Source organism: Olsenella phocaeensis, from assembly GCF_048189965.1.
Lineage (GTDB): Bacteria > Actinomycetota > Coriobacteriia > Coriobacteriales > Atopobiaceae > Olsenella_I > Olsenella_I phocaeensis.
In genome coordinates this window covers 1-81082 of sequence record NZ_DBEZHV010000021.1, presented here as the reverse complement: position 1 = coordinate 81082, position 81082 = coordinate 1, and the positions used below count along the sequence as shown (strand labels likewise).

At 66.9% G+C, this 81082-nt stretch carries 64 protein-coding genes and 9 tRNA genes; 12 read left to right on the top strand and 61 right to left on the bottom strand.

Going from position 1 to position 81082, the window contains the following annotated elements; translation table 11 throughout:
- The first annotated feature begins 524 nt into the window (after positions 1–524).
- Entirely contained in the window at positions 525–1499 is a 975-nt protein-coding gene (locus tag ACMPH2_RS09720; RefSeq protein WP_314639247.1) for a GGDEF domain-containing protein, read from the top strand.
- A gap of 205 nt (positions 1500–1704) precedes the next feature.
- Here the strand turns inward: ACMPH2_RS09720 and rpsJ are convergent, their stop codons facing one another.
- The 23 genes from rpsJ to cysS all read right to left on the bottom strand — a co-directional run bounded on the left by rpsJ (position 1705) and on the right by cysS (position 23640).
- Positions 1705–2013 (bottom strand): 30S ribosomal protein S10, encoded by a 309-nt coding sequence (gene rpsJ, locus ACMPH2_RS09715; RefSeq protein WP_009278409.1) that lies wholly within the window; start codon positions 2011–2013, stop codon positions 1705–1707.
- 60 nt (positions 2014–2073) lie between these two features.
- Entirely contained in the window at positions 2074–4170 is a 2097-nt protein-coding gene (gene fusA, locus ACMPH2_RS09710) for an elongation factor G (RefSeq protein WP_009278408.1), read from the bottom strand.
- Between the two features lie 24 nt (positions 4171–4194).
- Positions 4195–4665, bottom strand: a complete 471-nt coding sequence (gene rpsG / locus ACMPH2_RS09705) for a 30S ribosomal protein S7 (protein WP_009278407.1) — start codon at positions 4663–4665, stop codon at positions 4195–4197.
- A gap of 45 nt (positions 4666–4710) precedes the next feature.
- Positions 4711–5085: a 30S ribosomal protein S12 gene (gene rpsL / locus ACMPH2_RS09700; RefSeq protein ID WP_009278406.1), complete on the bottom strand. Its 375-nt coding sequence runs from the start codon at positions 5083–5085 to the stop codon at positions 4711–4713.
- A 416-nt stretch (positions 5086–5501) separates the two neighbouring features.
- Positions 5502–5828, bottom strand: coding sequence for an ArsR/SmtB family transcription factor (locus ACMPH2_RS09695; RefSeq protein WP_417119322.1), 327 nt, complete (start codon positions 5826–5828; stop codon positions 5502–5504).
- A 119-nt stretch (positions 5829–5947) separates the two neighbouring features.
- Positions 5948–10378 (bottom strand): DNA-directed RNA polymerase subunit beta', encoded by a 4431-nt coding sequence (locus ACMPH2_RS09690; protein WP_417119321.1) that lies wholly within the window; start codon positions 10376–10378, stop codon positions 5948–5950.
- A gap of 5 nt (positions 10379–10383) precedes the next feature.
- Positions 10384–13848, bottom strand: coding sequence for a DNA-directed RNA polymerase subunit beta (rpoB, locus tag ACMPH2_RS09685; RefSeq protein WP_417119320.1), 3465 nt, complete (start codon positions 13846–13848; stop codon positions 10384–10386).
- A gap of 723 nt (positions 13849–14571) precedes the next feature.
- Entirely contained in the window at positions 14572–14946 is a 375-nt protein-coding gene (rplL, locus tag ACMPH2_RS09680; RefSeq protein WP_009278402.1) for a 50S ribosomal protein L7/L12, read from the bottom strand.
- Positions 14947–15009: 63 nt separating this feature from the next.
- Positions 15010–15531: a 50S ribosomal protein L10 gene (gene rplJ, locus ACMPH2_RS09675; protein ID WP_009278401.1), complete on the bottom strand. Its 522-nt coding sequence runs from the start codon at positions 15529–15531 to the stop codon at positions 15010–15012.
- 328 nt (positions 15532–15859) lie between these two features.
- Positions 15860–16564, bottom strand: coding sequence for a 50S ribosomal protein L1 (gene rplA / locus ACMPH2_RS09670; RefSeq protein ID WP_314639258.1), 705 nt, complete (start codon positions 16562–16564; stop codon positions 15860–15862).
- Positions 16565–16629: 65 nt separating this feature from the next.
- On the bottom strand, positions 16630–17058 hold the full coding sequence (gene rplK / locus ACMPH2_RS09665; protein WP_062531614.1) for a 50S ribosomal protein L11: 429 nt from the start codon (positions 17056–17058) through the stop codon (positions 16630–16632).
- A gap of 90 nt (positions 17059–17148) precedes the next feature.
- A complete protein-coding gene (gene nusG / locus ACMPH2_RS09660; protein ID WP_314639261.1) occupies positions 17149–17694 on the bottom strand; it encodes a transcription termination/antitermination protein NusG in 546 nt (181 codons plus the stop codon).
- Positions 17695–17697: 3 nt separating this feature from the next.
- Entirely contained in the window at positions 17698–18069 is a 372-nt protein-coding gene (gene secE, locus ACMPH2_RS09655) for a preprotein translocase subunit SecE (protein WP_009278397.1), read from the bottom strand.
- Between the two features lie 78 nt (positions 18070–18147).
- Positions 18148–18223, bottom strand: a tRNA-Trp gene (locus ACMPH2_RS09650).
- A gap of 14 nt (positions 18224–18237) precedes the next feature.
- Positions 18238–18378: a 50S ribosomal protein L33 gene (rpmG, locus tag ACMPH2_RS09645; protein ID WP_471752472.1), complete on the bottom strand. Its 141-nt coding sequence runs from the start codon at positions 18376–18378 to the stop codon at positions 18238–18240.
- 244 nt (positions 18379–18622) lie between these two features.
- Positions 18623–19828, bottom strand: a complete 1206-nt coding sequence (gene tuf / locus ACMPH2_RS09640; RefSeq protein ID WP_009278395.1) for an elongation factor Tu — start codon at positions 19826–19828, stop codon at positions 18623–18625.
- Between the two features lie 80 nt (positions 19829–19908).
- Positions 19909–19985, bottom strand: a tRNA-Met gene (locus ACMPH2_RS09635).
- Positions 19986–20001: 16 nt separating this feature from the next.
- Positions 20002–20077, bottom strand: a tRNA-Thr gene (locus tag ACMPH2_RS09630).
- A gap of 6 nt (positions 20078–20083) precedes the next feature.
- A tRNA-Tyr gene (locus ACMPH2_RS09625) sits at positions 20084–20167 on the bottom strand.
- Between the two features lie 279 nt (positions 20168–20446).
- Positions 20447–20522: transfer RNA gene (locus tag ACMPH2_RS09620), tRNA-Thr, on the bottom strand.
- Between the two features lie 109 nt (positions 20523–20631).
- The gene (locus tag ACMPH2_RS09615) at positions 20632–21168 is read right to left on the bottom strand and encodes an NYN domain-containing protein (protein ID WP_009278394.1); all 537 of its coding nucleotides are present in this window, start codon (positions 21166–21168) and stop codon (positions 20632–20634) included.
- Positions 21161–22150, bottom strand: coding sequence for a 23S rRNA (guanosine(2251)-2'-O)-methyltransferase RlmB (gene rlmB / locus ACMPH2_RS09610; protein ID WP_417119319.1), 990 nt, complete (start codon positions 22148–22150; stop codon positions 21161–21163). Before rlmB ends, ACMPH2_RS09615 begins: the two co-directional genes overlap by 8 nt.
- Positions 22151–22158: 8 nt before the next feature.
- Positions 22159–23640 carry a cysteine--tRNA ligase gene (cysS, locus tag ACMPH2_RS09605; RefSeq protein ID WP_417119318.1) on the bottom strand — a complete coding sequence of 494 codons (1482 nt, stop codon included), beginning with the start codon at positions 23638–23640 and terminating at the stop codon, positions 22159–22161.
- A 393-nt stretch (positions 23641–24033) separates the two neighbouring features.
- Between cysS and ACMPH2_RS09600 the strand changes: the two genes are divergently transcribed.
- On the top strand, positions 24034–25665 hold the full coding sequence (locus ACMPH2_RS09600; RefSeq protein WP_009278391.1) for an ABC transporter ATP-binding protein: 1632 nt from the start codon (positions 24034–24036) through the stop codon (positions 25663–25665).
- Between the two features lie 249 nt (positions 25666–25914).
- On the opposite strand, the gene ispF is transcribed toward ACMPH2_RS09600, so the two are convergent.
- From ispF to disA, 3 genes are all read right to left on the bottom strand, one after another.
- Positions 25915–26391 (bottom strand): 2-C-methyl-D-erythritol 2,4-cyclodiphosphate synthase, encoded by a 477-nt coding sequence (gene ispF, locus ACMPH2_RS09595; RefSeq protein WP_417119317.1) that lies wholly within the window; start codon positions 26389–26391, stop codon positions 25915–25917.
- Between the two features lie 92 nt (positions 26392–26483).
- Positions 26484–27278, bottom strand: coding sequence for a 2-C-methyl-D-erythritol 4-phosphate cytidylyltransferase (gene ispD, locus ACMPH2_RS09590; protein WP_417119316.1), 795 nt, complete (start codon positions 27276–27278; stop codon positions 26484–26486).
- Positions 27275–28351 carry a DNA integrity scanning diadenylate cyclase DisA gene (gene disA / locus ACMPH2_RS09585; RefSeq protein ID WP_072500139.1) on the bottom strand — a complete coding sequence of 359 codons (1077 nt, stop codon included), beginning with the start codon at positions 28349–28351 and terminating at the stop codon, positions 27275–27277. Before disA ends, ispD begins: the two co-directional genes overlap by 4 nt.
- A 691-nt stretch (positions 28352–29042) precedes the next feature.
- On the opposite strand from disA, the gene ACMPH2_RS09580 reads away from it, so the two are divergent.
- Both ACMPH2_RS09580 and ACMPH2_RS09575 read left to right on the top strand, forming a co-directional pair.
- Positions 29043–29318 carry an AbrB/MazE/SpoVT family DNA-binding domain-containing protein gene (locus ACMPH2_RS09580; protein ID WP_009278387.1) on the top strand — a complete coding sequence of 92 codons (276 nt, stop codon included), beginning with the start codon at positions 29043–29045 and terminating at the stop codon, positions 29316–29318.
- The gene (locus tag ACMPH2_RS09575) at positions 29308–29643 is read left to right on the top strand and encodes a type II toxin-antitoxin system RelE/ParE family toxin (RefSeq protein WP_009278386.1); all 336 of its coding nucleotides are present in this window, start codon (positions 29308–29310) and stop codon (positions 29641–29643) included. The genes ACMPH2_RS09580 and ACMPH2_RS09575 overlap by 11 nt, the downstream gene beginning before the upstream one ends.
- A gap of 511 nt (positions 29644–30154) precedes the next feature.
- Here the strand turns inward: ACMPH2_RS09575 and ACMPH2_RS09570 are convergent.
- The 4 genes from ACMPH2_RS09570 to tatA all read right to left on the bottom strand — a co-directional run bounded on the left by ACMPH2_RS09570 (position 30155) and on the right by tatA (position 36287).
- Positions 30155–32743, bottom strand: coding sequence for an ATP-dependent Clp protease ATP-binding subunit (locus ACMPH2_RS09570; protein ID WP_417119315.1), 2589 nt, complete (start codon positions 32741–32743; stop codon positions 30155–30157).
- A 270-nt stretch (positions 32744–33013) separates the two neighbouring features.
- The gene (gene lysS, locus ACMPH2_RS09565) at positions 33014–35272 is read right to left on the bottom strand and encodes a lysine--tRNA ligase (RefSeq protein WP_417119314.1); all 2259 of its coding nucleotides are present in this window, start codon (positions 35270–35272) and stop codon (positions 33014–33016) included.
- A gap of 158 nt (positions 35273–35430) precedes the next feature.
- Entirely contained in the window at positions 35431–35907 is a 477-nt protein-coding gene (greA, locus tag ACMPH2_RS09560; RefSeq protein ID WP_062531604.1) for a transcription elongation factor GreA, read from the bottom strand.
- Between the two features lie 32 nt (positions 35908–35939).
- The gene (gene tatA / locus ACMPH2_RS09555; protein WP_399543656.1) at positions 35940–36287 is read right to left on the bottom strand and encodes a twin-arginine translocase TatA/TatE family subunit; all 348 of its coding nucleotides are present in this window, start codon (positions 36285–36287) and stop codon (positions 35940–35942) included.
- A gap of 141 nt (positions 36288–36428) precedes the next feature.
- Between tatA and ACMPH2_RS09550 the strand changes: the two genes are divergently transcribed.
- Positions 36429–37247 (top strand): spermidine synthase, encoded by an 819-nt coding sequence (locus ACMPH2_RS09550; protein ID WP_417119313.1) that lies wholly within the window; start codon positions 36429–36431, stop codon positions 37245–37247.
- On the opposite strand, the gene yihA is transcribed toward ACMPH2_RS09550, so the two are convergent.
- The 8 genes from yihA to ACMPH2_RS09510 all read right to left on the bottom strand — a co-directional run bounded on the left by yihA (position 37244) and on the right by ACMPH2_RS09510 (position 42774).
- Complete coding sequence (gene yihA / locus ACMPH2_RS09545; protein ID WP_314639328.1) at positions 37244–37879, bottom strand: ribosome biogenesis GTP-binding protein YihA/YsxC; 636 nt, start codon at positions 37877–37879, stop codon at positions 37244–37246. The genes ACMPH2_RS09550 and yihA overlap by 4 nt on opposite strands.
- 3 nt (positions 37880–37882) lie before the next feature.
- The gene (locus ACMPH2_RS09540; protein WP_417119312.1) at positions 37883–38935 is read right to left on the bottom strand and encodes a lipid II:glycine glycyltransferase FemX; all 1053 of its coding nucleotides are present in this window, start codon (positions 38933–38935) and stop codon (positions 37883–37885) included.
- A 266-nt stretch (positions 38936–39201) separates the two neighbouring features.
- Positions 39202–39750, bottom strand: coding sequence for an NADPH-dependent FMN reductase (locus ACMPH2_RS09535; protein ID WP_417119311.1), 549 nt, complete (start codon positions 39748–39750; stop codon positions 39202–39204).
- Between the two features lie 141 nt (positions 39751–39891).
- On the bottom strand, positions 39892–40083 hold the full coding sequence (locus tag ACMPH2_RS09530) for a hypothetical protein (protein WP_062531599.1): 192 nt from the start codon (positions 40081–40083) through the stop codon (positions 39892–39894).
- A gap of 174 nt (positions 40084–40257) precedes the next feature.
- On the bottom strand, positions 40258–41256 hold the full coding sequence (locus ACMPH2_RS09525) for a DMT family transporter (RefSeq protein WP_417119310.1): 999 nt from the start codon (positions 41254–41256) through the stop codon (positions 40258–40260).
- An 84-nt stretch (positions 41257–41340) separates the two neighbouring features.
- Positions 41341–41417: transfer RNA gene (locus tag ACMPH2_RS09520), tRNA-Pro, on the bottom strand.
- A 100-nt stretch (positions 41418–41517) separates the two neighbouring features.
- Positions 41518–42411 (bottom strand): 4-(cytidine 5'-diphospho)-2-C-methyl-D-erythritol kinase, encoded by an 894-nt coding sequence (locus ACMPH2_RS09515; RefSeq protein ID WP_314639320.1) that lies wholly within the window; start codon positions 42409–42411, stop codon positions 41518–41520.
- A gap of 69 nt (positions 42412–42480) precedes the next feature.
- On the bottom strand, positions 42481–42774 hold the full coding sequence (locus ACMPH2_RS09510) for a Veg family protein (RefSeq protein WP_009278373.1): 294 nt from the start codon (positions 42772–42774) through the stop codon (positions 42481–42483).
- 187 nt (positions 42775–42961) lie between these two features.
- Here ACMPH2_RS09510 and ACMPH2_RS09505 point away from each other — a divergent pair, with 187 nt between their 5' ends.
- The gene (locus tag ACMPH2_RS09505; protein WP_417119309.1) at positions 42962–44038 is read left to right on the top strand and encodes a M24 family metallopeptidase; all 1077 of its coding nucleotides are present in this window, start codon (positions 42962–42964) and stop codon (positions 44036–44038) included.
- Positions 44039–44182: 144 nt separating this feature from the next.
- Here the strand turns inward: ACMPH2_RS09505 and nagB are convergent, their stop codons facing one another.
- From nagB to ACMPH2_RS09480, 5 genes are all read right to left on the bottom strand, one after another.
- Positions 44183–44917: a glucosamine-6-phosphate deaminase gene (gene nagB / locus ACMPH2_RS09500; protein WP_417119308.1), complete on the bottom strand. Its 735-nt coding sequence runs from the start codon at positions 44915–44917 to the stop codon at positions 44183–44185.
- A 171-nt stretch (positions 44918–45088) separates the two neighbouring features.
- Positions 45089–45727 (bottom strand): RdgB/HAM1 family non-canonical purine NTP pyrophosphatase, encoded by a 639-nt coding sequence (gene rdgB, locus ACMPH2_RS09495; RefSeq protein ID WP_062531596.1) that lies wholly within the window; start codon positions 45725–45727, stop codon positions 45089–45091.
- A gap of 72 nt (positions 45728–45799) precedes the next feature.
- Positions 45800–47032 (bottom strand): ATP-binding protein, encoded by a 1233-nt coding sequence (locus ACMPH2_RS09490; RefSeq protein ID WP_417119307.1) that lies wholly within the window; start codon positions 47030–47032, stop codon positions 45800–45802.
- Positions 47033–47177: 145 nt separating this feature from the next.
- Positions 47178–47921, bottom strand: a complete 744-nt coding sequence (gene rph, locus ACMPH2_RS09485) for a ribonuclease PH (protein WP_417119306.1) — start codon at positions 47919–47921, stop codon at positions 47178–47180.
- Positions 47922–47971: 50 nt separating this feature from the next.
- A tRNA-Val gene (locus ACMPH2_RS09480) sits at positions 47972–48047 on the bottom strand.
- A gap of 140 nt (positions 48048–48187) precedes the next feature.
- On the opposite strand from ACMPH2_RS09480, the gene ACMPH2_RS09475 reads away from it, so the two are divergent.
- Together ACMPH2_RS09475 and ACMPH2_RS09470 are read left to right on the top strand one after the other, a co-directional pair.
- Complete coding sequence (locus tag ACMPH2_RS09475) at positions 48188–49723, top strand: Mur ligase family protein (RefSeq protein WP_417119305.1); 1536 nt, start codon at positions 48188–48190, stop codon at positions 49721–49723.
- 44 nt (positions 49724–49767) lie between these two features.
- Entirely contained in the window at positions 49768–50709 is a 942-nt protein-coding gene (locus tag ACMPH2_RS09470; protein WP_417119304.1) for an HAD family hydrolase, read from the top strand.
- Between the two features lie 164 nt (positions 50710–50873).
- Here the strand turns inward: ACMPH2_RS09470 and ACMPH2_RS09465 are convergent, their stop codons facing one another.
- The 3 genes from ACMPH2_RS09465 to deoC form a co-directional block, all read right to left on the bottom strand.
- Positions 50874–51704 (bottom strand): YdcF family protein, encoded by an 831-nt coding sequence (locus ACMPH2_RS09465; RefSeq protein WP_200781446.1) that lies wholly within the window; start codon positions 51702–51704, stop codon positions 50874–50876.
- Positions 51705–51732: 28 nt separating this feature from the next.
- Positions 51733–52173 (bottom strand): kinase/pyrophosphorylase, encoded by a 441-nt coding sequence (locus ACMPH2_RS09460; RefSeq protein ID WP_314639307.1) that lies wholly within the window; start codon positions 52171–52173, stop codon positions 51733–51735.
- A gap of 96 nt (positions 52174–52269) precedes the next feature.
- Positions 52270–53001 carry a deoxyribose-phosphate aldolase gene (gene deoC / locus ACMPH2_RS09455; RefSeq protein WP_314639305.1) on the bottom strand — a complete coding sequence of 244 codons (732 nt, stop codon included), beginning with the start codon at positions 52999–53001 and terminating at the stop codon, positions 52270–52272.
- A gap of 146 nt (positions 53002–53147) precedes the next feature.
- Here deoC and ACMPH2_RS09450 point away from each other — a divergent pair, with 146 nt between their 5' ends.
- Positions 53148–53930, top strand: coding sequence for a GntR family transcriptional regulator (locus tag ACMPH2_RS09450; RefSeq protein WP_314639303.1), 783 nt, complete (start codon positions 53148–53150; stop codon positions 53928–53930).
- Positions 53931–54071: 141 nt separating this feature from the next.
- On the opposite strand, the gene ACMPH2_RS09445 is transcribed toward ACMPH2_RS09450, so the two are convergent.
- Positions 54072–55286, bottom strand: coding sequence for an iron-containing alcohol dehydrogenase (locus ACMPH2_RS09445; RefSeq protein ID WP_314639301.1), 1215 nt, complete (start codon positions 55284–55286; stop codon positions 54072–54074).
- Positions 55287–55688: 402 nt separating this feature from the next.
- Here ACMPH2_RS09445 and ACMPH2_RS09440 point away from each other — a divergent pair, with 402 nt between their 5' ends.
- The 3 genes from ACMPH2_RS09440 to ACMPH2_RS09430 all read left to right on the top strand — a co-directional run bounded on the left by ACMPH2_RS09440 (position 55689) and on the right by ACMPH2_RS09430 (position 57844).
- Complete coding sequence (locus ACMPH2_RS09440; protein ID WP_417119303.1) at positions 55689–56753, top strand: response regulator receiver protein; 1065 nt, start codon at positions 55689–55691, stop codon at positions 56751–56753.
- Entirely contained in the window at positions 56754–57719 is a 966-nt protein-coding gene (locus tag ACMPH2_RS09435; RefSeq protein WP_417119302.1) for a hypothetical protein, read from the top strand. It abuts the gene before it with no gap.
- A gap of 50 nt (positions 57720–57769) precedes the next feature.
- Positions 57770–57844 (top strand) — tRNA-Glu (locus tag ACMPH2_RS09430).
- A gap of 313 nt (positions 57845–58157) precedes the next feature.
- On the opposite strand, the gene ACMPH2_RS09425 is transcribed toward ACMPH2_RS09430, so the two are convergent.
- From ACMPH2_RS09425 to glgB, 14 genes are all read right to left on the bottom strand, one after another.
- A complete protein-coding gene (locus tag ACMPH2_RS09425; RefSeq protein WP_417119301.1) occupies positions 58158–59177 on the bottom strand; it encodes a transketolase family protein in 1020 nt (339 codons plus the stop codon).
- Positions 59170–60858: a UTRA domain-containing protein gene (locus ACMPH2_RS09420; RefSeq protein ID WP_417119300.1), complete on the bottom strand. Its 1689-nt coding sequence runs from the start codon at positions 60856–60858 to the stop codon at positions 59170–59172. Before ACMPH2_RS09420 ends, ACMPH2_RS09425 begins: the two co-directional genes overlap by 8 nt.
- A 174-nt stretch (positions 60859–61032) precedes the next feature.
- Positions 61033–61117: transfer RNA gene (locus ACMPH2_RS09415), tRNA-Leu, on the bottom strand.
- 51 nt (positions 61118–61168) lie between these two features.
- Positions 61169–62152: a Ppx/GppA phosphatase family protein gene (locus ACMPH2_RS09410; RefSeq protein ID WP_417119299.1), complete on the bottom strand. Its 984-nt coding sequence runs from the start codon at positions 62150–62152 to the stop codon at positions 61169–61171.
- Complete coding sequence (locus ACMPH2_RS09405; protein ID WP_197414981.1) at positions 62140–62712, bottom strand: septum formation initiator family protein; 573 nt, start codon at positions 62710–62712, stop codon at positions 62140–62142. Before ACMPH2_RS09405 ends, ACMPH2_RS09410 begins: the two co-directional genes overlap by 13 nt.
- A gap of 419 nt (positions 62713–63131) precedes the next feature.
- Complete coding sequence (gene mazG, locus ACMPH2_RS09400) at positions 63132–64022, bottom strand: nucleoside triphosphate pyrophosphohydrolase (protein ID WP_417119298.1); 891 nt, start codon at positions 64020–64022, stop codon at positions 63132–63134.
- Positions 64023–64066: 44 nt separating this feature from the next.
- The gene (locus tag ACMPH2_RS09395; RefSeq protein WP_417119297.1) at positions 64067–64837 is read right to left on the bottom strand and encodes a ChbG/HpnK family deacetylase; all 771 of its coding nucleotides are present in this window, start codon (positions 64835–64837) and stop codon (positions 64067–64069) included.
- Positions 64838–65126: 289 nt separating this feature from the next.
- The gene (mfd, locus tag ACMPH2_RS09390; RefSeq protein WP_417119296.1) at positions 65127–68591 is read right to left on the bottom strand and encodes a transcription-repair coupling factor; all 3465 of its coding nucleotides are present in this window, start codon (positions 68589–68591) and stop codon (positions 65127–65129) included.
- A 367-nt stretch (positions 68592–68958) separates the two neighbouring features.
- The gene (locus ACMPH2_RS09385; protein ID WP_314639290.1) at positions 68959–72243 is read right to left on the bottom strand and encodes a 4-alpha-glucanotransferase; all 3285 of its coding nucleotides are present in this window, start codon (positions 72241–72243) and stop codon (positions 68959–68961) included.
- A gap of 22 nt (positions 72244–72265) precedes the next feature.
- Positions 72266–73741: a glycogen synthase GlgA gene (gene glgA / locus ACMPH2_RS09380; protein WP_200781448.1), complete on the bottom strand. Its 1476-nt coding sequence runs from the start codon at positions 73739–73741 to the stop codon at positions 72266–72268.
- A gap of 9 nt (positions 73742–73750) precedes the next feature.
- On the bottom strand, positions 73751–74845 hold the full coding sequence (glgD, locus tag ACMPH2_RS09375) for a glucose-1-phosphate adenylyltransferase subunit GlgD (RefSeq protein ID WP_062531577.1): 1095 nt from the start codon (positions 74843–74845) through the stop codon (positions 73751–73753).
- A 2-nt stretch (positions 74846–74847) separates the two neighbouring features.
- Positions 74848–75996: a glucose-1-phosphate adenylyltransferase gene (locus tag ACMPH2_RS09370; protein ID WP_062531576.1), complete on the bottom strand. Its 1149-nt coding sequence runs from the start codon at positions 75994–75996 to the stop codon at positions 74848–74850.
- 30 nt (positions 75997–76026) lie between these two features.
- Positions 76027–78456, bottom strand: coding sequence for a glycogen/starch/alpha-glucan phosphorylase (locus ACMPH2_RS09365; RefSeq protein WP_417119295.1), 2430 nt, complete (start codon positions 78454–78456; stop codon positions 76027–76029).
- A 65-nt stretch (positions 78457–78521) separates the two neighbouring features.
- Complete coding sequence (gene glgB / locus ACMPH2_RS09360) at positions 78522–80807, bottom strand: 1,4-alpha-glucan branching protein GlgB (RefSeq protein WP_417119294.1); 2286 nt, start codon at positions 80805–80807, stop codon at positions 78522–78524.
- Positions 80808–81082 lie beyond the last annotated feature (275 nt).

Genomic DNA, 81082 nt, shown 5'->3' with positions numbered 1-81082 from the left:
TTTTGTCAATCGCCCCCCGCACGTAAGTTCCTCAGGCGGCCTCGTCGTCCACACAAAGCCGACAATGGGCCCTCGCCTTCCGCTCCCCCGTCGCCTTGTGGCCGACTTGGCGGGTGCCTTGGCATCCCTTGCACGCGGCTGTGGCTACGGATATGATTCGTCCTTAACACGGGTCGTTTTGCCTGGCATTTCCAACGGGACCCATGCCCCTTCGGCCTGGCGGGCCCGGGTGTCGGGAGGCCGTCGGGACCCCGGCCGTCCCGTCCGTTTGCCCCGCCAGCCAACGACCCGCATCGCCATGGGGAGAGCACCTTGGACATATCCACGCTGGGCGTACCGTTCTACCCCGGGGCCACCCCCAAGGACCACCTGATGGTCGCCCTCGGCCTCACCCGGCTCACGGACGGGGAGCGGCGCTACGTGCTCGACTTCAACCTGCTGGGCGGGGCCATCCTCTCCCTGAGCACCGTCGTCCTCGAGGTCATCATGCTCGCGCAGAACTTCTCGCGCGGGATGCAGCCGAGGTGGTCCAAGCCGTCGGGTGGGCCTGGATCATCCAGCACCGCGTGGCCTACGCAGTGCAGCTCGCGAGCGCGCTCGTCCTCCTCGCGGGAACGGTGCGCCACTACTTCGGGAGGCCCCTCGGGACGGGCGCAAGCTGGGTCCTGCTTGCGCAGTACATAGTCATCGCCCTGGCCTTCGGGATGTTCATAGCCCGCTGGGATGCGAACCGGGGGCATGGGGTGTACGCCCTTCTCACGCAGATGGTGGCCCTCGCCTGCATCTTCTCCATCAGGCCCTCCATCTTTGTGCCCGGCTGCCTGCTTGCCATGCTCGTAACCACGCATCACGCCAACGAGCTGGGCCTGTTGAGCCATGGCGACAGGGTCAACCTGACCATGCTCTTCGTGATCATCGTGGTGTCCTGCTGCATGAAGTACTACTCGACGGTGCGCATAGCCCGCGACCGCCTGCTCCTCCAGGAGCAGGCGCACAGCGACGGCCTGACCGGCCTGGGCAACGTCCATGCCCTCAGGCAGGACATGCCGCGCCTCGTGGGAGGCCGAATCAGCGCCTCGGTGCTGGATGTGGACGGCTTCAAGCTCTGCAACGACAGGCTCGGGCATGCCGTGGGCAACACGATCCTCGCGCTGCTGGCCGACGCCCTGCTCGAGTCCTTTGGCCCCCGGGGCACCTGCTATCGCACAGGCGGGGACGAGTTCGTGGTGATATCCGTCGACCTGCCGGAGAGGGAGCAGAGGGCGCTCGTCGACGACGCCCTGGCACGCTTCCGCTCCAATGCCTCCGCGAGGGGGATCCAGATTGACGGGAGGCCCATCACGGTGTCCGCCGGAACCGCCCATGGGTCCGTGGGCAAGGCCTCTGACGTGGACGACCTGCTGCAGCTTGCCGACCAGTCAATGTATCGCATGAAGGAGAGGCGCCGGGAGCTGCTTGCGGGCGCGGGCCACCAGGAAGTTGGTGGCGGCACGAGCTAGGGGACGGGCCCGCCCAGGGCCAGGGCGGCGTCAAGGGACACCAGGACTCCCCTGCCGCCGTCACGGGCGCGGCCACGCCCTGGCCGGCCGTCCGCAACCGCACGGCCACCGCCAGAGGATGCATGCATCATGACCGCAAATAGCAGGAGGGACCCCGGCTTGTCCGGGGTCCCTCCTGCGTCACCGCTGCCGACGAGGCGTGGGACTAGAGCTTGATCTCGATGTCCACGCCCGCGGGAAGGTCGAGGCGCATGAGCGAGTCGACGGTCGAGGAGCTGGGGTCGAGGATGTCGATGAGGCGCTTGTGGGTGCGCATCTCGAACTCCTCGCGGGAGTCCTTGTCCTTGTGGGGCGAGCGGATGACCGTGTAGAGGTTGCGCTCGGTGGGCAGGGGGATGGGACCGGACACGCGGGCGCCGGTCTTCTGGGCGGTGTCCACGATGAGCTTGGCGGACTGGTCCACTACCTCGTGATCGTAGCCCTTGAGGCGAATCCTGATCTTCTGGCTTGACACTTCAAATACCTCCATCGAATAGCGGCTGCGAGTTGCTCGCGCTGCCATTGGCTACTTTGCTTACGAGGCGCTTCCGCCGTTCTTGCTGACAATCTCCTCGCGGACGTTCTTGGGAACGGGCTCGTAGGAGTCGAACTGCATGGTGTAGGAAGCGCGGCCCTGGGTCTGGGAGCGCAGGTCGGTGGCGTAGCCGAACATCTCGCCCAGGGGCACCTTGGCCCTGATGAGCTTGGTGTTGGCACGGTCCTCCATGCCCTCGATCTTGCCGCGGCGACCGCTCAGGTTGCCCATGACGTCGCCCATGTACTGCTCGGGCGTCTCGACCACGACGGACTCGACGGGCTCGAGGAGCACGGGGTCGGACTTGGCGAGGGCGTTCTTAATCGCCATGGAGCCGGCGATCTTGAAGGCGGCCTCGGAGGAGTCGACCTCGTGGTAGGAGCCGTCGACCAGGGTGACCTTCACGTCCTGGACGGGGTAGCCGGCGATGACGCCGGTCTCCAGAGCCTCCTGGATGCCCTTGTCCACAGAGGGGATGTACTCCTTGGGGATGGAGCCGCCGACGGTGGCGTCGACGAACTCGTAGCCAAAGCCGGCCTCCATGGGCTCCAGGTCGATGATGGCGTCACCGTACTGGCCGCGGCCGCCGGACTGGCGGACGAACTTGCCCTGCACGTGCTGCACGGCCTTGCCAGCGGTCTCGCGGTAGGCGACCTGGGGCTTGCCCACGTTGCACTCGACGTGGAACTCGCGGCGCAGGCGGTCGACGATGATCTCGAGGTGCAGCTCGCCCATGCCGGCGATGATGGTCTGGCCGGTCTCGTGGTCGGTGTGCACCTGGAAGGTCGGGTCCTCCTCGGCGAGCTTGGCCAGGCCCACGGACATCTTGTCCTGCTCGGCCTTGGACTTGGGCTCGACGGCGACGTCGATGACGGGCGCGGCGAACTCGATGGACTCGAGCACGATGGCGTGCTTCTCGTCACAGAGGGTGTCGCCGGTGGAGGTGTTCTTGAGGCCGACGCAGGCGACGATGTCGCCGGCGGAGCACTCCTCGCGGTCGACGCGGTCGTTGGCGTTCATCTCGAGGATGCGACCCAGGCGCTCGCGGTTGTCCTTGACCGAGTTGTAGACGTAGCTACCGGACTCGGCCTGGCCGGAGTACACGCGGATGTAGGTGAGCTTGCCGACGAAGGGGTCGGTCATGATCTTGAAGGCGAGGGCGGAGAAGGGCTCCTTGGGGTCCGCGTGACGGACCTCGTCCTCGCCCTTCAGGTTCTTGCCGTCGATCTCGGTGACGTCGAGGGGGCTGGGCAGGTAGTCCACGACGGCGTCGAGGAGCTCCTGGATGCCCTTGTTCTTGTAGGCGGAGCCCACGAAGACGGGGTTCATCTCGCCGGCGAGGACGCCCTTGCGAATGGCGGCCTTGAGCTGGTCGACGGAGATCTCCTCCTCCATGAGGATGGCCTCCATGAGCGCGTCGTCGAAGTTGGCGGCGGCGTCGAGGAGCTCCTCGCGCTTCTCTGCCGCGAGCTCGGCGAACTCGTCGGGGATGGAGTCCATGACCTCGGGATAGATCATCCCCTTGGCGTCCTCCTTGAAGTCCCAGGCCTCCATGGTGACGAGGTCGATGAGGCCCCAGAAGTTGGACTCGGCGCCCATGGGAATCTGGGCGGCCACGGCAGCGGCGCCCAGGCGGTCCTTCATGGTCTCGATGGCGTGGAAGAAGTCGGCGCCAACGCGGTCGTACTTGTTGATGAAGGCGATGCGGGGCACGCCGTAGTTGGCAGCCTGGCGCCACACGGTCTCGGACTGGGGCTGGACGCCTGCGACGGCGTCGAAGACGGCGACGGCGCCGTCGAGGACGCGCAGGCAGCGCTCGACCTCGGCCGTGAAGTCAACGTGGCCCGGGGTGTCGATGATCTGGATGACGTGGTCCTTCCAGAAGCAGGTGGTGGCGGCGGAGGTGATGGTCACGCCGCGCTCCTGCTCCTGAACCATCCAGTCCATGGTGGCCGCACCGTCGTGGACCTCGCCGATCTTGTGGGTCTTGCCGGTGTAGTAGAGGATGCGCTCGGTAGTGGTGGTCTTGCCCGCGTCGATGTGGGCCATGATGCCGATGTTGCGCAGGTCTTCGAGCTTGTACTTAACTTTCGCCATTTCGCTACTTCCTCGAGCCTTCGATTAGAAACGGTAGTGCGAGAAGGCGCGGTTGGCCTCTGCCATCTTGAAGAGGTCCTCGCGACGCTTGACGGAGGCGCCGACGCCGTTGGCGGCGTCCATGATCTCGTTGGCGAGGCGCTCGGCCATGGTCTTCTCCTTGCGGGCGCGGGAGAAGTTCACGATCCAGCGGATGGCCAGCGTGGTGGCACGACGGGAGTTGACCTCCATGGGCACCTGGTAGGTGGCGCCACCGACGCGCTTGGGCTTGACCTCGAGGGTCGGGCGCACGTTGTCCATGGCCTTCTTGAAGACGGAGAGGGCGTCCTGCTCGGTCTTGGTGGCGACCATGTCGAAGGCACCGTAGACGATGCGCTCGGCGGTGGCCTTCTTGCCATCGAGGAGGACCTTGTTGATGAGCTGGGTCACGAGACGGTTGTTGTAGACGGCGTCGGGGATGACCTCACGACGAACTGCTGCTGCACGACGCGGCATGTGTATCTCCTAAGAACTGGAAAGGCTGATTCAGGATTTGGGGTCTTACTCCTTGGGGCGCTTCGCGCCATAGCGGGAGCGGGCCTTCTTGCGGTCCTGAACGGCAGCGCAGTCATAGGCGCCGCGGACGATCTTGTAGCGCACGCCGGGGAGGTCGCGGACGCGGCCGCCACGGATGAGGACGATGGAGTGCTCCTGCAGGTTGTGGCCCTCGCCGGGGATGTAGGCCGTGACCTCGATGCCGTTGACGAGGCGCACGCGGGCGACCTTGCGCAGCGCCGAGTTGGGCTTCTTGGGCGTGGTGGTGAAGACGCGGGTGCAGACGCCGCGCTTCTGGGGGTTGTGCTGCAGGGCTGCGTTCTTGGACTTGGCCTTGTGGGACACGCGGCCCTGGCGGACGAGCTGGTTGATGGTAGGCAAAGCTTTCTCCTTCGTAGAGCGTGCGAGTAGGCGGTGCGCGAGCACCTATGTATCAAGGACGGCGCAGCACCGTCGTCCCGGATTGTCATGCGCATGACAGTCGCGACGGGAAACATTACGCCCAATAAGGGCAGATGTCAAAATACCACGGGTCCGGGCGTATCCTTGATTCACCCATATTACACAGGCGAGAGACGAGCCGGAACGCCGGCGGAGAAGCCGTGTGCAACGAGGCGGGCGGCGCCCGTCGCAGGCAGGCACGCCGCTGATGCCACCCGCCCCCCCACGCGCGATCGTCGTTCTCTATGCCAATCTATGAAACCGAGGATACAAAACCCCAGTTGACGAACCTCTCGATTCAGGAGAAGGCATAGAGAACGCATGTGGGCGGGGGCGGGGGCGGGTTACGCGGAGGCCTACACAGACTCCTCCGCGGCGTGCCTGAGTCCCGTGGCGATGAGGTCGCTCACGTGGTCGTCTGCCAGCGAGTAGATGACGCGCTGGCCGTCTCGCCTAGAACTCACCAGGCCTCGGTCCCTAAGCAGCCTGAGCTGGTGCGATATGGCGGATTGCGTCACGTTGCACGCCTCGGTCAGCTCGCCCACGCTCCTCTCGCCCATGACCAGGACGCCAAGGATCTGGAAGCGCGTCGAGTCGCTGAGCGCGTCGAAGATCTGCGTGGCACGGTACACGATGTCGTCGCTGGCAAGGCATTCCTCGAGCGTGCACGCCGTCTCTTCCATGGGACTCCCCTCTTCAGGCGCCCGTCCTCCCCCATCGATTCTAGGCAAGAGGGACCTCTCGTACGAGAGGGGCCCGCCACTCTCGTGACGGACCCCCGTGACAAGCATCCGGGCGAGAGCTACTCCTCGTCGCCGTCCTCGCTCTGCTCCACCTGCGAGAGCAGGTCGTGCAGGGAGCCAAGGTCCTCGTTGATGACCTGGTCGCCCTCGTCGTCAGAGGTCTCGCTGCTGCCACCGATGAGCTCGTCGTCGAAGCTGTGCTTCGCGGGAGCCGCGGTGCCCAGCATGATGTCGTTGTCGGCATCAGGCGAGAACACCATGTTGAGCAGTTGCGAGAGGTCCTCGCTGTCCGCCTCGTCCTCGTCGGGCTCGAGGATGTAGAGGAGGTTGCGGGCTTCGAGGCCGTCACGGAGCTCCTCAATCGCCTTGGCGCCGATGCCGTCGATGCGCAGGAGGTCGTCCTCGGTCTTTCCGATGAGGTCGCCCACGGTCTCGATGCCGACCTCGCTGAACTTGTTGGTCCAGCGCTGCGACACCCCGAGGTCGTCGAAGAGGTAGAGCTTGGCGTCCTCGCTGGAGAGGGTGCGGCCGTTCTTGGAGTAGATGCCGCCGAAGCCGTAGTCGTCGCCGATCCAGTCGAGCTGCTTGGGCAGCTGGTCCTCGATGCCCTTGAGCTTCTCGGGAGCCCAGTCGGGCAGGCTCTTCGCCATGGGCGAGGTGGGGCCGTCGATGACCTGGCCGTGGTAGGTGAGCTTGACGTCGCCGTACGCCTTGAGGCCGGTGCCTGCGGGAATCTTCTTGCCCACGATGACATTAGACTTGAGGTCCAGCAGGTGGTCGACCTCGCCCTTGATGGCGCTCTCGGTGAGGACGCCGGCGGTGCGGATGAACGACGCGCTCGACAGCCAGGAGTCGATGGAGCTGGCCACCTTGAGGGTGCCCAGGATGACCGGCTCGGCCTCGGGGGGTGTGCCGCCCGCGAGGGCGATGTTGCGCACCGTGTTGGCGAAGACGTAGCGGTCGACGTACTGGCCCAGCAGGTAGGTCGAGTCGCCGGGGTTGGTGACCTGGACGCGGCGCAGCATCTGGCGCGCGATGACCTCGATGTGCTTGTCGTTCAGGTCGACGCCCTGGGAGGTGTAGACGTCCTTGACCGACTTGACGAAGGTGTGCATCGTCGATTCGATGTCGGTGAGCTTGCGCAGCTTGCGGAAGTTGACGAAGCCGCGGGTCACCTGGTCGCCGGCGCGGACCTCGGCACCGTCCTCGATGCCCGGCATGAAGCGGACGGACGCGGGGACCCTCCACTCGGCCAGGATGCGGCTGGGGTCCTCGGTGTCGAGGATGCGCAGCTGGTACTCGGTCTGCTCGGGGGTGATCTGGAGCGTGCCGGTGTAGGGCGCCAGGTCGGCCTCGCGGCCCAGGATCTTCTCGTTGACGTTGCCGACGACGTCGAACATGCGGGCGACGGTGGGCAGGCCCTGCGTGATGTCGTCCGCGCCGGCGACGCCGCCGGAGTGGATCGTACGCATCGTGAGCTGCGTGCCGGGCTCGCCGATCGACTGGGCGGCGATGATGCCCACGGAGGTGCCGATGTTGACGGGCCTGCGGGTCGAGAGGTCCCAGCCATAGCACTTCTGGCAGACGCCGTACTTGGACTTGCAGGTCAGCAGGGCGCGGAGCTGGACCTTCTTCAGGCCGGCAGCGACCATGGCCTCGAGGTCCGCCTTGGACTCGACGTAGCCGTCCTTCGCGACGATGACCTCGCCGGTCTGGGGGTTGACGATGTCCTCGAGCGCGCAGCGGCCGATCAGGTCGGTGTCGACGTCCGTCTCGCCCGGCTTGACGAGGTCGTAGGTAACGGCCTCGTCGGTGCCGCAGTCTTCCTCGCGCACGATGACGTCCTGCGCGACGTCGACCAGACGACGGGTCAGGTAGCCGGAGTCGGAGGTGTGGGACGCCGTGTCGACCAGGCCCTTGCGGGCGCCGTAGGTCGAGATGAAGTACTCGAGCGGCTCCAGGCCCTCGCGGAAGTTGGCCTTGATGGGCAGGTCGATGGTGTCACCGGACATGTCGGCCATGAGACCTCGCATGCCCGCGAGCTGCCTGAGCTGCGTCTTGGAGCCTCGGGCGCCGGAGTCGGCCATCATGTAGATGGGGTTGTCCTCGGCGAAGCCCTCGAGCATCTTGGTGCCCAGGGTCTCGGTGCACTCGGTCCAGGCGTTGATGACCTCGGCGTGGCGTTCGCGCTCGGACAGGAAGCCGTCCTCATAGTACTCGTTAATCTGGTCGACCTTGGCCTGCGCGTCCTCGAGCAGCTCGGGCTTGTCGTCGGGAATCGCGGCGTCCCAGACCGAGATGGTCAGGCCGGCGCGGGTCGCGTAGTGGAAGCCACTGTGCTTGATGGCGTCCAGGATGGGCTCGACCTCGGCGGTGCTGTAGCGGTCGCAGCAGTCGTTGACGAGCGCCGAGATGTCACCCTTGGACATCTTGAAGTTGATGAAGGGGTAGTCCGCGGGCAGGCACTGCCGGTTGAAGATCACGCGGCCGACGGAGGTCTCGATGCGCACGGGACGCTCGGTGACGTCGTAGTCCCGGAACTGGCCACGGCCCTCCATGACGCGGAAGACCCTCCTGTCGCCCTCGACCACGTTGGCGTCCTCCGAGGAGACGCGCACCGTGACCTTGGCCTGGATGTCCACCCTGTCGCGGCAGTCGTAGGCGTTCATGGCGTCGTCGAAGTCCGCGAAGACGCGGCCCTCTCCCTCCACGCCGTCCTTCTGGGTGGTGAGGAAGTACACGCCGAAGACCATGTCCTGCGAGGGGACGGTGAGGACCTTGCCCGACGCGGGCGAGCGCAGGTTGTTGCTCGAGAGCATGAGCACGCGGGCCTCGGTCTGCGCCTCGGTGGAGAGGGGCACGTGGACCGACATCTGGTCGCCGTCGAAGTCCGCGTTGAAGGGAGCGCAGACGAGCGGGTGCAGGTGGATGGCCTTGCCCTCGACCAGCACGGGCTCGAAGGCCTGGATGGAGAGGCGGTGCAGGGTCGGCGCGCGGTTGAGCAGCACCAGGCGACCCTTGATGACCTCGTCCAGGACGTCCCAGACGGCCGGGGCGCTGCGGTCGATGGCGCGCTTGGCGCCCTTGATGTTCTCGACCTTGCCCAGCTCGACCAAACGACGCATCACGAAGGGCTTGAAGAGCTCGAGAGCCATGGTGGAGGGCAGGCCGCACTGATGCAGCTTGAGGTGCGGGTCGACGACGATGACCGAGCGGCCGGAGTAGTCGACGCGCTTGCCCAGCAGGTTCTGGCGGAAGCGGCCCTGCTTGCCCTTGAGCGCCTCGGCGAGCGACTTCAGCGGACGCCCGCCACGGCCGGTGACGGGACGGCCGCGGCGGCCGTTGTCGAAGAGCGCGTCCACGGACTCCTGGAGCATGCGCTTCTCGTTGTTTACGATGATCGCCGGGGCGTCGAGGTCGAGCAGGCGCTTGAGGCGGTTGTTGCGGTTGATGACGCGACGGTAGAGGTCGTTGAGGTCGGACGCGGCAAAGCGGCCGCCGTCGAGCTGCACCATGGGGCGCAGGTCGGGCGGAATCACGGGCACGACGTCCAGGATCATGTTGGCGGGGTCGTTGTTGCCCTTGAGGAAGGCGTCGACCACCTCCAGGCGCTTGACGGCCTTCTCCTTCTTCTGCTTCTGGGAGTCGGGAGAGGCGACGATGGCGCGCAGCTCCTCGGCCTCCTTGGGCAGGTCGATGGAGCGCAGGAGCTCACGCACGGCCTCGGCGCCCATGCCGCCCTTGAAGTAGATGGAGTAGTAGCGCTTCATCTCGGTGAAGAGACCCTCGTCGGAGATGAGCTCGCGCTCCTGGAGCTGCATGAAGCGCTCGTAGGCGTCGCGACGGAGCTGCTTCTCCTCCTCGTACTCCTCCTCGAGGTCGGCGATGCCCGCGCGGACCTCGTCGGCCGAGAGCGGCTCGATGTCGCTGAACTCGTCCTCAGAGGGCTCGCCCTGGGCCTTCAGGCGCTCGATCTCGTCGTCGCGCTCGGCGTCGAGCTCCTCGAGGTCCGCTGCCAGCTCCTCCTTCAGCTCGTCGGCGTCGGCCTCGCGGGCCTCGGCGTCAATGGAGGTGATGACGTAGCTCGCGAAGTACAGGATCTTCTCCAGGTCCTTGCTCTTGATGTCGAGCAGGCGGGCCAGGGGGAAGCTCGTGGGACTCTTGAAGTACCAGATGTGGCTCACGGGAGCGGCGAGCTCGATGTGGCCCATGCGCTCGCGTCGCACCTTGGCGCTGGTGACCTCGACGCCGCAGCGCTCGCAGACGATGCCCTTGAAGCGGATGCCCTTGTACTTGCCGCAGGCACACTCCCAGTCCTTGGTGGGACCGAAGATCTTCTCGCAGAAGAGGCCGTCCTTCTCGGGCTTGAGGGTGCGGTAGTTGATGGTCTCGGGCTTCTTGACCTCGCCGTGCGACCAGCTGCGAATCTCGTCGGCGGAGGCGAGCGAGATCTTTATAGCGTCGAAATCGGTGGTATCGAAATCTGCCACGTTCGCTACTCCTTATCGTTGGTGATGTCGCCGACAAGCGCGTCCTCGCCCTTGTCGAGGTCGGCGGAGAGGCCGCCGATCAGGTCGTCGGCGCTCTCGGCGCCCGCGAAGACGTCCACGGGGCTGACGGTCGCTTCGTCCTGCGCGCCGGCCTCGTCCTCGCCGACCTTCTTGTAGGTAATCGGCTCGATGTCCAGGGCCAGGGAGCGAATCTCCTTGACGAGGACCTTGAAGGACTCGGGGATGTCCGGGTTGGGGACGTTCTCGCCCTTGACGATGGACTCGTAGGTCTTGACACGGCCGTTGGTGTCGTCGGACTTCACGGTCATGAGCTCGTGCAGCACGTTGGAGGCGCCGTAGGCATAGAGCGCCCACACCTCCATCTCGCCGAAGCGCTGGCCGCCGAACTGGGCCTTGCCGCCCAGCGGCTGCTGGGTGACCAGGGAGTACGGGCCGGTCGAGCGCGCGTGGATCTTGTCGTCGACCATGTGGCCCAGCTTGAGGATGTAGGAGGTGCCCACGGTGATGGGGCTCTTGAAGGCCTCGCCGGTGCGACCGTCGTAGAGCGTCGTCTTGCCCTTCTCGTTGAGCTGGGGGACGAAGTCTATGTCCATGTGCTTGCCGTACTCGCGCATGGCCTTGTTGACCAGGTTGATGTTGGTGCGGCGCAGGGCCTCGGCGACCTCGACGTCGGTCGCGCCGTCGAAGACGGGCGTGGCGACGCGCATGTTGCCCTCGACGACCCTCTTCGAGTCGGGGTCCTCGGTGTCCCAGCCGTGGGCGGCGGCCCAGCCGAGGTGGCACTCGAGCAGCTGGCCGACGTTCATACGAGAGGGAACGCCCAGGGGGTCGAGGAGCACGTCGACGGGGGTGCCGTCAGTCATGTAGGGCATGTCCTCCACGGGCAGGACGTTGCAGACGACGCCCTTGTTGCCGTGGCGGCCGGCGATCTTGTCGCCCTGCTGGATCTTGCGGCGCTGGGCGACAAAGACGCGGACGAGCTCGTTGACTCCCGGCGGGAGGTCGTCGCCCGCCTCGCGGCTGAAGCGCACTACGTCGACGACGCGGCCATAGGCGCCGTGGGGCATCTTGAGGGAGGTGTCGCGGACGTCGTGGGCCTTGGCGCCGAAGATGGCGCGGAGCAGCCTCTCCTCGGCGGTGAGGGCCGTCTCGCCCTTGGGGGTGACCTTGCCTACCAGGATGTCGCCGGGGCCGACCTCGGCGCCGATGCGGATGATGCCGTCGTCGTCCAGGTTGGCGAGCATCTCCTCGGACTGGTTGGGGACCTCGCGGGTGATCTCCTCGGGGCCGAGCTTGGTGTCGCGGGCGTCGATCTCGTGGCGCGAGATGTTGACGGAGGTCAGCAGGTCGTCGCGGACGACGCGCTCGGAGACGATGATGCCGTCCTCGTAGTTGTAGCCCTCCCACGGCATGTAGGCCACGGTGAGGTTGGCGCCGAGGGCAAGCTCGCCGTGGTCGACGGAGGGGCCGTCGGTCAGGGGCTCGCCCTGGGCGACGTGCTGGCCCACCTTGACCACCGGGCGGTGGTTGCTGCAGGTGCTCTGGTTGGAGCGCTGGTACTTGGGGAGGTCGTAGCGCTCGGGGCCCCTCTCGGTGTTGACCACCACGTGGGCGGCGTCGACCTCGGTGACGACGCCCTCGTGGGAGGCGCTGATGAGCTCGCCGGAGTCGAGCGCGGCGCGGGCCTCGAGGCCGGTGCCGACGAGGGGGGCGTTGCAGGTGATCAGGGGCACGGCCTGGCGCTGCATGTTGGCACCCATCAGGGTTCGCTTGGCGTCGTCATGCTCGAGGAAGGGGATGAGGTTGGCAGCGACGGAGAGCATCTGGCGAGGCGACACGTCCATGTAGTCGACGGCCGAGACCTCGATCTGGGCGGGCGCGCCGAAGGAGCCGTCGAAGTTGCGGGTGCGCGCGACGACGGTCTCGGGCGCGTAGATGTTGCCCTTGGAGTCGACGGCCACGAACTTGCCTGTCTTGGGGTCCACGGGCACGTCGGCGGGGGCGATGTTGTGGAGCTCCTCCTCGTCGGCGGTCATCCAGTCGACCTCGTCGGTCACCTTTCCGTCAACGACGCGGCGGTAGGGCGACTCGATGAAGCCGTACTCGTTGACGTGGGCGAAGAGGGCCAGCGAGCCGATGAGGCCGATGTTGGGGCCCTCGGGGGTCTCGATGGGGCACATGCGCGCGTAGTGAGAGTTGTGGACGTCGCGGACGGCCGTGGGCACGTTGGTGCGGCGGCTGGAGCCGGACTTGTGGCCGGCGAGGCCGCCGGGGCCGAGGGCCGAGAGGCGCCTCTTGTGGGTGAGCCCGGCCAGGGGGTTAGACTGGTCCATGAACTGTGACAGCTGGGAGGAGCCGTAGAACTCCTTGATGGCCGCGACGATGGGGCGGATGTTGATCAGCGACTGGGGCGTGATGTCGTCAGCGTCCTGGGAGGCCATGCGCTCGCGGATGACGCGCTCCATGCGGCTCATGCCGATGCGGAACTGGTTCTGTACCAGCTCGCCCACGGTGCGGACGCGACGGTTGCCGAAGTGGTCGATGTCGTCCAGCTTCTTGGTGGGGTCACCCTCGTGCAGCGCGAGGAGGTAGCGCAGGGCGCTGACGATGTCCTCGCTGGTGATGACCTTCTGCTGGGCGTCAATCTCGAGGCCGAGCTTCTTGTTGATCTTGTAGCGGCCCACGCGCGCGAGGTCGTAGCGCTGGTTGTTGAAGTACAGACTGTCGAGCAGCGAGCGGGCGGAGTCCACGGTGGGAGGCTCGCCGGGGCGCTGGCGGCGGTAGATCTCGATCAGCGCGTCGTCGCGGGTGGTCGCGACGTCACGCTCGAGGGTGGAGCGGACGACCTCGGAGTCGCCCAGGAGGTTCATGATCTCGTCGTCGGACTCGGCGATGCCCAGGGCGCGCAGGAGGACCGTGGCGCTCTGCCGGCGCTTGCGATCGATGGAGACCACGAGGTGGCCGTGCTTGTCAATCTCGAACTCGAGCCAGGCGCCGCGCGCGGGAATGAACTGCGCGTGATGCACCTGGACGCCGTTGTCCAGCTCGGACGAGAAGTAGACGCCGGGCGAGCGCACGAGCTGCGAGACGACGACACGCTCGGTGCCGTTGATGATGAAGGTGCCGCGGTCGGTCATGAGCGGGAAGTCGCCCATGAAGACGAGCTGCTCCTTGATCTCGCCGGTCTCCTTGTTGACGAAGCGCACGTCGACGAAGAGGGGCGCCTGGTACGAGATGTCCTTGGCGCGGCACTCGGCCATGCTGTTGGGGGCATCGCCGAACTGGTGGTCACCAAAGGAGACCTCCATGGTCTTCGCGGAGTTCTCGATGGGAGAGAACTCGGCAAAGGACTCGGCGAGACCCTCGCCCATAAAGCGCTCGAACGACTCCTTCTGCACGGAGATGAGGTTTGGCAGCTCCATAGCGCTGGGGATCTTGCTAAAGCTCATGCGCTCGCGCTGATCCGCCTGTGCGGATTGGGAAGACTTTGCGGTAGGCACCAGGCACTTCCTCCTTCAACGGTTAAATAGCGGCAGTTGTCGCAATCTAATAAAGTACCTAAGGGCTGCCATTTGGTCAATGAAAAGCCTTGACATATTCGTCATTATTTTGTATGGGAGAACCACGCTCCGACTACCTGCGGTTTTGCCACGGCAATTGTGGAGCGGCTGTGATGGGACGTGAGAGGCTCCTGGAGTTGGCTTGCCCGATCTTGTGGGTGTGGACGGTCTTCTCGCCTAGAGGGAGCGATTCTGTCCACAGGCACAAGAACGAGTGCAAGAGCGGGGCTCCGTCTGCGCCTCGAGAGAATGGCGACGTTCTTTTCTCGTCCGCTCCAGAGGCTTCGCTCGCGGGAGCCTCGTACGGAACGGCCCTCGGCGGATTTCCCCAGGAAACCGCTCGCCGCGCGTTCCTTGCCGGTGGCTCGTTGGGACTTTCGCGCCATCGGCGTTACGAAAGAATACGTCAGGCGAGAAAACGGGCGATTCCGACACGGAGACGTTCTCCATTCCGTCGCTTTTCGTCAGTTGATGCCCCAGCCAGCCGGCAAAGATTGTCCACGCGCGCTGTTGTGGCGGACGGGCGACGCCCGCTTCGGACGAAAAAGGGTCCGGGCATATGCCCGGACCCCGAGCGACCTGAGTCGCTGAGCTAGCGTGTCAAGACCCCAGTTACTTCAGGGTGACGGTGGCACCGGCCTCCTCGAGCTGCTTCTTGGCGGCCTCGGCGTCCTCCTTCTTGGCACCCTCGAGGAGCACCTTGGGGGCACCCTCGACGGCCTCCTTGGCCTCCTTCAGGCCAAGGGAGGTGAGGGCGCGGACGACCTTGATGACGGCAATCTTGTTGGAGCCGAAGGAGGTCAGCTCGACGTCGAAGTTGGTCTTCTCCTCCTCCTCGGCAGCAGCCGCGGGAGCGGCAGCGGCGACGGCGACGGGAGCGGCGGCAGAGACGCCGAAGACGTCCTCCAGCTCGTGAACCAGCTCGGAAAGCTCGAGGGCGGGCATCTCCTTGAGGGCCTCGATGATCTCATCCTTGGTGACAGCCATGTCAATTCTCCTTTGTGTGAGGGCACGGGCGTGCCCTGCGACCTTTGCTTGGTGCAATGGGACTTACGCGGCGTTCTTCTGATCGACGACGGCCTGGAGCGCAGTGGCGAGGCCACGGGCGGGACCGGCGCAAACCTGGGCGATGCCCGAAAGCGGGCTGGCGACCACGTAGACGAGCTTGGCCATGAGCTCCTCGCGGGAGGCGAGCTCGGAGTAGGCCTTGGCCTCGTCGGCGTCGAGCGCCTTGCCATCTGCGATGGCGCCGATCCACTCAATCTTCTTGAGTGCCTCGGCCTCCTTCTTGATGACCTTTGCGGCATCGACGGGGTCGTTCTCGTAGAAGACGTAGGCACAGGTGCCGACGAGCTTCTCGCTCACGTCGGGCAGGCCGGCCTCCTTGAGGGCGATGTTCACGATGCTGTTCTTGTAGACCTTCATCGTGGCACCGGCCTCGCGCAGGGCGCGACGCAGCTCCTGGGTCTCCTTGACTGAGAGGCCGCGATAGTCGATGAAGAAGACGCCCTTCGACGCCTCGATAGACTTGTTGACCTTCTCGAGCATGTTGATCTTGGACTGTGCTGGCATTGAATACACCTCCTTGGAACGCGCTAGGGCACGAGCCGCCGACACGGGCGGGCCTTCACGCGAAAGACCCCGCTAGGCGCGCGGCCAAAGCGGGGTCCAAGAAGACGTTTCTTTAGACCACCTCGGCAGGCGGGTCTCCCCTTTGAGCCTTGCGGCACCGACTGTCTTTGGCAGCGGACGTGCGATGTATGGTTTGCTCTTTCGAGCATTGTAGATTCTTGCACCCAAGAATCGGGCTGTCAAGCTCACCTGTGCCGCACGGCCCTCTTCACAAGAAAGCCCCATGGCCGCTGCCATGGGGCTTCGTCAAATCAGGCTTTGCCTCGGCCTACGCGGTGAAGTCGCGCGTGACGGAGGAGTCGACCCTCACGCCGGGGCCCATCGTGGAGGACACGACGACGCTCTTGACGTAGCGACCCTTGGCGGTGGAGGGCTTGACGCGGAGAAGCTCGGAGTACAGGGCCCCGTAGTTCTCGGCCAACGCCTCGGCGGTGAAGGACACCTTGCCCATGGGGACGTGGCAGATGCCGTAGCGGTCGGCGCGGTACTCGACGCGGCCCGCCTTGAGCTCCTTGACCATCTTCTCGACGTCCATGGTCACGGTGCCCAGCTTGGGGTTGGGCATCAGGCCACGGGGGCCGAGGATGCGGCCCAGGCGGCCGACCTTGCCCATGAGGTTGGGCGTGGCGATGACTGCGTCGAAATTGATGTTGCCGGCCTGGATGTCGGCGACGAGCTCGTCGGAGCCGACGATGTCTGCGCCGGCGGCCTCGGCCTCGCGCGCCTTCTCGCCCTCCGCGAAGACGGCAACGCGCACGTCCTTGCCCGTGCCGTTGGGCAGCGAGATGGAGCCGCGGACGTTCTGGTCGGCCTTGCGGGTGTCGACACCCAGGCGGACGGCGACCTCGACGGTCTCGTCGAACTTGGCAGTCGAGAGCTCCTTGACGAGGGCCATGGCCTCCTTGGGGCTGTAAGTCTTGCCGGCCTCGACCTTGGCGGCGGCTCCCGTGTAGTTCTTTCCGTGCTTAGGCATGCTTTCCTCCTATGTGGTCAAGCGGGCGCGAGCCCTCCCACGTGGTAGTTGCCAGGTAGCCCGCGCTACTCGGCGATGGTGACGCCCATGGAGCGGGCGGTACCGGCGACGATGGCCTTGGCGGCCTCGATGTCGTTGGCGTTGAGGTCGGGCATCTTGATCTCTGCGATCTTGGTGAGCTGCTCCTGGGTGAGCTGGCCGACCTTGTCGCGCTGAGGGACGCCGGAGCCACTCTTGAGCTTGAGCTCCTTCTTGATGAGCTGGGCCGCGGGAGGGGTCTTGGTCACGAAGTCGAAGGAGCGGTCCTCGTAGACGGTGATCTCGACGGGGATGATGTCGCCGGCCTTGTCCTGCGTGGCCGCGTTGAAGGCCTGGCAGAACTGCATGATGTTGACCTGGGCGGCACTGAGGGCGGGGCCTACCGGAGGCGCGGGGTTGGCCTGGCCGGCGGGAATCTGAAGCTTGATGAAGCGAGTGACCTTCTTCTTGGGCATCTCTGTCTCCTGCGTTCGACGTGTGCGTACGGCATATCTAGTTCCGGCCCCGAGAAGCAATCCTCACCGATACCGGGGTCGAAGGGAAATCTAGGCGATGGTGACGACCTGGTCCAGGGTGAGCTCGACGGAGGTCTCGCGGCCAAAGATCGCGAGCATGACCTTGACCTTGCCAGCCTCGGGCATGACCTCGGCCACCTGTCCGTCGAAGTCCGCGAGCGGGCCGTTGACGACCTTGACGGCCATGCCGGGCTCGAGGTTCGTGGTGGTGTGCTTCGGGACCTCCTGCGCGCCGCGCGGGTTGGTGCGGCGCATGATCTTGTTGAACTCGCTGCGACGCAGGGGCGTGGGCTTGCCGTCGATGCCGACGAAGCCCGTGACACCGGGGGTGTTGCGGACGACGGCCCAGGAGTTGTCGTCCACCTCCATGCGGACGAGGACGTAGCCGGGGAAGACCTTGTTTTCCTTGGTCTCCCTCTTGCCGCCGTCCTTGATCTCGGTCACCTGTTCGGTGGGAATCTGGATGTCAACGATCTGGTCCTCGAGGCCGTAGGTCTCGATGCGGTGCTCGAGGTCGGTCTTGACCTTGTTCTCGTAGCCCGAATAGGTGTGAACGACGTACCAGCGCTTAGACATGCCCTACCCCCTCAGTCCGGTGAAGCCGACGAGAAGGGCGACGAAGCCGGTGTCCACGAGCCAGACCAGGATGCCGAAGACGACCAGCATCACGATGACCGCGACGGAGTAGCTCTTGAGCTCGGGCTTGCTCGGCCACACGACGCGACGCATCTCGGTCTTGACGTCAGAGAGGTAGCTCCGGAGCCTGGACCTCTTCTTGGCCTTGGCCGGCTTCGACGCCTTGGACGAAGACAGGTTGGAGGACTGGCCGGACTTCTTGGAAGTCGACTTGGCATCCTCGGCGGAGGCCGAGGCCCTTGCGGCCTCGCGCTCGGCACGCTCCTGCTGGCGTGCCTGGCGTGCGCTCCTCTTCTGACGCTCTTTCTTTGCCATCCTCAAACCCCTCTGGGGCAAATGCCCCTTCTCATAGAAACCGGCTAACCTCCGAGGAGGAAAGCCGGTGGTGTTAGCTGGCAGGCCAGGAAGGACTCGAACCCTCAACAAACGGTTTTGGAGACCGCCGCTCTACCATTGGAGCTACTGGCCTATGTCGACTCTATTTTAGCGAGTCTCCCTGTGAAGGGTATGCTTGTGGCACCACGGGCAATACTTCTTCAACTCCATGCGATCGGGAGTGTTGGACTTGTTCTTGTCGGTGGTGTAGTTGCGACGCTTGCACTCGGTGCATGCGAGGGTAACCATTGTGCGCATAGATCCTCCTGTAGGACAGCCGCCTTCGAGACTATCTCGATGGCGACGCGATGGAATACGTTACTATCCGTCAGCCGATTCTGTCAACTATTTTGCTCTTCGCGCCTGGCCTCAACAAAACCACCAAAAGTGGGGCTGCTCTCGCCTGGCGCTCGGCCCAGGGACAGAGAAGGGCCCGGCACCCTCCGAGGAGGGCACCGGGCCCAAAGGACGTTCTAGAGACTAGGAGGCCTAGCTACTCGACGATCGTGGAGACACGGCCGTCGCCGACGGTGTGGCCGCCCTCGCGGATTGCGAACTTGAGGCCCTGCTCCATGGCGATGGGGTGAATGAGCTCGCAGGTGACGGTCACGTGGTCGCCAGGCATGGCCATCTCGACCTTGGCGCCGTTGGCGTCGGTGAGCTCCTGGATGTCGCCCGTCACGTCAGTGGTGCGGAAGTAGAACTGGGGACGATAACCGGAGAAGAACGGGGTGTGACGGCCACCCTCCTCCTTGGTGAGGACGTAAATCTCGCCGGTGAACTTCTTGTGGGGAGTCACCGAGCCGGGCTTGCAGAGGACCTGACCGCGCTGGATGTCCTCGCGCTTGACGCCGCGGAGCAGGATGCCCACGTTGTCGCCAGCCTCGCAGAAGTCCATGGTCTTGCGGAACATCTCGATGCCGGTGGCGACGGAGGTCTGGGTCTCCTTGATGCCGACGATCTCGACCTGGTCGTTGAGCTTGAGCTCGCCGCGCTCGACACGACCGGTGGCGACGGTGCCGCGGCCGGAGATGGTCATGACGTCCTCGATGGCCATCAGGAAGGGCTTCTCGTTGTCACGGGCGGGCGTGGGGATGTAGGAGTCGACCTGATGCATGAGCTCCACCACGGAGTCGACCCACTTTTGCTCGCCGTTGAGGGCGCCCAGCGCGGAGCCGCGGATGATGGGGAGGTCGTCTCCGGGGAAGTCGTACTCGGAGAGGAGGTCGCGGGTCTCCATCTCGACGAGGTCGATGAGCTCGTCGTCGTCGACCATGTCGCACTTGTTCAGGAAGACGATGATGTAGGGCACGCCGACCTGACGGGCGAGGAGGATGTGCTCGCGGGTCTGGGCCATGGGGCCGTCGGTGGCGGCGATGACGAGAATCGCGCCGTCCATCTGGGCGGCACCAGAGATCATGTTCTTGACGTAGTCGGCGTGGCCGGGGCAGTCGACGTGGGCGTAGTGGCGCTCCCAGGTCTCGTACTCGACGTGGGCGACGGAGATGGTGATGCCGCGCTGGCGCTCCTCGGGTGCCTTGTCGATGTTCTCGAAGGCGGTGTAGTCGGCCTTGCAGCCCTCGGTCTCGGAGAGGACCTTGGTGATGGCCGCGGTCAGCGTGGTCTTGCCGTGGTCGACGTGACCAATGGTACCGATGTTTACGTGCGGCTTGCTACGATCGAACTTCTGCTTGGCCATTGCCGTCCTCCTTTAGAAACAACCCTTACGGCCTTTGCTGCTTTTATACTTCAAACGGGGCCGAAGCCCCGTAAGAATTCTGGTACCGGTGACTGGATTCGAACCAGTGACATCGCGGGTATGAGCCGCGTGCTCTAACCAGCTGAGCTACACCGGCAGGTGCCTGCTTGAAATGGAGCCCGCGACCGGATTCGAACCGGTGACCTCTTCGTTACCAACGAAGTGCTCTACCGACTGAGCTACACGGGCTTGGAATGGTGGGGATGCCTGGACTCGAACCAGGGAACCCAGAGGGAGCGGATTTACAGTCCGCCGCAGTTGCCGCTGTGCCACATCCCCATTCCAATTTTCAAGCCGCCTGCCTGGGTTACCCCCTGCAAGCGGAAGTGATATTACGACGCCAAAAAAGCGTTGTCAACGGAATATGCTCTAATCCACGCACCCGGGCGTATCTCACGCACGAATCCTGCACAAACGTTTTGGACAGGACCCTTTTTGCGACCCCTCTCGCCTGATTCCTCCGAGTGACGGGAAGAGGTCGTACGACGCGGCGCGACGCGGCGAGCCTTGCCCTCGCATGGAAGGGGCCCACCCATACTGGGCGGGCCCGCGCGTGCGTGGAGCTGGTGGCCGGGCTCGAACCGGCGACAACTAGTTTACAAGACTAGGGCTCTGCCAACTGAGCTACACCAGCGTGCGCATAGATGATAGCGAAAGCCCGCCCGGCGGTGGGCCACGACGCGCTCGACGGCCACCGAGCAGGTGGGGCAACCGGGCACAAGCGCCTCGGCCCGCCCGGGGCGTTAGGACCTTCCCAGCAGCTCGTCTAGACGCGCGCGCGTCCGCGCGTCGAGGCGGTCCTCGAGCGTGAGCTTGGCATGGGTGCGGTCGGCGAGCTCGCGCCCGATGTCCGCGTTCATGTGGGCGACGTTGGCCACCAGGACGTCGCTCGAGACCCTGGTGACGGGAATCCCGCCCACCGTGGCGCGGATTGTGTTGTCGGAGGTGATGACCGTGACCTCGCGGGGCTGCAGGCGCGCACCCGTGACCAGGCGCTCTATGACGGAGTCGGCAGACTCGCCCACCTGCGAGAACATCACGCGGATCCCGGCCTTGCCCAGGTTGGGGCGGTCGGGAGAGACGTTGCCCGCCGCGTCGAAGACCACGACGGCGTCGTAGCTCCCCTGGGCGTAGGCGGCCACGTCAGCTATGAGAAGCTCGCGGGCGCGGTCGAAGGGATCGCCCTCCCCAGAGGCCTCGTCCACGACGGCCATGTAGCGGCTGGACTTGAAGATGACGTTGTAGCCGTCGACCACCAGGAGTTCGGAGGGCCTACTCATCCGCCCCTCCCGCCATGGTCCGTCGCAGCCACTCGTAGCAGAGGGCGGTCGCGGCCTGGGCCACGTTGAGCGACTCGACCCGTCCGCGCTGCGGCAGGCGGCACTCGAAGTCGCACTTCTCGCGCACCAGACGGGAGATGCCCTCCCCCTCCGAGCCCACGACCAGGGCGAGCCTGCCCTCGAGGGGGGCATGCCAGAGGTCCTGCTCCGCGTGCTCCGTGCCGCCGGCAGCCCAGAAGCCCGCCTCCTTGAGGCGGCCGAGCGCGGCGGCGAGGTTCGACACCTGGGCGATGGGCAGGTGCAGGACGGCGCCGGCGGAGGTCTTGTAGGCACCCACGCCGACTCCGGCCGCGCGGACCTTGGGGATGACGACGCCCGCCGCCCCCACGACCTCCGCCGAGCGGACGATGGCTCCGAAGTTGCCCTCGTCAGTCACGTGGTCGAGCACGAGCACAAGGGCGGGGCCCTGCCCCGCGGCCTCGACCACGTCGTCCAGGCTGGCATACGCATAGGGCTTCACCTGCACGGCTATGCCTTGGTGGGCGCCATGCGAGCTGATGGCGTCGAGTTTGGCGCGCGGAACCGTCTGGACCGGGACGCCGGCGTCGGCGAGCCTGCCCACGAGCGAGGCGAGAGTCGGGTCCGCGCCGTCGCTCCCCGCGCTGACCAGCGCCCGCCTGAGGGGAATCCCCGCCTCGAGCGCCTCGGCGCAGGCGCGCCTGCCCTCGATGTAGTCTCCGGAGGGGCGGACGGTCTGGCCGTCGGGGCGAGAGGGACGCTCGACCCCTGGCCGGGGACCGTCCCCGCGCCCGGGACGCTGGCCGGGACGGCCCTGGCGTCCGGCAGCCGACGCTCCCCGTCCGCCGGCATGCGCCGAGCCGCCGCGGGCGCGCGCAGCCTGCGCCTCGCCGCGCTGGCGGCCACCCTTGCCCTTGCCGCCGCGCACGTCGCGGCCGGGGGTACGTGCCTGGTTCTTCGCCACGGCTCCCCCTAGTCCCTCTTGGCACGAAGGCGGGCGCCGGCGGGAGTGTCCTCCACCACGAGCCCCAGGGCGGCGATGCCGTCGCGGATGGCGTCAGCGGTGGCCCAGTTCTTGCTTGCGCGCGCCTCCTGGCGTGCGGCGAGAAGCGCGTCGGCAGCGGCGGCAGGGTCGTCTCCCCCGTAGCTTGCGTGCTCGCGGGCGAGGCCGACGAGCTCGGCGGGGAGCTCGCCCTCTCCCGATTCCCTGGACAGGTCGATGCCCAGCACCCCGCAGAGCTCGCTCAGCGCGTCGGCGGTGCGCAGGGTCACGGCCGTGGATGCGTTGCCCGCCGCCTCGGCCAGGTAGCGGTTGGCGGACCCCACCAGGCCGAAGATGGCGGCCATGGCGCCGGCGGTGTTGAAGTCGTCGTCCATCTGGGCCACGAACTCCGCCTCGGCCTCCTTGGTCGCGGCCGAGAGGCTACGGTCGAGCTCGTTGAGCTCTCCGTCGAGGGGCGCGTTGCCCGCCGCCCAGCGGAGGTTCTTGACGCAGCTGGCCAGGCGGCCCAGGGTGCCCACCGAGCCCTCGAGGCGCTCGAACGAGAAGTCGAGGGGCGCGCGGTAGTGGGTCTGGAGCATGAGCAGGCGCACGGCGTCCGCGGGGTACTTGTCCAGGACCTCCTTGAGCGTGTAGAAGTTGCCCAGGCTCTTGGACATCTTCTCTCCGTCGACGCGAAGCATGCCGGTGTGCATCCAGGTCTTGGCGAGGGGCTCGCCCCAGGCGCACATGGCCTGGGCGGTCTCGTTCTCGTGGTGCGGGAAGACGAGGTCTGCGCCGCCGCCGTGGATGTCGATGGGGGTGCCCAGGTAGCGATGGATCATGGCGCAGCACTCGGTGTGCCAGCCGGGGCGCCCCTCTCCCCAGGGGCTCGGCCAGCTGGGCTCTCCGGGCTTGGCCGCCTTCCAGAGCGCGAAGTCGAAGGGGTCGCGCTTCATGTCGTTGACCTCGACGCGCTCGCCCGCGCGCATCTGGTCGAGCTCGCGGCCGCTCAGCACGCCGTAGTCGTGGTCGGAGCGGACCGAGAAGTAGACGTCGCCGTTGGGGGCGACGTAGGCGTTGCCCTTCTCGATCAGCACGCCGATCATCTCTTGCATGGCCTCGATCTCGCGCGTGGCGCGGGGACGGATGTCGGGGTCCAGGATGCCGAAGCGATGCATCTGCTCGATGAAGGCGGCGCCGAACTCCTCCGCCACCTCGGCGGCGCCGCGTCCCTGCTCGTTGGCGCGGTTGATGATCTTGTCGTCCACGTCGGTCAGGTTCTGGGCGAAGGTGACCTCGTAGCCCTTGTACTGCAGGTAGCGGCGAATCACGTCGAACGAGAGGAACGTGCGCCCGTTGCCGATGTGAATCTGGTCATAGACCGTGGGGCCGCAGACGTACATGCGGACCTTGCCGGGCTCGAGGGGCTCGAACTCCTGCTTGCGGTGGTTCTGGCTGTTATATATGAGCATCGCTGGCTTCTCCTTGCGCGGGGGTCAGTGCGTGATGACGAGACGTCGTTGCGCAAGATGCTATACCCATCGCGGCGCACGGGACGCCGAGAACGCGAGAAGGCCCCCTGGCACATGGCCCGGCGCGCCTGCCGCGAGGGGCCCGAAGTGGGTGGTCGGGTCGCCGCCACAGCCCCGATGTGGGTGGTTTTCTCACCTGGAGCCGACCCGAAACCACCCACATCAAGGCTCCTGCGACCGCGGGTCCCTTCTCGCGGCCGCGGACCCCCGCCCTGCTGCCGCGTGCGACGCCTCGGCATCGTTGCCAGCTCGACCTTTAGCGTGCGGGGGGGCAATATGACCTAAAGTTGGGCCAGGGACGACTTGCTCCGGACAAATGCTAGGAGGCGGCGAATGGGAGAGATGCTCGGGTACTTCTGGAGGTCGGTCGACGACAAGGCGAGGCTCTTCCTGTACATGGCCCTCGCCCTCCTGTTGAGCGCCATAGAAGTTGTCATCCCCCTGCTCACGGGCTTCGTGATAAACCTCCTGGTCGCCGGAGAGGGACTGGGCCGTGTGGCATTTTGGAGCGCAACGATCGCCGTGCTCGGAGTCGCCGCGGGACTTGCCCAGTACGGCATCGCGATGCTCTACACGAAGCTGCACTTCGACGCCTCCTTCGCGCTCACCTCCCGAACCCTGCGGCGCATGCAGCGCTTCCCTGCCGACTTCTTCAAGGACTTCGACGCCGGCTATTACTCCAAGCGGGTCAACGGCGACTCCGAGGAGCTCTCCATCTTCTTCCTTTGGACGGGCAACCAGGCGCTCGCGAACGCGACGACCTCAGTGTTGGTCCTCGTGCTCATGTTTCGCGCCAACGCCTGGCTCGCCATCCTCTGCGCCATGCTCGCCGCGGTCGTCGTGCTCTCGTACACGCTCACCAGCAAGGAGATATACAGGAGGAGCATGGCCTTCAAGGAGGCCGAGGCCCAAGAGATGTCGATGCTCCTGCACCAGCTCAGTGACGTGGCGTTCATTAGGAGGCACGTCCTCTTCGACCGTTACGCCCAGACGCTCGAACGTGCCTACGGGGTCACCAGGACGTGCGTTTACCGCACGAACCGGCTTGGTGGGGCGGTCGACGGGGGCGTCGAGGCCACCAAGACGGCTCTGCTCGCCGTGGTCATCCTCGTCAGCGCGCAGCAGGTGGCGGCGGGCGCCCTTGAGGTGGGCTTCATAGCCACGGCGGTGGGGTACTTCAACGCACTGGCGCAGGCCGCGAGCTTCTTCTCGGACTTCGGGACCCAGTACCAGGGCTGCAGGGCGAGCTTCGAGCGGCTGCGCAAGCTCGCCGACGCGCCCCTGGAGAAGAACGGCCCGGGCAAGGCTGCCCCTGACGTCCGCGCCATCACCTGCCATGACCTGAGCTTCACCTACCCCGGAAACGAGGAGCCGACCCTACGCGGCCTCGACATGAGCTTCTCGGGGCGGGGACTCTATGGGCTCGTCGGTGGCAACGGCAGCGGGAAGTCGACCCTCCTCAAACTCGTCAGCGGCGAATGGAGCGACTTCTACGGAGGGGACATCCGCTATGACGACGCGGAACTGAGGGAGATGGATCACTACGACCTGCGAGAGCATCTCGTCGGGTACGTGGAGCAGGAGCCCGGCGTCATCGAGGGAAGCCTGTGGGACAACCTGACCTTGCTCTGCGACGTCCAGCCGCCACGAGAGCGAGTCATGGAGCTCTGCGGGCGCCTGGGGCTCGGGCGGCTTGTCGACGAGTCACCCAAGGGTTTGGACACGATGGTCGACGGGACGCACGCGAGCCTGTCCGGAGGCGAGAAGCAGAAGGTGGCGATCATCCGGATGCTGCTCGAGGACCCAAAGGTCATGCTCATGGACGAGCCAAGCTCCGCACTGGACGCGAAAAGCATCGACTCCCTCGTGGGAATCCTGGGGCAGCTCAAGAAGGACCACCTGATCCTCTTGGTCTCGCATGACGACCGACTCATCGATGCCTGCGACCACGTGATACGGCTGTAGGGATGGCCCACAGCCCGGCGTGGCTGCCGCGAGAGGCCCGAAGTGGGTGGTCGGGTCGCCGCCACGGCCCCGATATGAGTGGTTTTCTCGCCTGGGTCGGGTCAGGAACCACCCACATCGGAGTTCCCGCGACCGCGAGCCCCGCCGCGTAGCTGCGCATTTTGCCGCGGGGGCGCGCCCTTGCCCTGCAGCCTCCGCATGCTTCGTCATGCAGCGACATGCGGAGGCGACCCCTCGGGCGAGAGGCGCCTACGGCCGCTCCAGGAGGACGACCGCCCAGGCGGCGATGCCCTCCTCGCGACCCACGAAGCCCAGCCCCTCCGTCGTCGTCGCCTTGACGCCCACCCGCTCGACGTCGAGGCCCAGGGCCGCAGCGAGGTTCTCCCTCATCCGCTGCCTGTAAGGCATGAGCTTGGGGGCCTGTGCCGCCACGGTGCAGTCGCAGTCCACGATGGAGAAGCCCCTCTCCCCTGCCAGCGCACCCACCTTGGAAAGGAGCACCAGCGAGTCCGCCCCCTCGTAGGCCGGGTCGGTGTCGGGGAAGAGCTGGCCGATGTCACCTGCGCGCAGAGCGCCGAGCAGGGCGTCTGAGAGGGCGTGCGCCAGTACGTCCGCGTCCGAGTGCCCCAACAGGCCGAGCCTGGAAGGGATGTCCACGCCGCCCAGGATGCAGCGCCTCCCCTCGACCAGGCGATGGACGTCGTAGCCGTGTCCTATGCGAAGCATGTCTTCCCCGTTCTGTGAGCCGTGTCGGGTCGTGCTTGGGAGGGACACGCCCTCCCGGAGCGGGCGCCGCGGCCGCATCCCGATGGGGCACGTCAGTCCCCGAGGCCGCAGCCCTCCCGGATGAGCCTGCGCTCCAGGAGCGCCTCGGCAATCGCCAGGTCCTCCGGAAGCGTCACCTTGATGTTGTCGCGCGAGGCCTGGACGCAAAGCACCCTGCCACCACGCCGCTCCACGAGCGAGGCGTCGTCCGTCCCCTCGTAACCATCCCAGGCGGCGGCCTTGTGCGCCATGAGGATGTCGCGGCGGCGGAAGGCCTGGGGGGTCTGGGCCATCCAGTAGAAGCTGCGGTCGGGCGTCGCCACTATGACGCCGGCCTCCGCAAGCTTCAGGGTGTCGGTGGCGTGGGTGGCGCAGATCGCCCCGTCGAGCCCGGGGTCCCGTCGCAGCGCCGCAAGCACCTCCTCGACGGAGGCAGTGGAGACGAGCGGTCGCGCAGCGTCGTGGATGGCGACCAGCTCGAAGCGGTCCGGCGTGGCGTCGAGCCCCGAGTGCACCGACTGCTGGCGCGTCTGGCCCGCCGGCGCCAGGCTCACCTCGCACCTGAGCGAGACGCGAGAAAGGACCTCGTCGCGCATCTGGTCCGCACGCTCTGGCGCGCAGACGACCACGATGTGCCCCACCGAGGGGGCACGGTCGAAGGCGAGGAGCGACCAGCAGGCCAAGGGAAGGCCCCTCAGCTCCACGAACTGCTTGCCGCGCGGATCGCCGAAGCGCTCGCCACAGCCGCCCGCGACGACGACTGCGCAGGCGTCGGGCTCGGGGCTGGCCTCGTCCACGCGCTGGGGGCAGGCGCACGCGGCGGGACGAGGCGCCTCTCTCCCGCTCATGCGCGCTTGCCCCACATGCGATACAGGCTGTCGGCCAGGATGCCGGGGTTCTCGACCCCCACGCGATCGAGGCGGGCGGGGTTCTGCTCGATGTCGTCGAGGAGCTGCTGCAGCGAGCCGAACTCGTCGACGATCTTGTCTGCCATGCCCTCGCGCACGACCGAGATGCCCGAGAGGGTGCGCAGGCCCAAAGGCGTCATGACCGAGTCCTCGCCCTTGTCCTCGTAGCCCAGGATGCTGGCGATCCGCTTGGAGGAGCGCAGCTGGGCGTTGACCGTCTCGTGCAGGCGACGGCGCACGCCGGCGGCGTTCTCCTCGCTGGAGTCGGCGGCGTAGTCGCGGACGAGCAGGGTGTACTCCTCGTCCATGCCGCCGATGAACTCCTCGCGCTGCATGGCGATGGTCTTGCCCTCGCTGCCCAGCTGGAGGAGGAGGTTGCCCAGCTCCTCCGAGGCCGTCATGAGCACCTCGAAGAGGTAGATGGTCTGCGAGATGTCAGAGAGCGTCACGTAGTTGTCGAGCTCGAGGGTGGTGAGGCGAAGCAGCTTGCGGTCGAGCTGGGTGCGCGTGGACTGGAGCGAGACCAGGAGCTGGTTCACGGTGCCCATGATGTCCGCAACGGAGCGCAGCTGGTGGCCCTTGCCGTCGATGAAAACGGTAACGACCTGGCGCCGCTCCGAGACCGAGATGACCATGGCGTCGGTGAGCAGGCTCATGCGGGCCGCGGTGCGGTGGCGCATGCCGGTCTCACTCGTGGGCAGAGACGGGTCGGGGTTGAGGTGGTAGTTGGCGCGAAGGATGCGCGTGAGGCCCTTGTCCACCACGATGGCGCCATCCATCTTCGAGAGCTCGAAGAGGCGGTTCGCCGTGAACGAGATATCGAGCCTGAAGCCGTCGTCGCCGGCGGCAAGGACGTTGTCGGTGTCTCCTATGCAGATGAGGGCGCCAAGGTGTCCGGCGATGATCATGTCCAGGGCGAGGCGCAGCGCCGTTCCCGGAGCCGTCTGGGCGATGGCGTCCCTGAATCGCCTGCTGGTGTCGTTGGCATCGGCCTCGGCGATCGCTGCTTCCATGGGTCTCCTTTCCTCTGCTGCCGGCCCACGACGGGGCCGCCCGGACAGTACCTCACAGTATAGGGCGCTGCGGCGGCGCAGGCCCAGGCAGTCTGGGGTTGGGCGAGAGGGGTGCAGGGGTGAGAGCGCGACGGCGGGCCACGGGGCGGACGGCGCGGCGGCGACGGATGTTCTTTTCTCTCGCCACGCCCGCCCACATCAGGGCGCGGCGGCCGGCACCGCGACGGCGGACGTTCTTTTCTCTCGCACGGGCGGGCCATTGCGGCGGATGGGGGGAGTAAGGAACGCCGTCCCGGGCCGCAACTGGGAAGACGTCGGCAGGCGCGTTCTTTACTCTGCCTCGCGGGCGAGAATCCCGCGCGGCGGCGCAGTAGAGAACAACCCCAGGCGCCGCGTGTTCCCTACCCGCCCCCAGGGGGAGAGGATCCCGAGCAGCGGCGCAGCAAAGAACAAACCTCAGCGCGCGAGCGTCCCCCGCCGGAGCAAGGGCGTGCCGCGACGGCAATACGCCGCGGTACGCAGTAGAGAACAACTCCAGGCGAGACGCGCCGCACCAGCGTCGCATCCCCGCCTCCGCGAGCACCGGGTACCGAGTCGGCAGCCCGCATTGGTGCTTCTGGCATCGACACCTCTCGATATTAATATTAATATCGAGAGGTGAATAAGGGATGGCCAAAGGAAGGAGCGCTGCATGCCTGTTGCGGCAGGAACCATCACACAAACGGGGCAGGTGACTCTCCCCAAGTCCATTAGAGAGATCCTGGGGGTTCACCCGAGCGACCAGGTGGCATTCCTGAGCGATGGAGAACGCGTCGAACTCGTAGCCGTCCCTCGCAACCCCCTCGGCCTGGGAACTCGCGAGGAGTTTCTCGCTCGCGTTGCGGCCGCCGACGAGGCGTACGGCGCCGGAGCCACCCGCAGCGCTTCCGACTTCACCGACAGCCTGAGAGCAAGCCGTGACCTATAGGGTGCTCACGACCCCCGCCTACGAGGAACGTTTCTCCACCGTCCTGGACTATCGACTCAAATACTATGGCCGAAGGTCTGCGGAAAGGCTTGTCTCGGCACAAGAAAAAGCGCAGTCATTGCTCGGCGGCACGCCGTTCATGGGCACATCACTGGTCAAGGCGGATACCGCTCCCGAGCCAGGGGCTCTCAGGTGGGTGAAGGTCGAGAGGTACATAGCCGTGTATCGCGCTATCGAAAAGGACGAGGCGGTAGTGCTCCTGGACCTTTTTCACGCCTCCGAGAACTGGCGCTCCCGCGTCGCAGGTTACCTGCGGAAGGAGTAGCGGCAGCGATCCACACACCGAGGGCCCCCACGGCGCGGCGGCCGGCGATGTCGTCCCGCACCACCACGGCGGAGTCCACACCACGGCGGCGGACTAGCGCGACGGCGGGCGCGTTCTTTACTCGGCCCCGCGGGAGAGAATCCCGCAGCACTCGGCAGAAAAGAACAAGCCCGGATGGGATGCGTTCCTTACTCGGCCCCAGGGGAGAGAATCGCCCTGGACGCCGCAGTAAAGAACGAACTCCGGGTGACGCGCGTTCCTTACTCGGCCTCGCAGGCGAGAATCCCGACGAGCGCCGCAGTAGAGAACAACCCGACGGCAGGCGATGGGGGAAGTCGCGGCGGCGGGGGCTGGTCGCGGCGGCATCGCGGCAGAACGGCACTGCGACAGAGGCCGCAGCAGAAATCGGCCCCGGGGCGCCGTTCGCGGCACGCCCCGGGGCCGGTCGCAATCAACGGCTATCCACGCGCAAGCTCAGGTGGCGCAAGCTCGAGCGGCGCGCCCCTCTCCCCTAGCCCTCCGAGGAGACTGCGCCCTCGGGCGCATGGGCCGTGGGCGACCAGTGGCTCCTGGCTCGCGGGAGCTCCATGTGCACCCTTTCGGTGACGGGAGGGATCTCTCCCTCGCCGCGCGAGAAGCTCAGCTCCTTGCCGTCGGAGTCGACCAGCACGATGTCGCCGGCCTTCCACTTGCCCTGGAGCAGCTCCTCGGCCAGCCGGTCCTCGATGAGGGTCTGGATGGCCCGACGCAGCGGTCGCGCGCCATAGACAGGGTCGGTGCCCTCCTTGGCCACGAAGTCGCGGGCGGCGTCGGTGAGCTCGATGGACATCCCCTGGCCGATGAGTCGGTTGCGCAGCTCGCCCACCATGAGCTCCACGATGCCACGGAGCTGCTGAGCCTCGAGCGACTTGAAGACCACGATCTCGTCCACGCGGTTGAGGAACTCCGGGCGGAAGAGCCGCTTGAGCTCGCCCTCCACACGGCTGCGGATCTCCTTGTCAGACAGCCCACCGTTGCCCTGGGCGCTGAAGCCCATGGGCGCGGTCTGTGCGATCTCGCGGGCACCTATGTTGGAGGTCATGATGATGACGGTGTTGGAGAAGTCCACCGTGCGTCCCTGGCCATCGGTCAGCCTGCCCTCGTCCAGGATCTGGAGGAGGATGTTGAAGACGTCGGGGTGGGCCTTCTCGATCTCGTCGAAGAGCACCACGGAGTAGGGCCTGCGGCGCACAGCCTTGGTGAGCTCGCCGCCCTCGTCGTAGCCCACATATCCCGGAGGGGCGCCGACGAGCTTCGAGACGCTGTGCTTCTCCATGAACTCGGACATGTCGAAGCTGATCAGGGCGTCCTCGCTGCCAAAGAGGAACTCCGCGAGCGACTTGGCGAGCTCGGTCTTGCCCACGCCCGAGGGGCCCAGGAAGATGAAGGAGCCGCCGGGCCTGCGGGGGTCCTTGAGGGGCGAGCGGCTGCGACGTATGGCCTTTGAGACCTTGGTCACGGCCTCGTCCTGGCCCACGACGCGCTGGTGCAGGGCCTCCTCGGCGCGCAGCAGCTTGCTGGCCTCGGCCTCGGTGAGGTTGGAGACGGGCACGCCCGTGATCTCTGACACCACGTCCGCGATGTCGGCCTCGTCCACCACGACGACGTTGGCGTCCAGGCGCTCGCGCCAGGCCGCCTCGAGCTCGTCGCGCTTCGCGCTGAGCTCCTTCTCGCGGTCGCGCAGGCGCGCGGCCTCCTCGAACTCCTGGGCCCTGGCCGCCTGGGCCTTCTCGTCCTTCACGCGGGCGAGCTCCTCGTCCACCTGGGCGAGCTCGGGAGGGAGGCTCGTCTTGTGCACGCGGGTGCGTGCGCCCGCCTCGTCGATGATGTCGATCGCCTTGTCGGGCAGGAAGCGGTCCTGCACGTAGCGGTTCGAGAGCGTCACGGCGGCTGCCAGCGCACCCTCGGTGTAATGGACGTGGTGGTGCTTCTCGTAGCGGTCCTGCAGCCCACGCAGGATCGAGAGCGTGTCCTCCACGCTGGGCTCGCCCACGTTGACCGGCTGGAAGCGGCGCTCGAGGGCCGAGTCCTTCTCGATGTGCTTGCGGTACTCCTCCGCCGTGGTGGCGCCGATGACCTGGATCTCGCCGCGAGACAGGGGAGGCTTGAGGATGGAGGCCGCGTCGATGGAGCCCTCGGCCGAGCCCGCGCCGATGATGGTGTGCATCTCGTCGATGAAGAGGATGTCCTCCTTGGACTCCATCACCTCGCCGATGACCTTCTTCAGGCGCTCCTCGAACTCGCCGCGGTACTTGGAGCCCGCGACCAGCGAGGCGACGTCCAGGGTCCAGACCTGCTTGCCGCGTAGGATGTCAGGCACGTCTCCCGAAGCGATGAGCTGGGCCAGCCCCTCGACCACGGCCGTCTTGCCCACGCCGGGGTCACCCAGAATGAGCGGGTTGTTCTTCTGGCGGCGGGCCAAGACCTGCATCACGCGCTCGACCTCGCGGTCGCGGCCGATAACAGGGTCGAGCTTGCCGTCGCTCGCGAGCTTGGTGAGGTTGCGCCCGTACTGCTCCAGCATGGAGGCGTCACCCGAGGGCTGGGAAGGCTGGCTGCCGCCGAACTGCTGGCCGAAGGCCGCGCCGACGCCCTGAGGCAGGCGGCGCGAGTTCTCCTCGCTCGTCTTGTCCATGAGCTCGCCCACGGCGTTGCGGATGGCGTCGCCCGAGATGCCCATGCGCGAGAGCGCCGTCATGGCACGCCCGTCCCCCTCGGCGACGATGCCGAGGAGCAGGTGCTCCGTGGCGATGTAGGTCTGGCCACGGGTCATGGTCTCGCGGTAGGCGTCCTCGAGCACGCGCTTGGCGCGCGGCGTGAAGGGGATGTGCCCGCCCGGGACCGGCTCCGACTCCTCGGACGAGATCTCCTTGATGGTGAGGAGGGTCTCGTCGTAGGTGACCTCGAGCTTTGCCAGGGACTGGGCCGCGATGCCCTCCCCCTCCTTGATCAGCGCGAGCAGCAGGTGCTCGGTGCCGACATACATCTTGCCGAGGTTGCGGGCCTCATCCTGCGCGAGGCTCATGACCTTGCGCGCCTTGTCGGTGAACTTCTCGAACATGCGGTCTTGCCCCCCTGTCGAAGGGCCGCCCCGGGGGCGGCGTCGTTTGCTTGTTGGTGTGTACCCCATCGACACGGGAGTGTTTCCCTCGCCCCACGCGGGCGAGAAACGCCACATTCCGGGCCGGAGCCATGACCAGGCATCCAGCCATTGCCAGCCCGGGCGCCCCGCGCTTGCGCGGAGGGCACCACGGACGCCGACGCCCGGCGGCCTCAGGGCCGCCGGGCGTCAACCGCAAGCCGGAAGGAAGCCCCTCTCGCCCGCCCCCAGCTAGGCCTCGGGGTGCTCGGCCAGCCAGGCGTCGCGGTCGGGGTCGGTGAGCTTGGTGGCCTCGATCACGTTGGCGAAGAGCTCGTCGAGCTCCATGCCCATGAGCTCGGCGCCGTGGGCGATCACGTCGCGGTCGCAGCCGGCGGCGAACTTCTTGTTCTTGAACTTCTTCTTGAGGCTCTTGAGCTCGAAGTCCTGGACCGAGCCCGAGGGGCGCATGCGCACGCAGGCGTTGATCAAGCCGCTGAGCTCGTCGATGGCAAAGAGGACCTTCTCCATCTGGTGCTCGGGCGCCGGGAGCTCGGGGTTCATGTCGTAGTTGTGGGTCTGGATGGAGTGTGCCAGCGCCGGATTGGCACCCGCCTCCGCGAGGAGCTCCGCCGCCTTCACGGTATGCAGCTGGTCGTCCTGCCACTTCTCCCAGTCGAGGTCGTGGAGCAGGCCCACCTGGCCCCAGAACTCGACGTTCTGGGGGTCGTACTGCCCGGCGTAGTGGCGCATGAGGCGCTCCAGAGTCTCGCCGTGCTCGATGTGGTAGGGGTCCTCGTTGTACTTCTTGAGCAGCTCGAAGGCCTGCTCGCGGGTGAGGCCACTCTCGATCTTCTCTGCCATCTGGTCGCTTCTCCCTTCCTGCGCGACGTCCGAGGCTCCCGCCTCGGCATCCGCCGCGATGTCCGCCACCGAGGCCGTGGCGTTGTCGGTGGCGGCACCGCTCACCTGGGCCTCGATGTCTGCCCTGGTGATGACCTCGGGCTTCATCTGCGGGAAGAGTAGCACGTCGCGTATCGCGGGCTGGTCGCAGAACAGCATCACCATGCGGTCGATCCCGTAGCCGATGCCGCCTGCGGGGGGCATGCCGTACTCGAGGGCGCGGACGTAGTCGTAGTCGTAGCCCATGGCCTCGTCGTCGCCCATGCCCTTGGCCGCGACCTGCTCGGCGAAGCGCCCGGCCTGGTCGACGGGGTCGTTGAGCTCAGAGAAGGCGTTGGCGTACTCGTGGCCACAGATGACCAGCTCGAAGCGGTCGGTGAGGCGCGAGTCCTCGTCCTTGCGCTTGGAGAGGGGGCTGACTTCCTCGGGGTAGTCGCAGACGAAGGTGGGATCGACCAGCGTGGACTCCCCCAGCTCGTCGTAGAGCTCGAAGAGGAGCTTGCCGGCACCCCAGCCCTCCTGCCACTCGATCTTGTGGGCGTCGCAGAGCTCGCGCAGGCGCTCGACGGGCGTGTCCATGTCCACGTGCTCCCCCACGACCTCCGAGGCGACCTCCGAGAGGGGCACGGAGCGCCAGGTGCCGCTCATGTCCACCCTCTGGCCCTGGAAGCTGATGACCTCGTGGCCCTCCGCGCAGCCGCAGGCCTCGCGGGCGATGGTCTTGAAGAGGCCCTCGGTGAGCCGCTTCATGCCGTCGAGGTCCGAGTAGGCGCAGTAGGCCTCCATCGAGGTGAACTCGGGGTTGTGGGTGAGGTCCATGCCCTCGTTGCGGAACTGGCGACCGATCTCGTACACGCGCTCGAGGCCGCCCACGATGAGGCGCTTGAGCGGGAGCTCGGTGGCGATGCGCAGGTAGAAGTCGCGGTCGAGGGCGTTGAAGTGGGTCACGAAGGGCCTGGCGTTGGCACCGCCCAGGATGGCGTGCATCATGGGGGTCTCGACCTCCATGTAGCCGTCGTCCTCCATGTAGCGGCGGATGAGCGAGACGATCTGCGAGCGCTTGCGGAAGACCTCGCGGACCTCGGGGTTCATGATGAGGTCGACGTAGCGCTGGCGGTAGCGGACCTCGCGGTCGGTGAGGCCGTGGAACTTCTCGGGCAGGGGGCGCACGGACTTCGAGAGCAGCGTGACCGTGCTGGGCGAGACGGAGAGCTCGCCGCGGCGCGTGCGCATGACGGTGCCGGTCGCCTGCAGGATGTCTCCCAGGTCGAGCTGGCCCAGGAGGGACCAGTCGGCCTCGCTGAGGTTGTTGACGCGGCAGAAGAGCTGGATCTGGCCAGACACGTCCTCGAGCACCACGAAGCAGGCCTTGCCCTGCTTGCGGTAGGCGCGGATGCGGCCCGCGACGGTGTAGGAGTCCTCGGTCGAGGCTCCGGCCTCGAGCTCCTCGTAGCGCCCTGCCAGCTCGGCGGCATGGGCGTCGATGGCGCTCCTCACGGGGTACGGGTTCACCCCCGCGTCGATGAGCGCCTGGCGCTTGGCGCGGCGTACCGCGCGCTCGTCGTTGATCGAGGTCTGGGGCGCTGCGCCCTGGCTCTGGTCGGCCATCTGTCTGATCCTTCTCCTTGGTCCCGGGGCGCCCTCGGCGCCTCCGTCACGTGCGAGAGGGGACAAGCTTCCCCGCCTCGCGCCTCCCTCATAGATGGAAGCGCCCCACGCCTGCGAACTTCGCCGGCACGGGGCGCGCTTGCTGCGATCTGCCTTGCCTATCGGGTGATGTTCGTGATGGTGTACTCACGGACCCTGCCGTTGGGCGTGGCGTAGGAGACCTGGTCGCCCACCACGTGGCCGATGAGCACGGCGCCCACCGGCGACTCGTTCGAGATGCGGTGCTCGAGGGAGTTGGTCTCGGTGGTGCCCACGATGGTGAAGCTGGTGCGCTTGCCGCCCTTGTCCTCGAGCTCGACCGTGGTGCCGATCGAGACGGAGAGGTGCATGTCGCTCGAGGACTCGACCACCTTCGCGATGGAGAGGATCTGGCGAATCTCGTTGATGCGGGACTCGTTCTGGGACTGCTCCTCCTTGGCGGCGTCGTACTCGGCGTTCTCGGAGAGGTCGCCGAAGCCACGGGCCTCCTTGATGCGCTCGACGATCTCGTCGTGCTTCTCCCCCTCGCGGAACGCGAGCTCGTCCACCAGACGCTGGCGGCCTTCGGGGGTGAGGATGATTTCCTTGTTGTCCATGCGTGTCCTTCTGTGGGGTGGTGGAGCGGTCGCTACTTGGAGAGCTTGGTGCCGCAGTGGCTGCAGAAGTCCGCGTCGACGGAGTTCTTGGTGCCGCAGTGGCCGCAGAAGACGGAGTCGCCCGCGGGCTCTGCGGGGGCGGCGTCCTCGACCGCGCCGGCGGCCTCGCCCTTGGCGGCGGAGGTGACGTCCTCCACGACCTCGGAGACGACGTCGCTCACCGCGTTGCCATCCTCGTCGACCTCCTCCATGCCCTCGCGGATGTTCTTCACGGTCTTGCCCAGGGACTTCCCCAGCTTGGGAAGGTTTTTGGGCCCGAAGATGAGCAGAACGACGACGAGGATCAACAGGATCTCGGGAATGCCAAGTCCAAGGATCATGGGGGCCTCCATAGGTTTCGAGCGATGGCTCAGGCTGTTTTCGCGATAAAGCATCCGTTAGTATAGCCGAGGCGGGCACGTACTCACAATCTCTACTCCGCATCAAAAGCCCGTCCGCGCGCACCGTCCAGGGAGGTCTCCATGCCCAAGCCGCTGATCGCGCTCTTCGTCTTCGTCTGCACCCTTGACCTGGTGATTCTTGCCCTTCCCTGGCTGCTCGCGCGACGCGGCGTCCTGCTCAGGCGCACCAAGTTCGGGCCCGCCCTGGTCTTCGACTCGGAGGCGAACGGGCACGGCCTGCGCCTGCTCAACGTGCGGGGCACCTTCCAGAGCCTGAGCTACACCTCGGACGACGACTGGCACGAGCTCGTGACCCTCTACCACCAGTACTTCGCCGAGGTCGTGGACATCGCCGGCGGCGTGGGGAGCGCCTGCGTCATAGGCGGCGGGGGCTTCTCGTTTCCCAAGTGGCTCGTGGCCCATTGCCCCCGTACGGAGGTCGACGTGGTCGAGGTGGACCCCGCCATCATCCGAATCGCGCGCGAGAGCTTCTTCCTCGACCGCCTGGAGGATGAGTTCCACGCCGAGAGGGATGGGCGCCTGCGCATAGCCTGCGCCGACGGCTGGGAGTTCCTGCGCCAGTGCGACCGCCGCTGGGACCTCGTCGTGAACGACGCCTTCAGCGGCAAGAGGCCCCTGGGGCCCATGGGAACGGAGGAGGGGGCGCGCATCATCCACGAGCACCTCAGCGACGACGGCATCTACCTGGCCAATCTCATCTGCCCGCTCGAGGGGCGCAGATCTCGCCCCCTGGACGAGACCCTGCGCGTCTTTGGTCGGGAGTTCTCCCGGCTGTACCTGATTCCCGAGCGACCCGAGGAGCCCCGCAAGGACGGGGACAACGTGCTCGTTGCCAGCGACCGGGCACTGGGGATATCCGAGCGCTACCGCGTGCGCTAGGACGTACCGCCCCCGTCGTCGACCGCGAGCTCGCCCTCGCCCTCCGGTTCGTCCACGGCAAGCTCGATCCTGCGCTGCAGCTCGTCGATGCCCTGGCCGGTCTGCGCCGAGGTGACCACGAACCGGTCCACGTCGACGCCGAAGGCGCGGGCGAGGGCCGCCCTCTGCTGCCCCTGCTTGGAGCGGCCGATCTTGTCCGCCTTGGTGAGCGCCACCACGAAGGGGTACCCGCCCTCCTGCAGGAACGAGATCATCTGCCGGTCCAGGTCCTGGGCGTCGTGGCGGATGTCCACGAGCACGACCACCAGGTTGAAGCTGCGCTCCTGCTCGAAGTAGCCCGAGATGAGCGCCGCCCAACGGGCGCGCTCGGCCTTGCTGACCTTGGCGAAGCCGTAGCCCGGCAGGTCCACGAAGTCGATGCCGTCGGCCTCGAAGAAGTTGACGTTGGCGGTGCGACCCGGCTGGCTCGAGACCTTCGCCAGCGCCTTGCGCCCCAGCAGCTTGTTGAGCAGCGACGACTTGCCCACGTTGGAGCGTCCCGCGAACGAGACCTCCGGCATGCTGGGCTCGGGGATCTGCTCCGCCCTGCCATAGGACGCGACGAAGCGGGCGTCGTTGTACCTGACCGCCATGCGCTAGCCCTCGCTCTTCTCGCCTCGGGTGCCCTTGCGAGCCTTGTCCTCGCGCCGCTGCCGGCGGGCCACCACGAGCCTGCGCGCCTGCACGAGCGCGGCGTAGGTGGCGGGCTTCAGGGGCAGGTCGCGGTCGGGCGCGACCTCGGCGACCTCCTTGCAGAACTTTGTCTTGAACTCGTTGAGGCCCATCAGGCTGGGCGAGAACTCGGATCCTATGGCCATGAGGTCATACTCCTCGCAGCCGAGGCGGCCCATCTCGCAGCACTCGAAGTAGACCAGCTTGTCCGAGACGTGCTTGCGCATGGTCTCGTTTCGGGACGCGGCGTAGTAGCGCGTGGCGCGCGTGCCCGAGATGGTGCAGATGGACCAGGTCACCACGCGGCCGTCCTCGTCGCGTCCGGCAAGCAGGCGGCAATGTTCGGGGCCAAGGACCTCGAGCATCGTGACATAGTCGGACGCGGGGGCGGGAACGAAGCCGTCGCGCTCGCCCGTCTCGACCATGACCTCGTAGTACTCGTCGAAGGACTCGATCGCGCGCTGGGTCTCGTCCGCGCAGGTGACGGGCGCCTCGCGCAGGGCCTTGCGCACGTCTCGCCTGCCGCGCGGCTTCATGCGCGAGAGGATCGCCTCGTCGCCCCCCGTGACGTCGACGATCACCGTGCGGTCGTAGGGGATCGTGGAGAGCGTGGGGCGAGTCGCGTCGAGCTCGTGCGCCACGGCCATGCGAACGAAGACGGCATGGGAGCCCATGCCACGCAGGCAGGAGCGAATCGCCTCCACGGCCTGGCGCTCCTGGTCCTCGCTGGGCTCGTCGAGCCAGACCGGGCCATGCTCCGAACGCAGGTAGTGATAGCCGTGGGTCTGGAAGTCCATGACCGACATGACGGCCGCGATGCTCGTGCCGTCGACCAGCTTGAAGTAACCGTAGGGGGTGCGACCCTCGACGGTCTTCTGGTACTCGGCCCAGGACTCGGTCTGCTCAATGGGGAGGGGACGCCCGATGCCCTCGGCAATCTGGCGGTATTCGTCGTAGTCGATCTTCTGCAGCTCCATGATGCCTCCGGAAGCGGCTCGCGTGTTGGTGTGCCCGCGCGACGATGGCGCACGGGACCTGGCTCCATGGTACAGGGGGCGGACGCGGGCTTGCTCGCGGTCGGCGTCGCTGCTCCATAAAGACAGAGGCGCAGACGCCGAGGGAGATTGGCGCCCACCGTCCTGCGAGCCTCCCCCGGCACAAAAAAGCGGGCGGCACGCGATGTGCCACCCGCCCGGGTGCTGCAAGCGATGAGTCGCGCGGAGAGCGTCCCGCCAGCGAGCGCCTACGCCTCGATGAAGGCCTGGAAGTCCGCGACCTGCTTCTTGAGCGCCGCGACCTGCTCGTCGCTGAGCTCGACCACGTTGCTCATCCATGCGCTGCCGTTCACGGCGTAGCCGGTGCCCTCCTCGTCCATGGTGTCCATGCCGATGAAGCGCAGGAGCGAACTCAGGGCCGCGCGCATCTGGGCGGTAGCGGTCTTGCCACCGATGCCGGTGACGGTAACCTTCTTGCCCTTGATGGCGGTGGCGGGCTTACCCTGCTCGACGGGGCGGGACAGCCAGTCGAAGAGGTTCTTGACATGGCCGGGGAAGCTCGCGTTGTACTGCGGGGTGACGACCCAGATAGCGTCGGCGGCCATGACCCGCTCGCGCACCTTGGCGACGGCGGCGGGGGTGGGCCACTCGACGTCCTGGTTGATGAGGGGCAGCTCGGAGTAGTCGAGCTCGCTAACCTCGACGGAGTCGCCGAACTCCTCGACGATTGCGGCCTGGACCTGGCGGTTGAAGGACTGCTTGCGGAGCGAGCCCTGCACGAAGAGAACCTTCTTCATGGTAGTTTCCTCTCGATTGGCCCGGACGCGTCCGGGTTCGACCCTCCCCTGCGACGCGCGACCCTGCGTCGCCCGTCCTCGTTGGTAGGCTTCTACCCTCTGCGCGCAGAGATATACAGTGCGCTATTTAATTTTTCGCGATTAATCTTTGGGGAGAAGGGCGTCGTCCGAACCCCGGCGCTCGAGGCTCCTGGCGATGGAGTCCAGGTCCTCCCGCACCGCCCTTCCCCAGCGGTACACGCCACGACCCACGAGGACGATCACGACCACCGGAAGCGCGACGTAGACCAGGAGGACGACAAGCTCCGGCAATCCGAGCCCAAGAACGTGCATCACAACCACCTCCGGACGTAGGAGAGCAGGCAGAGGGGTCGAAGGGCCCCTTCGACTCTTATGCCCAATGCCACGGAGTCCAAGGCATGCGTCCCTGCCGAGCGGAGCGCGCGGTTCGGCCGGCGGCTCTCGGCCCTGCGGCAAGGGCGACGAACGGCCTCGGAAGAGGCGGCCCTACGCCGCCCTGCCCCTCGCCCCCGGCGCCACGTTGACCACCACGATTCCGGCCGAGACCAGCGCGAGCGCCAGGACCGAGCGCAGCGGGTCGATGGAACCGGCCTCGCCCAGCAAAAGCGCCGAGAGCAGGAAGCCGAAGACAGGCGTCATGAAGCGGAAGACGGCGATGCGCGACACCGCGTTGACCGAGAGCAGCTGGCTCATGACGGAGTACGCGGCGGCAGAGATGAACCCCATGTACAGGACCAGCAGCACGCCAGCGATGCCGGGGCTCGAGAGGTGGCCGCCCAGGGCGAGTCCGAGGCCCGCGAGCACCAGGCCGCCCAGCATGAACTGCCAGCCGCTCAGCATCACGGGGTCGTGCTCCTGGGTGTGGCGGCGCAGGAGGCAGGTCACGAGCCCACCGGAAAGCGCAGAGAGGAGGATGAGACCCTCGCCCCCCAAGGCGAAGCCGCCCCTCCCCAGGCTCCCCAGGTTGACCACCACGACGCCGGCGAAGCCCAGGGCGCAGCCCAGGAGCTTGCGGCCGGTGAGTCTCTCCTGCCTGAAGGCCAACGCCGAGAGCAGGATGGCAAAGAAGTTGGAGCTCGCCGTGATGATGGAACTCGTGGTGCCCATCGCAAAGGCGAGCCCCACATAGAAGCAGAGGTACTGGACGATGGTCTGAAAGGTGGAGAGGAGCATCACCACCGGAAGCTCGTCCACGCGGGGACGCAGGAAGTGACCGCGCCTGACGCTCATGAACGCAGTGACCATGACACCTGCCAGGAAGAAGCGCACGCCCGCAAAGAGGAGCTGGGAGCCATAGTCCCCTGCGGGGATGGAGAAGAGGCGATACCCAAGCTTGATGCAGGGGAAGGCGCTGCCCCAGAGCAGGCAGCAGAACGTGCAGAGGAGGAAGACCCCCCAGCCGGAGGTGAAGAGGGGCGAGAGCCGCGCGCCCTCGTCGCCGTTGCCCGTTGCCGCCGCAATCGCTGAAGCTTCCTTGACGCCCATGCGACTCCTCACGCCGGGATGGTCGCAGAGCGGCGCCCGGCATCAAAAAGGCCGTCGGCACGGATGCCGACGGCCGAACTCTCGTGGTCGGGACGACTGGATTCGAACCAGCGACCTCACGGTCCCGAACCGTGCGCGCTACCAAACTGCGCTACGTCCCGAAAAGCTTGTCTACTCTAGCAGATTTGCCAGGGCGAGAGTGACGTGAAGACAATCGCCGCAAACGCGCCTCGTGCTGCCTCGTGCCGTCAGCCTGCCGCCCTAGGCGAGAAGCACCTCTCGCCTGGAAACCGTGCGCGTGGCGCAGGACCAGAGGCCGAGCTCCGAGCTCGCGCGACCGGCGACACGAGACGACGTGACCTCGTCCTCGCAGATCGCGAACACGCAGCTCCCCGAGCCCGTGACCTGCGCGGCGAGCACGCCCTCCTGGTCGCGCAGCCACCCTTCGGCGCACACGACCCCTCCCTCGACCCGGGCGGCGGCGTCGGAGAGGTTGTTGTGGAGGGCGTCCGCGACCGCGCGCACGCCGCCCACGCGAAGGGCCCGGCACATGCCCTCCGGTGATGGCGGCTCGCTGGGCGCCAGGTCGAAGACACGGTAGGCCTCGGCCGTGGGGACACCCCCCCTGGGCCTGACCAGCGCCACGGGAACGCCGTCGAGCGGGGGGAAGGACTCTCGCAGCACGTCTCCCGCGCCGTCCAGGAAGGAGGGAGCCAGGTTGAGGAAGAAGGGCACGTCGGCACCCACGCCGCGGGCCACCGTGACCACGTGCTCGTCGGCGGGGTCCTCTCCCCAGAGCTCGCAGAGGGCGAGCAGCATGGCCGCCGCGTCCGACGACGACCCGCCGAGCCCGCTCTGTGCCGGGATGTGCTTGGTGACCTCGACCTGGAAGCAAGGCTCATGGCCGTACTCCTCGCAGAGGCGCTGCGCCGCGACCCACACCGTGTTCTTGCGTGGGTCGACCCCCACGTCCTCGCTCATGCGCAGGCCGGGCTCGCGGCCCGACTCCTCCCAGACGAGCAGCTCGTCGGCAAGGGAGACGGCCACCATGACGGAGTCGGCCCGGTGGTAGCCACGCTCGTCCCTGCCCGGATGGATTCCCAGGTGCAGGTTCAGCTTGGCCGGCGCGGCGATCCTGACTCGTTCCGTGCCCATGCGCCTCTCCCCCGATCCCTCGTGCCGACAAGAGCGCCCCGCCGGCATCCGACGGGGCGCTCTTCCCTCTTACATCTCCACCTGCGAGTAATCGAGCAGGCGCTCCCCGGTGTCGGGGTCATAGAGCTCGACGGTGGAGGTCAGCACGTCCACGTACTGGTAGGACTGGCGGGCGGTGCGACCGCGCCTCTCCTCCACCTCGATGACGAAGAGGGAGGGGTGGGCGCCCACCAGGGTGCCCGAGCGCTCGATGACGCGGGAGCGACCCATGTTCGCGCGGACCCTGACACGCTTCCCCTGCAGCCTGACCAGCTCGTCACGGATCTCGTCCACCCGGTTGACGGGGGAAGTCTCGTTATCCATCGCTTACCTCCAAGAAGTGGTCGCGGCATGCACGTGATCCCGCGGCCTTGTACCATGCAGTCTTTGAGTGTATATCAGCAGGTGAGCATTCACCAAAGGCAGACAGCTACGCCGTGGCGCACCGGACGCGCAAGCCATGCGAGCCCGAGCGGGCGCCCCGACGCGCTGCCGTCGACGAGGAGGACCCATGAACCAGGAACGCAAGGAACGCGTGCTCAGGGGGCTCGATGCCCTGGGCCTCGAGCAGATGCTGGTCTGCGACCCGCTCTCCATCTGGTACCTGACCGGATACTACACCGAGCCCTACGAGCGCTTCCTGGCGCTCTACCTGGGCAGGGACGAGGCCGTCCTCTTTGCCAACCGCCTCTTCCCCGACGCCGCGGGGGCGGCGGACCGCGTCGTGAGCTTCGACGACACGCAGGACCCCGTGCCCCTGGTCACAGAGGTCACCCGCCACGACGCCGCCCTGGGCGTGGACAAGGAGCTCACGGCCCGCTGGCTCCTGCCCCTCATGGACGCCGGAGCGGCGAGCGGCTTCCGCCTGGCCTCCTCTGCCGTGGACGAGGCGCGCTCCGTAAAGGACGAGCGCGAGCGCCAGCTCATGCGCGACGCCAGCCTCACCAACGACCGGGCCATGGACTGGCTCGTGGCACAGCTGCGCGAGGGCGTGACCGAGCAGCAGATAGCCGAGGGCCTGCTGGGCGAGTACCGCCGCCTGGGCGCCCAGGACCACTCCTTCACCCCCATCGTGAGCTTTGGCGCCAACGCCGCGGACCCGCACCACGAGCCCGACCAGACCGTCCTGGCAAAGGGCGACATGGTCCTCTTCGACGTGGGCTGCAAGCGCGACTGGTACTGCTCCGACATGACCAGGACCTTCTTCACCGCCACTCCCAGCGAGCGCCAGCTCCTGGTGTACGACACCGTGCGCCGGGCCAACGAGGCCGCCGAGGCGATGGTGCGCCCCGGCGTGACCTTCGCGCAGATCGACCTCACGGCTCGCAAGGTCATCGAGGACGCCGGCTTCGGCCCCTACTTCACGCATCGCCTGGGACACCAGATTGGCCTGCAGGACCACGAGCCCGGCGACGTCAGCGCGACCCACGACGAGCCGATCCGGGAGGGGCAGTGCTTCTCCATCGAGCCGGGAATCTACATCCCCGGAGAGATCGGCGTGCGCATCGAGGACCTGCTCATCGTCACCGAGGACGGCTGCGAGGTGCTCAACCACTACAGCCACGAGCCGCGCGTCGTAAAGCTGTAGTCAACGCGGGCGCGAACGGCGCAGGCGCGGGACAACGGGCCCGAGACAAGCGAGAGGGACGCCCGACCTTGGTCGCGACGTCCCTCTCGCCTTGCGCGTTGACTCCGCCACCCGTCGAGCGGACGGCGTCCCCCCTGCCGGCGGCTACTCCTCAGGACACCTGGCCAGTGCCGCCTCGTCCGCTATGACGATGCAGTCGGGATGCAGCTGCAGCGCGGAGGCGGGGCAGCTGGGGACCACGGGGCCGTAGCACATGGCCCTGACCGCATCGGCCTTGGCGGCGCCACTCGCCAGGACGAGCACGCGACGGGACTTCATGATGGTCCCCACGCCCATGGTGTAGGCCTGGCGGGGAACGTCGTCGGGGTCGTCGAAGAGGCGACTGTTGGCCTGGATGGTGCTGGGCGTCAGGTCGACGCAGTGGGTGCCCACGGGAAAGCCCTCGGCAGGCTCGTTGAAGCCGATGTGACCGTTGTTGCCGATGCCCAGGAGCTGGAGGTCCGGGTAGCCCGCCTCCTCGACCATGGCGTCGTAGGCTCGGCAGGCGGACTCGGCGTCGGGGTCGGAGCCGTCTGGCACGTGGGTGTTTGCCATGTCGATGTTCACGTGCTTGAACAGGTTGTCGGCCATGAAGTAGTGGTAGCTCTGGGAATCGTCGTGCGAGAGCCCGCGATACTCGTCCAGGTTATAGGTGCGGACCTGCGAGAAGTCTATCTCGCCGCGACGGTTTTTCTCGACGAGGAGGCGGTAGGCGCCGACGGGCGTGGTGCCCGTGGCGAGGCCCAGGACGCTCCTGGGGTCAAGGATGAGCTGGGCGGCGATGACGTCAGCCGCGCGGCTGCTCATCTCCTCGTAGCCTGCGACGCGGATGATTCTCATGCTTCCTCCGTAGACGACGGTGAGTGCGGCGGCGCGTGGGCCCGCGCCCTTGGACAAGGACATTATAGAAAGGGCGGTTGCGGACCCCAGGAAGCGCTCGGCATGCGGAGGGTGGGGCGCGCCGGCGGCGTGGACGGAGGCGACTGGCGCGCCGCCCGACGCGACAACGGACTAGAGCTTCGCCGCGAGGTCCATGAGGGCGTGGAAGCGGTGCGAGATGGCGTTCTTCTCCTCGGGCAGGAGCTCGGCCATGGTCTTGCCGGGGAGCTCCGCCACGTTGAAGAGCGGGTCGTAGCCGAAGCCGTTGGCTCCGCGGCGCTCGAAGCCGATGGTCCCGGGCACGTCGCCGTCGCCGCGGAGAACCCCCTCGCCGTCCTCGTCGCGCTCGACCAGCACCACGGTGGAGTGGAAGTGCGCGCCGCGCTCGCGCTCGGGGACGTCCGTAAGCTCGGCGAGGAGCTTGTCGTTGTTGGCGTCATCGTTCCCGTGCTCCCCCGCCCAGCGCGCGGAGAAGATTCCGGGGGCACCGCCGAGCGCATCGACGCAGAGCCCAGAGTCGTCGGCAACGGCCATGGAGAGGCCCGTCTCGTCCAAGGCGGCACGTGCTTTGATGAGGGCGTTCTGGAAGAAGTCCTCGCCGTCCTCGACGGGGTCAGGGAAGTCGCCGAGCTCGCCCAGGGCCACGAAGCGATATCCCTCGAGCCTCTGGGAGAGAATTGCCTCTATCTCCGTGAGCTTGTGCGCGTTGCCCGTGGCCACCACGATGGTGGTGGCCGGGTCCAGGCTTCCTGCGTCTGCTACATCCGACATGTGGTCCTCCTTTGGGAGTTGGTCCGTCGCGTGCGGCACCTCCAACGTCACGTGGGGCGCGCCGCTCGAAGGCTAGCCGAAGATGCTCTCGTCCACGACGCCTGGAATCTGGTCGGGCGTGATGAGCAGGCCGCGGGTGCCTCCCACCATGACCTGGTCGCCGTTGTAGATGACGCCACGTCGCTCGGGGGGTATGTCAAGGGCCTCTCCCACGGAACTCACGTTCTTGAAGAACTTCGAGTTGTAGGTCGCGCTCGACTTGACCTCGAACGCCGCGAAGGGCGTGAGGCCCCTCTCTATGACCAGGTCGATCTCCTCGTCCCTGCCGCTGGTCCTGTAGAAGGACGCGTGTAGCCGTCTCCTCGACGACTGCACGCATTTGGCGTATTCGGCAATGACGGCGTTCTCGAAGACGTTGCCACGCTTCGCGTATGCAGCCAGCGCTTCCGTGTCGTCGATTCCCAGCAGGTGGCACAGGAGGCCTGTGTCCATGAAATAGAGTTTGGGCGACTTTACGAGACGTGCATTGGCATTCGAGCTGTAAGGCCGAAGCTCGAACAGAATGTTGCTGGCGCTCAGGGCCGAGATCCACGACTTCGCAGTCTTCACGTCGACCCCAGCGTCACTTGCCAGGGCCGAGTAGTTGATCAGCTCCCCCGCACGTGCGGCGCACAACCCCATGAAGCGCTCGAACTCGGCCAGCTTGAGGACGCGCAGCTCCTCGCGTACGTCACGGTCCACATAAGTCCGTACGTAGTCGGCGAAGTACCGCGCGGGATGCACTCCGTAGTCATACAGTCGCGGATAGCCGCCGTACAGCACCCAAGCCCACCTGTCATTGCGAACGGCGTCGAGGAGGCGCGCGCCCTTCTCTGGCGCCGACAGGTCTCCCGGCCTGGCCGCCAGCAGCTCGGCGCGCGTCAACGGTGCCATGGTCACGAGCGCCACCCTACCCGCCAGGCTCTGGGACACCTGCTCGAGCAGGAGGTAGTTCTGGGAGCCAGAGACCACAAACTGACCGGCGTCACCGGTCTGGTCGACGACTGTCTGGAGGTAGGAGAAGAGCTCGGGGACGCGCTGCGCCTCATCCAGAATCACGTGGCGGGCATGACGGGCGAGGAAGTCTCGCGGGTCGTCCCGAGCCAGCGCACGCAGGTCAGGGTCCTCGAGCGAGAGATAGGTCCAGTCGGGAAGCATGCTCCTCAGAAGAGTGCTCTTGCCCGTCTGCCGGGCGCCCGTCAACGACACCACTGGATACTCTCCCAGCGCCTCTCTGATGGCCCGCGAGATGTCTCGGGGAATCAAGCCGTTGACCTCCTACCATCAGGATAGATATACGCTTCGTTTAACTGCAACTATACCTGATTTTTCGAGTCGAGATTCCCTGATTTTCAACGTTGAGATTCCCTGATTTGCAGAGCCGGCGCAGCATCCGCCCCGGGTCCCTCCCCTATGCGCCGAAGTTCGTCACCTTGCGCTGCAGCTCGACCAAGCGGGCGATTCCCGCCTGCCCGAGGTCGAGGAGGCCGTTCAGCTGGTCGCGGTCCATGGTGGAGCGCTCGTCGGTGCCCTGCAGCTCCACGATCCCGCCGTCACCCGTGGCGACCAGGTTCATGTCCACCTGTGCGTGCGAGTCCTCGGGGTAGTCGAGGTCGAGCAGCAGCCTGCCCCCGACGAGCCCCATGCTTATTGCCGCCACCTGGCCGGTAAGGGGCAGGCGAGAGATGCGTCCCGCCTCCATGTAGGACCTCAGCGCGTCGTGCAGAGCCACCCAGGCCCCGGTCACGGATGCCGTGCGCGTGCCGCCATCCGCCTGGATGACGTCGCAGTCGCAGGTCACGGTGTACTCGCCCAACCTCCCCAGGTCGCACACCGCCCTGAGGCTGCGCCCCACCAGGCGCTCGATCTCCATCGACCGCCCCTTGCGCCCGCGATACTCGCGGCGTCCGCGCGTGTTGGTCGCCGCGGGGAGCATGGCATACTCGGCGGTCACCCAGCCCGCATGCTGACCCTTGCGCCAGGCCGGCACGCCCTCCTCCACCGTCGCGGCGCAGAGCACGCGCGTGTCGCCAAACTCCACCAGGCAGGAGCCGTCCGCGTTCTTCATGACGTCGCGCGTGAGCGTGACGGGCCTCAGCTGGTCGTCGGCACGGCCGTTCGCACGGACGAACTCGTACGCACCGGATGCTCCCATGGTTCCTCCCCATATGACGACGGGCCCCGCGGGGCCCGTCCTGGATGCGATGGTGGGCGATGACGGATTCGAACCGCCGACCTTGTGCGTGTAAGGCACCTGCGCTAGCCGCTGCGCCAATCGCCCGTAGGGGCAAAGTGTAGCACGGAGGGGCCATGCGGCACCTGCTCGGGAGGCGCACGCCAGGCGCCATGGCCTGCGTCGCACCTCGCTCGCGGGTTCCTCCCGACCATTCGCGTCGTATACTGTCAGGCATGAACGCCACAGTGAAATCCATCGCGTCCCTGCTGCGCGACCACGGACTGCTGGCACGTGGCCCGCAGCCCGTCGACGCTGCGTCCGTCTCGCTCACCGGGGCAGACTGCGACTCCCGCTTCGCCGGGCCGGACCATCTCTTCGTCTGCAAGGGCGCCGCCTTCAAGCCGGCGTACCTTGAGCAGGCGCTCGAGGCCGGGTGTGTGGCCTACCTCTGCGATGACTCCCGCGCAGACGAGCTCGCGGCAGTCGCGCCGCACGTCCCCGCGCTTGTCGTGCGCGACGACGGCCTCCGCACGGCGATGGCCCTCTCGTCCGCCGCCTGCTGGGGCCGCCCCGACGGCAGGCTCGAGGTCGTGGGCATCACTGGCACCAAGGGCAAGAGCACGACGGCCTACATGCTCCGGGCGATCCTGGACGCGTGCCACGACACGCCCCAGAGCGCCATCATGGGCTCGATCGACATCTTCGACGGCATCGAGGACGCAGAGAGCGTCAACACCACTCCCGAGCCGCCCGACCTCTGGCGCCACATTGCCAACGCGGCGCAAAGCGGGCTCCCCTACCTCACCATGGAGGTCTCGAGCCAGGCGCTCAAGTACGAGCGCGTCGTGGGGCTCGGCCTCGACGTCGCCTGCTTCCTCAACATAGGCCGCGACCACATATCGCCGCGCGAGCACCCCAGCTTCGAGGACTACTTCGCGAGCAAGCTGCGCATCTTCGAGCAGGCCAGGGTGGCCGTGGTAAACCTGGGGAGCGACCATGCGGACGAGGTCCTGGCGGCGGCACGTCGCTGCAAGCGCGTCGTGACCTTCCTCGCAGGCGAGGATGCCGCCGACGCCGACGTATGGTGTCGGGACCCGCGCCCCTCCGACTCCGGAATTCGCCTCTTCGTCCACACCCCCAGCTGGGAGGGCGAGGTCGAGGTGGGCATGGCGGGCCTCTTCAACGCCGAGAACGCCCTCTGCGCCATCGCCGCCTGCGAGGTGCTGGACATCGGGCAAGAGCAGGTCAAGGCTGGCCTTGCGCACGTGCGCGTCCCCGGTCGCATGGAGCTCCTGCGCACGTCGGACCCCAACATCACCGGCATCGTGGACTACGCCCACAACAAGCTGTCGTACCAGCGCTTCTTCGCCTCGGTGGCCAAGGAGTACCCCGGCCGCGAGGTCATCGCCGTCTTCGGCGCACCGGGAGGCAAGGCCTACGAGCGGCGCCGGGAGCTCCCCGAGGAGGCGTCGCGCTGGGCGGACTTCGTCGTCTACACGGAGGAGGATCCAGCGCACGACCCCGTGGAGGAGATCTGCGCCCAGATGGCCGCGGCCACACCCGAGGGCCAGGACTTCGAGGTCATCGTCAACCGCCCGCACGCCATTGGGCGTGCGGTCGAACGGGCGTTCCAGAGCCCACGCGGGGCCGTGGTATGCCTCCTCGCGAAGGGAGACGAGACCCGCCAGCACGAGGGGGACTCCTTCGTTCCCTGCGAGACCGACGCGACCCTCTTCGAGCGGGCCGTCGCCGCACGCACGGCGCGGACGGACCGCGGCTAGCTCAACCCTCCCGCAAGACGAACGCAGGCCGAGAAAGGACCGCCATGCCCACTGCCCTCTCGCTCCCCACCTTCCCCGTCGACGCCAGCAAGGTCCCAGACCCCATGGCCGGGCGCCTCTCTCGCATAAAATATGTGATCAGCGACACCGACAACACCATGGTGAGCCACGGACAGGCGCTCTCGACCACGGACGGGACCCCCTCCGCCGAGCTCGCGCAGACCCTGGTCGACCTGCGACGCGCCGGCGTCCAGGTGATTCCATGCACCGGACGCAACCGAGCCATGATCCGCGAGGACGCTCGCATCCTGGGCCTTCCCGGCTGGATAGGCGAGATGGGCGGCGTCCTCTGCCTGCACGAGGGCTCCGACGCGGTGTGGCACTACTTCACCGCCCAGATGCCCTTCGGCGAGGCCTGCAGCAAGACCCCTCACGACCTCATCATGGAGACCGGCGTGGTGGACCGCATGCTCGCCCGCTGGTACGACTGCCTCGAGACCTACAACGACAACAACATCGGCTACCAGTACCGCGAGGTCACGGTGGCGCTGCGCGGTGCGGTGATCGAGGACGAGGCCCAGGCCATGCTGGACGAGACGGGCCTGCCTCTCTACCTGGCCGACAACGGCTTCGTGACGCGCATCACCGGCAAGACCATCCTGCCGAGCTTCGAGGACGGTCGCGTCGAGGACGTGCACACCTACCACATCACGCCGCGCGGGCTGGACAAGGGCTCGGCCGCGCGACGCTACATCGAGCTCATGGGCTGGGACCCCGCCGAGGTCATGGCCTGTGGCGACTCTCCCGCGGACTGCGCCATGGCGGGCGAGGTCGGCACCTTCCTGCTCATGCGCAACGGCATCAGCAACCCGAAGGCCCAGGCCGCGCTGGCGACGGCGGGCAACGCCTTCGTGTCTGCCCAGGACTCGACCGACGGCTTCTGCCAGGCCATGCGCACGCTGCTGGAACTCAAGCGTCAGGCATAAGTAGACGAGGGCCCCTCGCACGAATTCGATTTCGTGCGAGGGGCTTTGTAATACGCGCAGGTTCGCAATGGTCGCGCTCGCATCATTCTCGTTTCGTGCGAGAGTCACGTGACGCCATGGGGTGCTTGAGCCACTCCTACGCGGTCTGCTGCCACGCGACGGCGCTACGCGAACTTGGGATTGGCGACGCGCACGCAGTCGGGAAACTCCTCGCGCAGGCGCCCGAACGCCTCCTGAACTTCGGTCGGCACGTCCACATGGACCAGGAAGTCTCTGCCACGCGGGCCGTAACCACCCTCGTCGTCAGTCAGGCGGGGCAGCTCCCCCATAAGCAGGGTCAGGTAGCGCCGCAGCCCCCACATTCCCAGAGGCTCTTCCTCGAAGTCAAGGCGGGCGAGAGGATCGGCCGTCTCGCTCATGCGGTCCGTGCCTCGCGCCACAACACGCGTCGCATAGGTCGCATAGCTCACGGGAAGTACGTCCGGCCAGTCGTGCCGTGCGATGGCCTCCATGCGCAACTGCATGGTGGCGTCCTGCGAGAGTATCAGCGAGCGACAGGGAACGCCCCTCTCGTCCAGGAGCTCGCGCAGGTAGCCGGTGTTGTTTCCGCAGTTGGTTGACCGCCGCTCGAGGAGGTCCGCCTCCAGCCCGTGCCTGGTGCGGAGGTACGCGGCGAAGACGTCCGCCTCGCAGGCGTCGTCCTCGAAGTCGAGGTCGGGGCAGAGCCCGCGCACGCGTTCACGGAAGGTCTGGGTCGTGTGACCGGCCCCACCCACGATCACGTAGGCCTTCGCGACGTCCGCGCGCATCGCCGCCGCCAGCACGTCCCCGCCTGCGAGGATGCTCCCGCCAAAGAGCGCCATCACGTCGGCCTGGGCGAAGCCATAGCGCCCCTGGAGGGCGTCCCGGGTCAGCGTGGGGACGTCACGCCTTCCCAGAAACCTCGCCAGAACGTTCATGTCGTGAGCCAGCTGAACTGCGACCATCTCTGCCACCTCGTCACTCCCCCGGCATGTCCCGGCGTTAGAGCCGTCGTGCGTCGATGCTACGGACGAGCCTACTCTCGCGCTCCACGACGAGGCCGGGCACATCCATCGGAGCCTCGCCCAGAAGCCGTTCCAGCATGCTCAGGGAAGGGCCCAGAAGGTCAACCGTCGCCATGCCGCGCTCCTCCGCCTCCTGGCGGAGCTCCTCGCGCAGTCCCTCGTCGAGTATGGTGTGGAAGAGCACCGTCGCACTGCCGTCTGGAACGTAGCGATCCAGGTAACGGCGGACCCCCTCCATGCCCTCGACATGCGTTAGGCGAGAGACGACGACGCTCTCGCGCCTGAACTGGATCGCGGCGGCCCTCACGAGCGCAAGCCCCGTCTCGCCCAGCGCGTCAGAGGGCACGTGCACGACCAATGGTCCCCCTGTCCTTGCGCTGCCATCCCCAAGCTCATCGAACTCGACTTCGCGGCACATGGCCTCTCCCCTCATGGAGCCGGACGACCTGCGGGCTACATACGCCTTTCCACCTCGGTGGCGCCAAGACCCGCCCGACGCCACCGCAGCTGGATCCTACCCCAGCTTCCTTGCCTCATCGGCGCTCATGCCCAGCACCACCGGCGTCGAGCGGTAGCCGACGCCCATGCGGTCGACCCCCATGTCGATGAGCTCGAGGAAGTGCTCGCGGGTGCGGATGGCGCCGGAGCCCTTGACCTTGATCCTGCCCTCGCCGGCCTCGATCATCGCCGCGACGACCTCGTTGGTCGCGCCGCGCTGCTCGCCACCGGTATAGAACCCGGTCGAGCTCTTGATGAAGTCGGCGCCCGCGGCCACGGCGCAGCGCGTGCCGGCCTTTACCTGCCCGATGGTGAGGGAGTCGGTCTCGACGATGACCTTCACGTTGGTGCCGTAGCTGTGGCAGACGTCGACGACTGCCTTTATGTCCGCGGTCACGTAGTCGAGGTCGCCGGAGCGCAGGCGCCCGTAGTTGGCCACGATGTCCAGGTCCTCGATCTCGTAGTTCCTGCAGTACTCCTCGGCCTGGAGCGCCTTGGACGCGGTGGTGGAGAGACCGAACGGGAAGTCGCACACGACGCAGATGCCCGTGTTGGTGCCCCTGACCATGGGGGCGACGATGTCCAGCGAGGCGGGGTTGACGCAGATGGTCTTGCAGCCGAAGTCGATGCCCTCCTGGCTGTACTTCTTGATGTCCTCCGCGGTGAACTCGGGCTTGAGCACGGACTGGTCGATGTAGCTCGCGAGCTCGCGCTCGCTCATCTCCGCCGCCTTCTTGCTGGGGTTCATGGCATGTCCTCTCTCTTGTCTCTTTGTACGGCACCTACCGTACTTTTGCTGACGGGAATGTACCACCCCGGCCTGGGGATGTAGGATATGTCTCGTTATTTGTTCGTATGTACCGTACATATATTCAAATCATGGGAGAGGAGCTCGTGGACAACCTCGCCGCCATCGCATCCAGCCCCCTGGACGACAACTCGCAGCTGCCCCTCTACCAGCAGCTCAAGCAACGCATGCTGCAGCTCATGGCCAGCGGCTCCCTCGACGAGACGACACCGCTGCCCACCGAGATGCAGCTCTGTCAGGCTTTCGGCCTCTCTCGCGCGACGGTGCGTCGCTGCTTCAAGGACCTTGTGGACGAGGGCCGTGTCGTGCGCAGGAGGGGCCACGGAACCTTTGTGAGGCCAGAGACGACACGCGGTGAGAGCAGCGTCCCCCTCAACTTCTCGTCCGAGATGGAGTCTGCGGGGCTCCTGCCCGCGTCGCGGCTCCTGGGCCTGAGACGACGCGAGGCCTCGGGTGGCATATCCCGCAGGCTCGGCGTTGCCGAGGGCACACCCGTGTGGGAGATCAGACGCCTGCGCCTGGGCAACGGCCTCCCCCTGCAGCTCGCCATCGCCTACGTCCCCTGCGAGCTCTGCCCGAACCTCAGCGAGGAGGACCTCTCGACCTCCCTCTATGCGCTCATCTCTCAGGGCTCGGGGGCCCTGCCCGCCCGAGCGGAGGAGAGCTACGAGGCGGTCTGCCTCGACGCACGCGAGGCGAAGGCCCTGGGTGTCAGGGTGGGCAGCGCGGCGCTCAGGGTGCTCAGGACCTCCTTCGACACCACGGGACGCGCGTTCGAGGCCTCAGTGCTCATCGAGCCCGGCGACCGCAGCCGCCTCGTCGTGAGCCTCAGCACCGAGGGCACCGAGCTCCGTCGCGTCTGGGGCTGACGCCCGGCCAAGGTGGCACGCCACTCTCGCCCGCATGATTGCGCGCGTCACGACGGCACGCACTGCGGTGCCCCCCGCCAGAAAGAAGGGTCCCGCCGGAAGACCGACGGGACCCAAATGCTCGACTCTGTGGAACGGGAACTAGAACTCCACGGGCAGGTCGTAGTAGACGCACTTGAGGAGCTGCTCCATGTCCTCCTGGGACGGCTGGCGGGGGTTGGCGCCGGTGCAGGCGTCGGCGATCGCATTGGCCGCGACGGTCGGGAGCTTCTCGAGGAACTCCTTCTCGTCGATGATGGAGGTCTCGGACTTCACGCCGCCCTCGCCGTAGTTCTTGATGGCCTGGGGGATGTCCAGCTTGTCGTTGAGGTCACGGATGTACTGGACCAGGGCAGCGACGAGCTCCTCGTTGGTCTCGCCCTCGAGGTGCAGGATCTCCTTGGCGACGAAGGCGTAGCGCTCGGCGGCACGGGCGTCCTTGGCGTTGAACTGGATGACCTTGCCCAGGTACATGGCGTTGGCGCAGCCGTGGATGATGTGGCCGCCGCTGAAGGCGGCACCGGTCTTGTGGGCCATGGAGTGCACGATGCCTAGCAGGCCCGACGAGAAGGCGATGCCGGCGATGCACTGCGCGTCGTGCATGTGCTGGCGCGCCACCTTGTCGCCCGTGTAGGAGACGGGCAGCCACGTGGTGATCTCGCGGATGCCGTGGAGGGCGGGGCCGTCGGTGAAGGTGGAGGCGACGGTCGAGACGTAGGCCTCCATGCAGTGGGTCAGGGCGTCCATGCCGGTGTGCGAGCAGAGCTTCGCGGGCATGGTGTAGGTGAGCTCGGGGTCGACGATGGCAACGTCAGGCGTGATCTCGAAGTCGGCGAGGGGGTACTTGATGCCCTTCTGGTAGTCCGTGATGATCGAGAACGCGGTGACCTCGGTCGCGGTGCCGGAGGTGGAGCTGATGGCGCAGAAGTGGGCCTTCTTGCGCAGCTCGGGCAGGCCGAAGACCTTGCACATGTCCTCGAAGGTGCACTCGGGGTACTCATACTTGATCCACATGGCCTTGGCTGCGTCGATGGGGCTGCCGCCGCCGATGGCGATGATCCAGTCGGGGCCGAACTCGGTCATGGCCGCCGCGCCCTTCATGACGGTCTCGACGGAGGGGTCGGACTCGACGCCCTCGAAGAAGGCAACCTCGAAGCCGGCCTCCTTGAGGTCCGCCTCGACGTCCTGCAGGAAGCCGCCGCGACGCATGGAGCTGCCGCCCGAGACGATGATGGCCTTGGAGCCCTTGAGGTTCTTCACCTCGTGGCGGGCCCCCTCGCCGAAGTACAGATCACGCGGATTGGTGAAACGTCCCATAAACTCTCCTCCTTCAACTGGCCCCGCCCCCGCGGGGCCGCGATGGTTAGAGAGGCCCTGTGCCCCAGGACGCGCAGACTGTCGCACGCGACCTGGCTCAGCCCCATATCCTCCTGAGGATACCTGCATGAAATAAAATTGGATATACGAAACCACTTGTCGACTTTTAAGGTCCGATTGCTGAATATTTTACCTACATGTATTGACAAAATTGAATGACCAGTATTTACTGTACATTTATATTCATGCCTGGGCGAGAGAGAGGCCCGGCCACCTTCCCCCACAACAGCCAAACAGGCCACGCTCGCCGCAGCCGTCACGCGCGCCGCGGGACGCGCTCCGCTACGATTGTCGCACCAGCTCCCGGGCTCGGACCCGGGAGAAGAGGCAAGGGAGGCACGCTTGGCATACGAGCCAAACAGGGAGGACTACCAGCGTCTGAGCCTGCAGTTCATGCGCAGCGCCGACCGCATGGGCCCGCTTGCCGCGGCAAGGGCCTTCGCCGGATTCGGCCGCCGCTTCTCGCAGGACCGCGACTCGCTCCCGCAGGACGACGCGGACCGCGCCTTCGGCCTCGTCGCGCGCGCCACCACGGTCATAGACTACGAGCTTCCCTTCTCGGACGACGACAAGGCCCTCGAGCTCATCAAGAAAGGCCACGAGCTCCTGGACGAGGCACTTCTCCTCGACGAGCACTGCTTCGACGCCCTGCGCATGCAGCAGGCGTCACAGATCGCCTCCTTCGACGGCTACTATGACTTCCTTAGGACCGAGGGCGACGACGTGCGCACATGGTGCCTGCGCCAGCACGAGCACGCGCTCAAGCGCGAGGGCGGGGAGCGCGGCAGGATCGCCGCCAACCTGGCCCTGCGGCCCTTCATCCGCTGGCGCGCCATGCAGGCGAGCAAGGCAGTCATCTGCGGCCGCAACAAGGACGCCATCGACATCGCCCGCGAGCTCATGCGAATCGACCCCGACGACGAGGCGGACGTGAGGTACACCGCGCTCATCGCCCTTGCGAAGGTCGAGGACGAGCAGGGGCTCGAGGAGCTCTGTCGAAAGGGCGCCCAGATCGAGGCGCGGCGCGGCATGCCCGCGACGCAGGACGCCTGGGCGCAGCTCGCGCGCATCGCCCTTGCCTACAAGAGCCACGACCTGGTCGGCGCGCGCGACGCCATCACGAGGCTCGCCGAGACCCATCCCAACGCCCTCTCGGCCCTGGCCATACAGCGCGAGCTCCCAGATGGGGTCTTCTCTCGCCTGGTCACGCAGCCTAGGAGCGAGGACGAACTCATCCTGGCCATATCCGAGGGCACCGTCCTCTTGCAGGAGGGTCGCGACAAGGAAGGGCGCGGTGCCCTGGGCGCGTGGCTGCGCGAGGAATGCCTGGGGCGCCTGGGCCACGACGAGCGCGCCCACGTGTTTGCCGACGAGGTCGAGTGGGGCGTCGGCAGGGAGGCGGAGTAGGTGGACGCGCACGAGGAGCTTGTGCTCAGGCTCGCCCAGAAGCGCAGCATCGCGTTGGGGCTCTCGTCCAGCGGGTACGCGGAGCTCCTCCTCGCCGTGCGCGAGGACCCCAGCTCCTTCATGGACGACAAGGGCGACGAGGCCCTGCTGCTGGTGCAGAAGGCCCTGGAGCGCTACGACGCGTCGCTCCAGGACGACGACCTCCTGGACGATGACGCCTACCTGCAGACGCGGCAGCGGCGCATGGCGCGCATGCGCCAGGACTGCGCGGCCGCGCTTGCGGTCGACCCACAGTGCACGGATGCCCGGCTCCTGGACGCCATCGCGCGGGACCTGGACGTCGACCCCTACCTCGAGCTGCTGCTGGACATACTCGACGACTCGCCCGAGCCGTCCTGGTCCGACGGGGGCGCTGCGGACGCCTGGGACGACGTGTTTGCCCGCCCCCGCCTGCGCGTGCGCGCGGCGATCGTGAGGGCGCTCTTCGACTCCGCCCGCTACCGCAAGGCGGACGAGTGGGCGCAGGGACTGCTACGCGACGCGCCATCGGACTTCCTCGGCGCGCGCCACACCAGCGCGCTCGCCCTGGCGCGCCTGGAGGACGAGGAGGGCTTCGAGGCGTTCGACGCCAGGCTCGGTCGCAGGGGGGACTCCTGGTCGGCCCTCAGCAGGGTGATCCTCCTCTACAAGCTGGGACGCCTCGGTGCCGCGCGGCGCGCGCTCCTGGGCTACAGCCGCCTGAGCGAGGGGGCGGCCTATGCGCTGCTCCGCCCCGTGCTCAAGGAGACCTACATGCCCGACCGGCCCTGCGCGCAGCCCTACAGCTACGAGGAGGCGTCGCTGGCCGTCCACGAGGCCGACCCCGTCATCGTGGACGTGCCCGACCTGCCCGCCTGGGCGGAGGCCATTCCCGAGATCGAGGGCGCGGCGCGCGACTATGCGCGGAAGACCGGCTACGACTGGTAGACGGGGACGCGAAGGGGACGCGCCTGCGACTTTGCTATACTTTGGCCCGCGTCCCCATCGTCTAGCGGTCAGGACATCGCCCTTTCAAGGCGACGACACGAGTTCGAGTCTCGTTGGGGGCACCATCGCAGCGAAGCGAGCCCGCCTGGCAGCTGCCGGCGGGCTCGACTTTTTGCACCTCTGGTCACATTCCGGTTGCGGGAGGCTGGCGGCGATGCAGTGCGCCTCGAGGCTGCGTCAGCGTCCATCCAGGCAAATTAGTGTACACAAACTTGGTGCATTATGAAAAAAATCCCAGGTAACTAGTTGCAATATTTTTGCATTTCCCAGTTTGTGCACACTAATCGCACCGTCAGTCCCTCTCATCCGATGCCAACGGACGAGCCGCCGGCACCCTACAGCCCAACCAGCCGCGGGCGCACCGCCAGGCCACCACCGCTACAGCGACGCCAGGCGCCCGAGCACGGACGCCGCCACACCCTCGACGTCCAGGCCGCAAAGCGAGAGGACCCTCTCCCTCGTGTCGGCGGCCTGGTATGCGTCCGGCATGCCCAGCCTGAGCAGGGGCACGCCCAGGCCACGCTCGGCGAGGAGCTCCGAGACGGCTCCGCCCAGACCCCCCACCACGCTGTGCTCCTCGAGCGTCACCACCAGGCGCGCGCCGGCGACCTGCCGCAGCAGCGACTCCCCAGGGAGCGGCTTCACCATCAGCAGGTCGAGCACGCGCGCCTCGACGCCCCGTGCCGCCAAGGCCTCCGCAGCCCTCACCGCCGTCGCCGCGATGGTCCCGCTCGCAACCATCACGACGTCGGGGCTCTCCGCCCCACGCAGCGCGTCCAGTCCCTCGAGAGAGTCCACGCCGTCGGGATGCAGATTGGCCAGGGGCTCGCTCATGCGCACGTAGGCCGGACGCGGGTTGGCGGCAAGCCAGCGCAGCACCGCCGCGAATTCGGCGTTGTCCGCCGGACTCGCAGCCACCATGCCGGGGATGCACCGCACGCAGGCGACGTCCTCCAGGGCCATGTGGCTCGCGCCCAGGATCGCCGAGTCGCAGCCGCAGCTCACGCCCACCAGCATCACGGGCGAGCGCATGATGCCCAGGTTGACGCGGATCTGGTCCAGGACGCGCGCCGTGATGAAGGTCGCGTACGACGGCGCGAAGGTGCAGAACCCCTCGTTGGCAAGCGCGGCGGCGACCTCGAGCTGGTTCTGCTCGGCGATGCCACACTGCACGAAGGCGTCGGGACAGAGCTTGCGAAGCCCTCCCAGGTTGAGTCTGCGGCCATAGTCCGACACCACGACGGAGAGCTCCCTGCCCCCACGGGCGAGCCCCTCCATCACCTCGCCGAAGACGTCCTTGTGCGTCATTCCGGCGAAGCGGGCCGCCTCCTCGGGCGAGACGAGGCCAATACCTTCGCCCGCACCCCCAACCGGCATGCCAGCTCCTCTCTCACTCATCGCAGATCTCCCTCTCGCGGGCGTCCAGCTCCTCCATGGCACGCACGTACAGCTCGTCGTCCAGGGCGCAGTCGTGCCACTCCACCCTCATCTCGGCGAAGGAGAGGCCCTTGCCCTTCACCGTGCGCGCCACCACGACGCGAGGCCGGGTCGAGCGTGCCCTCAGGGCTGCCCGCAGCGCCATGACGTCATGGCCGTCCACCTCGCAGACCTCGAAGCCGAAGGAGGCGAACTTGCGCTGGATGGGACCGTTGTCCAGGATGTCCGAGGTCGAGCCGTCCAGCTGCATCCCGTTGGCGTCCACGACCACCGTCAGGTTGTCCAGGCGTCTGAACGCAGCGAAGCCGGCGGACTCCCATATGGAGCCCTCGTCGCACTCGCCGTCGCCCACCACGCAGAACACGCGCGAGTCGAGCCCGCGCCTCCTGATCGCCAGGGCGAGGCCGGCCGCGTAGCCCAGCCCCATGCCCAGGCTGCCGCCCGAGGTCTCGATCCCCCGGGAGGGGTCGCGGTGGGGGTGCTTGAACAGGACGGCGTCGGGGCCGAAGAGCCCGCGGTCCAGGTCGTCCTGGCTGATGAGGCCCGCCGCGAGCATGGCGGGATAGAGCGCCACCGAGCAGTGCGCCTTCGAGACGACCAGGCGGTCGCGCCGCTCCCAGGGGGTCCCGTCGCGCCCCGTCCGCATCACGTCGCCCAGAAGGACTGCCACGAGCTCGGCCATGGAGAGGGCACCGCCTATGTGGAAGGGCGTGTCGGGGTAGCGATGGGCGATCCGCGCCACGCCACGACGCACGTCGAGCGCGCCCAGCTCGAGCCTGCGGCGCAGCGCCCGCCCGTCGGAGGCGTCCGCGGGCGGCATGCCGCCCAGGAGCACCGCGCCGTCGTCCTGGAACGATATTCCTGCCACGGACTGCCCCGGCCCCAGCCAGGTGAGGCTCCACTCGATGGGCGTGCCATCCTCGAGCTGGATGTTCTGCTCCAGGACCAGGATGGGCTCGCCGTCGTCGCAGCCCAGGTAGCCGGCATGCTCCTCGTCCACCGGGCATGACAGGTAGCGCACGCTGGACCTGAGGATCTTGCGCCCCGAGCAGCGCTCGACAGCGTCAAAGAGCGACTCGCGCGAGAAGTCCGAGGCCTCGAGGCCCGGACAGGCGCAGAGGTTGGACCAGCTCTCCTGACAGAGTAGCGGCGAGCCGGCCGACGAGCGTACGCGGCGCATGAAGAGCGCGGGGGCGGAGGGGGCGATTCCCAGCTCGCCGGCCACGCTGCGAGGAGCCTCGACGACCTCCTTGGCCAGCACGTCGGTGACGTAGGCCACGCCGCGCTCGTGCAGGAGGGTGGCAAACGAGAGGGGCCTCAGCACGCTGGGCCTGGCAAGCCCTCCCTCGGTGACGAAGGTGCCGCTCCCCTTGCGACTGACGAGCAGCCCCTCCTCCACCAGCGTGCGGATGGCACGCCTCACCGTGCCGCGACTGAGGCCGTAGCGGGCCATGAGCTCGGACTCCGAGGGGATGGCGTCGCCCTGCCGCCACTCCTTCGTGGCGATGGCCTGGCGCAGCGCCGAGGCGAGCTGGACGTGCAGGGGGCCCTCGGAGGCAAGCGCTGGTTGGGTCAGAATGCAGCTGGCGTCTGCCGCAAGGGGGTCAGGAAGCGTCGGAAACCCAAAGCGCTGCTCTCTCACGGGATCCCTCTTTCGCTTTGGTCCATGACATGGATAGGTCGTATACAGGACAACTACTGTACAGGCAACTTGTGTACAGGATAGTCCACGATGGCCAGAACCACGAAAAAGGAAGAGCCCAAGGCGAGAGGGACGGCGGCAGGGCGCTGCGCACGCCCGCACGCAGGCGATGGCTGGTAGGGGCGGTGGGGTTCGAACCCACAATCCTTTCGGCGAGGGATTTTAAGTCCCCTGCGTATGCCAATTCCGCCACGCCCCCGAAGGCCACGCGAACGCGGACCGCGACGCGATCCGCGCGACAAGGGAAATCTTAGCGCAGCGAGGCCAGGCGCGGACGCCAGCCCAGGGGGGATTCCTCGCCCGAGCGCACGGCCTCGGCACAGATAGCCAGGCCGAAGAGGAGGTCACTCTCACTCACCGTGAGGCGTTCGAAGCCCGTGGCCGCCATGAGCTCCGCCACGGCCAGGGCCCCGCCCAGAATCACCCCGGCGCGCTTGGGCTGCAGGCCAGGCAGGCCCGCCCTCTCGCCCAGGGAAAGCGCAGCGAGGCGCGCGGCAAGGGCCTCCACGTCGTCCCGACCCAGCTCGCGCAGGTGCACGCGCAGGGGGTCGTAGGGGGCAAGCGAGTCCCGCACGGCGACCAGGCTGGTGACGGTGCCGCCGGTGACCACCAGGCGGGCGGCGGGGACGCGCAGCCCCCTCCCGAGGAGCGCCTCCTCGAAGGAGCCGCGGCAGAAGGCGCGCGCCGCGGCGACCTGGCTGGCGGACGCCGGGCCATCGCCAGGCAGGAAGCGCTCGGTCACGCGGCGACAGCCCACGTCCACCGAGGTCACAGCCTCGAGGCGCAGGCCCCTCTCGCCCAGGCTGCCCACGGCGAGCTCGGTGGAGCCGCCGCCGTTGTCCGCCACCAGGATCCGCTCGTCGGGGAAGTCCCGCGCAACGCCCAGGAAGGTAAGCGAGCCCTCGACGCGGCCGGCGATGACCTCGGGCAGGAGGCCACGCGCGACGAGGTCGCCCTCGAGCTCGGCCGAGTTGGAGGCGTCCCGCGCGGCAGAGGTGAGCGTGCAGCAGACGACCCGCGCCGCGGCCTGTCGGGCGTTGGCGAGGTAGCGGTCCACGCAGTCGAGGACGCGCGCCCTGGCGGCATCGCCGATCCTGCCGGTTGCAGAGAGGCCCTCGCCCAGGTTGCATATGGTCGAGGTCTTGGCCATGCGCCTCACGCGGCCACCCTCCACGTCGCACACCGCGAGGCGCACGGTCACCGTGCCGACGTCGACGCAGGCTACTCGTCCCATACTGCCTCCGGGTCGTAGCCAAAGACGAAGTCGAGGGCCTTCGTGGGCCACGCACGCGTGTCCTGGTACTCGACCGGGGCGGAGGGGTCGGCCTTCCCCTGGCTGTCCAAGCCCTCGACGGTCACACTGGTCTCGCCCTCCTGGACGTACCCGCGCTTGCGCGCCTCGTCCTCGATGCCCTCCTTGGACGTCAGGCTCTTGAGGTCGCCCTGGAGCGAGTCGTTCTTCTCGCTCAGCTCGTCGTACCTCCTCTGCAGGTCCTCGCCGCTGCGACGCGCGGCGTAATAGCCCTTGACGGGACCATAGAGCGAGGCTGCCACGACGACCAGGACGACCAGGACGACGAGGGCCACCTTGTGCCCCAGCAGGCGAGTACCCAAGCTGCGGGCGGAGTCTGCGACGTCCGAGGGGTCCAACCCCCTGAGGGAGGACAGCCTGCGGGCGGCAGACGCGGCCAGCCCGCCCAGGCCTCCTCCCGCCTCGCGCCCCGTGGCGCTCGCGTCCGGGCGGGAGGCGGGGAAGGATGCGGCCCGGGCGTCCTGCCCGGGATTGCGAGCCATGCGACCGCGCGCGTCATCGGCGGCGGGCGAGGAGGGCCTTCCCCGGCGCGCGCCCGTCGGGACGATCTTCCGTCCCCGTCCGTCGCCACGTCCGGCGTCATGGCCCGACGTGCGCCCAACGTCCCGCGAGAGGGGCCTGGGGTCGCGCGCATGGCCGCGCCTGCGCCCGGCCCTCGCAGCCTCGACGCCTGCCGAGCCGGTGCCTGCGCGACCCATTGGGTTGGTGTCGCCTGGATTCTGGGAGTTGGCCATACCCGCCGTCGCTTCGTCTCAACTTCGTTTTTGGCAGCTGCGGCCTTAGCCGCTCCCTCAGTTATATCAGAGCGGGACGCCGTGCCCCGCGAAGGCACGTGGCTCCGCAAGCTCAGCAGACACCACGGAGGGGCTGGGGCGGCGTAGGTCTGGCGGCGCTTCGATAGCTAGCAGCGAGCGGCACGCTCCTCTTTCTTGACCTCGTCCCAAAGCTCGTTGAGGGCAGATGTCCCCAGCTCGTCGATCGCGAGGCCACACTCGCGGGCAAGCGCCTCCATGCGCGCCCAGCGACGACGGAACTTGCGATTGGAGCTCGCGAGCGCCTCCTCTGCGTCGATGCGGGCATGGCGCGCGACGTTGACGAGCGAGAAGAGCAGGTCGCCAAACTCCTCTGCCGCCTCCTGGCTTCCGGGCTCCTCGGCCTCGAACTCGGCGCGCTCGCTGGCGAACTGGTCCCACACGTCGGCGATGGACTCCCACTCGAAGCCCGCCTTCGCGGCGCGCTTCGAGATCTTCTGGCACTGCATGAGGGAGGGCATCGAGCTCGGTACGGAGTCCAGGAGCCCCTCGGGCGCGACGTCGGACGAGCGCCCCTCTCGCTCGGACCTCTTCACCTCGTCCCAGATGTCCAGGACCTTCCCGGCCGAGTCCACCGCACCCGCTGCGGCGGCGTCGCCAAACACGTGGGGGTGGCGACGGACGAGCTTCTCGTTGAGCTCGCGACAGACGTCGTCCACGTCGAAGTCGCCCTCGTCCCGGGCGATCTGCGCGTGGAGGAGCACCTGCTCGAGCACGTCCCCGAGCTCCTCGCGCAGGTGGGGCATGTCGCCGGCGGCTATGGTGTCGACCGCCTCGTAGGCCTCCTCGATCATGTTGCGCGTGATGGAGGAGTGGGTCTGGACCTTGTCCCAGGGGCAGCCGTCGGGCTGGCGCAGCCGCCAGATGGTGCGCACGAGGCGGTCGAACTCCGGATGTGACGCAGGCGCCCCGGGACGGGCGGCCGTCTGGGCGTCCACCTCGTCGGCAAGCCTGCTCAGGTCGCTCTGTTCCTCTGCCATGTCTCGCTCCCCGTTGCCTCGTGACTCACCCGCTGGTCGTCAGTTTACAGGTCACGGTAGTCGATGAGCCTCAGGTCGTCGCGCGACTCGAGCCAAGCGCGCAGGGCGGGGTCGACGAGCGCGTCGACCTCCTTCGTTCGGTCCGTGGTCAGGGAGCTGCTGTGCAGGATGAAGTCGTCCAGGTAGCCGGGATGGCAGACGAAGACGACCGTCTCGCCGTCCGCCATGGACTCGACCGTCTGCCTAATGGCTGCGGCGGGGTCGTAGTCGGGGCTCATGCTGCGCATGACCATGCGCACGGGCGTCCCACCGCAATCCACGGTCGCGGCCGGATCGAAGGAGACCGGCTGCTCGAGTAGGCCATGCGTGCGCGCGACGTGCGAGACCGCCCGGTTCAGGTTGGGAGAGAGGACCGCATGCGCCTCGAAGTAGTCCGGGTCCCTGCCCGTGAGCTCGCGGAAGCGGGCGAGCTGCGCCTCGAGCTCGACCACCGCCTCGTCGAAGCCGACGAAGTCCTCCCCGCGCTGGTAGCTGGCGCGGTACTCGCGGCTGCTCCTGAAGTTGCCGTCTGGCCCGAGGAGGCTGGGCACGAGCGATGCTGCCGCGACCGGCGCGCCCAGGCAGACGTTGCTGTGCTGCCCCAGGGCCACGTCGGCGCCGGAGTCGCGCAGCCACGCAAGCCCCCGCTCCGTCTCGGGCATGTTGGGCATGACGCCCACGGAGCGAGCGAGCCCCTCGGCCGCGCTGCGCACGAGCCCGACGTTGACCGCATAGGAGTATCCCAGGTCGTCCGCACGAATCAGCAGCTGCTTCATGGAGGCTCCTCTCGCCCGTTGATTCAATGAGCATACTCCCGCAGGGAGCACGACAGCCCGCAAGCCATGGCCTCACGAAGAGCGGCCGACGACCCCGCCAAGCTTGTCGGTACTCCCTTGGGAAATAAGTACCGACAAACTCGCAGCGCCAGCCCACTCGGGCTATAAATCATCCGTTTGTCGGCACATTTCGAGGCGAGAGGTACCGACAAACCGCAGCCGGCGGCAGCCCTTGCCCCTCGGCGGCAGCCCTACAGCCCTGCCGCCCACCGCGGCATGCCCCTCTTGCCTACTCGCCCTCGTCGTCCCCGCCCACGGCCTCGAGCACCCGCAGCGCCACCGGCAGCAGCTCCTCCCTGCCGGTCCGGAAGGGATAGCTGAGCTTCCTGCTCTTGGGATACACGATCGCCCGCTCGGCCTTGAGCTTGGCCGCCGCCGAGCGTGGAACCTCGATCCCCTGGTAGGTGATGCGTCCGTTTGCCAGGGAGACGCTCGTCACGCCCAGCCTCTGGCAACGGATGCGCACGCGCGCGCGGTCGAAGAGGTTCCTGCCGGCAAGCGGCAGGGCGCCATGATCCTCCTCGAGTTCCTGCTGCAGGGCGTCCACGTCCGCGAGCTCCGCCGCCACGGCCAGCCTGCGGTAGGCCAGCACGCGCCTGTCCACCTCGGGCAGGTACTCCTCCGCCAGGTAGAAGTCCGCCGGCAGGTTGATGTTGACCTCCGCCTGCGAGACGTCGGCAGCCTCCCCGCGCGCCTCGCTCACCGCCTCGCCGAGCATCTGCGTGAAGAGGTCGAAGCCCACGCTGGAGAGGTTGCCGTGCTGCTCGCCGCCCATGAGCGACCCGGCGCCGCGGATCTCGAGGTCGCGCATGGCGATGCGCATGCCGCTGCCCAGGTCCTGGTACTCGTTGATGGCCGTGAGGCGGTCCGTCGCCTCGGGCGTGAGGGGCATCTCGCCCGGGAACATGAAGTAGGCGTAGGCCTGGACGTGGCCGCGGCCCACGCGACCCTTGAGCTGGTAAAGTTGGGCCAGGCCCAGGCGCTGGGAGTCCTCGATGATCAGCGTGTTGGTGTGCGGGTTGTCGATGCCGCTCTCGATGATGGTCGTGGCCACGAGCACGTCTATCTCGCGCTCGCTGAACTCCATCATCACGTCCTCGACCTGGGCTGCGCTCATCTGACCGTGCGCCACGCCCACGCGCGCCTCGGGGGCCGCCTCCTGAACGCGCGCGACGGCGTCCTCGATGGTGGTCACGCGGTTGCTCACGTAGTAGACCTGGCCCTTGCGCTCGAGCTCGCCGCGGATCGCGTCGCTCACCACGTCGGGGTCCCACTCCCCCACCGTGACCTTGACGGGCAGGCGCCCCGGTGGGGGCGTGAGGATGAGGCTCATGTCGCGCACGCCGCTCATGGCCATCTGCATCGTGCGCGGGATGGGCGTGGCGCTGAGCGTCAGCACGTCCACCTGCTCGCGCATGTTCTTGAGCTGCTCCTTGTGCTGGACGCCGAAGCGCTGCTCCTCGTCGATGATCACGAGCCCCAGGTCGTGCGGGTTGACGTCAGCCGAGAGCAGGCGGTGCGTGCCGATGAGCACGTCCACCGTCCCCTCCGCGAAGCCCTCGAGCGCCTGGCGCTGCTGCGCGGGCGTCACGAAGCGGGACAGCACCCGCACGCTGAGGTCGAAGGGAGAGAAGCGCGCGAAGAAGGTCTCGAAGTGCTGCTGGGCAAGGATGGTGGTGGGGCACAGCACCATGACCTGGCGGTCGTCCTGGCAGCACTTGAAGGCGGCGCGCAGGGCCACCTCGGTCTTGCCGAAGCCCACGTCGCCGCAGAGCAGGCGGTCCATGGGTTGCGTCGACTCCATGTCGGCCTTGATGTCTGCGATGGCGCTTGCCTGGTCGGGCGTCACGTCGTAGGGGAAGCTTGCCTCCATGTCCTGTTGGGCGGGCCCGTCGGGCGCGAAGGCGTGACCCTGCACCGCGGAGCGGCGGGTGTAGAGGTCGACCAGGTCGAAGGCGAGCTTCTTCGCGCTCCTGCGGGCCTTTCCCGTGGCGCGCGACCAGTCGGCGGTGTTGAGGCGGGTGAGGCGCGGGCTCGAGCCGTCGGGGCCCACATAGCGCGTCAGGCGGTCGACCTGCTCGAGGGGAACATAGAGCTTGTCCTGGCCCGCGTACTCGAGCAGGAAGTAGTCGCGCTCGCGGCCGCCCACCTCCTGACGCACGATCTGGCTGAACAGGGCTATGCCATGCGTGGAGTGGACCACGTAGTCCCCGGGCTTGAAGGGAAAGCTCACGCTGGTGGGGTCCACGCGGCGCGCCTTGCGGCTGCGCTTCGCCATCCTCGACGTCAGGTCCGACACCGAGAGCACGGCGAGGCGGGCCGAAGGCACCACGACGCCGGCGGGCACGGGCGCGTCGAAGAAGGTCACCGCGTGGCGAGCCAGGGAAGCGGGCCTCTCGCCTGCCTCCGGGGACGTCACGGGAACGGAGTTCTCGGGCGCCGCGGCAAGGGACTCGACCAGAGGGATCGACTCGTCGGTGAACGAGAGCTCGAGCGCCTCGCGAGCCGCGCGGTCCGGCACGGCGAAGACCACTGACATGTCGTCGTTGAGCAGCTGGCGGACGCGGCCCAGGAGCTTGGAGTCCGAGCCGGCGATGGAGGGCTGGCGCACCTCGAGCTCGGCCGCGGCCGAGCCGCCCACCCGTTGGATGGAACTCAACGAGACCCGCTGCTGGCTGCCGAAGTCAAGCTCCCGCGGAGAGGTGAAGAGCCCCTCGAGCGACGTGCGGGCAGCATTGGCCAAGGCCATGACCTCGTCGTTCGCGCGTTGACAGTCGTCGAAGAGCGCGCGGGGCTCCGCCAGGACGACGAGCGTCTCCCCGCTCATGTGGTCGATGGGCGAGGCGCTCGAGCCATAGAGCTCCACCAGGTAGCGGTCCAGCGTGGGGTCTGCCGAGCCCTGACGGATGAGCTCGAGGTCCGCCGCGACCTTGGAGCTCTCCTGCGCGCGGCGGAAGAGGGCGTGGCCTGCCGCCTCGATGGTCTTGGGAGTGAGTGCGATCTCCCTGCAGGGAGAGACGAGCACCTCCCGGAGCTCGCCGATGGTCTGTCCCGTGGAGGGGAGCATGCGCCGCACGCGGTCCACCTCGTCGCCGAAGAACTCGATGCGCACGGGCGAGCTGGCCTGAGCAGGGAATACGTCCACCGCGTCGCCGTGGACGTGGAAGCAACCGGGAGCGCCCACGTCGCCGGAATCGCCCACGTTGGCGTAGCCCATGGACACCAGAAGGCGCCCCACGTCCTCGAACTCGAGCTCGTCTCCCACGGCGAAGCTCGAGGAGGCGAAGTAGCCAGAGCCCACGGGCGGCACGCGCCGCAGGAGGGCGCGCGCGCTTGCCACGACCACGCAGGGCTCGCCGGCGCTCAGGCGGGCGATGGCATTGCAGCGGGCACCCACCACCGCGTCGTCAGCGGGCTTGTCGGACCAGGGCCAGTCGCGACGCTCGGGGTAGCGGCACACCAGCTCGCCACCCAACCAGGCGGCGAGGGCGCGGGCCGTGCGATCGGCCGCCTCCTCGCCGGACACCACCACGAGGCAGGGGCGCGGGGCGCGCGCCCAGAGCGCCGCCGCCACGAGGGGACGGGCGCTCTGGGCCACGCCCAGGGTGGCGTCGCCTCCGGCATCGAGCTCGCCCAGGAAGGGGGTGAGCTCGGGCGCCTGGAGGAGCTGCTGGGATATGCGGTTGATGAACATGCGCTTCCTCTCGGGTCCTAGCCGCGGGGTCGTCCGTCTCCCCATTGTCGCGCGACCACGGCCCCCTGTGCGCCGGAGCTACGCGACCACGTCAGGCGCGTGCCTCCGTCGTACGACCACGTCAGACGCGTGCCGAAATCGCGCGACTACGTTAGACGCGTCTGGCGAGAAGCCCTTTCCTGGGCTTTTGCGGCGCCTTCTGACGCGGCGGACGTAGTCGCGGCGGACAGAGACGCGTTCGACGTGGTCGAGTCCGTTGCGCGCGCGTTTGACGTGCTCGAAGCGGACAGGAACACGCGTCACGACGCGCCAAGGCGAGAGGGACGCCACCACGCCGGCAGCGCCCCTCCGGGACATGCGGCCACGACTATGCGCGGCCGCTCCTCTCGGCCAACTCCTTGAGCAGCTCGGCGGACGCCTCGACGTCGGCCTGCCGAGCCTGCCAGCTCCAGTTGCCCTCGGCCACGCCCGGCACGTTCATGCGCGAGCCGTCGTCCAGCATGAGGACGTCCTGCAGCGGAACCATCACCACCTCGGCGTCGGTGTCCAGGCACTCGTCCAGGAGCCCCCGCGCCATCGACTGGCTGCGCACGACGAAGCCCTGGCCGTCGGGGTCGTCCTCCTCGAAGCGCTCCTGGCACCAGCCCAGGAGGGTGCTGGTGTCGTGCGTCGAGCTGTAGACGACCTTCTCGGGCTTGGGATGGTATCCCTGCCTCACATCCTCGTCGCTGAACTGGATCACGTCCATGCCGGGGAACCCCGTGGCCGCGACCAACGCGCGCACGGCCGGGGTGATGGTGCCGAGATCCTCAGCGATGAAGGGAAGCTGCCCGAAGCGACGGTGCGCCGCGTCGAAGAGCTCGATCCCGGGCCCGAAGTTCCAGGCGCCGTCCAGGGCGCCCTTGCCCTGGGGGATGGTGTAGTAGGACGAGAAGCCCAGGAAGTGGTCCAGGCGCACGTAGTCATAGAGCTCGAAGGCGCGCTGGAAGCGGCGCATCCACCATGAGTAGCCGTCCTTGCGCAGGAAGTCCCAGTCGTAGGTGGGGTTGCCCCAGAGCTGCCCGTCCTTGGCGAAGTCGTCGGGCGGGGTTCCGGCCTGGAGCGCGGGGTATCCCCTCTCATCCAGCTTGAAGACCTGCCGCTCCGCCCAGACGTCGGAGGAGTCGGCCGAGACGTACATGGGCATGTCCCCCACGAGCTTGATGCCGTGCTCCCGAGCATAGCGGTGCATGTCGTCCCACTGGCGCTGGAACTCGTACTGCGTGGCGCACTCGCGCATCACGGCATGGACGAGCTCCGGGTCCTTGCTGAGCGAGAGGTCCCAGGTGCGGTAGCGCTTCGGCCACTCCTGCCAGGCGCCCTCCCCCAGCTTCTCCTTAATCGCACGGAAGGTGGCGTAGGGGATCAGCCAGTCCTCGTTCTTCTCGATGAAGCGACGATAGCTTGCCGTGCCCTCGAAGTCAGACCTGAAGCTGGTGTGCACGCCCTCGACGCCCCACATGAGGGAGCGGTTGCCCGCGAAGGCCGAGAGCCCCGCGTACGGCGAACCGAAGCTGTCGGTTGGGTTGACCGGAAGCACCTGCCAGTAGCGCTGGTGCGCCGCGGCGAGGTAGTCGACGAAGCGCCGACAAGGCTCGCCCAGGGTCCCGGGCTGCCCAGGGTGGTCCTGGTTGGGAATCGAGGTGACGTGCGCCAGCACGCCCATGCCACGGTGCATGGGGGCCTGCAGGCGAACCCGCTTGTGGAAGTACAGAACCGAGGTGCCCAGCGGCCAGAGGAAGACCTCCGCCTCGCCGTCCTCGACCTTGGGCACGCGCCCGGACACGACGTCGTCCACGCGCTCGCCACGCATGGGCACGCGGACGCTATGGGAGCTTGAGAGGCTGGAGTTCGCGAGGACGCAGACCACCTCGTCGCCATCCGTGCGCCAGAAGCCGAAGACGTCGTCGTTGAGCGCGAAGGGCTCGAAGTCGCCGTTCACGAAGACGGGCAGGGACTTGCGCACCGCGATGGCGTTGCGGTAGGTGGTGGCGCAGTTCTTGTCCTCGTGGCCCCAGGGGAAGGCGGCGCGGTTGTATGGGTCGGAGTAGCCCTCCATGCCCGCCTCGTCGCCGTAGTAGATGCAGGGCACGCCAGGCAGAGTCATCTGCAGGAGCGCCGCGACCCAGAGCCTGCTCACGGCGAGGCTGCGATGGTTCTGGTCCAGGCGGAAGCGGTAGCGCTCCTCATCGCTCATGCCCGAGGGGTCTGGCGCGTCACCCAGGATGGTGAGCAGGCGCGCCCGGTCGTGGCTGCCCAGGAGGTTAAGTGCGGAGTAGAAGGCGGTGCGGGGATAGTTCTCGCGCAAGGCCTCGAGCGACTCCGCCAGCTGGCGCGCGCCGATCTTGTTGGTGAGAAAGTCCTCCAGGCCGGACCTGAGGGGATAGTTCATGGTCCCGTCCAGCTCTGAGCCCTGGAAGTAGCGGCGAAGCTTGCCGTACGCCACCTTGTGGGAGGCGTCCTCCCAGACCTCACCCAAAAGCAGGGCGTCGGGAGACTCGGCGAGCTCGGCGCTCTTGATGTCCTCGATGAACTCGTCCGAGAGCTCGTCGGCGACGTCGAGCCGCCAGCCGCGCGCGCCCGCCTTGAGCCACTTGCGGATGACGCCGCCATGCCCGCAGACGAAGTCGCGATACTCGGGGTTCTCCTGGTTGAGGTCGGGCAGGTCCTTGACCCCCCACCAGCTGGAGCAGCTGCCGTCCTCGTTGAACCTGAACCAGTCGCGGTAGCGGGAGCGCTCGCCGGAGCTGGCGCCCCTGCCGCCGTAGTTGCCAAAGGCGTCGAAGTACTTGGAGTCACGGCCCGCATGGTTGAAGACGCCGTCCAGGATGATCGAGATGCCCCTCTCGCCCGCATCCTTGCAGAGGCGCTTGAAGCTCTTGAGGTCCCCCAGCATCGGGTCGACCTTGAGGTAGTCGGCCGTGTCGTAACGGTGGTTCGAGGCCGCCTCGAAGATCGGGTTGAGGTAGATGGCCGTGACGCCCAGCGCCTTGAGGTAGTCGAGCTTCTCCCTCACGCCCTCGAGCGTCCCGCCGTAGAAGTCCCACGCCGCGATGGAACCGTCCTCATCACGCTGGTAGCGGGGGTACTCGTCCCAATCACCGACCAAGCGGCGCTCCGGCCCCTTGCGAGGCTTGTCAAGCGCCTCGTGGACGCGCCTCTCCCAGTCGTCGCCGCGCCGGAAGCGGTCCGGGAAGATCTGGTACACGATGCCACCCGTATACCAGTCGGGAAAGCTCGTGCGCCGCTGCTCGTACACGGTGATCTGGAACGAGGGGGGCTCCCCGTACGAGAACGCGCCCTCGCCGCAGGAGCGCTCGCCCGTCGCGCCATAGCGCCAGACGTCGCCGTTCGCGGCGGTGACCCTGAAGGAGTACCAGATGACCTCGGGCTCCTCGGGAGTTATGGTCACGGAGAAGCGCAGGTGGTCACCCACCTGGCTCCGGTCCATGTCGAATACGCGCTCGCCCTTCTCGTCCACCCAGACGCGCAGCTGCGCCGTCGCCTCCGGCTCGTCCCAGACGTCCAGACACAGCGCGACGGAGCCGCCCACGGGGGCGGCTCCGAACGGGTCTCTGTAACGGACGTCAGAGCTGATGTGCCTTGCCCTCACGTGCTCCGCCTATCTCTTGTGCTCAGCGGGCGATCTCTGGGTGTAGGTCGTGATAGATGCCCATGTACTCGTCCGCAGCCCGACTCCAGCTGAAGTCGGTTTCCATGGCCTGCCGCCGTAGCTTAGCCCAAGCCTCCTGATCAGTCCAGAAGAGCTCGCAGGCAGAGAGGAGCGTGTTGGCCATCTCGTCGGCGTTCATGTTGGCGAAGCGGAATCCGGTGCCCTCGCCCGTGAACTTGTTGTAGGCCTCGACGCTGTCCTGGAGCCCACCCGTCTCGCGCACGACGGGAAGCGTGCCGTAGCGCATGGCGATCATCTGGGAGAGTCCGCAGGGCTCGAACTCCGAGGGCATGAGCAGGATGTCGCCGCCGGAGTACATGCGGTGGCTCAGGGCGTTGTCGAAGGCGATGCGCGCGCTCATCTGGTCGCCGTAGGTCCAGTCGAAGTAACGGAAGGCGTCCTCCTGGTCCCTGTCTCCGGTGCCCAGGATGGCCACCTGCACGCCCCGCTCCATCAGGCGGCTCATGGCGTAGCGCACCAGGCCGAGGCCCTTCTGGTTGGTGAGTCGGCCGATCATGACGACGAGGGGTCGGGTGGGATCCTCGGCCAGTCCGAGCTCCTGCTGGAGGAGGCGCTTGTCCTCCGCCTTGCCCGACATGTCGTCCACGGAGTACTTGTGGTTGATGAGCTCGTCGGTGGCGGGGTTCCAGGCGTCGACGTCGATGCCGTTGAGGATGCCGCGCAGCGATGCGGAGCGGCGGCGGAATATGCCGTCCATGCCCTCGCCGTAGAAGGGCATCTGAAGCTCGCTGGCATAGCTCGGGCTCACCGTCGTGATGATGTCCGAGTAGCAGAGGGCACCCTTCATGTAGTTGATGGAGTCGCGGTCGCAGTAGAGCTGGCCCGCGGCCGTGGGGTTGTCGGCCAGGCCCAGGACGTCCTCGAGGACCTTGTCGGAGTATTGCCCCTGGAACTTGACGTTGTGCACGGTGAAGATGGTCTTCACGTTGCGGCAGGCCTCGGACGCCTGGTAGAACTCGCGGATGAAGACCGGGGCGAGCGCCGTCTGCCAGTCGTTGCAGTGCAGCACGTCGCACTGGAGCTCGGGCAGGAGCTCTATGGCCTCGCAGATCGCCTTCGAGAAGAAGGCGAAGCGCTCGCCGTCGTCGAAGTAGCCATAGGCCGCGTCACGCTTGAAGTAGGCCTCGTTGTCCACGAAGTAGAAGTCGACGCCGTGGTAGGTGAGCTTCTCTATGCCGCAGTAGACGCTGCGCCAGGCAAGGGGCACGTAGAAGTCCGCCACGTGGACCATCTGCTCCTGGTACTCCTGCGGGATGAAGGAGTACTTGGGCAGGATGACGGATGCCTTGGCGCCCGCCCGCCTGAGCTCGGCGGGGAGGGAGCCGGCGACGTCGCCCAGGCCGCCCGTCTTCACGAACGGGACGGCCTCGGCTGCCGCGAAGAGCACCCGGATCTTTCTTCTGACCTGATCGGGCATGGCAATCACCTATTCAGCCGCCTTTTCCTTGATGAGGAGCGCGTCAGGGGTACCCCTGAGCTCGGTGCCCGCGGGAACCACGTTGTTGCGGTCGACGATCGCGTTCTCCACGCGCGCGCCCGCCTTGATGACGCAGGACTGCATGACGATGGAGTTGTTGACGGTGGCGCCGCTCTCGACGATGACGCTGCGACCCAGGATCGAGTTGGACACGGAACCGTAGATGCGGCAGCTGCCCGACACGCGGCTGTTGGTCACGCGCGAGCCGGTCTCGAACTTGGCGGGGGCGTTGTCGTGGGCCTTGGTGCGGATGGTGCGGCCCTTGGGGAAGAGCTCCTCGGTGGTCTGGGGGTCGAGAAGGTCCATGTTGGACTCGAAGTAGGCGTCCTTGTTGAAGATGGCCGCCACGTAGCCCTTGTAGTCATAGCTCTGGACGTTGACGCGGCCGTAGTCGCCCGCCATGGCCTCGAAGAGGTCGAGGTAGTCGGTGGCCTTGTACCACTCGAGCATCTGGAGCAGGAACTCGCGGCCCACGACGAAGCAGTCGATGAAGGCCGTGTCGCCGAAGACGACGCCGTGCTTGACGCCCTTGACCCGAGTGCCGTCCACGTTGAAGCCGGTGACGTCGACGTCCTTCTTGGTGGCCGTCTTGGTGATGACCGTCACGTCGGCCCCGCTCTTGCGATGCGCGTCCACGACCTCGCCGTAGTCCATGTTGTAGACGAAGCTGGCGGACGATATGACCACGAGGTCGCTCTTGCTGCGCTCGAGGAAGACCTTGTTGTGCTCGAGGTCACGCAGGAGGAAGCGCGACCCGGTGCGCGAGGTGCCGAAGGCGGAGCCAGGCAGGATGAAGAGGCCGCCCTTCTTGCGGTTGAGGTCCCAGTCGCGGCCGGATCCCACGTGATCGATCAGCGAGCGGTAGTTGTAGGGCATGATCAGGCCCACGGTGCGGATGCCGCAGTTGACCATGTTGGAGAGCGCGAAGTCGATGACGCGGTAGCGGCCCAGGTAGGGCATGGACGCCACGGGCCTGGACTCCGAGAGCACGCTCGGATACTTCGTGGAGTAGTTGGCGGTGATGAGCCCTGTGAGCTTCTCCATTGCTACTCCTCCCCCTTTCCAACCACCACGTCATTCCCGATGACTGCGGTGTCCCTGGTCTGATCGACGCTTCCGAGCACGACGTCCTCCTCGACGATAGAGTTCTCGCCCAGGATGGCGCGGACGACGTGCGCGCCGGCCTTCACGCTGGCGCCAGGCAGGAGGACGGAGTCCTCGACGATGGCGCGCTCGCCTACGAAGCTGTCGGTCGAGAGAATCGAGTGGACGGCCTTGCCGTAGATGCGGCAGCCGTTGCCCACCAAGCAGTCGTCGATGGAGCCGTTGGCTCCGACATACGCGGGCGGCCTGGTGGAGGCGTTGCTCATGATGGGGGCCTTGACGTCGAACAGGTCGAAGTCGGGGTTGGCGCCCAAGAGGTCCATGCTCGTCTCGTGATAGCTCGAGATGGTGCCCACGTCACGCCAGAAGCCGTTGTACTCGTAGGTGTAGAGGCGCTTGCCGTCGGCCAGGAGCTTCGGGATGATGTCGTTGCCGAAGTCATGCTCGGAGGTGTTGTCCACCGCATCGGCGTTGAGGGTGTCTACCAGCAGCTTGGCGTTGAAGATGTAGATGCCCATGGAGGCCAGGTTGCTGTCCGGCTTGTTGGGCTTCTCGGTGAACTTGACGATGCGCTCGTCCTCGTCCTGGGTGATGATGCCGAAGCGCGAGGCCTCCTCCCAGGGCACGGGCATGACGGCCACGGTGAGGTCGGCCTCGTGGCGCTTGTGGTTCTCGAGCATGGCCTGGTAGTCCATGCTGTAGAGCTGGTCGCCCGAGAGGATGAGCACGTACTCGGGGTCGTTCTGCTCGATGAAGCCGATGTTCTGGGTCACGGCGTCCGCCGTGCCGGCATACCAGGCGCCACCGGTCTGGGTCGCGTAGGGGGGCAGGATGGAGACGCCACCGTCGCTCTCGTCCAGGTTCCAGGCACCGCCGGTGCCCAGATAGGAGTGAAGCAGGTAGGGCCTGTACTGCGTGAGCACCCCGACCGTGTCTATGCCGGAGTTCGCGCAGTTTGACAGCGCAAAGTCGATGATGCGGTACTTGCCTCCAAACGAGACCGCGGGCTTGGCCACGTCCTTGGTGAGGACGCCGAGCCTACTGCCCTGTCCGCCGGCAAGAAGCATCGCTATGCATTCCTTCTTGCTCATGAGCTCCCCTTTCGTTTCTGCGCTGCTGCTTTACTCACCAATATGCCAAATGTCCTTGGCGTATTCCCCAATGGTTCGGTCGCTGGAGAAATAACCCGAGCGAGCAGTGTTCAGGACAGCCGCGTGGTTCCAGACGACCCTGTCGGCGTAGCGGGAGGTGAGCTCCTCCCAGGCGCTGACGTAGGAGTAGAAGTCCTTGAGCACGAGGTCGTGGTCGTTGTTGACCATGAGCTCGTCGCGGACGCTCTCGAAGTTGCCCGAGAGGTGCGCGAGGGTGCCGTCGGTCAGCTCGTCCACGATGCGGCCCAGGCGCTGGCGGTCGGCGTTGTAGAGGTCCCACGCCCAGTACTGGCCACCGGCGCGGAGCTCGTCGACCTCCTCGGTGCGCAGGCCGAAGATCTTGATGTGGTCCTCGCCCACGAGCTTGCAGATCTCGACGTTGGCTCCGTCGTAGGTGCCCAGGGTGATGGCACCGTTCATCATCAGCTTCATGTTCGAGGTGCCGGAGGCCTCGGAGCCCGCCCAGCTGATCTGCTCCGATATCTCGGCGGCGGGATAGATGAGCTGCGCGCTCGACACCGCGAAGTTGGGGACGAAGGCGACGCGAATCTTGTCGTTGACGCGAGCGTCCCCGTTGATCGCCTCGGCGACCGAGTTGATCAGGCGGATGACCTCCTTGGCGAAGGTGTAGCTTTGGGCCGCCTTGCCCGAGAAGATGAAGGCCGTGGGCGTTGGGTCGAAGCTGGGATCGCTCAGGATCCTGTTGTAGACGTCCATGATCTTGAAGACGTTGAGAAGCTGGCGCTTGTAGGCATGGAAGCGCTTGACCTGCACGTCGAAGACCATCGAGGTGTCCAGCGTGACGCCGGTGGTGCGCTTGACGTAGTCGGCGAGCCGCTGCTTGTCCCACTTCTTGGCCTTCTCGAACTCCTCCAGGAAGGAGGGGTCGTCAGCGTAGGGCTCGAGCCTCGAGAGCTGGTTGGCGTCGCTCAGCCAGCCGTCACCGATGGCGTCGCAGACGAGCTTCGCGTAGGGCGGGTTGGCATTGCCCAGGAAGCGACGGTGGCTGATGCCATTGGTCTTGTTGTTGAACTTCTCGGGCGTGAGCTCGTAGAAGGCGTGCAGGGTCGTCGCCTCGAGGATGCCCGTGTGCAGTGCGGAGACGCCGTTGACCGAGTGGGAGAAGATGACCGAGAGGTTGGCCATGCGAACCTGGCCGTCCCACAGGATCGCCGTCTGGTGCAGAATCTCCTGCCAGTTGTCGCGGTCGTGGGGGAAGTTCTCGCGATAGCGGCGGTCGATCTCCTCGATGAACATGTAGGTGCGGGGGAGAAGCGCGCGGAAGGTGCCGATGGGCCACTTCTCGAGCGCCTCGGGCATGACCGTGTGGTTGGTGTAGCTGATGGTCTGGCGGGCGATCTTGAAGGCGAGGTCGAAGTCGACGCCCTTGTCGTCGACCAGGATGCGCATGAGCTCGGGGCCGCACATCGCGGGGTGCGTGTCGTTGGTGTGGACCGAGACGTGCTTGCCCAGGTTCTCCCAGTCGGGACCGTGCTTCTTCTCGTAGCTGCGCAGGATGGTCTGCAGGCCCGCGCTGACGAAGAGGTACTCCTGCTTGAGGCGCAGGATGCGCCCGTGCTCGCCGGAGTCGTTGGGATACAGGATCTGCGAGATCGCCTCGACGTCGGAGCGGAACTTCATCGCCTTGGCGTAGTCTCCCGCATTGAAGGCGTCGAGGTCGAAGTCCTCCTCTGCGGGCTCCGCGCTCCAGAGGCGCAGGTTGTTCACGGTTTTCCCGCCGTAGCCCACGATGGGCACGTCATAGGGGACCGCCTTCACCAGGTCGCCGCCCTCCTGGGTGAACCAGAAGCGGCCGTTCTCCTCGTGGCGCACGACGTGCCCGCCAAACTGCACGACGACGGCGCTCTCGTTCTTGCGGGTCTCCCAGGGGAAGCCATGCTCCAGCCAGTTGTCCATCTTCTCGACCTGGCGGCCGCCCTCGATCTCCTGGCGGAAGAGGCCGTAACGGTAGCGCATGCCGTTGCCGTTGCCGTTGATGCCCAGCGCGGCCATGGAGTCGAGGAAGCAGGCGGCGAGTCGGCCGAGGCCGCCGTTGCCGAGGCCCGGGTCAGCCTCCTGCTCGACCATCGTGTCGAGCGAGATCCCCAGCTCGGCGCAGCCCTCCTTGACGATGTCGCGGATGCCCAGGTTGAGCAGGTAGTTGTCGAGCAGGGGCCCGAGCAGGAACTCGAGCGAGAAGTAGTACACCTCGCGGCCGTCGCGCTCCTGGCCCGCGTCGAGGTTCCTGGTCTTGTTGGCGATGAGGGAGCCGAGCACGTAGTAGCGCTCCTGGTCGCTCATGTCCTCGAACGTCTTGCTGAAGCTGCTCTCGCAGGCCTCGCGATACTTGCTCACGAAGTCGGCCTTGTCCTTGAAGATCCTCTTGATGCTGTCTGCCATGTCCATCCTCTGTACGGGTTCGTCGCGGCGGGACCCTAGCCCGCGCGCCTGGCTCGCTCCCTACGCTACGCCTTCTTGGAGGCTGCCCTCCGCGGGGCCTTCTTTGCCGCCGTCGACCTGCCCTTTGCGGGCGAGACGGGAGCGGCCTTCGCGCTCGCGGCGCTCGGCTTCGCCGCAGGCTTGGCTTTGGCTGCTGGCTTGGTCTTGGCTGTAGGCTTGGCCTTCGTCGCGGGCTCCTTCTTTGTTGCCGCCGGCTTCGACTTCGCGGCCGGGGCCTTCCTTGCCGGGGCCTCCCTCTTTGCGGCGGCCGCCGCAGCTGCCTTGGGGGCCTCGGCCTTCTCCGCCGCCTTCATGGCGGGCTTGGCGCTCGCCTCGGACTTGACGGCGGCCTTCTTCGCCTTGGCGGGCAGGGGCCCGTCGTAGCGCAGCACCAGGCCTGCCAGCGGCGGAAGCCTGAGCTCGATGGACTGGTCGCGCATGTTCCAGGGCTCGTCCTCGCTCTCGAAGCGCACTCCCTCGTTGGTCACGCCGGAGCCGCCGAAGGCCTGCGCGTCGGAGTTGAACGCCTCCACCCAGTAGCCCGGCTTGGGGAGGCCAACCCTGAACTGCTCGCGGGTGTTGACGTCGAAGTTGATGAGGACCACCAGGTCGTCCTTCGGGTCCTTGCCATGACGGACGAACGAGATGACCGACTGGTCGCTGTTGTCCGCGTCGATCCACTCGAAGCCCTGGGCGTCGTAGGCATGCTCCCAGAGGGCGGGCTGCTCGTTGTAGAAGCGGTTGAGGGCGGACACGTAGTACTGCTGGTGCGCATGGCTCTCGTACTGGTCTGCCAGGAAGTACTGGACGCCCTCGTAATAGCGCCACTCGATGAACTGCGCGATCTCGTTGCCCATGAAGTTGAGCTTGCCGCCCGCGTGGGTCATCTGGTAGAAGGCCAGGGCGCGCATGCCGGCGAACTGGCGCCAGTAGTCGCCGGGCTGGCGGGTGATGAGCGAGCACTTGCCGTGCACGACCTCGTCGTGGCTCAGGGGCAGCACGAAGTTCTCGTTGAACTGGTACATGGTCGAGAAGGTCAGCAGCCTGTGGTTGCCCGGGCGGAAGGGGAAGTCGGTCTGGCAGTAGTGCAGGGTGTCGTTCATCCAACCCATGTCCCACTTGAAGTGGAAGCCCAGCCCACCGTCTGCGGAGGGGTAGGTGACGAGTGGCCAGGCGGTTGACTCCTCGGCGATCATCATGACGTCCGGGTGGTACTTGCCCACCGTGTCGTTGCAGTCCTGGATGAACTGGATGGAGGCGAGGTCCTCCTCGGTGCCCTTCTCGTTGAACTTCTTCTGGCGCGGGTCGTCGATACCGAAGTTGAGGTAGAGCATGCTGGTGACGCCATCCATGCGCACGCCGTCGGCGTGGTACTCGCCCACCCAGTAGAGCAGGTTGGACACGAGGAAGGTCTTCACCTCCCCGCGCGCCAGGTCGAACTTGAAGGTGCCCCAGTTGGGATGCTCCTCCTTCTCGTACAGCTTGTCGCCGTTGAAGTGGACCAGGCCGTGCTCGTCACGGCAGAAGCCGCCCGGCACCCAGTCGAGGATGACGCCGATGCCGGCCTGGTGGCAGGCGTCGACGAAGTGCTTGAACTGGCGGGGGTTGCCATAGCGCGAGGTGGGCGCGTAGTAGCCCGTCACCTGGTAGCCCCAGGACCCGTCGAAGGGATGCTCCATGACGGGTAGGACCTCGATGTGCGAGTAGCCCATCTTGCTCACGTACTCGACCAGCTCGTCAGAGAGCTCGTCGTAGCTCAGGTACGAGCCGCTGTGCTCGTCCGAGTCGGGGTCGCCGTTGCCGGCCAGCCCGTCGTCATGGCGCTTCCAGCTGCCAAGGTGGACCTCGAAGATGTTGAGGGGGGAGCCCAGCATGTCGCGCTTGGCACGCCCCGCCATGTAGGCGTCGTCAGACCACTCGTAGCCCGAGATGTCGGCCAGGCGAGAGGCAGTCCCCGGGGGACACTCGGCATGGAAGGCGTAGGGATCCGCCTTGTAGAGCAGGTCGCCCCTCTTCGTCCTCACGAGGTACTTGTAGAGCTGGCCCTCCTCGGCGCCGGGGACGAACCCCTGCCACACGCCGCCGCTGGCAGTCTCTTCCAGGGGGTTCGCGTCGGGTTCCCAGCCGTTGAACTCTCCGATGACGCTCACGCCCAGCACGTCGGGGACCCAGACGGCAAAGTGGAAGCCACGCCTTCCGTCCTCGGTGCATGGGTGCGCGCCCATCTTCTCGTAGCTGCGATACCAGTGACCCTCAGCCAACATGTAGAGGTCATCTTTGCTAATGGTCAGGTCAGGAGTGCGAACGTTCATATCTTCCTCCAGCTTCTTCAGCCTGTGCCGCGCCTTGCGGGGGGGCAGTACCGAGGAATCTTCACAAGACGCCTATATATTCTAGGCCATAGCCTGGGTCGGCACCCATGGCTGCTTTGCCAAATCTGCAAGCGTGGCCAATATTTTGCGGGCGATGGGTATCGGGGCGATCCGCCTGCAACCTCGCCGCCACTCGGAGCCCGCGTCGGATGGAGACCTCGCAGCATGCGGCCCCGCACCTCTCGCCTAGAATGCTCGAAGGGAGAGGAAAGGAG

Coding starts and splice junctions, on each gene's coding strand:
- fusA (WP_009278408.1), bottom strand. CDS start 4,170: ATGGCGAAAGTTAAGTACAAGCTCGAAGACCTGCGCAACATCGGCATC.
- rpsG (WP_009278407.1), bottom strand. CDS start 4,665: ATGCCGCGTCGTGCAGCAGCAGTTCGTCGTGAGGTCATCCCCGACGCC.
- ACMPH2_RS09695 (WP_417119322.1), bottom strand. CDS start 5,828: ATGGAAGAGACGGCGTGCACGCTCGAGGAATGCCTTGCCAGCGACGAC.
- rpoB (WP_417119320.1), bottom strand. CDS start 13,848: ATGAGCTTTAGCAAGATCCCCAGCGCTATGGAGCTGCCAAACCTCATC.
- rplL (WP_009278402.1), bottom strand. CDS start 14,946: ATGGCTGTCACCAAGGATGAGATCATCGAGGCCCTCAAGGAGATGCCC.
- rplJ (WP_009278401.1), bottom strand. CDS start 15,531: ATGCCAGCACAGTCCAAGATCAACATGCTCGAGAAGGTCAACAAGTCT.
- rplA (WP_314639258.1), bottom strand. CDS start 16,564: ATGCCTAAGCACGGAAAGAACTACACGGGAGCCGCCGCCAAGGTCGAG.
- rplK (WP_062531614.1), bottom strand. CDS start 17,058: ATGCCCAAGAAGAAGGTCACTCGCTTCATCAAGCTTCAGATTCCCGCC.
- nusG (WP_314639261.1), bottom strand. CDS start 17,694: ATGTCTAAGCGCTGGTACGTCGTTCACACCTATTCGGGCTACGAGAAC.
- secE (WP_009278397.1), bottom strand. CDS start 18,069: ATGGCAAAGAAAGAGCGTCAGAAGAGGAGCGCACGCCAGGCACGCCAG.
- rpmG (WP_471752472.1), bottom strand. CDS start 18,378: ATGGTTACCCTCGCATGCACCGAGTGCAAGCGTCGCAACTACACCACC.
- tuf (WP_009278395.1), bottom strand. CDS start 19,828: ATGGCCAAGCAGAAGTTCGATCGTAGCAAGCCGCACGTAAACATCGGT.
- ACMPH2_RS09615 (WP_009278394.1), bottom strand. CDS start 21,168: ATGAGTAGGCCCTCCGAACTCCTGGTGGTCGACGGCTACAACGTCATC.
- cysS (WP_417119318.1), bottom strand. CDS start 23,640: ATGCTCATATATAACAGCCAGAACCACCGCAAGCAGGAGTTCGAGCCC.
- ACMPH2_RS09600 (WP_009278391.1), top strand. CDS start 24,034: ATGGGAGAGATGCTCGGGTACTTCTGGAGGTCGGTCGACGACAAGGCG.
- ispF (WP_417119317.1), bottom strand. CDS start 26,391: ATGCTTCGCATAGGACACGGCTACGACGTCCATCGCCTGGTCGAGGGG.
- ispD (WP_417119316.1), bottom strand. CDS start 27,278: ATGAGCGGGAGAGAGGCGCCTCGTCCCGCCGCGTGCGCCTGCCCCCAG.
- disA (WP_072500139.1), bottom strand. CDS start 28,351: ATGGAAGCAGCGATCGCCGAGGCCGATGCCAACGACACCAGCAGGCGA.
- ACMPH2_RS09580 (WP_009278387.1), top strand. CDS start 29,043: ATGCCTGTTGCGGCAGGAACCATCACACAAACGGGGCAGGTGACTCTC.
- ACMPH2_RS09570 (WP_417119315.1), bottom strand. CDS start 32,743: ATGTTCGAGAAGTTCACCGACAAGGCGCGCAAGGTCATGAGCCTCGCG.
- lysS (WP_417119314.1), bottom strand. CDS start 35,272: ATGGCCGACCAGAGCCAGGGCGCAGCGCCCCAGACCTCGATCAACGAC.
- greA (WP_062531604.1), bottom strand. CDS start 35,907: ATGGACAACAAGGAAATCATCCTCACCCCCGAAGGCCGCCAGCGTCTG.
- tatA (WP_399543656.1), bottom strand. CDS start 36,287: ATGATCCTTGGACTTGGCATTCCCGAGATCCTGTTGATCCTCGTCGTC.
- ACMPH2_RS09550 (WP_417119313.1), top strand. CDS start 36,429: ATGCCCAAGCCGCTGATCGCGCTCTTCGTCTTCGTCTGCACCCTTGAC.
- yihA (WP_314639328.1), bottom strand. CDS start 37,879: ATGGCGGTCAGGTACAACGACGCCCGCTTCGTCGCGTCCTATGGCAGG.
- ACMPH2_RS09540 (WP_417119312.1), bottom strand. CDS start 38,935: ATGGAGCTGCAGAAGATCGACTACGACGAATACCGCCAGATTGCCGAG.
- ACMPH2_RS09535 (WP_417119311.1), bottom strand. CDS start 39,750: ATGAAGAAGGTTCTCTTCGTGCAGGGCTCGCTCCGCAAGCAGTCCTTC.
- ACMPH2_RS09530 (WP_062531599.1), bottom strand. CDS start 40,083: ATGCACGTTCTTGGGCTCGGATTGCCGGAGCTTGTCGTCCTCCTGGTC.
- ACMPH2_RS09525 (WP_417119310.1), bottom strand. CDS start 41,256: ATGGGCGTCAAGGAAGCTTCAGCGATTGCGGCGGCAACGGGCAACGGC.
- ACMPH2_RS09515 (WP_314639320.1), bottom strand. CDS start 42,411: ATGGGCACGGAACGAGTCAGGATCGCCGCGCCGGCCAAGCTGAACCTG.
- ACMPH2_RS09510 (WP_009278373.1), bottom strand. CDS start 42,774: ATGGATAACGAGACTTCCCCCGTCAACCGGGTGGACGAGATCCGTGAC.
- ACMPH2_RS09505 (WP_417119309.1), top strand. CDS start 42,962: ATGAACCAGGAACGCAAGGAACGCGTGCTCAGGGGGCTCGATGCCCTG.
- nagB (WP_417119308.1), bottom strand. CDS start 44,917: ATGAGAATCATCCGCGTCGCAGGCTACGAGGAGATGAGCAGCCGCGCG.
- rdgB (WP_062531596.1), bottom strand. CDS start 45,727: ATGTCGGATGTAGCAGACGCAGGAAGCCTGGACCCGGCCACCACCATC.
- rph (WP_417119306.1), bottom strand. CDS start 47,921: ATGGGAGCATCCGGTGCGTACGAGTTCGTCCGTGCGAACGGCCGTGCC.
- ACMPH2_RS09470 (WP_417119304.1), top strand. CDS start 49,768: ATGCCCACTGCCCTCTCGCTCCCCACCTTCCCCGTCGACGCCAGCAAG.
- ACMPH2_RS09460 (WP_314639307.1), bottom strand. CDS start 52,173: ATGTGCCGCGAAGTCGAGTTCGATGAGCTTGGGGATGGCAGCGCAAGG.
- deoC (WP_314639305.1), bottom strand. CDS start 53,001: ATGAACCCCAGCAAGAAGGCGGCGGAGATGAGCGAGCGCGAGCTCGCG.
- ACMPH2_RS09445 (WP_314639301.1), bottom strand. CDS start 55,286: ATGGGACGTTTCACCAATCCGCGTGATCTGTACTTCGGCGAGGGGGCC.
- ACMPH2_RS09425 (WP_417119301.1), bottom strand. CDS start 59,177: ATGAGTGAGAGAGGAGCTGGCATGCCGGTTGGGGGTGCGGGCGAAGGT.
- ACMPH2_RS09410 (WP_417119299.1), bottom strand. CDS start 62,152: ATGGGACGAGTAGCCTGCGTCGACGTCGGCACGGTGACCGTGCGCCTC.
- ACMPH2_RS09405 (WP_197414981.1), bottom strand. CDS start 62,712: ATGGCTCGCAATCCCGGGCAGGACGCCCGGGCCGCATCCTTCCCCGCC.
- mazG (WP_417119298.1), bottom strand. CDS start 64,022: ATGGCAGAGGAACAGAGCGACCTGAGCAGGCTTGCCGACGAGGTGGAC.
- ACMPH2_RS09395 (WP_417119297.1), bottom strand. CDS start 64,837: ATGAAGCAGCTGCTGATTCGTGCGGACGACCTGGGATACTCCTATGCG.
- mfd (WP_417119296.1), bottom strand. CDS start 68,591: ATGTTCATCAACCGCATATCCCAGCAGCTCCTCCAGGCGCCCGAGCTC.
- glgA (WP_200781448.1), bottom strand. CDS start 73,741: ATGCCCGATCAGGTCAGAAGAAAGATCCGGGTGCTCTTCGCGGCAGCC.
- glgD (WP_062531577.1), bottom strand. CDS start 74,845: ATGGAGAAGCTCACAGGGCTCATCACCGCCAACTACTCCACGAAGTAT.
- ACMPH2_RS09370 (WP_062531576.1), bottom strand. CDS start 75,996: ATGAGCAAGAAGGAATGCATAGCGATGCTTCTTGCCGGCGGACAGGGC.
- ACMPH2_RS09365 (WP_417119295.1), bottom strand. CDS start 78,456: ATGGCAGACAGCATCAAGAGGATCTTCAAGGACAAGGCCGACTTCGTG.
- glgB (WP_417119294.1), bottom strand. CDS start 80,807: ATGAACGTTCGCACTCCTGACCTGACCATTAGCAAAGATGACCTCTAC.